Origin of the sequence: Shewanella atlantica (genome assembly GCF_003966265.1) — a bacterium.
GTDB lineage: Bacteria > Pseudomonadota > Gammaproteobacteria > Enterobacterales > Shewanellaceae > Shewanella > Shewanella atlantica.
In genome coordinates this window covers 403,699-519,041 of the sequence record NZ_RXNV01000003.1, presented here as the reverse complement: position 1 = coordinate 519,041, position 115,343 = coordinate 403,699, and the positions used below count along the sequence as shown (strand labels likewise).

The window sequence follows — 115,343 nt, the reverse complement described above, 5'->3', positions numbered from 1 at the left end:
CGACAACCAGACAATTGATGAGTACAAAAACATAACGCCTGCTACCAAAAGCCCTTCATTATGCCTAGGGTTGTTGGTGTCAAATGAACCATAAATACCCATAACGGAATAGAAGCACGGTATTAAAATCAACGCACTTAAAATGGTTAACCATATTTTGTGACTTAATACAGAATCTGAATCATCCATATGCAACTTCATAGCGTATTGGCGTGAATTCCGATAAACACCCCGCGGATTGTTATTCAATCGCAAGAGTGAAACTTATTCATAATTATTTTAGTAATTTATCAGTAGTACTTCTGTGTGGCAATGGCCATTTTGTCTGGAGAAACCGAGAGTTTATATAATCGAAGAGATAAATTACTAGGTGTAAGTGAGATCGAGGACTTCGATTTCAGGGCGAGGTATTACTAAGTGACACTTTCCGAGCGAGAGGTAGGGATATCGAAATGGCATTTAAACATGGACGTTGTTTGAAATCGCAGAGCGCCCAAGGATGACTCTTTTGAAATCAAGAGTCATCGTACCGAGAGATTGCTTACACGTAAGCTCACCGCAGGTGATAAATAGCCATGAAGGTTAAACCTTCAACCATCCACCCAATCTCAAAGAAACAGACTTAAATGTAAAACCACCTTCATTCGAAGGTGGCGGATGTTGATTGGTTAGTCTTTTCTATCGTGCACATCGATGAAGTGTTCCAGCTCCCTGTTAAGTAGGGCCGAGTCCCCCAGGTTCAGTTCCAGCATCCGGCGTAGATGGCTGATGCTGTCGACGTCGATATGGATGCAGCTTAATCCCAGTTGTCCCTTTTCCTTATAAGCGAGTTCGGCTTCCATGGTTAACTCGATATCTGAGTCGGGCAGGGAGAAGCTGAGGAACAGGGCTCCATTACCGATAGCGAAATCGGCGGGCTCTTCGACTAAGGCACCGTTCAGGCTTAAGTCATGAATTTTCGTGGTCCATATATTGATGCCCTGTGTAAGGCTGGCTTTAGTATCAAATAATATACGGGAAAACTGACGTCTCTCATCCATACGCTATCCTTAATCTGGTTGTCAGAAAAGATCTTGAAAAAATTTATACGCTTAGGCATAAGCATAAGCCAGTTTATAGTCAGAGTAAAAAATCTACGACTATAAATCTGCTTTCATTGATCTCAGCGCTAAAAATTGAACAATAAATGCCATTAAGCGGGAATATTTTACGCATTGCTTATATGCAAATATGAGAAAATGTGAATAATGTAGGGAGTGTTCAGAGGTGGGGTTAGTTACCGTGGCGTATAACGTACTGGTTGTTGATGATGAAGCTGTCATTCGCGCAAGATTGAAAGGTTATTTTGAGAAAGAGGGCTATCGGGTTCATGAGGCTCAAGATGGCGAACAGATGTGGAATGAGTTCAATCGTCAGCACATCGATCTGGTTATGTTAGATATCAATCTTCCCGGCGTCGACGGCTTGAGTCTGGCCAGAGAGTTACGCAGCCGCTCCGATGTCGGCATCATCCTGGTGACCGGGCGTGATGAAGCTATCGATAAGATCATTGGTCTCGAGATGGGTGCCGATGATTATGTGACTAAGCCCTTCGAACTGCGAGAGCTGCTCGTCAGGGTTAAGAATCTGCTTTGGCGGATGTCGTTAGTAAAGAAAGCGGAGAAAGCCGTGGTCGAGCAACTCGACCAGAAAGATGATGAGATTGCCTTCGATAATTATGTGCTCGAGCTTAACAGTCGTAAATTGCGCTATGGCGATGAATTGATAAAGCTGACTAAGGCCGAGTTTGAGTTGTTAGCGGCATTTGCCCTTCATCCACAGCAAGTGTTGTCTCGGGAGCGTTTAATGCAGCAGACGAGTCATCGCAATCAGGATGTGAATGACAGAACCATAGATGTGATCATCAGACGACTGAGAAACAAGCTCGATGCGGAGCTGTTTGTCACCGTACACGGCGAAGGGTACCTGTTCTCAGCCTCGGTGGATGGTTAAGCGTCAGCCATAAGTTGTAAGTTTTATGCTGTAAGTCGACTGCTTTTACTTACCACTTAAAACTTACGACTTATAACTTATGATTTTTTAGTTAACTCTGCCTTTAGTTAACTCTGCCTTTAGTTAACTCTGTAAATGGGATAAAACTCGGCGGGAGCCAGGCTGTCGCTTAAAATGTTATCGTTTAGCACATCTTTTTGTAGCATCTGAATGGCGGGGCCGATATCTCCAAACTCCCCAGCGCCTTCCAGTACCCTCACCATAATATCTATGGCCAGTTTTCCCTGCAGCACAACTAAATCATCGCTACTGAAGGCAACTTTATTTCTGAATAAACCACGCAGTACGGCGGGGGATAGATAGCTGCTGACCAGTTTTACCCGCTCCGCGACCTTTTTATGTTGTATTTCACCTATGGCGGCTTCGATAGCGACGGCGCTGCCTAAGATATAGTCTGGGGTTTGATCGTTAAGCAGGTGATGCAGTTGATCCCGGTAGAGATTACGGTTGTTATCCGCGTGGCGAATGGATGAAACTGTCACCAGACTATTCTCGAGGGCGGCCATGATCCCCTGTTCGACCCAATCACTGCCTCCCTGTTTTTCGGGACCGGTCAACAGGGCGAGGGTCGTTTTGGCTGGCTCCTCGCCATTACGCGTCTCAGAACGGGTATTTTCTACCTGATCTTTAATGAAGTGACCGGCATGCCAGCCCATCTGATACCAGCTGACGCCGACTCGGGTCTTAATTTTCGGGCTGTCGATTCGGTTAACCAGCGCGATGACAGGCTTAGTGATAGGGTCGTAGTAATAGGATAAAAGCTTAGGGTCGACACTGCCGAGTAAAATAGCGTCGTAGTCATGGCTCATGCAGTGAGATAGTTGGCTTAACTGCTTCTTTTTTCCATAATAACTCCCAGCCTCAAATAGCTCGAGTTTGATATTGAGCGCTTTAGCATGTTGAACTAAGCCGTAATCGATGCCAATCCAATAGGCATCTTTAAGATGAGGCACTAAGGCGCATATTTTCCATGGCTTTATGGTATTTTTAAGAGGATGATAATTCAGAGCTGAAGCGTGTTGAATTTTGGCATTATAGGGAGTGCGTTGCTCTAATGACCAGTTTAATGAGGACGGCGTGCTATGTACGTTCACCGTAAAAAAAAGCGGCAATAAACAGATTATAAATGAGTTTATTTTGCTCTGTAGGCACTGTTTCACAATCATGGACCTGCGTCATTTTGAGTTTTATATCTAAATAGCATTGTATCATTAAAACATTCAAGAAATATGAGTGAGTCATTTATCACCATCTGTATAAATTCGAGTTTGATATTTAAAGCATATTTGTATCATTAAAACATGGAAAAAATATGAGTGAGTCATTTATCACCATCTGTATTATTTCAAGTTTGATATTTAAAGCATATTTGTATCATTAAATCATAGAAGGAATATGAGTGAGTAATTTATCACTATCCAGAAAAAGTCTGGTCGGCCGCCTGATGTTGGCATTCTGCCTGCTGGGTTTCCTGTTATTGCTCTTAGTCTCTCTGGGCAGCCTGAGCCTCTACTGGGTTAAGTTAGCCGATAAATACCTCTATGATGAAGCGCTTCCGGCTTCTCAAGCCGCACGTTCACTGGTTCAATCTTCAAATGCATTGGCCGAAAATGCCACCGCTTTGGGTAGGGTAGAGGAAGAGCCACAGAGGCAGTTTATCGGGCGAACTCTGTCGATAAACAGTGCCAACATGCTGGGGGCGATAGCGAGTCTTAAGGTGCTTGAGGTGCAGAGTGCCCGTCGTTTAGAGTTATCTGCCGGCGAGATTATTCATGATATGTCCCAGTTAGGCCTGCAAGTGGGTAAACGCCTGGCCGTGGCCGGGCAGCTCTCCACCCAGGGGGAAGCATTGGCCAGGGCGGCAAGCCATAGTACGACATTACTGGAAGCCGAGTTGGCCGTGGTCGATTCTGCCATCCTGGCTAAATTGAGTCTGGCGTATCCCGAGGTTGCCGGGAATTCTAAGAGTGCTTATCTGCTCGATACCGTTATCGAACAAGACTTAGATATTCAAGAGCGACTCAATCGAGCCCTGAAACTGATCCATAATATTGCCTTGGTAGGCCAGCTACTTCAGTCTCCCGAGCAGGAGACCGGGCTGTTAAAAGTACTCAGCGGTATGTCGCAAATGCCGGCAATGAGCAGCTCATATCAGATCCAGCCTTTAGCTCCGTCATCGACTTCTCCAACGTCATCTCCAATGTTCAATATCGGTCCCAAAGTTGACTTGATGGCTCTGGAACTGCTCAAGGGCTTAATCAGGGACCCTGCCCGGGCACAGGAGCTCGATAAGGAGCTGGTTATATTGCGTCAGGTGTCTCAGGGACTGGCTGCACAAAAACAATACTCTCAGCTGCTAAAAGAGCAGGACAAACAACTACAGGCGCTGTCCGATAAATTGTATGGACTCAACGAGGCCGTCGACAATGCGATGGCTACACAGCAGCAACAAGCTGAACTTGCCCGAATCGATTATCTGCAGCAGCTGTCCTGGGCTAAGGCGGGTCTGTGGAGCACCGGAGTTCTTATGTTCCTGGTGATATTATTAGTCATCTACAAGGTGATATACAAAGGGATTGCACTGAGGTTAAACGAAGCCACCGAAGCCTTGTCCCGACTGAGTCTGGGGGATACCCAGGTGACGATTAATTCACATGGTGATGATGAGCTGACGGCGATGGCTAATGCGTTGAAGGCATTCAAACAGAAGACGGCCCATAACCAGAAGTTACAGGCTGAGTTGAGGGACAGTGCCGCCGAACTGACCGAACATAAGGCGGCGTTGGAAATCACCGTCGAGGCGCGAACTCAGGAGCTGGCGATAGCAAACAGACAGCTGGATGCCGAGGCCAAGGGTCATGCTCAGGCTCGAACGATGGCAGAGCAGGCCAACCAAGCCAAGTCGCTGTTTCTTGCCACCATGAGCCATGAAATTCGAACGCCGCTCAATGGATTATTGGGTACCCTGACCTTGCTCAGTCATTCAGACCTACCCATAGCTCAAAAGCAGATGTTAGCCCTGTCGCAATATAGCGGCACACTATTGCAAACGGTGTTAAACGATATCTTAGACTTCTCCCGCCTCGAACAAGGGAAGCTGACTAATGAATGCCGCCCGGTTGCCATTAACGATCTGCTCGATGAGGTCGTGGCGATCATGTTGGCCGGCGCCGGGTTAGCAGGGTTAAAGCTGATACTGGATAGCCCTCAACTGCCACAGTGTATCAGTATCGATGGCCCCAAGTTGAGGCAGGTTCTGTTTAACCTGCTGGGTAATGCCATCAAGTTTACCCCTGAGGGGGAGGTGCGTCTGAAAGTTTATATCGAGGGAGATCGGCTCTGTTTCGAGGTGATAGATACCGGGGTAGGGATCAGTCCTGATGCCAAAACCCAGCTGTTTAAGGCCTATAGTTCGCAACCTAATCTTGGGCGCTCAAGAGGAACCGGCTTAGGGCTGGCCATCAGTAAAGAGCTGGTGGAGTTGATGTGTCAGGCTGCTGAAGGGGATGCTGTAGTATCAGTACGTGAAGATGGTCACAGGTTTGATACGGGCGCTATGCTTTGGGTGGAAAGTGAAGTGGGTAAGGGCAGCTGCTTCGGCTTTAGCCTGCCTCTGCATGTATGCAAGCAAGCGGTCACTCCCTGCGATCAAGTATTGGACCAGGTGAGTAAGAAACAGGTTCTGGTCATCGAAGATAATAAAGTGAATGCCATGGTGGCGCAGGGGTTCCTGGCGCACTTAGGTCACGAGTCCACCCTTGCCAATAGCTGCGCTGAAGCGCGCGAGTTATACCGCGCGGATACGGCTAAAGGGTTTGATGCCATCATGCTGGATATTCAGTTGGGGGACGGATCCGGGGTAGAGCTGCTCGAAGAGTTGCAGCATATCAATAAACAGGCATCTCACCGGTTAGAGATTGCAGCATTTACGGCACAGATCCAGGCCGATGATATTGTCAGCTATCAGAGGGCCGGTTTCGATATCGTACTGGGTAAACCGCTGAATATGCAGTCGCTGGCCGCTTGGATAGGCGTCGCTAAAATCCAATCCTCTAAAGAGGCATCTTCACCTTCCCATGGCGGTACCGAGGGGGGAGGGCCTGATGTAAGCGCAAATGTCCACAAGAGTGCAAACATTCATAAGAGTGAGTCACTACTCGATCTGAGTCAGATACAGCAGGATATCGAATATCTCGGACTCGATGCGGTCACTGAGATGCTCGAGCTGTATAGAGAGTCCAGCCAGGTTCAAATACAGGCCTTAGGTGAGTATCCGACTCATACAGGAACGCTGCTACATGCGCTCAAGGGGAGCAGTGCGAGTATGGGCCTTACCGCCATGGCTGAGCTGTGCAAGGCGTTGGAGGGGGAGGTCTACGAGGTAAGTGAGCACCAACAAGTGTTGCAGTTGTATCGAGAGTCAATCGATGAGCTGGAGAAACAACTTACGCCATAACCTGATGAGGGGCTTGCCCCTCCTTTCACTTTTCAGTTAACGGCACGTAATATGAGATTCTCACCGATGAGGGAATTCTGTTAAACTGCCCGGCAATTATTTTGTCGTATTCCAGTGGTGTAGTGTCATGTCTTTTTCATCTATGGCTTTGAATCGAGAGCTTGTTACCCTCTTATCCGAGCTGGGCTATTCAGCGCCTACGCCGATACAGGCTCAAGCCATTCCGGTTATTTTAGCAGGACAAGACATTATGGCCGGCGCACAAACGGGAACCGGGAAAACCGCCGCATTTGCCTTGCCCATTTTGCAAAAGCTCAGTGACAGCCCCGTGGCCAGCGGCGGGACTGGTGAAACCGTGAATATGAAGCCTGTTCGGGCATTGGTGCTGACACCAACCAGAGAGCTCGCGCTGCAGGTCCATCAAAGTTTCACTAAGTACGGTAAAGGCGCAGGCTTAAATACCGCCATTGTCTACGGCGGTGTGAGTATCGATGCTCAAGCCGATGTCTTAAAAGCGGGTGTCGATATTCTGGTGGCGACGCCCGGCCGTCTCTTGGATCATCTCAGGCGCGGCTCGCTGACATTGAAACAGCTGGCATTTTTGGTATTCGATGAAGCCGATCGCATGTTGGATATGGGCTTTAAGGATGAAATTGATGCCATTTTAAAACAGGTACCCTCTAAAAGGCAGACCCTGCTGTTTTCCGCCACATTTGATCCAAGTGTATTTGCCCTGAGTAAACGTCTGCAGCAAGACCCTAAGCTGATTGAGGTGGATAAACGTAATACGCTAGCCGCTAAAGTGGAGCAGGTCGTTTATGCCGTCGATGCCGACAGGAAGAGTGAGCTTATCTGTCACCTGGTCAAGTCAAAGCAGTGGCAGCAAGTGTTGATATTCAGCCGCAAAAAGCAGGGCGCCGATAATATCGCCGCGAAGATGGTTAAGGGCGGCATTAAGGCGCAGGCGTTTCATGGGGACCTGTCGCAGGCGGCAAGAGAAAAAGTATTGCAGCAGTTTAAGCAAGAAGACATTCAGGTATTGGTCGCAACCGACGTTGCGGCGCGGGGACTCGATGTCGATGATCTGAAGGTGGTGGTGAATTATGAGCTGCCCTTTATCGCCGAAGACTATATTCACCGAATTGGCCGCACCGGTCGTGCGGGTAATTCAGGCCTTGCCGTCACCTTGTACAGTGAAGACGATGCATTGCTGCTCGAGGAAATTGAAGCACTGCTGGACTCAAGATTGCCCCAGCAATGGTTGCCGGGGTTTGAGCCCGATTTGACCAAAGCCGAGCCCGTTACCCGAAAGAACAGTAAAGCGGCGCAGAAACAGAGAGCCAAGCGAAGAGCGTCCGGTGGCAAGAAGCCAGGTTCGAGGCGTTAAATGGAACAGGTTTTGTGTGGGTTTATACAGGTTGCTAATAGCACATTCGATAATCTGTGAGGGGTAAAAAATCCCCCTGCGAAGCAAGAGGATTTTAATTTTATTCAGGCATTTTATCTGTCTACACTGGGCAGATGTTATACCTGTCCTATTACACAGATAATACCCTTTATGTTTTTACTTCAGTATGACTAATACTTAATCGATTACTAATCGACGGGAGTATCGGCCCAGACGCCACCACGCTGTCTGGTTAAGTTCTCCATCGAGCCCGCATCAAATAGTGGTGGCGGTGTCGGATCATTCGCTAGCACGTTATGACAATCGCTACATGCGGCGCCGGCCACAACGCTTCCTGCTCCACCATGAACCTGATCGACAGGGCTTCCCGTGACCGGATCGGTATAGATTAGACCTGCAGTAGCATTTGCACCATTTAAGAACTCTATACTATTGATTCCTGGTTGGAACAACCAGATACGTGTCGCTGGTATCGCACTCCAGTTTGGCAATGTATCCCGACCGGTACCCGCAAGAGATTGAGCAACGATTGCACCTGGAACGCCAAGGTCACCTAAGGTGATCTTCTGAGGGAAAGATACATAGTGATCCCGGGTGGTGTATTCCCAGAGGTGTACTTCGAAACCTGCATCGTAAGTGCCACCTGCTACCATGGCTATATCATCGGTAGCACTACCGGTATCAAGCGCTCGCTGCATCTGAACGTTCCATACTCCTAAATTGCCATCACCCGATTCAGGGGTGTAGCTTGTTCCGTATGCGGTGATATCCGCTCGGCTACCCGCACCGGCCCTTAGAATCCGTCTAGGTACAGTATCACCATCTACAGGAACGAAATCGCCGGAAACATCGGCATAAGGAACGGCAAGTGGATTAGGTGTAGTGTGTCCCAGCTGCGCAGCATCAGGCATGCTCATGTAATAGAAGGGCGTGGTCCAGAAATCGCTCCAGGCGAAAGTACGCTCTCCGAATGTGGTCGTAGGATCCAGCAGGTATTGTGGGTTGCCATCGACATCGAGGCCCTGGTTGAAGAATACACTTTGACCTCCGTCGCCTTTACGTCCACCGTTATCTGAACCATCGCCAGGAGCATTACCGCCACCGCCGCCGGGGAAGTCAGTGGTCTTGATCCACTGGTCGTCGGCCATGGCAATAGGGTTACTTCTGGCGCCACGCCAATGCCATAGATCGGCGGCTATATCACCTTCGGCGCCTGCATCGTCTGGTAAAATATACTTACCGTCGTGGCCGTTCGCCGATGTCCACTGAGGCATATGACGGCTGTCGTCATGACAGGTGAGGAAACAACCCTGTTCACCAAAGGCTCCCGCAGATTCCGCACGAGCTGGATCGCTAAGCATGATAGAGGTGCGTTGCTCATAGATGGTAGATAGCAGCCCCATGTCGCCCTGATCAACATCACCGTCTATCGTCGCCTGAGCATCACGCCTGTCACCACCCTCCTTCTGCCAGGCGGTGCCGTCATAGCGTAAATATTGATGGCGTTTACCTTCATTGCCTCGATAAGATAAGCGCCAGAAGAAGGTGTCACCGTTATAGGCCGCTTGTACGTCATATGCCATGATGGTGCCATGATCGCCATTATGTCCCTCTAAAGTTGGTAGAGGCAGAGTACTTCCGCCTACACCATCGGCTCCGTCGGCGCCATCCGTTCCATCGACGCCATCTGTTCCGGCGGGCCCGGCTGGACCCGCTGCTCCATCGGCACCGTCATCTCCACTACAACCGGCAAATAGAAATAACGAAGCGAATAGCCCGGAAATTAGAAACTTTTTGTTCATTTTGTCTCTCCTTAACAATCTGTTTTAATACGATTTATTTGCAATCGCGAAAGGTTTAGTTCTTGTTTATATTTTCTCCGGTTGGTTAACGTGTGAAATTAACAATGCTGTAACAGTAGACTATGGATTAGCAGTTAGTGTTATAAGGTGCATTCTACTTGTCCCTTCCTTGATAAAGATCAATTTATCTACTACTAAGGTGAGTGGTGGGGAGGGGAGTAGGTTTCTGGACCCATTTCAATTAACTTTTAATAAAGTGAATCACGTGTTGGATCTGTAAGAGATAAAGCGCTTTGTGCTTGTCTTATTACTGAGTATCATTGACCTGATTTGATAAATAGTTTGTTGATCAGTTTGATAAATAGTTTGATAAAGAATGAGGTTGAGATGGGGTGTCGTTTTTGCAACACATCTGTGTTTAAAGAGAAGATAGGTCGTTGTAAAACATGCATGTGGCAGCTCACCATACTCTCTTTGATAAGCTGGCCGCTATGGTTCTGCTTCTATTATGAGCAGCCCTTAGTCGTCGAGTCCATCGCCTTGCTGTTTTTCTGTGTGAGCTTCTCAGGCTTGCTGCTGTTGCACCTGCTGGTGTGGGGATATCGACATTTCATTTTGGGAGAGCGGGAGCTTAAATAACCCGGCACTCATTATCTAAGACTTGTTAACATCAGTTCAGGTTAAATAAAAAAAGCGCCGGGAGACCCAGGCGCTTTCTATATTCTCTTCCTACAACTAGCAACTAGCAACAGCTTTACTGCTCTGCCCGCAGACCTGTCACTTCGGCCTGTATCCAGCTCTGTGTTAAGCGGGTGAGCGCACTGTAAAACTGGCCGCTATCACATTGAGTCACCTTAGCGGCGAAGTTTCCGACCCAGTTATTGAGGTACGACTCGATAAATTCGAGTTGTGCAGCCTCATCAGCGGTATTACAAAGGTGCGCGGCATAAGCCAGGATCACGGCCAGATGATCGGCCGGTTCCGGAAAGCTGCTCTGCACCTGAAGCTGACTCTGTTTCAAGAACTGCAGCATCAGTTGATGCTGCTCTCCAAACAGGGTTGGCTCATCAGTGCTACCTCCCTCTGCGTCCTCCAGATAGAGGCTCGCGTAGGGAGAGGCGCTGTGCTTGGTACCGACCAGAAACAGACCACAGTAATCGGCGGCAAGTTCCAGCAGGGCTTTATCCGACTTCAGCTCACTGAGTACCGATACAAGAGTATCTACATCGGCCTTAAACGCCGACTCGCTGGCGAGTTGTGCCCAGAAGCCTTGAGCCTGTTCACTGGTGAGCTCATGCAGAAGTTGATGATCGACCTCTTTAGCAAACAGGGAAGATAGCAGTTGATAGACCATCCCCCTTGCCTGATTGATAGCACTGTCTGTTACCGGCTCTCTATTCATATCTGTGTCTCAACAGGTCCATTGAAAGAACTTACTTCGGGTACTTTACCCTGATATTTCTCAAATTCAACCAGACAAGTATAGGCAGAGCAGGCCTGAGCAAGTTTTGAGGTACCGATATCCTGTGTCAGGGTATTCGGATCGCCGTAGCTACAAAGGGCACCAATTTCTGCGCCGCCCTCTTTGCTGCCATCTTCGCCGACGGGGCCATACCAGGCACCCTCATGGATACGTATGACACCCTGTGGGAAGCTGTCGCTGACAACTGCGCCAGCGAGTAGCTGACCACGTTCGTTAAATACACGCACGATATCGCCATCTTTGATGCCACGTTTTTTCGCATCGACAGGACTTAAGTACACCGGCTCACGGCCCTGTACTGTATAGGTTTCACGATACTCTTTAGATTCACACATCTGAGAGTGTAACCGCTTGTCGGGATGGCAAGACTGCATCCAGACGGGGAACTTTTCAGATCCGGGTCCGCCGTGGCTACGCTCTAGCTTTTCCATCCATGTCGGGTGACCTGGGCAGTCATCGTAACCAAATTGAGCGATCTTACGGCTGAATATCTCAATCAGACCCGAAGGGGTACCGAGAGGATTGATCTCAGGATCGTCCCTGAATGCTGCATGACGTGTCCATGGCTTACCCTCACCGAAGTGAACATAACCCTCTTTCCAGAAGGACTCGAAGTCCGGCATATCAAACTTACCGGCATTGGCTGCCTTACAATCATCGTATAGCTTAATGAGCCAATCTTTCTCTGTCATGCCACGGGTGTACTCTTTCTCTTTGCCCATGACGGCGGCGAAACGGGTAAATATTTCAAAGTCGGAGAGACTCTCAAACAGTGGCTCAACCATCTTCTGCATGGCGAGAATACCGCGATTCGCGTAACTGCCATAGACATCGATATCGTTACGCTCGAACGTCGTACAGGCCGGCAGTACAATATCGGAGAAACGACAGGTAGCAGTCCAGTTCATGTCTATGGTGACTACACATTCAAGCTTCTGGAAAGCTTGTTTCATCTTGTTTCTGTCTTGATGATGGTTCCATGGGTTGTTGCCCGAGAACACCATCATCTTGATGTCGGGGTAGGTGACTTTCGAGCCATTGGCATCGATAGTCTTTCCCGGTTCCATGATGGCGTCGATCCAGCGGGCAACAGGAATCGTACTGCTTGCGCCTTTAAAGTCATTGCTATCGAACAGTGGCTTTTGGTCTTCGTCTAAATTACGCGGGAAGGCACCCGGCGCCGCGGCACCTGAAGAGGGTACACCGATGCTTGAGTAGTGGTGGCCATAACTGATGCCGCCGCCAGGCAGACCAATCTGGCCTATCATGGTAGCCAGCACCGCCGCCATCCAATAGGGCTGCTCGCCATGTTGCTGGCGCTGGATACACCAGCCCATCATCATCTGAGTGCGGCCTTTGGTCATCACCTTAGCTAAATCACGGATGATCTCTGGCGACACGCCGGTGATCTCGCTTGCCCACTCAGGTGTCTTAGCTACGCCGTCACTCTCACCCATGAGGTAAGGAAGGAATCTGTCGAAGCCCAGGCTATAGCCTTCGATGAACTTCTCATCGTGCAGCTTCTTGGTCACCATCTCATGGGCAATGCCCAGCATTAAGGCAACGTCGGTTTGTGGGTTAACGTAAAGCTGTTCACAGCCCAGGTACTTCTGTGTCTTGGTGACGACGGGATCGATGCTGATGACGCGGATCTTGCCCTGCTTAACTTTCTCTTTCAGCTGAGCAAGGTAGGCAAATGACTCGTGAGTCTCTGCGTTCCAACCTACCTGAAGGTTCTTGTAAGGATCGTTTGACCATAAAATAATGGTGTTCGATTCTTCGAGGATCAGTGGCCAGGATGTCCCCTGTGCATAGACCTCGGTGGAACCTAAGATGTAAGGCAGAATGGTTTGCCCAGCACCCGTTGAGTAGTCGCCCACTTTTTTCACAAAGTTGCCGTGCATGCCTATGGCGCGTTGCATATGGCTGGTGCTCGAATGCAGCTGCCCCGTGGCGCGCCAGCCGGTTTGGCCTGCATGCAGCCCCGATGGTCCATACTTGCTCTGCACTTCATCGAGTGAGTCTTTAAGTAGGTGAAGGGCCTTGTCCCATGTTACACGTACGAAGCGAAAATCACCGCGCTGTGTGGTGTCGCTCTTGTGTCCCTTAAGCAGGAAATCCAGGCGTACCATAGGGTAGCGAACGCGAGATGGGTTATAAACCAGACCTTTAATACCATTGATCATATCCGTTGGATATTTATCAAGGTCGAAGGGTTTTACCTGGTCAATCACGCCATTTTTACGCTTCATCTTGAACGCACCGAAGTGCGAACCTGTCGTTAACCAGCCATCTTTTGACTTGGCGCCAGACGCGGCTAAGGCATTGAGTGGAGCGAGTACTGAGGCTCCGCTGAGCACAACATAAGATGTTGATACTAAGCCTTTTAGAAAGTCTCTTCTGTTCATTATTCGTGTCCTTAACTTATTAGTGCGCTGACTTGTCAAACGTCGATGAATGCTCTTGCAGGTATTTCTGTACCAGCGCCTGGGTATCCTGATCCATATTGACGAACGCTATCATGCCCTGGAACATTCCCGGCCAGGTGTTGGCATCGAAATGTGCTTCATCGGGCTGCGTGTGACATACACTACAGCTGGTGGTGTAAGTATCACGGGCATAGTCCCAAAGTGGCTGAAGGTCTGTTACAAGATAGTCTTTGTCTGTCCAGATCTGTGCCTCAACACGTTGCCACTTAAGACCTGTCATCGGGTCTTCCTTCTCTTCGAAGGTCTCGATGACACCCTCTTCCAGCGCCGCATCTTTGGTTAGTTGTGCTGAGAGAATATTAAGTCCGAAGTCATAGTAGATCACACGACCCGCGCCAATCTTCTTACGCCAGCCATCGATGCCTATTTTTACTCGATTACCCTTGCTCTCTAATACTTTGACCTTAGTTGCTATGTTCAGGGTGCCGGCTTCTACATCGGTCTTGTCGTTGTAGAAAAGTGGCTTAGTCAGCGCGGTAAAGTAAGTTTGCTCAGCCTGTGGTGCGCTTTCGCCTGAACCTACCTGGGCGATCAGTTCTGGTGCACGGGATGTGCCCATGTCCGGAAGTTTATGGGCGATACCCTTATGACAATCGATACAGCTCTGATCCAGCTCTGCCGCTCGTTTCATCTGCTTCTGAGCCAGCTTGGACATGCTGTCCCACTTCATCGAGTCGTAGTTGTGACAGTTTTTACACGCAAGCGAGTTATCACGGTCGAAACGCTTCCATTCGCGGCTTGCCATCTCTAAGCGTTTAGCTTCGAACTTTTCACTGGTGTTGACCGTTTGCAGTAACCAGCCCCACATGTCGTGAGATGCTTCGATCTTACGGCCTATCTTGCGACTCCAGTTATGTGGTACGTGACAATCCGGGCACGTTGCGCGAACGCCGGAATGATTTGACCAGTGAACGGTTTCCTGTAGCTCTTGGTATGGCTTGCTTTCCATACTGTGACAGCTAATACAAAACTCTTCGGTATTGGTCATCTCTAGTGCGGTATTGAAACCACCCCAAAAAATGATGCCCATCAGGAAGGCAGATAAACTGACCGTACCTAAGGTTAGGAATTTGGCTGGCTTGTTGAGTGTGCGCCAAATATTGATAAACCACTTCATAACAGCATCCTTTATAAATCTTAAATTTGTTTTTGACTGAACGTGTCAGGGAAAGTTAATGGGCGACGACGCCACCAAATGCCTGGATCATCCAGATAATAAATCCGTAGGCACTAATACCTGTGATGGTAAGGATTGGGAAAAGCAGGAATATGATGAAACTAAGGGCCTTAAGCTCTTTCGATTTCACTTGTTTTGCTGATTCTGAGGCTTCTTGTTGTGCCATAACGGACTCTCTTTGATGATCTTATCTCTGATATATCTAATATAGAGTATGATTGTGAATAGCTGTAATGCCTGCAATGAATGGTTTTAGTTAAATTGTGAAAAAATATGAATAAGACGAAAGGGGGGAGGAGTTTGTTGCGGATTCTATGATAGCTGTATGGGCAGTGAGCCGAAGAGGTTATCTTTTATATTCCTGTTTAAATCGGTTTTTTGGGACATTTATGAAAGGTTTTTCTACCATCTGGCTTACCTTATTGCTCTCTCTCTCTTTATCAATACGGCTTGTAGCATTCACAAAGGAGGGGAGGACACGCAAAATCATTCTCAGACAGAGGAGGCTCAGCTAGCCTTCTACCTGGTAACAGACAAAAAAGACGAACGTGTGTTAAACACGGTGAGCTACATGGGTCAATCCCTGCAGTTACTGCGACCGGCAATTATTAGCAACGAAGATATCGCTTCTGTTGAGCCCCATAGCCCGACTAGTCTGCATCTGCAATTAACGCCTGCTGGTGGCGAGAAGCTCTTTGCGGCCACCAGCCATCATATTGGTCAACGTATGCTTATCATGCTTGATGAGAAAGTGATTAACCATTCAGATGGGCTTAGGGGCAAACATGGTGATCACTGGTCTTAACGAGCAACAGATATCAAAACTATTGAGTTCATTTACCGATTAAAAAATTCACCGCAAATTAATTGTTTAAATCACAGTTTGTTCTCAATCCTCTTTGTGCTATCTCACTATTGCTGTAGAATCCGCCGCCAACAAAGGCTGTGTTGTCAGTGGATAATCTGTTCTTGATGGAAGGAAATATCAATCCTGATGGAATGAAACTATTGGCATCGTTTCATACCGTTAGCACTCTAGGTTTCAAACCAGGAGTGTTAAGGCGATCGTTGCAAAACGATTGTGTATATACTATTTGAGTTAAATCGACTCGTGTTTAAAAATAGTGTTAAAACTTGCAGGTCACTATAAATACAGAAAAGTATTAGTGGATCTCTCACCCGCTTTTTGCGGGGCTCTCACCTGCCATAGCCTTCCAAAATTTAAGAGATCAATAAGGTATAATATTATGCAGTCTGAACAGACAAGCCCTACCCCAGTACTATCTACAGCCCAAGAATCTACAGCTCAAGAATCTACAGTTCAAGAATCAACAGCTCAACCCTCTACTGCTCAATCAGTTGCCGGCTCGGCGCCGACTTCAGTGTTAGACCGATATTTCAAAGTCTCACAGCGTGGCAGCACCATAAAGTGTGAAGTGATAGCCGGTTTAACTACGTTCCTCGCTATGGTCTATTCGGTCATAGTGGTACCTAATATGTTGGGTGCCGCAGGTTTCGACCCCGGGGCCGTGTTTATTGCGACCTGTTTAATCGCCTCTTTCGGCTCTCTGTTAATGGGCTTGTGGGCTAATTTACCTATGGCCATTGGTTGTGCCATTTCACTCACGGCATTTACCGCATTCAGTATGGTATTGGGGCAGGGGATCTCCATTCCTGTCACCCTTGGTGCCATCTTCCTGATGGGAATTGTATTCACCTTAGTCAGTGTTACCGGCATTCGTCAGTGGGTACTGACAAACTTGCCTAAGGGTATCGCTCACGGTACGGGCATAGGTATAGGCTTGTTTTTATTGTTGATTGCCACTAATAGTGTGCAGTTGATTGTGGCCAACGATGCGGGATTACCGGTAAAGCTGGGTGATATTCATAGTCTTCCTGTTATCGCGACGATTGTCGGCTTAGCTGCGACTATCGGCCTGGAGCGCCGCGGTGTTCCCGGTGGCATTTTACTGGTTATCATAGCCCTGTCTGTGTTTGGTTTGATATTTGATCCTTCGGTTCAATATCAAGGTCTTTTTGCCTGGCCAAATCTAATGTCTGAGCAATCACTTATCGGTCAGTTGGATATTATGGGGGCGTTGAACCCTGTCGTTCTCCCGATAGTGCTTGCACTCGTGATGACCGCGATATTCGATGCCACCGGCACGATTCGCGCGGTCGCCGGACAAGCTGAACTATTGGACGAGAAAGATAATATTGTTGGTGGAGGTAAAGCACTGACCTCTGACTCTGTCAGTAGTATCGTTGCCGGTGCCGTCGGTGGTGCTCCTGCCGCCGTATATATAGAATCTGCTGCGGGTACTGCGGCCGGTGGTAAAACGGGCCTGACAGCGACAATCGTTGGCATCCTGTTTCTGCTGATGATGTTTTTGGCACCTTTAAGTTATTTAGTGCCGGCCTATGCCACTGCGCCAGCCTTGATGTATGTCGGATTATTGATGCTCAGCAATGTGACCAAGCTGGACTTTGATGACAAAATTGATGCTATGGCTGGACTTACCTGTGCGGTCTTTATCATCTTAAGCTGTAATATTGTCACCGGTATTATGCTGGGCTTCGTGACGTTAGTCATCGGGCGTCTCGCCAGTGGTGAATGGCGAGCATTAAAGCCGGGTGTGGTAGCGATAACCTTAGGGCTTGTCGTCTTCTATATGGGTGGTTGGGCTATCTAACGGAAGCTGAGGGCCTTGACACATGCTTAATGTGAATAGGCCCTTAATAGATCCTTCCAGGTGATGATCCCCACTATCTCTCCTCGTTTCAAGACGGGGAGAGAGCCTATATCGTGCTCAAGCATCAGTCGACTGGCCTCTTTCAGTGTTTTATGTGGCGCAATCGTGACAGGGTTTCTCGACATCACTTGATGGGCCCTTCTCTGCAGAGTCTCACTATCTCGCTCCGTTTCATTGATATTGCCAATGTTGGGACTCAAGGCTCGTAAATAGTCACGTTCGGACAGGACGCCTTGCAGTTCATCGTCTTCGATAACGAGTAGATGGTGAAAGGGGGCATTTTCAAATATCTCTTTAGCAACAGATAGTCTGTCATCCATCTCTATGGTGACGACTCGGGTGCTCATTATTTCCGATATTTTTCTCTTCATACCAGGCTCCTTCCTTTCATAAACGTTTCATAAACGGTTCATAGCAAAAGAATAATAATCCGTATTGTACATATTTATACCAGTAATCAAGAGTGGTTGAAAAGAGAATTATTTTGAATTAACTAAAATGCTTTTAGGAAGGGAGATAGTGAATTGACATCCTTTATCCTTTTCTGAGTGTAAGGTTATTTCACCTCCTAACATCTGCGTCACTAAGTTATAGACTATGTTCATGCCTAAGCCACTGCCTCCTTTACCCCGCTTAGTGGTAAAGAAGGGGTCAAATATTTTGTCTTGAACCTGTGTGGGTATTCCACAACCGTCATCCCGATAGGTCAAGTCGACACCATGATCTGTCTTGATTATGTGTAGGGATAAGTGGCCCGAGTGTCCATCGTGGAATGCGTGAATGACGGAGTTATTGAATAGATTACTGACTATTTGATAGAAGGCCCCCGGATTACTCTTGATGAAAAGGTCATCCGGACAGGTGTATTCATACTCATGCACGGTACGGGAAAGCATAGGGTTGAGGGAGAGAAATATCTCATCTAAATAGGTCTTGAGGTTAAACTCCCGGATCTCTTCATGGGATTGGTCGACCGATACCTGCTTGAAGCTCTTAATCAGTTTGGATGCACGCTCCAGGTTGGTGAGTATTAACTTTGAGCAATCATGAACCTCAGTTTGATACTCTTCAAAATCTTCATGGGACACCTCGCCATCGGCGTAATGTTTATTAAAAAGCTGCACACTTGTCTGAAGGTGTGAAGCAGCGGTGACACTGATACCGATAGGAGTGTTGACTTCATGTGTGATGCTGGCGACCAGTCCACCGAGTGTGGCCATCTTCTCTTTATCGAGCAGTTCACTTTGCGTCTGCTTTAGCTCTTCGAGTGTCTCTTTCAGTTCATCGTTTTTATGTTGAAGCTCACTCGTTCTTCCTTGCACTCTGGCCTCTAAGTCAAGATTTAGCGCTGTTAAACTAGCTTCATTATCTTTTTGAGCCTGAATGTTTTTAATCGTACCGGCAATTCGTGTGGGTTGACCTAGCTGATCTCTGGTGATCACCTGGCCTCTGTTCAGCACCCATAACCAGGTTCCGTCCCCCAGTATCGACCGGTACATCAACTTAAATTTATCTTGGCCTCGATTCATGCAGTGGTCAATTTCTGCTGCAATTTCATCGTAATCGTCAGGATGAATACATTGCTTCATAGTGTCATCCAGATGAGTCTCAGTATCGGGATACTTCAGAAAGGTATTACTACGTATCACCTCCCGGTTATCGATATCCCAGTCCCAAAATTCATCACCGCTTCCCCATAAAGCCAGCTGAAGCCTCTGCTCACTCTTCTCTATTTCTGTAAGTAACCGACTCTGTTGAAGGTATTTTTTCGACTTAGAGTAGAGTAACAAAAACAATAAGGATATGACTCCCGTGATGTATAGGCAGTAAGCCCACCAGGAAAGCCAGGGCGTGGGAAGTATTTGAATATCCAGCTGTCTGACCGGGCTGTATTGCCCGTTAATATCTTTGGCTCTTAAGAGAAAAGTGTAGTTTCCCGATGCTATCCCCGTGAAGCGGGCGACTTGATCCGGATGGCCAGATATCCATTTATCATGCAAACCTATCATTTTGTATTCATAGGTTAATCGATTGGCTCTATGTAGCTCAGGACTAAGATAATAGAGAGAGAAAATATCATCGTGATGGGATAATGAAAGTTGGCTCTCTTCAGGTATTGACCTGTCTATATGCCGCATTTCACTAGATTGGTCTTTATTCAGAATCGATATGGTATCAATTCTTGGCTCTCTGGGAGGGTGCAGTGTGGGAAGTTGGTTTGGCCTGAATTGGTTAAAACCATTAATTCCACCGAGGTAGATGCGGTTATCGTCATCGATAAAACCTGCTCCAAAATTAAATTCATTATCCTGAAGTCCATCGATGTTCGTGTAGTTTTTAACACTAAAATCATGGGTGTTAAACATACTAAGGCCCGATGCCGTACCTACCCAGAGGTTTTGTTTGTTATCCATCAGAGTCAGATAAGCGAGATTTCCGATGAGCCCCTTGTCTGTATTAAAGAGTTGGGTGTCATGGGTGCGGGAATTGAATGAGAAGATGCCATTACTTGAACCTAACCATAAGGTGTCATTTTTTCCCACGAAGACAGACATCAGCTGATCATCGGGAAAGCCTGTCAGGGTGTCTGTGTTGAAGCGGGTAAAGGTCCCATCGACGGATAATCGGGTTAGCCCTGCGTTGTAGGAGGTGAACCAATAGTTTCCTTCCTTGTCTTGAATTAAGTTAGTTATTTCGTTGCTTGCTAATGAGTCAGCATTGTTTTTGTCATGTCGAAAATGAGAGAACCCTCTGGCTTCGCTGATATATTTTGCGACGCCGGCATCCATAGTCGTTATCCAGGCACTGTTGTCGCGGTCGAAGTAGAGGCTAAATAGAAGATCACTGGGTAAGCCATTGCTGTTGGCTGGGTTGTGTTTATAGTGAATGTAACTCTGTTTATCCGCAGTGAAGATAAACAAGCCTTCCCCTCGTGTGCCTACCCAAAACTGATTTTGTTTGTCCTCCCTCATGAAGCTGATAAAGCTCTGAGATAGTCTGGAACCCGGTACCATGAAAGGTTTAAAGCCGATAATCTGATTATTTTTATTCTCCAGCGCCCGATATATCCCCTTGGCCGTGCCTACCCAAAGCTGCTGTCGATGATCCCTGAATATGCTTCTGACATTGCCGTTCTTAAGGTGGTTATCGGCAAAACTCTGTGGGTGCATATGACCAAAAGTTTCGGCATCCAGAAAGGTTTTATTGAGCCCGCCCCCCTTAGTGCCAATCCACAGTTGATGATCGCTGTCTATGGTCATAGAGGTGACCAGAGAGCTGTTGAGTTGTTGGCGGTTTTTAGCCGCACCGGAGAAAAACTCGATAGTCTTATGTTGGGGAGAGTATCTTGCTAGCCCCTTTTTCTCTAATCCTATCCAGAGCTTACCAAGTCTGTCTTTTTTTAAACTGGTTATTCGGTTGCCTTCGAGTCCAATTGCAGTGTCGATGCGCTTGAAACTACTAGTGTGGATATCTAATAAAAATAACCCCTTACTCTTGGTCCCGATCCAGAGGGTGTTACTCTGTCCGCTTTCAACGCTGGTGATCTCCTCCTTGATTAAGGTGTTGTCGTGAGGAAAGTGAGTGAGGGTTAATTCTGAGGTCATCAATGAGAGACCTCTGTCCGATATTATCCATAGGCGCTCGAATTTATCGGTAAAAAGCCGGGTGATCCCATTACTGATAAGCTTGTTTGTTTGGCTCTTTTCTTGAACGTTTTCTTGAGAGTTATCGGTAAACCGATTAATAATTTTATTATCTGTTGGTGAGTAATGAATAAGGCCATCGGCTTTTGTTGCCAGCCATATATTGCCATCGCTGTCTTGGCTGAGATCGGTAAACTCTGTGTCGGGTAGCGGGCTGTTTAAATGATTGTAGGCGCTAAAGGTATCGTGAGCTGGATGATATTGGTTTATTCCATCATTTTTTGTCAGCAACCAAAGTTGCTTTTTTCGTCCATAAAACAGCCGGGTGATGTGTTTTCCACTTGGTCCATATTGGTTATTGCTGACGTTATAAACTTTGAATTTTTTACCGTCGAAACGATTGAGGCCAGCCTGAGTCGCGGCCCAGAGAAATCCATCATTATCGGTTACTATGTCGTTGACAGTATTCATAGACAGGCCATCTTCGGCTTCATAGAAGTCGAAGTTCGGCTGTTTGGCCATAGTGAGAGGCAAACACCCTAATAGCCATATCAAAATGAAGATGTGGATTCTCATTTGGCTGAGTTTTCTTTAATTATTTGTGTCTGTTAAGTCTTTAAGTTTAGAAGTAAATCGTAAAAGTGCGAGGCGAAGTGATTGGATAAAAAAAAGAGTGGCAAAGCCACTCTTTTATTCGGAACTTTCTATCTAGAAAATGAGATGAGCAACACCGGCAATGATAGGTAAAGTGACCAGAGTTCGTAAAATAAACACGACGAATAACTCGAGAATATTGACCGGTATTTTACTGCCAAGAAGCAGGGCACCCACTTCACTCATGTAGATAAGTTGAGTGACTGACATCGCCGCAATGACAAAACGAGTCATATCTGACTCAATTGAACTCGCCAGAATCGAAGGAATAAACATATCAGCAAAACCAACCACTATGGTTTTTGATGCCTCTGCCGCCTCAGGAACTTGCAATAGCTCGAGTAGTGGGATGAAAGGCATACCCAGGTAATCAAATATCGGCGTATATTCGGCGATGATCAAGGCAACTGTACCTATGGCCATGACAACTGGGATGACACCAAATACCATATCGATGACATTTTTAAGGCCATCTGTTAGCGTATGTTTGATCCCGCCTGCTTTCGATGCCTTGTTGAGCGCCTGATCGAGTCCCCATGAGAAAACACCGTGTCCGGCAGGGATCACTTCGTCATCGGGATGTCTTGGTGTGTTGTCTATATAATTGTCTTTCTTCCAACACAAGGGGGGCAGTTTAGGAACGATAATGGCGGCAAGAATACCAGCCAGGCAAACCGTCAAGTAGAAGGGGACGAACATGTGTTCTAACTTGACCTGCGAGATAACCACTAAAGAGAAGGTAATAGACACAGCCGAGAAGGTAGTACCGATAACCGCAGCTTCTCTTTGAGTATAGAAACGAGATTCGTACTGCTTACTCGTCATTAAGATCCCTACACTACCATCACCAAGCCATGATGCCATACAGTCGATGGCACTGCGTCCCGGCAGATTGAATACGGGCCTCATTATTTTGGTTAGCATGGTGCCGAACAGCTCCAACAAACCAAAATTAAGCAGTAGTGGCAGTAACATTCCAGCGAAAATAAACACACAAAACAGCACGGGAAGTAGATCGTTCAAGACCAGTGCGCCGGTATCTCCGGAGCGAATCGCTTCCGGACCAACACCTGAAAATGTCAGTAAGATAAACACAGCACCTAAAATTCTGGTGAACAGCCACATAGGTGAAATGTTGAGCAGAGCGTTTAAAAAGGCATTGTTAATGATAGGTGCAGGTTTCAATAATTTGGTTATAACAGATGCCAGGGCCGTGAAAACAACCACGCCAGTCACTATGGCTGTTATTGCATCACCAAGGAAAGCCTGCAGGCCTTTTGAAACGATAGCGATAGGAATGGTAATCGCGTCCTGATAGCTGATAGGTGTCATAAATAGTAATAGCCCTATTAATGACGGAATAATAAATGTCAGTATCGTTTTTATGTTATGGGTTTGTTTTTCAGCCACTTTTTTCACTCTAAATTGTCGGTTTAGCACAATTGCAATAAGTTTTCATTTCATCCAATTTGAAATTTGCTGTGAATATCCATTCAAATTAAGGCTGGCAAGGTTACCTCCTTAATTACAGTATGTAAATCGTTTCTCCAGCGGTATTAAATTAACCACGAAAAGAGAATAGTTATTACATCTTTTTGAGTATTTATATTGTAACTCACTGACAGGATAATGCACTATGTACTTTTCGGTAAATAGTTTGTTAAAACATATGGATAAACTTGTTTCTTTATCTTGTGGGGGTAAAGCTGTGTTGCAGGAGGAGGCTAGGAAGCGGCATGATGAACTTTAATGCCGCAGTTATTATCAGCCGAAAGTGTCTTGTTTTTTATTACAATATTAGAGTAGGTTAGTTTATTAGCGTTCTTGAAAGGGAATTGTAAAAAATCTGAGCTAGACCTCGTTAATAGAACATGATTCCATATATGTTATTCGGCTAGTGTATTGGTGAACTAAGGAAATATGATAGAGAAGAGTGTAAAGCTATCCAGTCTTGCGTTTAAGTTCGGGACGCTGGGAATTGTCGGGCTTTTGATGGGCGTAATTCTATCCGCCTTAGGCTTTCAAGACTTTGAAGGCCATAACTTCAACTTCTTTAATCATACTCTCAGTGAGCTTGGTCACTATGGGCATTCAACCTTTGCCGTGGTGATTAATGGGGGGCTCTTCTTTGGCAGCTTGAGTTTAATTTTATTTTGCCTTTTCTCTATTCAGCTGATCGACAGCAAACTGCTTTATTCATTATTTCTCTCCTTGGTACTAACGTTTATGTCACTTGCGGCAGCCGGATTATTTCCTGTCAACGTATACCATCTGCATACCATGGCGATTAAGTATTTTTTCTATTTCGGTAGTTTTAGCTCTTTTCTTTATCTCGTATACCTATCGATGAAGGGGAGGCTGTTTTACTCGAGCTGGAATGCCGTTACCGGCATATTAACCTTTATCAGCTTCTTATGTTTCCTCGTGCTTTCCCATATAGACTTAGGGTTGATAGCGGGAGACAAGCAGTTTTACCAAGAGATGGTGATGGAGTTACCCAGACCCGATATCTGGTGGCCGGCAACCCTTGAGTGGTTAAGTCTGACTCTGTTTATGCTTTGGGGAATGGGCATGGTACAAAGCCTGAGAAATCAAGCACAAATCAAGCAGGTTGAAGAAGGTGAGAAGAGCAAGGCCATAAGGAGTTAATCCCTACAGCCTTGTTTGACGTTGCACTTAACTCAGATTATTAAAGCCAGCCTCTTGATACCAGTAGCCGTTACAGCGATCTTCTGTATTCGCTACACGCCCCGAAACATCGGCTTCAAAAAGCTGCTCCGCAAGCGAAATACACGGCATGCCGGAAGGCGACACCCTGAAGTAATCCACTCCCATTTTTGCCATCTCACCAATTTCAGGTGAAAGATCGATACACCCGGCAGATTGTGTCTGTATACCGTTCAATCTCAGTAGCGGTTGAGACTCCTGAGTCTGGGCCAACAGCCCCTTTGGATTTGAGAGACAGATGGTTTGACATTTATCCTTTGCCAGCCCTTGATGCCGGGCTGTAAAACAACGTGCAGAGAGTGCTAAAGGCAGATACCCATGTCCGAATACTTCAACCTCGAATTGAGGCTTCTCAACCGAGAGTACCGTATTTAACCAGTTTTTTGATAACTCAACAGGCATTACGAATCGCTGCATGCCCCAAGAGTGAAGTTTTTTTAAGCTGGCCAGATTATAGTTATTTACCGTTGGTCCGCAAATAAAGGGCAAGCCTTTTTCCTTGGCAGCCTGAACGGCCCCCATATCATTGGCTTCGATGATAAACTCACCATTATCGACCTGTTTCTTCAGTTCGCTATATTCAGAGGGGGCCTCGAGTAGGGCCAATGTCGAGATGACGACCTCTTTACCCGACTCTCTCAACATATTAGCTATTTCCATATAGTCAGAAAATTTGAGTTCTCGTCGTCGACTACATATGGTTTCGCCCAAATATACTAATGGGATCGAACTATCGGCAACGGATTTGTAAAACTCCATTACCTTCTCTTTTGGCCAGCAGTAAAGCAGAGGGCCGAGTGATGCTTTCATTTTTTCTTCCTGTGTTCGAGCACAAATATTATCACTGCCAGGTACGCTCATAGGCACCCAATGTTGTGGTCTGCCCTTCAGATACTTTGGAGAGGGCTCTGTTCCACTCGGCTTGCGTTTGATAATTTTGTGGGTCCCTGAGATAGGTATCAATGGCGTTGCGCCATACTTTTGTGACCTGCTCGACATAGGCAGGGCTACGTTGTCTGCCTTCGATTTTTAACGACACGACATTTGCCTTGGCCAATTCTGGCAGCAGACTCAGGGTATTAAGGCTGGTTGGCGACTCAAGCAGGTGTGATGGGGCACTGTCACCTTCTGTGATGTAACGACCCTTACAGACGACGGGATAACCCATCTGTTCATCTATGCCTGACTTATCGATTAATACCTCGTTAAGACGAGTTAATCTATCGGCTCCCTCCTCCTGCCAACGTACATGTTTTGCCGGGGAGCAAGACCCGCCGGTATTCGGGGACTGACCCGTTACGTAAGATGAAAGGTGACAGCGCCCTTCGGCCATAATACACAGGCTACCAAAGGCGAACACCTCAAGATCAACCGGCGTGACTTTAGCAAGATCTCTCACCTGTTTCATCGATAACACCCGTGGTAAAACGGCGCGCTCGATATTGAACTCCTCTTTATAGAGTTGCAATGCGCCTAGGTTAGTGGCACTGGCCTGGACCGATAGGTGAAGGGGCAGATGTGGATAGCGGCTATGAGCGTAATCGAGAAGTGACAAGTCTGCCACAATCAAGGCATCAATCCCTGTATTGGCTGCAATATCTACCGCCTCATACCACCGTTTCTCCTCGCCTGGCTTTGGAAATGTGTTGATGGTGAGGAAGATCTTTTTTCCCTGTTTCTTGGTAAAATGTGCCGCTTCCTGTAGCTTCTTCGGGGTAAAATTCAGTCCCGCGAATGATCTGGCGTTGGTATCATCCTTCAAGCCCAAGTAGACGGCATCGGCACCGGCATTTAATGCCGTTTTCAGTGATGCCAAGTTACCTGCTGGACACAGCAGTTCCATATTCGTGCTCCGAAATACTCCCAAAATAAGAAAATGGATTTTAAAAGGGAATGGATATCGAATACTTGATATAAAACATGTTTGCGATCATAAAATTTGGGTAAAATTATTTTCTTTTTTACTCTCCTGTTGTAGGTAGAGCGATGACTTCCTATATTGAGGAGCGAGATTGATATGCAAAAACCACTTCTGGGTAATGTAGCCAATCAGCTGTTAGAGCTGGGTCCCAAGCTAGTTCGCAGACCATTGGCCTTAGTGCCTTTTAGAGTAAAGGCGGATCTGCTGGAACGTTTACTCGGCTTATTACTTGCACAGCAAGCAGAAGATGAAGAACTTGATTTTCTTCAGGGTAATTGGGTTGCCATACAGGTTGAAGATATGGGGCTCGAGTTTGAAGTCAGCTTCGATGGCCGTTGGCAGGTTCGTCAACCAACCAAAGCCGAAGTGACATTTACCGGTCAATCTAAAGAGTTGCTATTGATCGCTGCGGGCAAAGAAGATCCCGATACCCTGTTTTTCCAGCGTAAGCTATCTATCGAAGGTGACACCGAGCTGGGGCTTGAGATCAAAAACCTGCTGCTCAGTATCGAATTCGATACCATGCCGTCTCCGATAAGGCACAGCATCGAGAAGCTGGCGCAGCTTATTCAGCAGTTACAGCTCAAGGCCAACCCTGAAGCGGCTTAAGGCTTGTCAGCAAAAACAACGGAACCCTAGGGTTCCGTTTTTATTATCTCAAATTCTAGCGGCTCTTAGCGCCGACATCGATTTCATCCCGACATTTCATTCTGGAGTGAGGCTTTGTACCTCTGCTACTGAATCATTTTATCTTCTTTGATTATTTTCATTCTCAAAGTTGGGAATGAAATCGATTGGTTTAAATAGGAAACTTTATGCGTGTCTTGTTATTGGTAACGGCATTTAATGGATTAACACAACGTGTATTTGAGCAGCTCAGGCTGCAGAGTCATGACGTGAGAGTGATATTTGCCGGTTGCGATGACGAAGTTCGTGACACTGTTAGCGAATTTTGTCCGGATATCATTCTCTGCCCGTTTCTGAAGCAGCGGATCGCAGACGATATCTGGAATAAGCATCTTTGTATCATCATTCATCCGGGGATCACGGGCGATCGTGGTCCCTCATCGCTTGATTGGGCTATTTTAAATCGTGAAAGTGAGTGGGGGGTGACCGCATTACAAGCCGATAGCGAAATGGACGCCGGAGATATCTGGTCGACGGGGAATTTCCCGATGCGCGCAGCTTCCAAAGCGAGCCTCTATCGTCAGGAAGTGACTAAGATGGCTGCTCATTTAGTTGATGAGATAATCGACCTTTTTAAACTGCGAACGGATGCTCTCCAGGTAAACCCGCTAAGTATGAGGTTTAAGCCACAAGCTTTAGATTATTCTCGAGCCGATGTAAAAGGGAAGCTTCGACCACTGCTCAAACAATCCGGACGGGCGGTCGACTGGGCCGAAGACTGCACTCAAACCGTTCTGGATAAAATTCGCGCCGCAGATAGTTTTCCTGGCGTGTTGGATGAGTTTTGTGGCCTGCCGGTTTATCTTTACGGTGCTCATAGTGAAGGAGTGCTGAAAGGGGATAAACCTAAACAGATCTTAGCTCGACGTGATGGTGCTATCTGCGTTGCAACAATCGACGGGGCTGTGTGGATCAGCCACTTGAAACGACAAAAGAGCGAGGCTCAATCATTTATTAAATTACCCGCGACTTGGGTGCTGGGTAAGGCTATCGAAGCTACCCCAGAGTTAAGCCTGAAGGTTTTACCCGTTCATAAGACAGATACCTTCTCAGAGATAACTTATAGTGAGTCGGAAAGCGTCGGCTATCTGTATTTCAATTTTCACAATGGGGCTATGGGAACCGAGCAATGTTATCGCCTACTCAAGGCCTATAAAGCGGCACTGGCAAGGGATACCCAGGTCTTAGTGCTGATGGGAGGGGATGACTTCTTTTCGAATGGTATTCACCTCAACCATATTGAGGCGTCAGAAGATCAAGCCGAGTCATCCTGGCTTAATATCAATGCCATAGATGATCTCATTAAAGCCATATTGGAAACACGTAACAAGATCACCGTCGCAGCGGTTCGAAATAATGCCGGTGCCGGTGGCGCTATGATGGCCTTAGCCTGCGATTATATTTATGCCCGCGACGGCGTGGTGCTTAATCCACATTACAAAGGGATGGGGTTATATGGCTCCGAATATTGGACCTACACACTTCCCAGCAGAGTCGGTGTGGAGAAGGCGGCAGAGTTAACTGAATCCTGTTTACCTTTGGGGGCTCAGGCCGCCGCGAATATCGGTTTTATCGATGCTATTTTTCCAGAAGATTTAACTGCCTACCAGTTTGAACTCAACAAGCATGTCACCGATATTGCTGCCGACTATCAATTTGAGCAACTGCTGACAAATAAGTGCCAAAGGCGTGACAGGGACGAAGCAGAGAAGTCGCTGGCATCGTACCGCCAAGAGGAGTTGCAACAGATGGAGTTATGTTTTTGGGGAGAAGGCTCACAATACCACACCAAGCGCTATAATTTTGTCTATAAAATCAGCTGTGGAAGGACGCCCGCTCACCTTAAATATGACTGTGGCAAGCGGGAAATAAAGGCAAGCTTGGTATCAGTTTAATACCGATAGGATCAAGGGGCGGTTCCTATTCGCTGCTGTGGTTAGCTTAAAATGGGTTTAAGACAATATGCCTCACAGTTCCGGGCTATCTTCCTTGGCCGAAAGAGGCTAGGTGGTACGATGTGTTGTTAAGGCCATGTTGGGTTGTTGTTTCTGTTGTTGCACTTTCGGGGGCGATGATTAACCCCACAGCTCCACTTTCTGGAGAACACTATCCTGTGGTCATTGGTGACATGAGTGATTTCTGTCAAGGGTTATCAAACAGATAAAAACAACTGAGAGCACGTTATATGAAACAGGCTGAACCGATTAATAACAGTCAGGCCAGTAAGGCAGAATCAAACTCCTCTTCCACACCTCCGGTTCCTGTTTTTAACGGCAATGGGGATAGACGAACCGTTATCCTGAATCCAAAGCTTGAAAGTTATGATCACCTCGATGCTCGTTCAAAAGCCTTGATTAAAAAGACAATTGCGTTTTTTGAGAATAGGGGGAAGGCTAAACTCAAGGCCGATGATCATGAGCGAACTTGGTATGCCGACTTTCTCGAGTTCGAGAAGAAAGAGCAGCTGTTTGCCACATTTCTGACCCCAGAAGCCTACGGAGTCGAAGGGGACCGTTGGGACACCTTTCGTAACTGTGCGCTCAACGAAGTATTAGGCTTTTATGGCTTGGCTCATTGGTACACCTGGCAGGTTTCAATACTCGGTTTAGGGCCTATCTGGATCAGTAATAATGAAGCGGTAAAGCAGCATGCGGCGCAATTGTTAAAAGAGGGGGGGATCTTCGCGTTTGGCCTGTCTGAAAAAGAACACGGCGCCGATATTTACTCCACAGACATGTGTCTTACCCGACAAGATGACGGCTCCTACCTGGCCAGCGGCAGTAAATATTATATCGGTAACGGCAATAAAGCGGCATTGGTGTCAACCTTTGGCAAGCTCACTGATACCGATGAGTACGTTTTCTTCGTCGCCGACTCTCAGCATCCAAATTACGAGTTAGTGCAAAATGTCGTTAACTCGCAAAACTATGTCGCCGAATATCGTCTCAATAATTATCCGGTCGCTAAAGCTGATATCTTAGCTACGGGTCGTGACGCATGGGATATGGCGCTAAATACCGTCAATGTGGGCAAGTTCAATCTGGGCTGGGCTTCAATCGGTATCTGTTCACATGCTTATTTCGAAGCGATAAATCACGCATCTCACAGACGACTGTTCGATCATTATGTTACCGATTTTGTCCATATTAAGCAGTTGTTTATCGACTCCTACGCCCGTTTGAGTGCCATGAAACTGTTTGCTCAGCGGGGTGTTGATTACATGCGATGCGCAGATCAAGATGACCGCCGTTATCTGTTATTCACCCCTATGGTTAAGATGAAAGTAACCACGCAAGGGGAGGAGGTGATAAACGAGCTTTGGGATGTCATGGCCGCCAAAGGGTTTGAGAAGAACATGTACTTCGAGATGGCGGTGAGAGATATCCGGGCATTGCCAAAGCTTGAGGGGACGGTTCACGTCAATATGGCACTCATCTTGAAATTTATGGCAAATTATTTCTTTAAGCCCGCCGCATACCCTGAGACTCCGACGATGGATGAGCCGGTCAATGATGCATTTTTGTTTAATCAGGGAGCGACTAAGGGGCTGGGTAAGACCCGGTTTCATGATTATCGTAAAGTCTATAATGGCGTCGACCTGCCTAACGTCAATATCTTTAAAAAGCAGATCCGCTTATTAAAAATACTGCTGATGGCAGCTAAACCGAGTAAAGAGCAGAGCAAAGATTTCGATTTTCTGCTGATCTTGGGCGAGCTCTTCACGCTTGTGGTTTATGGTCAACTTATTTTAGAGAATGCGAAGATAAAATGGATTGAGGATGATCTTATTGAGCAGATCTTCGATTTTATGGTGCGTGACTTTTCAAAGTTTGCGCTGCAACTGAGTCAAAAAGGCAGCGCTACTTGTGTTCAACAGATGATATGTAATCGAATGATTAAGCGTCCGACCGTCGATGAAGCACGTAATACCCGAGTCTGGGAGAATTACGTCTATACCATGAAAGATCAATATGAGATGAAACCGTAATAGCATCGTCAAAAAACAGGTTATATTTTTAAACTGGAAACCTATGTCGTTGTCGACATAGGTTTGATTTAGCTCTTATTCTACAGGTTTACCGGTAATGAGGTGATACTTCACTAAGAGTTCATCTTCAGACTCTTGATGAGCAGGGTCCGGATCGATGCAATCGATGGGACACACCGAGATACAGGTCGGTTTTTCGTAGTGGCCAACACATTCGGTGCAGAGCTCGGGATCAATTTCGTAGATCTCTTCACCCATAGTGATCGCCTGATTGGGACATTCAGGCTCACACATGTCGCAGTTGATGCAGCTATCGTCGATTATTAGTGCCATCTGATTTTTGCGCTCTGTTATGCTGGAGAGTGCGGGTTACGGGTATCTTGACCTTGCGGCAAGTTACGCAATAACACTGCTTTATCTAACTCTACGTTAGCCGGCACCGACAGGAACACAAAGTGCCCGGAACCTAACCCAGCTTCTACATTTTCACCCTTACGGTTAATGAGTGAGTCGATAGTGAGTGTCAGGTTACCCTGAGGGGTCATCACCTCGACGCTATCGCCAACGCTAAATTTATTCTTCACGTCGATTTCAGCCATGCCTACATCATTTCGCTTACCCGTGAACTCACCAACAAACTGTTGGGTATCGCTGATAGAGTAGCCATAATCGTAGTTTTGGTACTCATCATGAACATGACGACGCAGGAAGCCTTCGGTATAGCCACGATGTGCCAGTCCTTCCAGATTGTGCATCAATGTACGGTCGAAATCTCTGCCCGAAGCCGCATCTTCGATAGCCTGGCGATACAGTTGAGCGGTACGCGCGACATAGTAAAATGATTTAGTTCGACCTTCGATCTTTAATGAATCAATGCCCATCTTACTTAAACGTTCGACATGCTGAATGGCACGAAGATCTTTAGAGTTCATGATGTAAGTACCATGCTCATCTTCGAAGGCTGGCATATACTCGCCAGGACGTCCGGCCTCTTGCAGCAGGACGATCTCGTTACTTGGTTGGCCTTCGCCTAAGGTCGGAGTCTGGATCTGAACACCATTTTGATCCACAAGGCCTTGGGGATTTACAGCAACGATGTCGCCTTCCATGGTCTCTTTTGCTTCATGTGCATCATATTTCCAGCGGCATGCATTGGTGCATGTGCCTTGGTTTGGATCGCGCTTGTTGATATAGCCCGAAAGCAGGCAACGACCCGAGTAAGCCATACAAAGTGCGCCATGGACGAAGACTTCCAACTCGATATCGGGGCAACGCTGGCGGATCTCTTCAATCTCATCGAGTGAGAGCTCACGAGAGAGGATCACGCGCTTGATACCTTGTTGCTGCCAGAATTTCACCGATGCCCAGTTGATGGCATTGGCTTGTACAGAAAGGTGGACCACTTGATCGGGAAAGGCTTCTCTTACCATCATAATCAAGCCAGGATCTGACATGATGAGGGCGTCAGGGTTCATGGAAACGACAGGTTCCATATCCTTGATATAGGTCTTAAGCTTAGTATTATGAGGCGCAATGTTGCTGACCACGTAGAGCTTTTTACCTAAGCTATGGGCTTCCTGGATACCTGTTGCCAGATTTTCCATCTTAAAGTCATTATTTCGAACCCTAAGGCTGTATCTAGGCTGGCCCGCGTAGACAGCGTCAGCGCCATAGGCGAAAGCGTAACGCATATTTTTCAGTGTCCCAGCAGGAGACAATAGCTCAGGTTTAAACATAATTACTCTCAGTTGTTCAGTATTCGATATAACAAGCGGGCGGGCATTTTACTCAATGCCACGCCTGTTATCAAATTTAGAGCAAAAAACGTCAAATAGAGAAGTGGGTAAAATAATATTCGCTAAATGAGAGGGATGAAATTTTGATTTTTACTCCCTATTAATCTTAAAGTTAGCTAGAATCTAAACAAGATGTTAACTATCTGAATACTTTTTACACCTACACTTAACTCATCTGCTGATATACTCATCGAGCTCATTGAGTCGAATTATTTTTGAAAGAAAAAGAGAGTGGAGTCCAAATGTCTACTGAACATCAACTATTGGTCGGGCTTTTAAAGAAATTAAAGGCTGATTCCTTAGTGTTGCCTACGTTACCCGAGGTGGCGATGAGAGTTCAGGAGGTCGTTTCGAGACCCGATTCGAGCCCCAAACAAGTTGCTGAAATCATAGGTCAGGATGCCGCTATTTCGGCACGAATGATCAAGGTGGCCAATAGTGCCTTGTACAGCCGTGGTGTGAAAGCCGAAAACGTCAACAGTGCGGTCACCAGAATCGGATTAACTCAGATTAAAGCGATTGCGACCTCCGTGGCTATGGAGCAGCTGTTTATCTCTACCAATGAGATGGTTTGGGAGGTGATGGATGAAGTCTGGACCTGTTCTATCGAAGTGACTTCGGCGGCCTGCGCCATGTTACAGATCTATAATAAGGCCCATAAGGGCAGCGGACTTAATTTTGACACCCTTACATTAGCGGGCTTGGTTCATAATATTGGCGCCTTGCCTGTGCTTACCGAGGCTGAGTCTCAGCCTGAGTTGTTTACCAGTATCGTTCAACTTAGGGCATTGGTGCGCAAGATGCAGGGGCCGATAGGCCGCGCCGTCTTAAAAAGTTGGGATTTTGCCCCGGAAGTGATGGAGGTTGTCGAAAGATGGTCGGATCTTCATTATCTTCCCGATAATGTCGGCTATCTCGACTTTGTTCGCGCCGCCGCATTTTATACCGGTGAGCTAAGGTCTGGCGCAGAGCTCGAAGAGCGGTTGGATGTATTTGCAAAGCGCGGGCTGCCGGTTTCGGCCGAAGAGTTGGCCGGTGATGAGTTTCTTGATAAATACCACTCTATTAAATTGAGTTATGAGTAGGTGAACAGAGGACTTGCAAGTCTTCAAGTTTAAATCGATGAATAAACATGGGGTTGAAGGACTCGCGTGGAAAGCGATTGGTATATCTGGTTTTTCCTTATTCTGTGTGTCGCTGGTACTACCTATTGGTACCGGCATAAAAAAGATGACACCAAGTTTATTCATGATTTAATACAATATCTAAAAAAGCCTTACAGCTATCATCAGTTACATGTTTCTACAGTTCCCACAAAGTTCATTCAGCTTTATCAAGCATTACAATATTTTATTGCTACCCTTCCGATTCCGAATGATAAAGATAAGTTAACCGGTTTTTCTAACCGTTTAGGACTGAAATCAAAGTTTATGAGTCTGATGCCATTAACACAGGGAACCTTAGTGTTAATCGATATCTATCGCTTTCGATTCGTCAATGATCTGTTTGGCTTCTCAGTTGGCGATAAATTGCTCCTGTCACTGTCAAAGCGTCTCACCGCTCTCGATGAAGAGGTGACGTTTCTGGCTCGCATGAATGAAGATGAGTTTCTGCTTTATTTTGACAGTGACCGAACGGAAGAGACGCTGCTTGCTATTCGTAACCAGTTACAAGCCCCTTTTGAGATAGATGATACCCCGATAACGGTTCAAATTCAGATGGGATATCTTGATTTGAAACAACATCATACCGATGTGAGTCAGCTCTTGAGACGGCTGGATCTTGCCCTTATTAAAGCCAAACAAGATAAATATTTCTTCGCCGGCTATATGAAGGGTGACGATGTCAGTCAACATCGCCAACTCAGTATCATTAACCGACTTCCTAAGGCCTTAGCGTCGGGGGAGTTGTATATGGTTTACCAGCCCAAGCTAACTATATCTGATGGGCGATGTGTACAGGTAGAGGCGTTAATGCGCTGGGAACACCATCAATTCGGCGTGTTGTCGCCGGCTGAGTTTATTCCGCTTGTAGAGTGCGCCGGGATGATAAAGCTTGTGAGCCAGTGGGCGTTGGATCAGGTGATATCTCAACAGGCTAAATGGCGGCAGTCGGGCTTACATATGCAGGTTGCAGTTAACCTTTCAACTCAAGATCTTATCAGTGGCACACTATGTGATGATATTCAGGCTAAGTTACAGCGACACAGGGTCGATGCCAGTACGCTTTCCATTGAGATAACCGAGAGCACACTGATGGGCGACATGGATACTGCGATTCAAACGATTAGTAAATTGAAACAGGTGGGGGTTGACGTTGCTATCGATGACTTCGGTACGGGTCACTCCTCTCTGGCTTATTTGAAAAATTTTCCCGTGGATGAGGTGAAAATTGATAAGGCGTTTATCGATGACCTGTTAGTCGACTCTCGAGCATTACACATCATGAAGTGCAGCATTGAATTGGCAAAGGGGCTTGCCTTTAAGGTGACGGTTGAGGGGGTTGAAACCGAGGAGATATACCTGGCATTGATGAAGATGGGGGTCGATAAAATTCAAGGGGATCTCTTCGCAAAGCCGATGAGTGCCAAGGTGCTAGAAGGCTGTTGGGGCCAGCTTCAGCAGAGCAGGCTGCCACGAATTGGAGGCGATGGGGATAGAGGCAATTGAAGCGGATAAACAATAAGTTTGCTTTGTTTATCCGTTGCTCTTAAATATTAATCGCTTACATATTAATCTATGACAGGGCCGGTGAGCTGAAAGACTGACTGAGTCGCTCAATCAAATCCGCCGACATGGGGGCAAGCTGACGGGCTTTATTCATACAGACCATCTCGATTTGAGCGGTAACCGCAGGTTTCTTTGCATTGGGACGCCAAATTTCCTGTTTCCAGACCGTTCTGTATTTGCTTTCGAAGTAGAAGCTGGTTCGAACATCGATAATATCGGCAAATTCGACACCGTCATGGCACAACATATCGCTTCGATATACCGCAAAGCCCAGTCCATCCTCTTGCCATAAGGCTGATAGAATCTCGGCTCCAATGACATGCTCTCTTGCCCGTTCAAAATACTTCAGAAAATTTGGGTGGTAAACCACACCGGAAAAATCTGTGTCTTCGTAATAGATCTGTACCGGGAAGTGAAATGTTGAGCTGTAATTCATCTCTTTAGAGTTTTGCATGTATGAGGACAGTGTTGGAAAATTAGCGCTAGTCTAGCACAGCGACAAGTCCAAGAGGTGCTACCTCTATCTTTGATACCGTAAAGCTGTCTCAATTTGTATGCTCTCAGAGGGCAGAGACGAGAAGATCTCTGCTAAGGCTTTAACTTGTCACTAAAATGATGAGCGGTTTCGATGGTCGAAGTCATAATTTGCTGATAACTGCCGTCATTTTTCAGGGCTGATAACCCTGTGTCCAACATCTCGGCCAAGTGTTCAGCCTCTGGGTTTTTCTTGGAGAAAGCGAGATAAACCTGGCCGGTATGGTTAACGAATGTCGGGCCGATTTCTGATGAAACCCGCATCTGTTCTATATACTGCTCGGCAACCAGATCATACATGATGGCAGTATCTATTCTATTTAATAGCAGCAAGTTAATCAGTTGGTTGTGATTTGATAATTTTATCACTTGTATGTTTGGCAACTCTGATAATTCATCTCCGTACTCGTAGCCGTCTATGATGCCGACTTTGGTATTTTGCGGAAGTTGCCATTTGCTTTCCACGTTAAGAGGAGACTGCTTGTTTTGATAAAATGAAGCGGTGGCTGAAAAAAGAGCTTGTTTGCCGAAGATAAATTGATCTTGAGTGCTTTTCTCTTTTACTAAGTTAAAAACGCCGTCGACTATCCCCTTTTTGGCCATAACAACGGCGCGAGCATAGGGAACAACAATGCTGTCGACTTCTATACCAACACGAGAGAATGCGGAATTGATTAGCGAGTGTGAGAGCCCGATCCCGGAAGATTCGGCATAGGGAGCCCAATTGTCTTCGGCAGCTAACTTGATGGTATTAGGCGTGTCATCGGCGGCAAGGCCGTAACTGATGAGACACAATAGCAGTGAACATGCTCGCGGGAGTAGATTGAAGTTTGGCATAAAATCCTTTAAACCATGAGTATCCGTATGACTCTTAAAAACAATGATAATCCAACTTTCCAAAGACATGACAGTTATTTATCCGATTTATTCATTTTTTTGTGAGCTGGATGTAAATATCTCTTGGCTGTCGCCCTTAATTTCGTTTAGACAGAGCAAGCTATTCCAATAGAACCTAATGTTTATCGTTTATTTCAGATAGATCGAAATTCAGATTTTCAGTTGTGCTAATAGTTACCTGTCTCATTTTTGTAACGATTCTGCTACAATCAAAGTTCGTAACTCCCTATTTATTGAAGAGATTCGTTCCGTCCTATGGATTCAGATGTCATTTTTTCTTTAGTGCAGAATGCGGCGCTGCTTCTGGCTATGGTATTCGTGTACGATGCCGTCCCCAGAAAGCAGAGGCATGAGTACTTTTTTCTTTGGCGGATCTCCGTCGGAACCGTCATAGGTGGGATCACTGTGACGACCATGATGACTCACTGGGAGTACCTGCCTGGGGTCTTTTTCGATGCGCGCTCCATTATTTTGGGGGTTTCCGGACTCTTCTTCGGTGGATTGCCCACCTTTGTCGCCATGGTTATTGCATGCGTTTATCGGTACTTAGAGGGAGGTAGTGGCTGGTGGGCCGGAATAGGCATCATAATTTCCTCCGGCCTCCTGGGGAGTTATTGGCGATACTATCGAAAGAGTTTCATTGCGGATCTATCCTTTAAAGAACTCTATATTTTTGGTTTTATCCTGCAAGTCATTAGCCTTCTATGGATGTTTGTACTGCCATTCGATATGGCAATAAATATCCTGTCCCGGATTAGTTTTCCAGCGTTAATCGTATATCCCATCGCATTCGTCTTGCTTGGCTTGTTGCTCTCCCGGCGCCTGGAGATTGAGCTAGACGCCAAGATCCAGCTTCAAGATGACTTCATTTTCCGCTCCCAATTCAATGTCGGCAATATTGGTATTGCAATCTCTTCGGTGGATCAGCACTGGATAAAGGTGAATCCCCGTATGTGTCAGATGTTGCAATATACCGAGGAGGAGTTGCTGTTAAAAACCTGGGCCGAAATGACCTATTATGATGATCTGCAAACAGATCTTAACCTGTTTAACCGCATGTTAGATGGTGAGTTTGATGAGTATGAGATGGATAAACGTTATGTGGCTAAAGATGGTTCGATCGTCTATACCCACTTAACAGTTGCTTGCCAGAGAGTGAATAATCAAGTTCAGTTGGTGATAGCGGGTCTGTTAGATATTACCTCTCAGAAACAAGCTGAGTCGGCTATGTCTAAAAGTCAGGAGCAGTTAGCACTGGTGTTAGACAGTAGTGAACTTGGACTTTGGGATTGGGATATTAAATCGGATATCGTCGAGCGCAATGACTATTGCGCCAAGCTTTTAGGCTGTAGTGTCGAAGAACTTAATGATGATGCACGGTTATGGATTAATGCCATTCATCCCGAGGACAGGCTCGAGGTGTTACATGCGATGGATAAACACCTTAAGGGAGATAACCCTCAATACATTATCGAATATAGGTTAAATACATTCAGCGGTGAAACGTGTTGGATACTCGATCGTGGCAAGGTGGCGAGTAAAGACTCAAATGGTGTCCCCCTTCGTGTGTGTGGCACGAATACGGATATCACCGACAGGAAACGGGTAGAGGAATCATTACAACTCGCAGCATCTGTGTATAACAACTCGAGTGAGGCGATGAGTGTTCAGGACAGCTTGGGCAATATCATCACCATCAACTCTGCCTTTAGCGATATAACCGGCTATCAGGAGGATGAGGTCCTCAGTAAACATATTCGAATTCTGCAGTGTGATAGAACCAGTAAAAATCAATATGATCAGATGAATATGCAGATAACCGAAACCGGCCGCTGGCAGGGGGAAGTCTGGTTGAAACACAAGGGTGGAACCGAATTTATTGTCTGGTTGACCATCAATACCATTTTAGATAACAAGGGAGAGGTCTATCGCCGAGTCGCACTGTTTTCCGATATTTCCGAGAAGAAACAGGCCGAGCATATTATCTGGAAGCAGGCGAACTATGATCCTCTAACCGGTTTGCCCAACCGGAGAATGCTGTTGGAGTATCTGGGCACAGAACTACTCAAGTCAGATCGGAATAAAAAACATTTCGCACTGATGTTTCTCGATTTGGATTTTTTCAAAGAGGTCAATGATAGCTTAGGTCATGATATTGGCGATCAGCTTCTTGTGGAAACGGCTAAGCGCCTTAAGGGCTGTATTCGTGAATCAGATGTGGTGGCAAGGTTAGGCGGTGATGAGTTTACCGTCGTACTTTCGGCGATAAAGGATCACAAAGGGGTTGAAAGAGTTGCCGAAAATATTCTTTCCAGGCTGGCAGAGCCTTTTAATTTAGATAATGAAAGTGCTTATATTAGTGCGAGTATCGGGATCACCCTCTATCCTGACGATTCCTCAACCATCGATGGTCTGCTAAAGCATGCGGATCAAGCCATGTACGCCGCAAAAGAGCAGGGAAGAAATCGATACCATTATTTTACACCTTCCATGCAGGAGTATGCCAAATATCGGATGCTACTTATCCGGGACCTGCGAAAAGCTATAGTGCGCAAAGAGTTTGAAATTTATTACCAACCGATCATTGAGTTAAACGACTCCAAAGTATTTAAGGCCGAAGCGTTGATCCGATGGCACCACCCCGTCAGAGGAGTGGTATCACCCGGTGAGTTTATTCCCGTAGCAGAAGAGACGGGTTTAATCATCGAAATCGGCAACTGGGTGTTTGAACAGGCTGCGAAACAGAGTGCTATGTGGCGTGAACGTTTTGGCGTCGCGATACAGATAAGTATTAATAAATCGCCGATTCAATTCAGGGATGAGGGAGAGAGCTTCGTCGATTGGATCGAGCAGTTAAAAAAGCTCAACCTCGAGAGCAACGGGATCTGCGTGGAGATAACCGAAGGCCTGTTGCTGGATGCGAGTATGGGGGTCTCAGAAAAACTATTGGCTTACCGGGATGCGGGAGTTCAGGTTTCTCTCGATGATTTTGGTACGGGGTACTCGTCACTGGCTTATCTCAAAAAGTTCGATATCGATTATCTTAAAATTGATCAATCCTTCACTCGTAACTTAGAGTCCGACTCTAATGACGTTACCCTCTGCGAAGCGATTATCGTGATGGCCCACAAGCTTGGAATGAAAGTTATCGCCGAAGGCGTTGAAACCGAGTACCAGAAAAAGATTTTGCTCGAAGCGGGTTGTGACTATGGTCAAGGTTACCTTTTTTCAAAACCTGTTCCGGTTGTAGAGTTTGAAGCGAAATATCTTATCGGTTTAACAGAGTCCTCCAATGAAAAGGGTTCACCATAGCCAGTGATGCCTGATTTTGGTAGACTCCGCGCTCATTTATTATCCCCTGTGAGTTTTTCATGAAATTTGACGCACTCGATTTGAACCCCTCAATTCTTGAAGCCATCGATGTATGTGGTTATCAACAACTGACTCAGGTGCAATCTGAGGTTATTCCTGTTGCATTAACGGGCGTGGATCTCATGGCTTGTGCCGAAACTGGCACAGGTAAAACAGCGGCGTTTGCACTGCCTCTATTACAGAGGCTACTCTTCGATGAGATGAACTTAGGTTCCCTAAGAGGCCTGATATTGACACCGACTCGGGAGCTGGCAATACAGGTGGCAGAGAATATTTCTCGCTACTGTCAGTTTACTGCGCTGAAAACCTTGGCGGTTTATGGCGGTGCCAACATGAATCCACAACGAAAAGCACTCAATGCCGGGGTTGATATTTTAGTCGCCACACCAGGTCGGTTATTCGACTTTATCGGCCAGCATGGATTAGACCTATCGGGTGTGAAGACGTTGGTGATCGATGAAGCCGATAGGATGCTGGACATGGGGTTTGTCCGTGATATCGAGCGAGTTAAAGCGCTTGTCGCAGCTGAGCACATTACACACTTCTTTTCTGCTACATATAGCGATGATGTAAAGACTCTGGCTCAGAAAATGCTGCACTCTCCTCAGTGGATAAATGTCGCTCAGAGTCGCTCTGCATCAAGTGTTGAGCAGGAGGTTTATCTTGTCGATAAGCGCCGTAAGGCTGAGTTGTTATCTGAGTTAGTCGGCCGTAATAATTGGCAACAAGTGCTGGTGTTTGCCAGCTCTAAAGAGAGCGCAGAGCACCTGCAGAAAGAGTTAAAGCTCGATGGGGTTAAGAGTGCGGTTTTTCATGGTGACAAAACCCAGGGCGCTCGAAATCGTGCCCTCGATGATTTTAAAAATGGTGCGTTAAGAGTGCTGGTGGCTACCGACGTCGCCGCAAGGGGGCTGGATATTCAGGCTCTGCCTCTGGTTATCAATCTCGAGCTTCCCTTCGATGCCGAAGACTATGTTCATCGTATCGGACGCACGGGCAGAGCGGGTCTTGAGGGGCGTGCCATCTCGTTTGTATGTCCATCCGATGAGAAGATGCTCGAAGAGATTGAAACCTTAATTGAACTGAAGTTACCTCGCACTGTACTTCCCGGCTATGAACTCGGGACACCACTGCCTGCTCGCTATAGAGAAACTCAAGAGCCGAGTCAAAAGCGTGTAGAGAGACGTAAGGGTAAGCCTAAGCATGGGAGCAGAGGAGGCAGCGGTAATAATCGCGGCGGCAATTCTGCAGATAAAGGTAAGTCGAGTTACGCAAGCCGAAGAGCCGATAAGAAGCGTTAATCAGATTGATTTATAAAGATAAAAAAACCGCCTACGAATTTATATTATAAATCAGGGCGGTTTTTTGTTATTTATTAACTGCTTATCTATTGAGTAAGATTAAAGCTCTGCTTCAATCCAAACTAAGCGGTGGTCGGAAGAGATATCTTTACCGTTACCCCATTTGCCTACTCGCTCATCGTTCATCAATAAACGACCTTCTTCGAAGGTCGCTGGCCAGAATACACCTGAGTCGACGATGTTTAGATCATTTGATGGGATAGCGTGATCGACACGTAGTCCAAAGGTACTGGTGATGCGATCCGGGTAGATGCTATCACCACAATCACCAAGTGCAACACACTCAGTAGAGCCCAGGCTGTTTGGCGCGTAAACACCATCTGTAGCAAGCACGTTTACACGCTCATGATTCATTAGGTCTTGAATTGACTCCAGGAAGCCATCACCATTTTCAGGATCGGCGTTAAGATCGCCCATAACCACGAAAGATGCATCCAAACCTAAACCACCCTTAACACCGGCATCATCGTAGATGTAGTCGGCATTTGATACATAGTCGCTCCAGAACTTGATCTCAGCACTGTTTAACAATTTGTTGTTTTCAGTGATGTAATCGAATACTGGTGGTGTCGGGTGAGATAGTAGTAGGTGAACAACTTTCTCACCATTGGCAGTTGGAATAAGAATTGGTGCATCGACATGGTTTTTAGAAGAAAGTGGCTTCTGTGCCCATGCTTCAGCCGTATACCACTCATCGCCACACGCTAATCCATCAGGAATTGGCTTGTCTGGATTATCACAAACAGTGATCACTGGGTTAGTTTCACCCGGCATATCTTTCCACTTAAAGTCTTGGAAAGTACGGATGTTATCTGTATCGATAGGGTACTGTGATAGCAGGCCGAAAGCATACTGTCCGTGGTAGTTACCATATCCCCAAGCATCGCCAGGAAGGGCGACTGTACCATTACGGTCTAGATCAAATTCACTTAACAGGCCTGTATTTGTTGAGAAGTTCTCAGTATAAGCAAACTGAATTGGCTCTAACATCTTCTTCTCATCAGAGGTTGTGCCTAGCCCATTTTGTGGCACAGCAAGATAGTTTAAACGGAAGCCATTAATTGCATCCTGGTTTTCGCCCAGACCATCATTGTTAAACTCACCCATCATCAATACCGCTGGACGCTCAGTTTGAATTACGGCTGCAACGTTACGGATCTGGATGATTTTTTCGACAACCTTTAATTCATCTTCAGTTAGATCATCTTCAAACCATTTGGTCATCAAGACTTCTTGCTCTGGTGCAGAGTACTGCATTTCAGTGACCAGGTCTTCAAAGGTATAACGGTCGAAAGAGAGGTTGTATGTCGCGAATCGAACGTTCGTTGGTTCAGTTGGCTCTGGCGGATAGATGTTGTTAGTTTCGTCATTACATCCAGCTAATAACGCCATCGAGATTGCAGCCGCAGCCGCAGTTTTTAGTAGTTTCATATTGTGACCCATCATTATTAATTGTTATCTTTAGCTCATTTAGTTGAGCTTTCGATAGCATCATATACAGGTGTACATTAACTGACTATGAAATCGCTCGGTTTCCCCGTTTTTTTGCAGCTATTTCACGCATAATTTACTTTGTTTAACGGTGTGTTGTGGCTATGTTGTACTTTCGTGCATGTTTTGTTGGGTTGTTTCTGTATTCTTACAGGAACATATTGTTTGGCGTTTGGTTTTGCTGCTAACTTGTTATTGAGACTCTTATGATTAATGCCTACACTGTGCAGCTTTCTTTGTGCTATTGAGATCTATTTATGATAATCAAACCTATCGCTACCAATGTGATCACAGGCTTTTTGGGTGTAGGAAAGACCAGCTTTATTAAGCAGCTTTTTCTGAGTAAACCAGCCGATGAAAAGTGGGCCGTATTGATCAACGAATTTGGTGAGGTAGGCATAGATGCGGCGTTGCTTGGGGGGGGCGAGAAGGCTATCGAGATCCGGGAAGTTGCCGGCGGATGTATGTGCTGCGCGGCCGGTATTCCTATGCAGGTGGCGATAAATCAGTTGATAGCTAAGGCTAAACCCGACCGATTATTGATTGAACCTACGGGGCTTGGGCACCCAAAAGAGGTGCTTAAGGTACTCAGTGAGCCTCATTACCACAATGTTATCGATCTAAGGTCGACGGTGTGTCTGGTCGATGCCAGAAAAATTGAGGATGCCCGATATAGGGAGCATGAGATCTTTAATCAGCAACTGGAAGTTGCAGATATTGTGCTGGCGGCTAAATCAGATCTCTATTCAGGGCAAAGCTTTAAAAATTTAGTCTCATTTCTTGAACTGAGCTCAGGAAACAATAAACCCGAGGCTGGCGTATTGTTGCAGCTGAGTATGGAACAAGCTGAATCGACGGGGCTGTCCGGTGAGTTACTGGAGTTGTTAGATAGGAAAGCTCAAGTTCCTGCGCCTGCATCCAGAAGTAAACAAAGCATGCTCAGGCCTCAAGCGAGTGATGTTTTTTCTCTGGAGCCATCGGTTATCGAGAGTGAGTTCAATGAATTTGGCTTGATAAAAAAGCTCAATAAGGGAGAGGGCTTTTATAGTTGTGGTTGGGTGTTCGATCTCAGTTATGAGTTTTTATTCGACGAGCTCATTAACTTAATTAAGTCATTAGATGTGATCCGGCTTAAGGCGGTATTGATCACCGATGAGGGAATAGCCGGGTTCAATTTAGTTGATGGTGAACTCAATGTCATCGAACTCGATGATGTGATGGACTCAAGAATAGAGATTATTACGTTAACTTCAGTAGATAGTGAGGCACTCGAGAATCGGCTTCTTGCTATATCTAAGCGGTTAACTTTTTGATATCTTGCTGTTCTATAAAATAAAATAATAATAAGTAAACGGTATATCTGAATGAGTGTAGACGCGTCATCTCAAGATCTGGCTCTGGTGAATGAGCCAATTCATAAGTTGTTTTGGCGATATACTATTCCCACTATTGCTTCGATGTTGGTGACGGGGATCTATGTCACTATCGACGGCATGTTCATTGGTCACTATCTGGGGGAAACTGGCCTGGCGGGGATGATACTGGCTTATCCCATCGCAGCTATCCTTTACTCGGTTGGTGCCTTGTTAGGCATGGGTGGTGCGGCGCTTGTTTCAATAAATTTAGGCCAGGGAGAAGTTGCAAAGGCTCGAAAAATACTCGGGAACACCTTCAGTTTATGCCTCATTTTCGGGGCTGGTTTTGCGCTATTTGGAGCCAGTTACTCTCGTGATATTTTACAGCTTCTGGGCGCCGAAGGTGAGGTATTAAACAGCGCCTATGATTACCTTTTTTGGTATTTTGCTCTCGGTTACTTTCCTATTATCTCAATGGCATTCACCGCTTTATTAAGAAATGATGGTAAGCCTGGCTTCGTCACTTACGTGCTCATTCTTGGCGGCTGTTTAAACGCGGTATTAGATTGGTTATTTATCGTCGTTTTTCCCTTTGGGTTAGTAGGAGCGGCCATTGCGACCATGATTTCACAAGCGGTCACCGGCTTACTCTGCTTACGGCATTTCTTTACCGCTAACACCCGCTTACGCATTAATTGGCAACAGATGTCACTTAAACTCGATCATTGCCTGAATATCTTGAGAGTCGGCCTGCCCAGTTTTCTGTTGAGCCTCTACCTGACTATAGTCTTAACCTTGCATAACATGGCCTTCTTGTGGGTCGGTGCACCTATCCATGTCGCAGCCTATGGTGTCGTGAGTTATACCGAAGCCTTTTTCTACCTGATTTTTGAGGGTATCGCCTTCGGTACGCAACCTATCTTTAGTTTTAATGCGGGAGCCGGGCGCTATGACAGGGTTTTTAAAACCTTGAAAATTGCATTTGGGATCGCCTTGGTAACGGCCGCTATCGGTTTATTGTTTATCTACATCAAGCCCCAATGGATGGTCTATATCTTTGCCGGTGATAACCCTCAATTAACCCCCTATGCCATTGAGGGGATGCGACTCTATTTTTGGGGCTTGCCGATGGAAGGCCTGTTATTGGTCGGGGCGAGCTTTTTTCAGGCGATAAACTGCTCGAAGGAGGCATCCATTTTGACCGGGATGAAGCTTCTTTTAATCGCCTTAGTTATCTGTCTGTTTGCTTGGGCATTCGGCGTTAAGGGAGTCTGGGTCTCTTTGGCGTGCTGCAGCACAATATTGGTGTGTTGGATGATGTTCGCCTTAAGGAGGGTATCGCTGCGACTCTGCTAATGTTTCCCATCGGTTTAGTTATACCTATTGGTATTAGTGTTTACTTAAGTTAATCAATCCGCTAGATTACTGAGGGAGAGATTGTGCGACTAACAGGGAAGGCATGATCTTACCTCAAGACTTTATCGTTATACTTTTTATCAATCAGTGTCATTGAAATCTGTACCAATAAATAAGCGCTAATAAATAAGGATGTTTATGAAGTCATCAGTTCGCTTTCGCCATGCTGTTACGGTCGTTACTCTAAGTTGTTTCAGTCTTAGCTTGAGTCTGGCTAGCCTCGGGGTGTCCGCCTCAGAATTTTCACAAAGCTACACCGCCTACAAACAAGCCGTAGCAGAGAAAAACAATGAACTGGTGCTCAAGTATGCCGGGCAGGCTTATGAGCTGGGCTCTGTGCAGTTTGGGCCAAAGAGCCTTGATACAGCAAATCTGGCGTTGAATTATGCGAGCGCTCTCGAAGCGCAAGATCAAAAAAAGCAGGCGAATTCACTCTATCTGTTAGCGCTTGCGAGTTATCAGACTGGCTACGGTGAAGATGCTCTTGAGGTGTTAGACCCTCTTATCGGCGCGGCGCAAACGAGTTCAGAACCTAAAGAGGCTAAGTCTCTGTTTGAAGACGCCATCGATATCTCCTCCGATGCAGAAAACCGGATATTACACGCCGACACCCTGAGCGCCGCATTCGCTACCCTTTCGAAGACCCGCCTCTATAACAGAAGAATTCGTAATTATGCGCTGGATGCCTACGAGATCTATAAAGAGGAGCTCCCTCAGGACTCGCTCACCAGGGTGAAAGCGGCATACATAGCCGGCTCGATCCACTTTGTCGAGAAGAAAAACAGCAGAGCGATCCCCTTACTCAATGAAGTCGTGCAACAATTTTCAGCGCTCAGTTATACCCACCCCTATGAACTGAAGGCACACGCGTTTCTGGTCGAGTTGTATGAGCGTGAAGGGGAGAGTGATAAGTCCACCGAGCACTGCATCGCTATCGGCAGTATGCGTCCCTGGCTCGATGCCCAAGAGCAGATGCCGCTGTATCGTAAAGCGCCTAAATATCCTCTCTCTTATGCTAAGCGAAGAAAAAGTGGCTGGGCCGAGGTGTCATTTACTGTCGATGAGTTCGGCTTTGTTAAGGAGCCTAAGTTACTCGATTCAAAAGGAGGCAGTAAATTTAGCGATGAATCGATCAAAGCCTTAAAACAGTGGCGATACGCGCCTAAGTTTGTCGATGGCTCACCGATTGCGGCTGAGTCCACTGTAAGAATCGACTTTACCATCGAGTGATAATAACAGCCTATACCCTATACCCACATAAAAAAGCCGCTAAGTTAGCGGCTTTTTTATGTGGAGGCGTTACGATATTAGATTAAAAAAGCTTACTTCCCCAGCCGAGCTTACTTCTTAATACATGGAAATAGTTATGTCCCTTAGGGTGAATAAGCCTGAGGCGCTCATGACTTCGTTTTATGATGATTTCATCTCCAGGAAGTACAGCTAAGGTGACATGACCATCACAACTCACCTCCAGGTTATCACCGTTATCGGGTGAGACCACCAGTTTTATGGTGCTACAGGCATCGACCACTATTGGGCGACAAGAGAGGGTGTGAGGAAACATAGGTACTAAAATGAGCGCTTCAAGGTTCGGGGTCAGAATCGCTCCGCCAGCAGAGAGTGAATAGGCGGTAGAACCTGTCGGTGTCGAAACAATCATGCCATCGGCGCGTTGGCTATACATGAAGTCGTTATCGATATAGACCTCAAATTCTATCATATGGGCCACTTTCCCCGGGTGAAGCACGGCTTCGTTCACGGCTGTGTTGCTCGATTTCATATGGCCATGGCGATGCACTTCTGCTTCGAGCAGGAATCGGTGTTCTGTTTCGAATTTTCCATCGAGCACTTCACCGAGTTCAGCTTCGAACGAATCGGGTGGCAGGTCTGTCAAAAAACCCAGGTTGCCACGGTTGACTCCTATGACACCGATATCAAATCTGGCTAACACTCGCGCAGCGCCCAGCATATTACCATCGCCGCCGACGACGATGGCGAGGTCACACTTATCACCGAGTTCGAGCAGATCGACAGATACAGCTTGAGGGCCGATATCGGCAGCGACTCTCTCCTCTACCAGGATGTCGAAGCCTTGCATCGTTAACCAGTGATGCAAACGTTTTAGGGTGAGGTTTGTGCCGTGATGATTAGGCTTACCAATCAGGCCAATAGATTGAAACGTTTTAGGCATATTTATCTTAGTGCTAGGGCTTGAAACCTTGAATGTGATCCCCATATTATCCTCAGAGCACGCAGAAACAAAGTATTTTTAGCTGGAGTTAGAATGAGCAACGATTCGAGTAAAGCGAAACAGAACCAAGTAGATGAAGCTGTTGAAGGTGAAATCATCACAGATAGTGAAAATGAAACTGGCAACGATGAAGCCAGTTTGATGGATGAACTTACTCAGGCAAACTTTCGCGTTGAAGAACTGGAGCAGGCATTAGCTGCCGCGACAGCCAAAGTTGATGAGCAAAAAGATTCTGTTATCAGAGCCGCTGCCGAAGTTGACAACATTCGTCGTCGTGCCGCTATCGATGTTGAGAAAGCCCGTAAATTTGCCCTTGAAAAGTTTGCTAACGAACTTCTGCCAGTGATCGATAACATGGAGCGCGCGCTCCAGGGTACCGATGCTGAAGCCGAGGCGACTAAAGCTGTCTACGAAGGTGTAGAGCTCACACTGAAAAGCTTTATCGGTACGGTTGAAAAGTTTGGATTGACAGTGGTCAACCCTCAAGGTGAAACCTTTAACCCTGAGCATCATCAGGCTATCGGTATGCAACCAAGCCCGGATTATCCTGCTAACACAGTCATGATGGTTATGCAGAAAGGCTATATCCTTAACGAGCGTCTGTTACGCCCGGCTATGGTTATGGTGTCGCAAGGCGGAGCTGGTGTAGATACACAGGCTTAAATTGATATCGACTCTTTTTCAGAGAGTCGGTTTCGATTGAAAATCAAAAGATTAAAAGTAAAAAGGACTGCGATGCAGTCCTTTTTTATTAAGCGTTATTTAAGAGAGCCTCAAAGATAAGCCTGAAGGCTACTTTAAGTATTCTTCAATCTGCTCCAGGATACCCGCAGCATCGAGTTTTAGCTCTGCAAGAATTTCACCCGACTCCCCATGCTTAATAAACTCATCGGGTAGACCGATTTGAAGTACCGGCATAGGCAGTTTAAGTTGCTGCAGAAGTTCCAGTACTCCTGAACCAGCACCGCCCATAATGGCATTCTCTTCGACGGTAACGAGTTCGTCATGAGAACCGGCAAGCTGTTTAACCAGCTCTATGTCGAGAGGTTTGACAAAGCGCATATCGGCAACGGTCGCATCGAGAGAATCGGCGGCAGTTAACACATTCGCAAGCAGGGTGCCGAAGTTAAGAATCGCAACTTTCTGTCCCTGACGCTTGATTAGACCTTTCCCTATAGATAACGCTTGCATCTCTTCGACCTGTGGCTCACCCGTCGCACAGCCTCTTGGGTAGCGAACTGCGGTGGGGCCATCTCTATAGCAATAACCGGTATAGAGCATCTGACGGCACTCATTTTCATCCGATGGTGCCATGATGACCATATTAGGCACGGTGCGCATAAAGCTAAGGTCGAAAGCGCCCTGGTGTGTGGGGCCGTCGGCACCGACAATACCGCCTCTGTCGATGGCGAATAATACGGGTAATTTCTGTAGCGCGACATCGTGAATAAGCTGATCATATCCACGTTGCAGGAAGGTCGAATAGATAGCCACTACGGGCTTTAACCCTTCACAGGCAAAACCAGCACCTAAGGTGACGGCGTGTTGCTCGGCAATGGCGGCATCGAAATATTGCTTAGGAAAACGTTGGGAGAACTCAACCATACCCGAGCCTTCACGCATGGCTGGCGTGATACCCAATACCTTGTCATCTTTCTCGGCGACATCGCACAACCACTTACCAAATACCTGTGAAAAGGTAGGGTTACTGGGTTTCGAAGCTGGCTTCTCAAAGGTTGAGGGATCAAATTTTGGTACGGCGTGCCAACCGATTGGATCTTTCTCTGCCGGCTCATATCCACGACCCTTCTTGGTCATGATATGTAAAATCTGCGGGCCGGAAAGATTACGCATATTGCGCATGGTTTCGACCAATGCATCGACATCATGGCCATCGATAGGGCCGATATAGTTAAAACCCAGCTCCTCGAACATAGTGCCGGGAACTACCATACCTTTAAGATGTTCTTCGGTACGTTTTGCCATCTCTTTGATGACAGGCATGCCTTCCAGTACCTTCTTGCTACTTTCACGGATCGTAGTATAGAAACGGCCTGACATCAGTTGAGCCAGATGATTGTTCAGTGCGCCGACATTTTCTGAGATAGACATCTCGTTATCGTTGAGTACGACTAACATATCATTGTGCAGATCGCCCGCGTGATTCATGGCTTCAAACACCATGCCACCTGTCATGGCGCCATCGCCAATCACAGAGACCACTTTGCGTCCGGCTTGCTCTTTCTCTGCTGCGACTGCCATTGCGAGCGCTGCGCTGATCGAGGTGCCTGAGTGTCCGACGCTGAAGGTGTCGTACTCACTCTCTTCACGCCAAGGGAAGGGATGCACCCCCCCTTTTTGGCGTATGGTATGCATTTTATCACGGCGACCGGTTAAGATTTTATGTGGGTAGGCCTGATGGCCAACATCCCAAATCAGACGATCGAAGGGGGTGTTATAAACATAGTGAAGCGCTACGGTGAGCTCAACAGTTCCAAGCCCTGAAGCGAAGTGACCACTAGATTTACCCACAGATTTCAAAAGGAAACCTCTAAGCTCGTCTGCCAATTGAGGCAATACTGCTTGAGGGAGCTGTCGTAGCTCATCAGGGGTATTAGCCTGTGCTAACACAGGGTAGTTAGATATATCCAAACTCATCGAGATAATTTGTCTCTTTATTATACTCTTCGCTCAATGATAAAACGGGCGAATTCGGCAATTAGCTGACTATTGTAAGGTAATTTGGTCAGCGCTGATAGGGCATCTTCAATCAAACCTTGGGCTGTGGCTTGTGCGCCTTCTAATCCCAATAGCTTGGGGTAGGTGCTCTTGTTGGAGTCACAATCGGAACCCTGAGGTTTCCCCAGCTCTTCGGTACTGGCGATGATATCGAGTACATCATCCTGTACTTGAAATGCCAGACCTATGGCGTCGGCAAAATCCATCAACAAATTTTGCTCTTCTATGCTGACAGCTGCTGCGATCATCGGCAGCTCAACGGCGCAACGGATCAGGGCGCCGGTTTTTAATCTATGCAGTTGGGTTAGTGTTGCTAAATCAATCTGCTTGTTGGTTGCATTGAGATCCATGGCTTGACCGCCACACATCCCGGAATATCCTGAGGCCTTAGCTAAGGCTCTAACCATGGCTAGATTTTGGCTAGGTGTAATTCCATCTATGGGCTCACAGATGCTTTCGAAGGCCAAGGCTTGCAGTGCATCACCCGCTAAGATAGCGGTGGCTTCGTCGTAGGCTATATGTACTGTGGGCTGGCCACGGCGCAGAGCGTCATCGTCCATAGCCGGAAGATCATCATGAATTAATGAATAAGCATGAACACATTCGATGGCGGCCGCGCAGGCGTCGAGTTTTTCAGGGGCAACATTTAACATATCGCCGATGGCATAGACCAAAAATGGTCTGATCCGCTTACCACCAATTAAAGCCCCATGCTTCATGGCCGATTGTAACTTCAGATCTGTGGTAGCTTGAGAGTCGATAATTGATTTGATCTGCTCATCGACACGTTGCTGATATTGGGAGATGGCTGTGGCTAACAATTATTCGCCCTCAGTTGCGTAGGTCGCTAATGAAGCATTTTCATCCTCTTGCAGAAGGATCGCGACCTTTTGTTGAGCCTGTTCTAGCTTACCTTGGCTATTGCGAACAAGTTTTATACCGCGTTCGAACTGTTTAAGTGCGTCATCGAGGGAAACGTCGCCTTGTTCAAGATCTGAAACAATACGTTCAAGTTCGCAAAGGGATTCTTCAAAAGTGAGGTTTTCAGGTTTTTTTGCCACGGTAACGTTTCCTAGAAAATTGCGTGTGACAAGGTATCTCAGGCAGCGACTAGGGTCAAATCGGGCTGCGGTATATTTGTGCAATAGCACGCTTTATCGAGGATTTTTTATAAAAAATTGAATTTGTAGCTAAACTTGCGGGTAAGCTGTCCGATAATTGAAAGTAGGACTTTTATTTTTTTAATAATTTTTGAATCGAAACTTTCGGTCTCGGTTCGGTCTCTTTACTCACTTGACCTAACGCAGTACAGCCATTAACACTCTTATTTTTATGATTATACAAAGGATAATTGATGAGATTGGTGCTAAAGCTGGGTATATTAACGTGTAAGAATACTTTGTGATATGGCACTTCTAAGCCGCATCAATAAAAACAACTTCATACTGATCGGATGGACTGCATCCGGAATCAGTTTCATTTAAGGAGCAGTTGTGGATTTAGCAACCCTGATAGGACTCATTGGCGCGTTTGGTTTTGTCATCATGGCGATGGTCAGCAGTGGTGGTATTGCCATTTTTATCGATGTTCCTTCGGTGCTAATTGTATTGTGTGGTTCTCTTTTTGTCGTGATGATGAAATTTAATCTTAAGCAGTTTCTTGGTTCAATAAAAATCGCCGCTAAAGCATTCATGTTCAAAATTGATAAGCCCGATGCCTTGATTGAGCAATCTATCACTATGGCCGATGCCGCCAGAAAGGGGGGCTTTTTAGCGTTAGAAGAGGCTGAGATCAACAATAGCTTTATGCAAAAAGCGGTCGACATGCTTGTCGATGGCCATGATGGCGATGTGGTACGCGACGCGCTCGAGAAAGATATCGCCCTCACCGAGGAGCGGCATAAAATGGGGGTCAGCATTTTCCAGGCCTTGGGAGATGTCGCGCCGGCGATGGGTATGATTGGTACCTTGATTGGTTTGGTGGCCATGCTGTCGAATATGGATGATCCTAAATCTATCGGGCCTGCTATGGCCGTAGCCCTGTTGACGACACTCTATGGTGCGGTTGTGGCAAATATGGTTGCAATTCCTATCGCCGGTAAGTTGGAACTACGGATGAAAGAGGAGATGCTGAACCGAAATCTCATCATGGATGCGGTGTTAGCGATTCAAGATGGTCAGAATCCAAGGGTCATCGAAGGTTTCTTGAAGAACTATATTTCAGAGAAGCAGCGAGAAATAGATACAACGGACGGGGAATAGCCCCATGGCAAAGAAGGAAAAGTGTGACTGTCCACCACCCGGAGCGCCGCTGTGGTTGGCGACCTTTGCCGATTTGATGTCACTCCTGATGTGCTTCTTCGTTCTGTTGCTGGCTTTCTCTGAAATGGACGTGATGAAGTTTAAGCAGATTGCCGGTTCGATGAAGTACGCATTTGGTGTGCAGAATAAAGTCGAGGTAAAAGATATTCCTAAGGGAACCTCAGTCATAGCACTCGAGTTCAGGCCCGGTCGCCCGGAGCCGACTCCCATCGAAATAATCAACCAACAAACCAACGAAATGACCGAGCCGGTACTCGAGTATCAGGCCGGAGACGATGATAGCTCTGGTGGTGTGCAGCAACAAAGAGGTGAGCAGCGCGGGGGAGAAGCTTCTGCTACTGCTCAGGAAGAGGCAGAGTCAAAAGCTGAGGCGAAATCTGAATCCGAGGCGAAAGCAAAAGCTGAAGATGAGTCAAAGGCTCAGGCGGCGGCACAAGATCAGATTAACGACGAAGTTAAGAAGATGGCTCAGGAACTCAATAAGGAGATTGTCGATGGTGCTATCGAAATTGAATCTCTGGGTCAGCAGATCATCATCAGGATCCGGGAGAAGGGGGCATTTTCATCGGGATCCGGTTTCCTTCAACCCAGATTTAAACCCGTTATCCGCCGTGTGGGTGAGTTGCTTAAAGATGTGCCGGGTATTGTCACCGTGTCGGGTCACACCGATGACATGCGGATCAGCAATGAGCTCTACAGTTCCAACTGGGATCTCTCCAGTAAGCGAGCCGTAGCCGTTGCCCATGAACTCATTCGTGTCAAAGGGTTCGATCAACGCAGAATGAAGGTGGTTGGCATGGCTAATTCAGATCCTTTGGTTGCCAATGATTCACCGGGCAACCGTGCACGTAATCGCCGGGTAGAAATTGCCATCGAACAGGGTAAGCCCAAAGAGTCTGATGAAATCTTGGTAGGTCAGTAGCCTAACCATTCAGCGACATTCTTAATCACTAAGCCACAAAACTAATAAGGCTGGGAAAGCGAAACTTTCCCAGCCTTATACCTACTCCAAAGCCTTATCTCCCCCCAATTGGAAGGGCTCATCGCTGTTTCTGCTATTTGCCGATAGTCAAACATTCAATGATCTTGGTATAATGTGCGCAATATTGTTTAAACCCCACCCCCGTTCGGAATACCCTGATGAAATTTATCGTAAAACTATTTCCTGAAATCATGATGAAGAGCAAGCCGGTAAGAATGCGTTTTACCAAAATGCTTGAAACCAATATCCGTAACGTGCTTAAAAAAGTGGATGAGTCTGCCAAGGTTAAGCGTGATTGGGATAAAATCATGGTGTTGGTTCCCAACGATAGGCCCGACTTGGTTGAGGCGTATGCGGAGCGATTATCTTGTATTCCGGGCATTGCACATGTACTTCAAGTCAACGAAAGTACCTTTGAATCTATTGATGATATCTATCAGCAAACCTTAGCTCTGTATAAAGAGCAACTGATTGGTAAGACGTTTTGCGTGCGTGTAAAGCGTGTGGGTAACCATGACTTTAAATCGATCGAAGTCGAGCGCTATGTCGGTGGCGGTTTAAATCAGTTTACTGAGGCTGCCGGCGTTAAGCTTAAAAATCCCGATATGACCATCAACTTAGAGATAGACAAAGAAAATCTGTATCTGGTTGTTAACCGTATTCAAGGTCTGGGCGGTTACCCTATGGCGACTCAGGAAGATGTACTGTCTCTTATCTCGGGCGGTTTTGACTCGGGTGTTTCTAGCTACCAGTTTATTAAACGTGGCTCCAGAACTCACTACTGTTTCTTTAACTTAGGCGGCGATCAACATGAGATCGGTGTTAAGCAGGTGGCCTATCATCTGTGGCAGAAATACGGTGAATCTCATAAGGTTAAGTTTATCTCTGTGCCCTTCGATCCGGTCGTTACCGAAATCTTAGAGAAAATTGATAATGGCCAGATGGGGGTTATCCTCAAGCGCATGATGATGCGTACGGCGGCAAGAGTGGCTGAGAAAATGGGGATCCAGGCACTGGTAACCGGTGAAGCCATGGGGCAAGTGTCGAGCCAAACATTAACTAATTTGAACGTTATAGACCGTTGTACTGAGCAGTTAATCTTACGTCCGCTGATCGCGATGGATAAGCAAGATATCATTAATCTGAGTCGTAAGATCGGAACCGAAGATTTTTCTAAATCGATTCCGGAGTATTGTGGGGTGATCTCGCAAAAGCCAACGGTTAAAGCGGTACTTTCAAAGATTGAAGCCGAAGAGCAAAAGTTTTCTGACGATCTTATTGAACGTGTTCTGGAAACTGCCGAAATCATCGATATCAGAGAGATAGCGACCAGTATGGATACCAAGATAACAGAAACTGAAACGGTTGGTGACGTCAACTCTAATGAAGTTATTATTGATGTCAGAGCACCGGAAGAGGAGGAGAAAGATCCTCTGAAGATTGAAGGCATTGAGATTAAAACGATTCCGTTTTTTAAACTTGGGACTCAATTTGCGGATCTGGATAAAGCTAAAACCTACCTGCTATATTGCGACCGCGGCGTGATGAGTAAATTGCAGGCTTTATATCTGCAAGAGCAAGGTTATGAGAACGTGAAGGTGTATCGTCCTTAAATCGCTCCTGAGGGGCTTATACCAATAGGTATAAGAGGTCCTATAGAGGACAAGGAGACCGTTCGATAATGGCCGCAACTATTTTAATAGTCGCGGCTTTTTTATTTCAGCAGTAACATTCGCGGCTAAAGCCGCTCCTACATAAAGAACATCCCAGCTCGTCCCCTTGTTTCGCATCTCTTAACTCGTAGCTCGCTCTGCTCTGTCATGAACTTAAAACTTACCCCTTCCCCTTTTATTACAGACACAAAAAAACCGCGATGCTAATATGGTTAGCGACGCGGTTTTTATAGTAGACAGAGCTGTAGAGAGTTTTTTACTCTGCGCGAGTAACTACTACTGTCGTTTCATCAGTAGTTTCTTCTGCGATTAGAATAGTATTCATATCTTCAGTCAGGTTGTTTTGCATCATCTCCATGCCTTCAGCCAGCTGAGCGCTAATCGTTGCGTGTAGGTCAGATGTGTCGATAACCACTTCATCGGCGCTAACGGTCGTCGCAGTAGAGAGAAGAGCGAGAACAAAAACAGTTTTAAGGTTTAGCATATGGGTCGCCTCCGGGCGGACATTTCGGGTTGTCAGACACTCCCCAATTTCGTCGTAGAGGCTGCCTAACTTTATTCGTTTCGTTGGCGCATAATTTAATCAAAATCACTTCCCTTAACAAACGATAAAATGTAACAATACGGATTAGAAAAACTAATCAAAAGATGGGATCGGGATCACTATGTCTAGACGTTTACCGCCATTAAATGCAGTGAAAGCATTCGAAGCTGCTGCGAGGCATCTGAGCTTTACCCGGGCAGCCGAAGAACTCTTCGTAACCCAGGCTGCAGTGAGTCATCAAATAAAGGCTTTAGAAGAATATTTAGGCCTGAAATTATTCCGTCGAAAGAACCGTTCTCTACTATTAACTGAAGAGGGACAAGGTTACTTTTTGGATATAAAAGATATCTTTGTTCAGTTGGCTGATGCAACGGACCGGCTGCTTGCAAGAAGTGCCATAGGTTCACTGACAGTAAGCACTTCACCGAGTTTTGCTATTCAATGGTTAGTGCCTCGTTTAGCTAAATTTAGTGAGAATAACCCCGATATCGATGTACGAATAAAGGCCGTCGATAATGAAGATAGTTCTTTGACCGATGATGTTGATGTTGCCATCTATTACGGACAGGGGAGTTGGGCTGGATTAAGAGCCGACAAGTTAAAAAATGAGGTGTTGATACCCGTCTGTTCACCCATGTTACTCAATGGTCCTAAACCACTTGAGAAACCCAGTGACCTTAAAAATCATACGCTTTTACACGATATGAGTCGCCATGATTGGCAAGCGTGGTTTAGGCAATGTGGGATTAATGATATTAATGTGAATCAAGGTCCCATATTTAGTCATTCTTCATTAGTTTTACAGGCGGCGGCTCATGGACAAGGTGTTGCGCTGGGTTATAGCGTTCTTGCCCAACCCGATATTAAAGCGGGAAGACTGGTTTGCCCCTTTCAAGAGGTGTTGGTGAGCAAGAATGCATACTACTTGGTTTGTCAGCAAAATCATGCGGATATAGGTAAGGTTGCGGCCTTCAGAGAGTGGATGTTAGACATGTTTGAAGAGGAGTCTCGCAGTGAGCTACTTCCTGGTTAAAGAGTCTCTGGAAGCACAGGAATTGCTTCAGAGTGAGTGTGTAACCGAGGGCGACTTGAGTGGAACCATCGTCATATTTACTCACGGAGCCGGGGCAAATATGCAATCTGAATTTATGGTTGAGATGGCAAAGGGGTTGTCCGATGCTGGTTTTGGGGTGATACGTTTTAATTTTCCCTATATGCGTGCCAATGCCATTGATGGTAAGCGTCGACCACCCGACCGAGCACCTAAATTGATTAAAGACTTCAACCTGCATATCGAGGCGATTAAGGCTGAGTACTCCCCCAAACGAATAATTCTAATGGGCAAATCCATGGGCGGACGCATGGGAGCCATTGTGGCCGGGGACACCATTGTCGATGGTGTGGTCTGTCTCGGTTACCCTTTTATTCCACTGAAGGGAGGGGAGCCAAGGCTGGAGCCCATCGAGAACTGCAAGGCACCTATCTGCGTGATTCAAGGTGAGAGAGATAAGTTCGGCGGCAAAGGATTAGTCGATACCTGGCCAGTGATGAGCAGGGTGAGCTTGCATTGGTTAGCGGATGGCGATCATAGTTTTGCACCAAGGAAGTCGTCAGGTACGACGCAAGAAGCTAACCTAGCCACTGCGATCACACATTGTACTGATTTTATTCGGGGGTTAGATGCGTAAAGGGTTTCTATTGCTAGCGGCGCTGAGTGGTTTTATGGCGGTTGCTTTAGGTGCATTTGGTGCACATGGGTTAAAAAACGTCACGACCCCGGAGATGGTTGGCATCTTTAACTTAGGTGTCGAGTATCAGTTTTATCATACGTTTGCGCTGATAGTCGTGGCCTTCTCCGGTCATTGGTTAAGATCCAGGTTGATCGATTGGGCCGGTTACCTGTTTATTGCGGGTATAGGGCTATTTTCGGGATCCCTTTATCTCTACGCCCTGTTAGGAAGCAAATGGACCGGCCCTATCACACCTTTAGGAGGCGGCTGTTTCCTACTAGGCTGGTTATTTATAGCCTTGGCCGTGTGGCGAAACCGGGTGGTAGAGTTAAACGATTAAGCCTAAATGATTTGTAAACTCAGCTGATTTTTAAACTTAGCTGCTTTTAATTATAGCTACGGCAATGGCCGTATGAACGTTAGCCGGGTGGTATAACTAAACGATTGAGCAAGCCCGTGGTTTAAACCATAGAAGCAGGCTTGTTTAGAAATCGTAATAACAGCACATACAGTGTAGAATGGCGGCCATTATATAGATTGTCGCCATTTTTTATTGGCTGGTTCCAGGAATTCCAATGATTAACCTATTTTTGTTTTGCCGTGCAGGCTATGAGAAAGAGTGTGCCGCTGAGATACAGCATCGCGCGGCTGAACTTGATATCGGTGGTTTTGTTAAAACCAATAAAAACGATGCTTATGTGATTTTTCAATGCTTTCAAGCCGGTGATGCTGCGGTCTTGGCCCAAAAAATCAAGTTGGATTCACTGATCTTCGCCAGACAGATGTTTGCGGCCAAAGCGCTGCTGAAAAATCTGCCGGAAGATGATCGGGTCACGCCAATTGTCGAAGCCTTAGCCGAAGTCAATAAGGCGGGTGAGCTAAGGGTAGAGACGCCGGATACCAATGAAGCTAAAGAACTGTCGAATTTCTGCCGTAAGTTTACGGTTCCCCTAAGACAGAAGCTAAAAAAGGCTGGGTGTCTGCTCGAGAAGGAGAACCCTAAGCGTCCTATTATCCATGTCTGTTTCGTGGCATCAGGAACGGCTTATGTTGGCTACTCTCTGAGCAACAATAGTTCACCTAACTTCATGGGGATCCCAAGGTTGAAAATGGCCGCGGATGCGCCGAGTCGTTCGACCCTGAAGTTAGATGAGGCCTTTATACACTTTATTCCGAAAGAGGCTCAGGAAGAGAGGTTGAGAAGCGGCATGAATGCCGTCGATCTTGGTGCCTGTCCCGGTGGTTGGACATATCAGTTAGTTCGTCGTGGCATGTTTGTCGCGTCTGTGGATAACGGCCCGATGGCTGAATCTTTGATGGAAACCGGCCAGGTTAAGCACTATCAAGCCGATGGTTTCCGTTTTGAGCCACCACGCAAGAATATCTATTGGCTGGTGTGTGACATGATCGAGAAGCCCTCGCGCGTGGCTGAGCTGATTGAGGCCTGGGCAATCAATGGTTGGTTTAAAGAGGCGATATTCAACCTTAAATTGCCAATGAAGAGCCGTTACCTTGAGGTTTCACAAATCTTAGAGACGATGGCGGAGATTTTAAGAGAGAATGACATAAAGGATTTCGAGATCCAGTGTAAACACCTTTATCACGACCGGGATGAAGTGACTGTACACCTGTGGCTTAATCCCACCCAACCTTGGTAAGCTGAGTTACCATAGAACCGTATCTGATAAGTAAAGAAAAGGCCTCATGTGTAAACATGAGGCCTTTTTTGTATAGGCTGTAAGGTTCTAGGTTCTAGAACCTAGGGGCAAATAACCTTTTCCTACAGACGCTCGATCACAGCTTGTGTGAAATCGGTCGTGCCATGGGTACCACCGAGGTCGCGTGTCGTACGGTCGCCTTCGGCAATCACGGCGGTAACGGCGTTGCGGATACTCTCTGCTTTATCAGCCATACCCAGATACTCAAGCATCTGGATCGAGGCCAGAATCACCGAGGTTGGGTTTGCCAGGTTTTTGCCGGCAATATCGGGCGCACTACCATGAACGGCTTCAAAAATTGCCGCATCTTTACCTATGTTGGCACCCGGAGCCATACCCAGGCCACCGACTAAACCAGCACAAAGATCAGAAAGGATGTCACCAAAAAGGTTTGTCGTTACCATAACGTCAAAGTTTTCAGGGTTCATAACCAGCTTCATACACGTCGCATCGACAATCATCTCTTCGGTGATGATATCCGGGTAACGTTGGCTGACTTCACGGGCGACTTTCAGGAACAGTCCTGACGTCGACTTCATGATGTTAGCCTTATGAACGATAGTCACCTTCTTACGGTTCTCTTTACGAGCAAGTTCATAAGCGAAAGTGGTGATCTGCTCAGCGCCTTGGCGAGTGATGATACTCGTCGCTTCTGCTGTTGCGCCATCTTCCGATAACGTCTGGCCCAGGCCCGAGTACATGCCTTCGGTGTTTTCACGAACGGTAATGATATCGATATTATCGTATCGTGCCTGAGTTCCCTTGAAAGAGAGAACCGGACGAACGTTCGCGTATAGGCTAAATTTCTTACGCAATGATACGTTGATAGAGGTAAAGCCCTCACCAACCGGCGTAGTCAACGGACCTTTTAAAGTGATACGGTTCTTCTCGATCATATCGAGGGTGCGCTGAGGTAAAAGCTCGCCTTGCTTTTCAAGCGCGGCTAAACCAGCGTCGGCAAATTCATATTCAAAATCGCAACCGGCTTTATCAAGAATTTTTATGGCTGCATCGATAATGCTTGGTCCAATCCCATCACCAGGGATCACGGTTATAGTTCTTTTTGACATGGAGAGTCCTTCCACGGTTTGTCGTTACTGCTATGTCTGGCCATGTCTAAAGACACGGTAGTATGACTTGGAATTCGTTTTTATTGTTCACCGCTTTATTTTAAACACTTTTAAACAATTTTCACAGAAAATAGTGAGCAATCTCACATTTTTTTTATATAGTGGAACTTGCAATAAACAAGGCTTATGACGATGATTGTTCGTTAAAGGTTAAAAAAGTCTACTTTAGTCTAATGAGACTTGGAAAGTTGACGTTAACAAAATAAGAAAAATGAGGAAGACCTTGAAGTCACTACCCATAGCATCTTTACTACTTGTATCGGCGAGCTTACTCACCGCTGGAGCCTATGCTTCAGCCCCCTCCAGCTCTCATTCAATCGTCCCTGATGACATAATGCATTTTGAATCATTGAAGAAGCCTGTGGTTTCTGATTCAGGCACTATGTTAGCCGTCGAGGTCGCGCCTGATCGGGGAGATAGTCACGGACTGGTTAAAAGTCTGACTTCATCAAAAAAGTTTATCGTCGATGGCGGTTCTAAGCCGAAAGTGAGCCAAGACGGCCGTTTTGTTGCTTTTGTTGTTAAAAGTTCGTTACTGGATTCTGAGACTGCATCAGCCAAAGAGAAGAAGAAACTCAAATCCGGCATGGTGTTACTCGACACAAAATCCGGAAAAGAAACACGTTTTGAAAGAGTTAAATCGTTTGAGTTTAATGAAACCGGAACACACTTAGCCGTTTGGTTTGAAGCTGAAGAGAAAGAGGGCGACAGTAAAGAAGCCAATAAAAACGCTGACAGCAAGAAAAAAGAGCAGAAAAGTAAGCAGGAAAAGGTTGATAAGTTCGATAAGGGAACCGAGTTCCAGCTTATTTCACTCAAGAATGGCTATAAGCAAAGCGTTAAAAATGTTACCCGCTTCTATTTTGATAAAGTCGGTAAGCATCTGGTGTTGGCAAGTAACGATGTGAAGGCCAAGAAGCATCAACTGGTATTAATTAAACTCAACAGCAACGAAAAAGATATTATACGCCAGTATAATGACCAACAGATTGGTGAGGTGTCACTCAGTGAAAGCGGCCAATATATCGCTTTTACCCATGGCGTCGCTGCAAGCGCACCCTATGGACGTGAATATAAGTTATCTCTGCTTGAGATCGCAACCGGAGACGTTAAGCCTGCGCCCGTTAATGATGAGTGGAAACTTAATCGTTATTCAACATTAAGGTTTTCACAAGACAGTAACCGACTCTTCTTTGGACGGGTTCCTCAGGTGAGCCAGCAGCTTGAAATCAAAAAGATTGAGAATCAAGCCGACCTCTTCAATGAAAAACTAGTCACAGGTCAACGCGAGCTGCGTATCTGGCACGGTGACGACGCACGTATAAAGCCCAACGAGGTTAAGCAGTACAAGAAGGAGCAGGAGCGGACCTATCTGGCCGTATTACATCTGAAGGGCAACAATCTTGTGCAGTTAGCCGATGAAGCGGTTCCGGACATTGAGCTGCAGGAGCAGTCACGATTCGTTATCGCCAGCTCAGATATTCCCTATCGTAAGATGATCACCTGGGCCGGTTTTTATCGTGACTATTACTTAGTCGATCTCAATACGGGGCGTAAAATTCCATTTTTGACCCAGCAGCCTACAAATGAAGCGCCAAACCTCTCGCCTAAAGAGCGATTTGTCTCCTACTACCAACAAGGGCAGGTATATCTATATCAGATATCTCAAGATCGCAGACATAATCTAACCAAAGATTTGAAGGTCTCCTTTGCCGATGAAGATCATGATTATCCCTCTAATGCCCCGGGATATGGCTTCGGACCCTGGCTTGAAAATGATGCCGGTCTGTTGGTTTATGATAAATATGACATCTGGCAGGTGAATACCGAATCTCTGGAGGCGTTCAAGCTAACAGGGGGGAAAGGGCGTAAGCAGGGGATCCAATATCGGGTAACAGGATTAGTCGATGATGAAAATAACCCTGATGTGTTTGCTCTCGATCAGCAGGTGTTGCTGCATGGCTATAATGAGAAGACCAAAGGTGACGGTTATTATCAGGCAAAAATTGGCGTCTCTGGTGTGACGACTTTGATGGAGGGGGATTATAAGATTAAACCTCTCGCGCGCAGTAAAGCTTCCAATACCTTGGTGTTCTCAAAAGAGCGCTTCGATCTGTTTCCGGATCTCTATACCGCAGAGTACTCATCGCCACAGACTGCAACTCGTCAAACCGACCTAGATGCTCAGAAGCGTAAGTTTAACTGGAGCAAGTCCGAGCTGGTTCACTGGACCAATGGTGATGGCCAGCCGTTAGATGGTGTGTTGATTAAGCCGACAAACTATGAAGAGGGTAAGCGCTATCCGGTACTGGTCTACTTCTATCGCTTTATGAGTGACCGCCTGCATGCGTTTCCTCAGATGAAGCTCAACCATAGACCTAACTTTGCCTGGTACGCCGATAACGGTTACGCCATCTTCCTGCCGGATATTCGTTTTGAGGTGGGTTATCCCGGTGCAACCTCTGTTCAGGCATTGACTTCCGGTGTACAGAAGTTAATTGAAATGGGGATCGCCGATCCTGATGCTGTCGGGATCCAGGGACACTCCTGGGGCGGATATCAAACTGCCTTTGCCGTTACCCAGACTCATATCTTTAAGGCAGCGGTAACCGGGGCACCGGTCTCTAATATGACCAGTGCCTATAGCGGGATCCGCCACGGTAGCGGGTTAGCCCGTCAGTTTCAGTATGAAACCGGACAGAGCCGAATTGGTGAGAGCCTGTTCAGAGCCCCGCAGAAGTATATTGAGAATTCGCCAATCTTCTATGCCGAGCGTATCAAGACTCCTATGATGATCATGTTTGGCGATAAAGACGATGCGGTGCCGTGGGAGCAGGGAATTGAGCTTTACCTTGCCATGCGTCGTGCGGGTAAAGATGTGGTCTTCTTGCAGTATCAAGATGAACCACATCATTTGAAGAAATACCCGAATAAACTCGATTACAGCATCCGCATGATGCAGTATTTCGACCACTACCTGAAAGGTAAGCCTGCACCGGCCTGGTTAACTCAGGGCGAGGCGTATACTGAATATAAGAAGGCCGATTGATTCAGTTTAGGGTCATCGCCAAGTGAATTGAGAAAACCGAGTTTATTACTCGGTTTTTTTATGGACAGCGCCTGTGTTTATGGTAAGAATTGGGCATTAATGATTGAAGGAAGTACGAAACGATGGATGGACTCTGGCTACATTTAGGTACTGTTTTTATGGGGTTCTTTGCAATAATGAATCCCATTGCCAATGTACCGATATTTTTGGGATTAACCTCACAAGAGGACGAGCAGACGACGAAAGCGATCGCCTTCAGGGCACTCTTGTTGGCATTTATTATCATCACAGTCTTCGCTCTGATGGGCCAGTTTATCTTTACCCTGTTTGGTATATCCCTCTCTGCATTTCGTATCACTGGGGGATTTCTGGTATTTTTAATCGGCTTTCATATGCTGCAGGGCAATAATTCCAGTGTACATCACCCGGATAGTGCCCAGATTGAGGAGATCAAGGCTAAGAATAACGATACTCAGAGGGAAGCTGCACTGAGTATTGCGGTATCTCCACTGGCGCTGCCCATTCTTGCGGGTCCCGGCACCATAGCCACCGCGATGAGTTTCTCTGCCGCGGGGGGCATAGTCGAAATGCTGATCACCATAGGCACCTTCGGCGCCTATGCTGATCACCATAGGCACCTTCGGCGCCCTATGTATAGTGACCTACCTGTTTTTCATCTTTGGCGGTAAGCTTGTCAACTATTTAGGTAATGCGGCGCTGGGCGCCATTACCCGGATGATGGGCTTGATTTTGGCTGTCATAGGAACCCAGATGGCCATTGAAGGGATCAAAGGTGCGTTTGCTATCGGGTAGTATCAATGATGGGCTTATTTTAACCATCATCGGAACCCTGATGATAAAGAGCATCAAAGGTGCGTTTGCTATCGGGTAGTATCAATGATGGGGCTTATTTTAACCATCATCGGAACCCAGATGATGATAAAGGGCATCAAAGGTGCGTTTGCTATCGGATAACGTTCACACCAGCTCATCGCGAATCGACGGTAGATAAAAAGGAGCATGGAGAAGTATATGGAGAGGTTTATGGAGAAAGATCTAAAAGGTGCGGGAGTTAAAATTCCTCCGCCGGTTATTTTTATCTTGTTCATGTTATTGGCTCATGCCAATGAATTGTTATTTCCCATCGGGATAACCTTTGCGCCGGTGATAACCTATATCGGTCTGGGCTTGGTTATGGGCGGCCTTATTTTACTGTTCTCTTTGCTGCTACAGTTTAAACGTGTAAAGACCTCAATAGAGCCTTGGCAGCCGACTTCATCAATTATTAAGACCGGGCTTTATAAGTATTCAAGAAACCCCATCTATCTGGCTTTGTGTACCATCCCTATCGGTCTCGGCCTCTATTTTAGCCATGTTTGGCTAATCACCAGCGTGATCCCATCGTGTATCGGTGTCTATTATGTGGCCATCAGGCCTGAAGAGGCCTATTTAACCCGTAAATTCGGTGATGAGTATATTCGTTACCAGCAACAGGTTCGCAGGTGGTTTTAATCTATGTTTACGATTCCAAGAATTAAGACAAAGCGAACCATGCTGACTATTTTGCAGTATTATGAATATCAACTATTAATCGATTATTACCAGAAAAATAGCGCTCACTTAGCCCCTTGGGAACCACAAAGGGAGCCTGAATACTTCAATCCCACGCAGGTAAAGCGGAGGCTACTTGAGAGTAATGAGCTGTTTGCGGTGGGAGGTGCGGTGCACTTCGTTGCATTTGCATTAGATGAGCACGCCTGCTCAGGTAGCGACGAGAACCGCAGTGAGATTATTGCTGTCTGTAATTTTACCAATGTTATCAAAGGCTCATTTCAGGCCTGCAACTTAGGTTACTCCATTGCCGGGGAGCATCAAGGCAAAGGCTTAATGAAAGAGATATTAACGGCTGGGATAGGCTACATGTTTACCGAGCTTAACCTGCATCGCATTATGGCTAACTATATTCCAACCAATACACGCAGCGGTCAGTTACTCTCATCACTGGGGTTTGAAGAGGAGGGGCTGGCAAAATCCTATCTGAAGATAGCCGGACAGTGGCGGGACCACTGCCTGACATCGAAAATCAATCATGAGTACTCTGACTCAGGTGGCTGATTAGGTTGACCTCCCTACTGCTGGCAGTAGGGTTTTGTATTAGAAAGTGGTGACTTGTCGGATAACAAGTTTTAAGTATCTTATATTGTTGCTTTGGGCTGATTGGGGGCTTGGTTTGTTTGCTAGGTACCGTAGCACCATTGTTACCTAACGCCTTCCCGGCGAGGAATGTGCAAACACGTCTGTGACACCGCGCGAGTATATCCCTATAGCTTCGGCCGTGACATCCCTGTCACGGACGGTCACAGCCGCGTTTACACCAGAATTATTTGTCTCTTCGATTTAAAGCCTTCTGTTGTAACTCATTTTTGGACAAAAGTGAGCTAGAGATTTACCTCTAGCTCATTATGTTTTGATTAGGAAAAGTAACTTTAATTATTCGAAGGGATTATTTAGCTACAAACAATTTATCCTTTCCTGTTAAATTTTACTCTGGCCGAATTATTCTATCCCTTTGCTAATAGATGTTATAACAACCTCTCCACTAGCTTTTACACTGTGCGGTTTACTGCGTTTATACTCAGAGTAAATACAGCTGACTCCTTGAAAGCTTAACCCTGCAATTATTGAAGCTAGTAAATGTGGCTTTGGACCAAACTGTACTATAGATACATTATATTTATCTACTAGTGGTCGTATAAGTTGACACAAGTTCTCAAAGGTCTGAGCTACACTGAAAATTGGTGAACCTACTAAGCTTTCCCCATTTTTTAATTGATGCTGTATAAATTGTGCATTTATACTTTTTGCTTTGTCTTCATAATCAGGTAGAGAACCCGGAGAAGAAATCATACCGTAAGCGACATCTGGTTCTAATAGGTTATAGAAACTTAAAGGCCCTATCCGATCGAAGCCTAACATAAATATTCCAGCTTTCTTTCTTTTAGTTATTGACGAACCTTGGCAACCGGGTAAAACTTTAACGTCTCCCAGCTCAAAGTCTAAAAAACCACTGCTTAGTGGGTACTCAGCACAAGAGTAAACCATTGTGATTTCTATTGGTTTATCGAAGTAATTGAGAAAGTAATTGAGAATGGCAGCATACCAGTTTCTAGACATTGAAGAGTAATCAATCAAAACTCTATATACATCATCTTTGCTGACAAGCCCCTCCATAATATGTATAACACTGCTGTAAGCTAATTTTATCTCGCAATGTTTTAATGATACGAGACTATTATAACCCGCAGTTCTGAACAAGGCTTCATTAGCTTTATGAACACTATTTTGAGCACTTTCTTGGTATGATAGAACTAACGATTTATTGATGTTTCTACTATCTAGCAGGTTTACTAAATGAGTACATCGTGGCTCATATCCTGTACAAAATATTCCCAAATCAAAATGTGATTGCATGACTTCGTAACGGGATAAATCTTTGATTCGGACACTATTCATTTTCAAATAACTCCATCTGCTCTATCACTTTTGTGCTATTCATAACAGTTGAAATACTAACGGCCCGCCCGACTCGAGGGAACAGATTAAAATGAGGAGCCAAACAGTTAGCTAGGCAGAACACACCTTCCATTTCAGGAAATAAGCTGCGCTCGTTACTGTCTTTTTTTACCACTGGGTATAAGAGCCCTAAATCTACAGCAGATTTGATAGCCGCCCATACACGTTCATCTACAGAGTGTTGGATCTGAATAGCTTGAGGCAGGTCTGAACCAAGTTTTTCTTCTAACGTTTTAGCTTTAAAGAATGACCCGATCGCCTTAATTAATTCATATGATCTTTTACCACTTTTCTCAAACTTAATTACTTCCAATTCACTGTGTGAAAAACTCTTTATCCTTTTACTCTGTACTGAGGGAAGAATGCTATTTAGCTCCTCAACAGAGCCATTTAGTAAATGGTTGAATAGACGAAATAAGCGACGTGGGTTACCGTCAGAACAACGAGAGATAATTGCTACACCACTGTATAACGATGTATTGGTACTACCAATGCGATTATGGTATTCATCTCGAAGAAGTAAGATCCCTCTAATTTTTCTGGCTAGCTCATCATCAAATTTCTTTATGTTTTCCTTATACAGCTTCTTAGCTCTCGTGTACGTAACCTCGTTACAGTGATTTTCTATCATCACTAAGAGAGCTTCGTCTGTTACTAGTTCATTTGTATCCTGTGCCAGCTTAGAATGCCCAACCAAAGTTTCTAGCGTTTTGGTACTGTCGCTATCAAATTGACGTAACCTATTCACAAACAACTTAGTTGCAAATTCTTGTATTATTTTGTCAGAAGATTTCTGGTTCTTATTGATAGTTCCAAGTTTATCAATGTATATATACTCTAAATCATGACCAACATTGACATTAGCGTTTACAGTAGTGGACAAAGTGTGGTGCCTATAAGGCATTGTAGTTATCTTAAAGAATATGTCATTCGCAGATCTCATGTGAGTGTTGAGAATTTGATGGTGCTCTTTAGATAAAAACTCAGCTTCATCGAGACAAAGTACCCACTTACTGTTATCTGGAATGTTTAAGGCACTAGAAATTTGTTTGGTGGCTATTGTAAATGGAGAGAAAAGGTTGCCATGAAAGGCCATACCCAATACTTTCTCTTCATTTGTTAATGTCAGTCCCATAGACTCTTTGTTAAACATTAGATTCTTCTCGTACTCTAATATTTCGAGCTCTCTTCTTAGTTCTTGGAAGTTATTTATTAGACGAGGTAAAGTCCACAACCTTGAAAGGTTTTTACATACATTTCGCTGTACTAGAACAGCATCAACCTCATCTTCTACGTAGGCATCAATACAGCTTTTTGCCGTGTCGATTAGCCTTGCACACGTAGCGAGGTTTAAACTCCAAATAAAGTATTTATCTTTAGAGTTCTCGTAGTTCTCTAGTGAGTTAACCCACTCTACCTTTAAAGGAACATATGTTGCGACTAGGCTTCTTTGTTCAATGATCGTTTTAGCTTCAGAAATGTTGTTCCTTTCTTGCTTATCACTAGATGAAAGATGTTTATTTGCAAGCTTACGTAAATTTTGGTGAGACAGCATTTTTACTAAAGCAGTTTTGCCAGAACCTCTAGACCCTAGAACAACTTGGTTTTTGGTAGAATATAAGAGTTCGGAGAAGGATTCAGTCCAAATAAACTCATTCACCAGTTGATTGGAGGTAAAGTCTCGAGCGTTAGAAGCTTCAAACACGTTCTTTAAATTAGTACTCATTGTGGAGAATCCTCTAAAACAACTAAGAAGTCATTATTCTTCATTGGTAAATACTCCCACCCTTCTTCTTTGCACAATTCGGTAACAACAATTTCTCGTAAACCAAGGTTACAGTACTTAAGCTCAGGCTTACGACCTAGAAGGATTTGCCATCTAAACCGACCATGAGATGCAATTCGGCTTCCTATATCTGTCTTTAGTTCTTTCTTAAGAACTTTTCTGTTGCGGATGTCACCAAAGAATTCCTCGTGGCTAATGAAATCCCTATCTTTACTTGCAGATATCCATTTATTGTTATCAAAGTAAGCCCATGTGGTAACTTTTCCTAGGATATTGTCATTTGTTACACATTTACCTTCAACTTCAATGATGTGAAAAAAATTCGCGACGCCGTTATGATAGTCTTTCAAAGATGCACTAAAACTTCCAGCAGATAAGGCTACTATAGGGTAATTCAGGGAATCAGAGTGAATATCAAATCTTGGAATATGTTTATGACCATGGACAATTACATCAAATTCAGATGAAGTAGCGAACCGTAAAAATGCATCGGCATTTTGCATAATACTGAAGTCGTTATCTTGGAAAGTTCGATCGGTATAATTTTTAGGGTGGTGGTGGGTAAGTAGTACTTTGACCTTGTCTTTTGTATCGAGCTTACCGACTTCTTCTTTTATTATGTTTAAGTCTTGTAAAGCTATTGAACCATGGTGAACATTAGTTTCAATACTATCCCTTGCTGATGAATTGATTCCAACAACAGTTATCTCTTCACTGTCCCAAATGGAGCCATAAGGTGAACTATACATGTCGCGAAATGCGGCGTTGTTTAATAGGCTACTAAAAAAAGGGTGCTGTTCTAAATTAATATATTTTTTCTTGATTGTTAGCTCTAAAGGTTCATTACTTTTTATGGATGATTCTTCATCTTTCCAGCTACTATCATGGTTGCCAGGGATAAAATAAATACATTTCAGGCATACATTAAGCAGTTCAGCAATGGCTTTGATTTTTTAGATGCCAAATCAAATTCATCATATGCTGCTGTTTGAGTGATATCTCCAGCGATTAATATGTGTGTAACGTTTATCTTTTGACTTTCAACTAAGTCTGAAAAATCCTGGAAAAAGTTAGGTGTATTTCGGCAAGCCATATCATCTGGCGAAGTTGAGAAATCTTGCGCTCGAGCTTTTGAACCTACATGTAAATCACTGAGAACTAGGAGTTTCATAAGTATTTGAGCTATCTAAATTAATTGAATTATTAGCCATTGAAATTATCATAATCAATTCTCAGAGTACAGGGACAGGACATGCTTTTAGCTACACATTACCTTTTGTATATCAAAACTAGCTAAAAATCTGGAAACGCATTTCTTAGGCATAACACACTTTGGGGCAGAAATGTGTTACGAAGTCCAGCAATAAAGCTTAATCGAAGAGAGAGAATATTCAGGTGTGGATGCGGCAGCGGACGTTGATGGCATGGCGAGGTATCACTAAGTGATACTCTCCGAGCGAGAGATAGGGATATCGAACTGGCATTTAAACATGGAGGTTGTTTGCCATCGTCGAGCCTCCACGGATGGATTCACGGCGTTTCGCTGAAGTATCTGCACATTCCCTCGCCGGCGGCGATAAATAACAATGAAGGTAAACCTTCAAACAGATATCAAATACCAACTCAGCCGGAAGCTAAATCAGAAAATGTAACCAGCCTTCATTCGAAGGCTATCAGATATCGGTATTGCTGCTATCACTACCACTGGTGTCAGTGCTATTGCGGCTCAGATATACCTGGTAGGAAGCCTCTCCCCATGCGATCAGCTTCTGATCTCTGAACAGTAGCGGCGTGCACTCATCTCTGGTGGTTTCGCCGTCAGATTTCTTATGGTGAGTACGATAGAAAAGTACCTGTAGTGTCGATTCGTTAACCATCTTTGCTTCTGAGAAGTCTGCCTTTCCCATCATCGATTTTATTTGAGTGATCGACTGACCTATTGATATCTCAGTGAGCTTGCCATTGATATAAGCCTGTCTGTCTTCCCAGTCCATCTCATCCACGGTGGGCTCGTAGACGAGTACAACTACTGCAACAAAGGCGAGGTAAGCCGCAAAAATAGAACCGATTATAACGGGGAGTTTAGATTTCATTGGTACGTCAGGTCCTTGGTATTAACGTAAAGCAAGTTCGATTTGAGACTCACACTACTAACGCTTACAAGCACTAGCATATTACTAATATAAATCATGATAAATCATAATTCAGTCAGATGTAATAAGATACCCTCTCGGTTGTGGTTAGTGAACCACAAATAAGTAACTTTATGTTTACATTTGCCTGGGTGAGGGCTTTGCATCAGGAGTCGGCAGCCTGAATTGGCTCAGGTTTACATTCAGCGGTATATCGGTCTGCAGTTGAACTAGTTTATAACTCAACCTTGCCATCTGTTTACCCGCCTCGAGTTTTTTAGCCTGTTTAGCGCCGACTTTATCGAGAGAGGCATAGATATTGGCCAGAGAGCGGAAGGTTCTTAACAGTTCGATGGCTGATTTCGGACCTATACCAGGCACTCCGGGGATCTTATTTCCGCTATCACCCGCTAAGGCCAGATAGTCGATAAACTGCGAATGCTCTACACCTAACTTCTTCTCTCGCTCCTCAATGGTCATGTAATCCTGATTGAAATGATCCCATCGTTGAATATTGGGATCGCTGAGTTGAGTAAATCCCTTATCGGTGGATACTATGATGGCCTTTCCACCATTGCTGACGAGTTTACTCGCTAAGGTGGCGATAACATCATCGGCCTCAGACGCCGCATCGATTGAGTTAAAACCTTGTGCTGCAAGGTATGACTTAAGGGCTGGCAGGGTGTTTGACAAGGCTTGTGGCATGGGCTTACGGCCTTTTTTATAGTCCTCAAAGAGGTGTTTTCGCCATGAAATATCATCGCCATCCCATACGACTGCAACGTGAGTTGGCTGGTGGTATTTTACCAGCTTCTTGCAAGCCGAGCCTACGCGAGCATCGAGCCCATTTACATCGTTTTCATTGGGTTGTGCTGCATGCATCCGGCGAACCAGATTCATGCCATCAATTATTAAAAATGTGTTCATCGTGCCTTTTTTTCATGTGATTTAAATCAGACGCAGTGGCTGTTGAGCTAGCTTGTCATTAATATGACTAAATCATGACTATGGCTATCAGCCTGCTCACTGCCGATAGCCTACATCTGCTAAGTATTGATCTTGTAACAGGGGACGTATTCGGTTCCCGGTAATTTCATTCTTTGCTGTTTAACGAAAGCACTCAATAGCTTATCCAATAATGCCATTAGATCGGGATCGCCTTTTATTTCAAATGGCCCCTCTTTCACCACACTACTGATGGTTTCCATTTTAACATTACCGGCGACGATACCGGAAAAGGCCCTGCGGAGATTAGCCGCCAGTTCAGCCTTATTGGGTTGATAGTGTAAGTTCAGGTTACCCATCATCTCATGGGTCGGAATAAAGGGGAGTTGAAATTCCGGCTCAATCTTGAGTGACCAATTGTATTGATAGGAGTCACCGGAAGTTTTACGGTGATCTTTTATCACATCCATGCCATGGCTCATGATTCTTGCTACCCGAACAGGATCATCGATGACAATCTCATATTTGCTTTGGGCCTCATCACCTAATGTTGCGGCAATAAACTCATCGATTCTCATGAAGTATTCGGCACTCTCTTTAGGGCCGGTTAATACTAACGGGAAAGGCATCTCTTCATTTTCTTTGTTAAGCAGTATGCCTAACAGGTACAACAGCTCTTCGGCCGTGCCCGCTCCACCGGGAAAGATCACTATGCCATGTCCGAGTCTGACGAAGGCTTCCAGACGTTTCTCAATATCGGGTAATATAACGAGCTCATTGACTATCTGATTTGGCGGCTCCGCCGCAATAATGCTTGGCTCCGTGAGCCCTATATAGCGTGCCTGGCCGATGCGTTGCTTAGCATGTCCTATGGTCGCGCCTTTCATCGGCCCTTCCATGGCTCCGGGCCCGCAGCCCGTACAGATATTCATCTCTCTCAGACCAAGCTCATATCCCACCTCGCGGGTGTATTGATATTCGTCTGCATTGATGCTGTGTCCACCCCAACAGACCACCACATTTGGATCTTCGAAAGGAATAACCTGCCCATTGCGTAATATGTCAAAAACTACGTTAGTGACGTGGCTGGAGTTAGTTAGGTTGATATGCCTGAGGTTTTCATACTTATCACTGAGGTAGACTATGTCTCTCAGTACGGCAAAAAGGTGTTCCTGAATGCCTGCGATGATCTTGCCATCGACGAAGGCTTCTTCCGGTGGGTTGACCAGCTCGATTTTAATGCCGCGCTCACGGCGCAATACATTAATATTAAAATTACTGAATTGTTTGAAGAGGCCTTCGGCATTATCGCCCTGGAGACCTGAGGCGAGTACTGCAAGGGAGCAGTTGCGAAAAAGTTGGTAGAGCTCGCTTTTGGCACTTTGTTTGACACGATCGACTTCGAGTTGAGAAAGTTGATCCATGCTTCCTCTTGGGCTTACTTTTACTATCATAGCAACTCCTTGGCAGTGACTGGAGTTCAAGAATGTGCTGTAAGGGCACCTTTAACGAGAGGTGACAAGCCTGATTTTCTATGTAGAAAGCGCGCTGAATAAAATTGGCTTACACGTCGATGATAACTCTGTCTCTGCTTTCATGTTTAGCTCGGTAGAGTGCTGCATCGGCTCTTTCAAACGTTTCATTGATAAGCTCATTTTCTAAAATTTGTGCAGCACCTATAGATACTGTAACTGTAATTCTCTGATTTTTAAACTTAAAGGGAATACTTTTTACTTTTTCCCTTACTCGGTTTAAAAGATGATCAATATCTTCGGCATTGACATCCGGGATGATAAGCACGAACTCTTCACCACCGTAACGTGCAACAAACTCGGTATCTCTGAGCGAGTTTTTTAGTGCCATAGCAATGACTTGCAAGGTTTTGTCACCGGTACTGTGACCAAAGCTGTCATTGATGGTTTTGAAGTGGTCTATGTCGGCAACAGCAACCCATAGGGGGAGTTTTTGGCGCTGAAAATTACGAAACTCTTGATCCATTCTCTCTTCGAGTGCCGCGCGGTTCGGTAGCTGAGTTAATGAATCGAGCAGGTTGAGCTTCTGTTGTTCGAACAAACGTTCCTTGTAGGTATTCGCTTCTTTACTGAGGTCATTAAGCTCTTTACGCATTGTCTCCATCGACTTTCGAAGCAATGTCTGTTCGCGCTCTTCCAATGCTTCCTTGCGCCCCAAAGCGGTACGAATAGAGGCTAGCTGCTCCGTGACCTGAGATTTAAGGCTATGAATGTCGTCGATATCAATAATGGCTTCACCGACATCATCGACTCTCGAGTTTATCTCTCGGTTTAGCTGTTTCTTTAACTGAAAACTGCGTTGGGTATTGTTGTATGAGTCGGTGACGACTTCCCTGACCGCAGACAATGCATCATTTAGGGCGAATAAAAACTCTTGAGAAGCAGATTTTTCACGAGCAATATTATCAAGGAGTAGAGTGAGAATGACTTGATAAGAGTCGATTAAACTATCGACTTCGATGTCATTAGAGAGAGTTTCCTTGATAACGAGTACTTGATCTCGCTGATCTTTTCTAAATTCTACCTCGGAGATCATATGTGCCAGCTCATGAGCCAGCTGTCTATGCTTAGGTAAAACGATGAGCTTCTCACCTTGAGCTAGTTGCTCTTGTAAGATGCTTTCATAAAAGCCGACCAGTTGCTCGACTTTGGGGATATAGTCCCAAAATGTATGAAAAGGTTTGGCGAGATCTTTCTTATAGTAGTTGATCTCTTTCTTAACTTTAGCCGGTATCGACTCAACCCTTTGGATCTGTCTGATGACGCGAGAGAGGCTTGCACGGCTATCTTCGAGTTGTACCATGACATGGTTGTATTGATGTTTAAGCAGTTGCTCTACTTCAACAAGCTCCGGGAGGGATTCTTCGACATTGTCTGAATCGCTGAGCTGGTGCCTCAATTTGGCCAGTTTATTATCTAACTCAAGGTTTTGTCCTTTGCAGGCAAGGCTCAAGTGACCGATGAATTGCAGGAGAGTGTGCAATTTTTCATTGTTCTCTTCTGTCACCTCATCGAGAGCAACCTTTGCAGAGTGGAGCTTTTGCTTTAATAAGCTGAGTTGAGATATGCTCGCCATCGAATCCTTCATTGATAATCACGTCCTACTTGGTCCAGACAAAAGTGAGCGATACTTAGATTTTAACTCATTTAAGTAACATTAATGGTATAGCAATCCCTTTGGAGTGCAAATTTGATTTGCGATACCGAGACCCATATATCCAAGTCACTTAGTAATACGAGTTACAGTGCTCCCCTATGGCAAGGCGACAAGCAATGTCTACATTATGAAATAGTAAACCAGAATAACGACTCCTGCTATTTCATACCTTGAACCTTGTCACTTCTTGAGTCGCTCAGTCCAGCACCTTGAAGTGATTTTGGGACTTTAACCATTTTAATTAATTTATTTCTGAATGTTGAAACTGCTGATCACTTTCCCATTTTGGCCACAAGATCTGCTTTTTATCGCCATTGGTCTCGACCTTGAGTAGTCCTCTAACAATGCCTTTTTCCAGGTGCAGGTATAGAGGGGTAGAGAAGATGGCCGATGGGGCAAAATTAAGGGCCTTTAGTGTAACAAAATAATCTTTATCTGTCCCTAAACTGAGAGCGGCTGCTAACGTCATCTGTGCGGCGCCAAAGTGGGTTTGGGGAGTGAGCTTTATTTGAGGGTCGGTCAACAAAGGCATCGGAAGATAACCCATATGAATGCTGGTGCCTCCATTAACCTTATCGATTGCCTTACTGCACTTTTCCAGTAATAGTCCCGCTTGAATAGGCTCTTTTACCGATATTGCAAATAACCCGGGTCTTACCAGAAAAGCCTTACCTGAAAAACAGCCTGATATGGTGTCCATTTGTATCTTACTTACTCTTGAATTTTCTTCAAGACCTTGATAGATATCGTTATTCATGTGGCTTGTCAAAGATATCAATGCGATGGCTGTCGGTTTATCTGTTTGATGAGTATTAAGCTCCTCGATAAAGCCTCTGTAACCAGGGAGTGAACTGATAGGCTCCAGGTTATTGGTTTCATTGGCATGGGCTAGCTCGGTAGATAATATCTCTCGCATCCGCCATTGATTAAAAGAGAACAGGGAGATAAATATCGCCGCAATCATTACTGTGATAAGGATGATCCGAGAGCGTTCCAACTGTTCGTTGAGCTGACCTTGTTCTGTCTTTATTTGGTTTAACTTAAGCTTTAATTTCTGTTCGGCAAGAATCGAAGGGGTATAACTGGGCTTGGTTGCCACCTTTTCCTGTTCCATTTGACTCAGGGCTATCAGTTTATCTGTCAGATCAAATGCCTTGTCATATACCTTTAACTCTCTTAAGGCCATCACCGAATATTTGAGCGCTTCAATCTGCTCTTGTCTGAGCGAGAGGGCTTCGGCTATTGAGAGTGCTGATGTTGCGTGCTTATTTGCCAGCTCCCATTTTTTATCTGCCACAGTAACTTGAGCGATTAACAGATCACTATAGACTTGATAATGTTTACTCTTTCTTTCCACGAAAAGCGCGTTAGATTTAAGTAAGAAATCCAATGCTGTGACGCTATTACCACTGTTAAAGTAGGCTTCACCCAGATTATGAAAGTTTAACGCTTGAGCCGTAACATTTTGGTTTTTCAAGTCGAGTTGTTGAGCATTCAGGTAATAGTCAATGGCTTGATTCCATTGCCCCTGATTCGCATGTATCATGGCGATAACCGTCATACAATTAGAGCGGTAGCCATTTTTTTCGAGCTTCTCGAAAGCCTGAGCCGCTTCATGAGCATATTGAAGGGCATCATCCCAAAATTCCAATTCACGATAAACCCGGGCGAGTTGAAGTTGAAGATCGGCTTTTAAAAAAGGTCGGTCTTGCCTGTTCGAGAGTCTCAACGCCTCGCTGTAATGCTGTACAGCTTCGGTAAGCTGGTTAAGTTTGTTGTAATAGTTTCCCAGAGATGATTCGGCTTGGGCAATAAAATAATCGTCCCTGAGTTGATAGGCCATCTCCCGGTATTTAGTCAGATAAACCAGTGCAGGTTTATCCTGTCGTATGATTCTGTGTATATTCCCCAAATTGTCATAATTGAGTAGTTTCAGCAGCTGAGATTCGGTGTCTTGTTCGGGTAATATGGTGTTAATTGATTGTTCGTAATAGGGTATTGCCTTCTTGTAATCGCGAGTACTTCTGGCTATGTAGCGCCCCGTTAACATCTGAAGGTAAGCTTGGTCATAGGTTGTCGTGCCTATGACTTCCAGTAGTTTGAGCAGAGATTCCGCTTTTGTGTATTTACTCTTTTCCTTGATGCTGGTGTCCAGATACAGGCGCGCCAGTAGCTGCATCTTCTGTTTTAACTCTTCAACGGTATAGCCTTGCTCATTCGAAATTTTGCTAAATTCGGAAGTGCTCTTGGCTTCGATAGGTAAGGATACCGATGCGATAACCTCTTCAAAGAGTTGGATCGGTGCCTCTCTGAACTTTATCTCAATGGCTTTATGTTCTTGAGCGTAGGCTAAAGTACTGAATAAAAAGAGAGTGATTGTAATAAGAATGGTGCGCATAGAATATCGATACCTCGCCCTCTTATAGGGACTTGGGGTGTATGCCTACTGCAGTCTATTCACTGTGAACTTTACTGAACAGGAGGACCGATGACAGCATTATCATAATAAAAAACAGCTAATCTCCTCCCTTGAACCTCTGTGCAAATGGGAAAACCAGACTCGTCAATTAATACGATGAATAATAGTGTTTATGTTGCAACTTGTTTCGAACTGCCCGGTAACGGAAGTGCGAGTGTTATACTCTTCGTCCGAACATCTTAAAAAATAAAAACAATATATAACAGAAGGAAGCAAGAGTGAAACCTGTTGTCCCATTGATGTTAACTTTTAGCGGACTATTTTCAGCTGCCATTCAAGCCGAAGTGAGTTACCTAATCGACCTGACTCAACCATTGCACCACAGTGCAAGCGTGGAGGTCCATTTCCCCAAAACGAGTTCGAGCCATTTTACTGTTAATTTACCGGTCTGGCGTACAGGCAAGTATCAGGTATTGCCTCTGGCAGATAGCATCAGATCTTTTTCCGCCCAGGATGAAGCGGGTGAGCCATTACCGGTTGTTCGCGTGGCGAGTGGAGAGTGGCAAGTCGAGTTAGCTAAGCCAACAGCGGTTTCATTGACGTATCGGCTACATGCCAATCAGCTGGGGGAAAGAGTTGCTCATATCGACGAAACGCATGCTTTTTTGGATGCCAGTGGGGTGTTTGTATACAGCCCGGAGTTTAGAGACGAAGCGGTAACTGTGTCGATGAAGGTGCCGGACAGTTGGCAAAGTTATTCGGGGATGGAAAAAGGTGAGCGAGCACATTCATTTGTTGGTAGCAGTTATGATGTACTAGTCGACTCACCAATAGAGACCGGGATAAACGAATATAGGCAGTTTAGTGCCGATGGGCGTGATTACGAAATCGTTGTCTGGGGAGAGGGGAACTACGACCTTGATAAGATGGTGGCTGATCTGACCAAGCTTAGTGGTCAAGCTAGAGCCATTTGGGAGGGCTACCCCTTCGAACGCTATGTCTATATGGTTCATGCGACAAGTGGGGCCAGCGGGGCTACGGAACATCTGAACTCGACGATCATTCAGCGTCCCCGATTCAGTTTCCGTGAACGAAAAGATTATTTAGGCTTTATCAAGACTGCTTCCCATGAGTTTGTTCATACCTGGAACGTAAAGGCATACCGTCCTCAGGGATTGGTGCCTTATGATTACCAAAACGAAAATATGTCTGAGCTCCTATGGCTATCGGAAGGCTCTACCAGCTACTTTCAGAGCCAGTTACTCCTTCGCGCCGAAGTGATCTCGGTGAAGGAGTTTTTTGAAGACCTGGCCAAGCGTATCGCCAGAAATGAGTTAACGCCGGGCCGGGAATTCCAGTCTGTTGCCGAGGCGAGCGTCAACCAGTGGGCCAGTGGCGATGGGGATTATGCCACTAATCACAGTGCGAATATCTACTCCGAAGGGTTTCTGACCTCACTGGCGCTCGATTTCTCTCTCTTGGATGAGACAAATTTGAAGCACTCATACCGAGATGTTCACAAAGCACTTTATCGTGACCACAGGGTGCCGGCAGGCTTCGATGTATCAGATGTGAAGCAGATACTAAGGAATTTGAGCGGCGAAGATTATAACGCCTGGTGGCAGGCACATATCAACTCGCCACTGAGTCTGGACTTTTCAGCCTTGCTGAAAAAAGCCGGGTTAAAGTTGGAACACTCGAAAGACTCGAAAAGCGTCCCATATACAGGAATGAAGCCTGATTCCTCGCTAATTTTGACCCAAGTGTTGAGGGATAGCCCCGCATGGAATGCCGGGATTGTTACAGGCGATGAGGTTGTTGCGGTTAATGGTCTTAAGGTCACGGCAAAAGGTTTCGGTGCGCGTATTAAAGACTTTAAAGTCGGCGGCCAGATAGAGATCACCCTATTTAGTGATGACAGGCTTAAATCCGTGCTATTAACCTTAGGCGAGCAGCACAGTGGACCGTTAATGCTTAAGAGTGTGAAGAAGCCAAGCCGTAGCCAGAAGGCCTTCTTTGAGGCTTGGTTAGGCATAGATTGGCCTTTCGATAGAAAAGGGTTGCTAAAATCTTGAGTTAGTTGAGTTAGTTGAGTTAGTTGAGTTAGTAAAAAGGCGCCCGGGGCGCCTTTTTTATGATAGCAGGAAAACCGTTAAATACTGTCTTCTACACCACCGAGAACTTCGACTAATGAGTTCATCAGGGCGATAAGCTCACTGCCCATTAAGGCAAAGTCAGCATCTAATCGAGCCATAGGATCTTCGGTGCCTACCTCATCGTTACCCGCTCTGAATTCTTCAGAGAACTTCAAACGTTTAATACCAGCATCAGACTGCAGCAGGAAGGCGATAGACTGACCGAAGTACAGGGCCAGTTTGTGAACCTGCTTACCCACTTCAATGTGAGCCAGCACTTCATCTTCGGTAAGATCTTGTTGCTTAAAGCGAACGATGCCGCCTTCGTCAGAGTCAGTTTTTAGTTCGGCTTCATCCTGCATGATAAATGGAGCAGGTGTCGAGTTTCCTTTTAACCATTCGGTTAACTGAGTCTCGATTGGGGTCTTAAAACTCAATGGGATGATAGGAAGAGAGCCCAAAGCCTTACGCAACAGAGCCAGTAACTCTTCAGATTTAGCGGCGCTTGAGCTGTCAACGAGAATCATCTCAATTTCCGGAATGATCAGTGCACGGATCTGGCTGCGTCGAGTGAATGCACGAGGGAGGAGAGTCATGACGATCTCCTCCTTCATTGTATCTTTCTCTTTCTTAGCCAGTTTGCGATCTTCTTCAGCCTCAATTTGAGAGACTTTCTCTTCGAGTGCTTCTTTTATCACTTGTGAAGGAAGGATCTTCTCTTCCTTGGTCGCACAAATCAGGTGTCTTTCACTGGCACTGTGTACCAGTGTTTGGCCTTGTTTTCCAAGAGCATTGGAAAAACCGAACTTGCTGATGTCTTGGCTTGAGCATGGAGAGAATGTGAAGTCTTCCAATGACTTTTCAAGAGCTTCTGTATCAACAGAGAAAGGTTTATTAAAACGGTAAACAGTCAGATTTTTAAACCACATAATAAGCGCTCAATCAAAAATAAAGGCGCAGTGTAAGCCATTGTCCAGCTCGGGTAAACCGCAAAAAAATTATCGATAACCCTATGCTGAACATAATTCATGAAACTGTCATATACGAAATACTTCTTCTGTATCCCTTAGCAGGTAAGGCTTTTAAAGGAGTTACAACTCGAAACTTGATGTTTACTAACAAAGTTGAGTGGGGTTGAAATAAAACTGAAACAGAAACGCTGCAAACTCTCGGCCGTCCAAACCAATAACCAAGACGAACTGATACGTCGAAAGGATTTAATGATGAACGTTTTCTGTAAAACTTTACTGGCATCTGCTCTTGCTTCTGCAACTCTGGCTTCTGCACATGCTGCAGAACCGCTCACTGTTTACGGTAAGTTGAACGTAACGGCTCAGTCTAATGATGTCGATGGTGATGCCACTACAACGATTCAAAGTAATGCTTCTCGCTTCGGCGCTAAAGGGACATTTGAACTCAGTAACTCTTTGGAAGCTTTCTACACTATCGAGTATGAAGTCGATACCGGTGATGATACCAAAGAGAACTTCAAGGCACGTAATCAATTCGTAGGTCTTAAAGGTAGCTTCGGTGCCGTATCTGTGGGTCGTAACGACACTATGTTGAAGCAATCACAGGGAAAGATAGATCAATTCAACGACCTTTCCGGTGATTTGAAAAACCTTTTTAAGGGTGAGAACCGTCTGGCTCAGACTGCTACCTATATCACACCTTCAATGAGTGGTTTTAAGCTGGGTGTCACTTATGCGGCCGAAGGCGATAGCGACCAACAAGGTCAGGATGGCTTCAGTGTCGCGGCCATGTATGGTGATGCAAAACTAAAGAAATCACCCGTCTACGCATCGATTGCCTATGACTCAGATGTCAAAGGCTACGAAATTGTTCGTGCAAGTGTACAGGGCAAGATTGCGGGTCTGAAAATTGGTGGTATGTACCAGCAGCAGGAGAAGACCTTCGATGGTGGTCAATCGGTATCGAACGACAGTGATACAGGTTACCTATTGAGTGCGGCCTATAAAATTGAATCCGTAGTCTTGAAGGCACAATATCAGGATATGGAAAACAAAGGTGATTCCTGGTCTGTTGGCGGAGATTACAAGTTAGGCAAGCCTACTAAGCTGTTTGCCTTTTACTCGAATCGTGCGTACGAAGGCGATGAGAATGATGATAAATTCTTCGGTCTGGGTCTGGAACACAAGTTCTAATTTCAAATCTAACCGATAAGAACTAAGGAGGCTTCGGCCTCCTTTTTGCGTCTTTGTCTGCGTCCCGTCCAGAGATAAGTTGACGCGATTGCCGGCACTGTTTTGCTGCGAAAACTGAAGTTTTTCTTGTGCGACAATGTGAGGGTTTTATGACAAGGTGTACCGCTTTATGACAATATACAGTGTGTTGACCATAATTCTGTAATATTACAGACCAATAATAGACCCGTGAACATTCATTGGATAGAAGATCGCATATGACCGCTAGGATATTAATTGTTGAAGATGAGTTAGCTATCAGAGAGATGCTAACCTTTGTATTGGAACAGCATGGTTTTACGACGACTGCTGCGGAAGATTTTGATTCTGCACTGGATATGCTGTCAGAGCCTTATCCCGATCTGATTCTATTAGATTGGATGTTCCCCGGGGGAAGTGGCATTGGGCTGGCAAAGCGCCTGCGTCAGGATGAGTTTACCCGTCAGATCCCAATAATAATGTTAACAGCAAGGGGCGAGGAGGAAGACAAGGTCAGGGGGCTCGAAGTGGGCGCCGACGATTATATGACCAAACCTTTCTCTCCCAAAGAGCTGGTGGCCAGAATAAAAGCTGTGATGCGTCGCAGCTCGCCAACAAGCTTAGAGGAGCCAATCGATGTTCAGGGACTCATGTTGGATCCCACCAGTCACCGGGTGATGGTCAACGAGCAGGTACTGGATATGGGGCCGACCGAGTTTAGGCTGCTGCATTTCTTTATGACCCATCCTGAACGTGTCTATAGCCGAGAGCAGTTACTCGACAATGTCTGGGGAACTAACGTCTATGTTGAGGACAGAACGGTCGATGTGCATATCAGGCGGCTCAGAAAGGCCGTTGAACCTTCGGGACATGACCGATTGATCCAGACTGTTCGTGGTGCGGGATATCGCTTCTCTACGCGTCTATAGCTTTATACCGATTGGTATCATACCAATCGGTATTAGGTTAAATTAAGTTAAGTTGGGCTCGCAGGATGATTTAAGTTATCTTGTGCCCAGCTTCTATTTATGGCCATGCAATATATGTTTGATTCATATTCAGGTTACCGACTGCTTTCCCGGTTAATAACCTATCTGTTGTTATGTTTTATTCTGGGTCTAATTGTCGGGCAGGTTGTTTGGGTTCTCCTCATCGGCGCCGTTGCGCTCCTATTTTGGCATTATCGCCAACTATCCAGACTTAATTTTTGGCTATGGCGTGACAGGCGTTTAACTCCGCCCAATGGCAGTGGCAGCTGGGAGGGCGTATTCAATGGTATCTATCGTCTTCAGGGTAAGAACAGGAAAAGAGTTTCTCAGTTAGCCTTTCTGCTCGGTCGATTCAGACAGGGGGCGGAGGCACTGCCCGATGCTGCTGTGGTACTGGACTCTGAGCACAATATTATTTGGTGTAATAAACTCGCTCAGCTCCTGCTGGGGTTTGTCTGGCCGTTAGACAGTGGCCAACGCATCGATAACCTGTTGCGTCACCCCGACTTTGCTAACTACCTGAAGAAAGCTGAATATCAAGACCCACTGGAACTGGCATCTCCCCATGCCGAAGGCCGGGTCCTCGAGATTAGGGTGATGGGGTATGGTTCGGGGCAGTTTTTGTTGATAGCCAGAGATATCACCAGGGTCAGACAGCTCGAGGGGATGCGTAAGGACTTTGTTGCCAATGTTTCCCATGAGCTCAAGACTCCGCTCACTGTGTTGCAAGGTTATCTTGAGATGATGCAGTCAATGGCTGAACCTGGCTCTCCTAATGTTAAAGCCATGGAGCAGATGCAGCAGCAGACGAATAGAATGCGCTCTATGGTAGAGCAGTTACTGGTTCTATCCAGAATCGAAGATTCGGCGGAGATAAACCTCGAAGTCACAGTGAACATGTCCCATATGATGGAGATTTTAAAGGAGGAAGCCAATGCTCTGTCCCACGGAGAATATGAGTTGAGTTTCTATAGCGAACCCAATCTGCATCTCTATGGTAATGAACTTGAGTTACGTAGTGCCTGCTCTAACCTGATCTCTAATGCGATTCGTTACACTGAACCCGGCGGTAAAGTCGATATCAGCTGGCGAAAGGTGGCAACAGGAGGGATCTTCAGTGTGACTGATAGCGGCGACGGCATTGCGCCACAGCATATTGGTCGTCTGACTGAGCGTTTTTACCGAGTCGACAATGCGCGCACGAGGCAACGTGGTGGGACAGGGTTGGGCCTTGCGATCACTAAGCATGCTCTCAGTCACCACCAGAGTGAGCTTATGATAACGAGTGAGCTGGGCAAAGGAAGTACATTCAGTTTCCTGATCCCCATTAATCTTATCGAGAGCGATATCAATACCGATAAGGTAGAGCGGCTATTGTGAACTGAGTAAGTTAACTGAGTATGTGACTCGAGTTAGTTGATTTAGAAATGAAGCAGGCCAATTGGCCTGCTTTTTCATTGTAATACACTTGATGTTGGCCTTAATAGGTAAAATATTCTCATAAAACGCTCCTTGTCATCTAAGTGTCATATCAAGGTAATAGACTTGTCATCATTGGAACTGATACTGGCTGCAACTTAACTCGCTAGTCAACATCTAGCAAGTCGACACTTAGTAAGTCAACATCTAGCAAGTTCGCTTAATACTGGAGCAAAGAATGAAACTGAAACAGCTTGTCAGCGCGGTTAGTTTTACAGCCGCTAGTGTATTTTCTGCAGCATCTATGGCTGCGATCGATCAGTCGCTACCTGTTTATGAAAAGTCGAGTGGCGTATCGGGTAACCTTTCATCGGTCGGTTCAGATACTCTGGCAAACATGATGACACTTTGGGCTGAAGAGTTTAAAGAGATGTACCCTAACGTGAACATTCAAATTCAAGCGGCAGGTTCCTCTACAGCGCCACCGGCATTGACAGAAGGAACATCTCAATTCGGCCCTATGAGTCGTAAGATGAAGCCAAATGAAATTGAATCGTTCGAGAAGCATTACGGCTATCAGCCAACGGCTATTCGTGTGGCTATCGATGCCCTTGCCGTATTTGTTCATAAAGACAACCCTATCAAAGGGTTAAGCATTGAGCAGATAGATGGTATCTTCTCTGCGACTCATAAGTGTGGCGGCAACGACGTTAAGCGTTGGGGGGACCTTGGGTTAGAGGGGGGCTGGTCTGCCAGAGATGTGCAGCTTTATGGTCGTAACTCAGTGTCTGGTACCTATGGTTACTTTAAGAAGAAAGCACTCTGTAAAGGTGACTTCAAGGCCAATGTGAATGAGCAGCCAGGTTCCGCATCTGTTGTTCAGTCGGTCTCGCAATCGCTAAACGCTATCGGTTACTCAGGCATAGGTTATAAGACGGCTGGCGTTAAAGCGGTAGCTATCTCTAAGAAAGGCACTAAGTTCATAGAGGCAACGGCTGCGAATGCTGCAAGCGGCACTTATCCGCTGTCACGTTACCTCTATGTTTATGTAAATAAGCATCCAAACAAAGATTTAGCGCCGATGGATCGTGAGTTCCTCAAGTTTGCTCTGTCAAAGCAGGGTCAGCAGATTGTTGAGAAAGATGGCTATGTTCCACTGCCTCGCAGTGTAACGGCTAAAGATTTAGAGAAAGCGGGTATCCGTCTTTAAAAGCTCTAAGTCATCGCTCTATACTTACGCACCCATTTGATTTAACACAGTGCGAATGAAAGGCCTCAGTAGAGGCCTTTTTTGTTTAAAAACCACTATGTTTTCGTCATTCAGCATCCTTGTAGGAGTGGCTTTAGCCGCGAATACTTTTCTCAACTCTCAACTCTCAACTCTCAACTCGTTATTTTTCTTCGATTTCAAATTTCAGGCAAAAAAAAACGACCAGGTTAAGGTCGTTATAAGTTCCAATATTTGGAATAAGGTGGGCAGTTGCGCTAGAAACTACCAAAAAGTGGAGATGATGATGAACAGTGAAAAAGCGACAGTCGGTAACTTAAGAGTGATAACAACAGAAGCCATAAATTCGGTTCATATACTCAGAGTGCGTCAACCCTAAAAAGTTCATTTGCTGATTCAAAATAATTAAAATATTTAAAAACTCACGTTTTTCTACCTCTTGGTGGTTCTGATCTCCCGAAAAGGCGGTATGTGAGAGGGAGGAGGCCGTTAGTGAGAGTTGAGGCGGTGAATCAGTGATGCATCATTAATCGAGTAGGGCCGGAGATAAAAAGCAGGCAAAAAAAATGGCAACCCTTATCGGGTTGCCATAAAAAGTTCGATAACTTAAAAAGAGGAGTCTGACTGAGCGCTAGCAATGTCTGAGTCTTCTTTAGATAACCCAAACAGGTTACCAAGGGAGATGATGATGATGAACAGTGAAAAGCGACAGTCGGTAACTTAAGAGTGATAACAACAGAAGCCATAAATTCGGTTCATATACTCAGAGTGCGTCAATCCTAAAAAGTTCATTTGCTGATTCAAAATAATTAAAATATTTAAAAACTCACGTTTTTCTACCTCTTGGTGGTTCTGATCTCCCGAAAAGGCGGTATGTGAGAGGGAGGAGGCCGTTAGTGAGAGTTGAGGCGGTGAATCAGTGATGCATCATTAATCGAGTAGGGCCGGAGATAAAAAGCAGGCAAAAAAAATGGCAACCCTTATCGGGTTGCCATAAAAAGTTCGATAACTTAAAAAGAGGAGTCTGACTGAGCGCTAGCAATGTCTGAGTCTTCTTTAGATAACCCAAACAGGTTACCAAGGGAGATGATGATGAACAGTGAAAAAGCGACAGTCGATAATTAGATAATTTAGTAGAGCTAACCATCGAAGCCATAAATTCGGTTCATATAGTCAGAGTGCTGCGATCTTAAAAAGTTCATTCGAATAGTAAAAAATAGTTAAAAATAACTAAAAAAGTTCAAAATTGTTTATATACCGGGCTTACTCTCTTTGAAAGGCGTTTATACCGATTGGTATTAGTGCTGCACTATTCATTAGAAGAGGGGACGAGAAACGGGTAACGAGAAGAGCGTAATGAGAGTCGCGGGAAAAAAAAATGGCAACCCTTATCGGGTTGCCATAAAAAGTTCGATAAACTTAAAAAGAAGAGTCTGACTAAGCGCTAGCAATGCCTGAGTCTTCTTTAGATAACCCAATCGGGTTACCAAGGGAGATGATGATGAAAAGTAACAAAACAAAAAATGATGCAATGTAACGGATTCATAAAATAAGACAGACCACTTTCTGATTGGTTCAATCTTTTATCTCTTTTTTGTATTTTTTCCTTATCTTTATTAAAACTCTTGAAATATTGCGCTTAACTTAATGTCTTTAACCAGCGCCGGAACTCATCATCCATGCTGGTTCCCCACTCGTTGACCAGTGCCTGATATCTTGGATAGTCGCCGCTACGGGTAAAAGAAAGCATGGTATCGATCTTATCTTTATGTTGCTCCATCATAAAGCGTACTGCGAGATAGCCCCATCGATAGACACGCTCACCGCCACCATTTTTTTCATAGCTGGTATTAAACAGCTCACTCAGCTGATAAGTTTTTCCTTCGTTGGAGGGGCGTTTAGCTATGGCGATGGCCGGTGCATTATCATCTCCATGAGAGATGTATTCGCCTAACCCTTCACTCCACCAGACTAAATGAGGAAGTAGAGGCGCAGGCTTAGGGCAGTATTCGGGGGCGCTATGGGAGTCATGCAGTGACGCACAAAAATCACCATATAAGTTAAAGTGACCATCTAAATAGTGCACATATTCATGGGCCAGGTTCCAGATCTGTCCCTTTTTTTCATAGGCAACAAATTCAGCCTGATTGTCTGCCTTGTGCGGTAACCCCTCCAGGAACATGCCGCCATTGTCACTTGGCACATCGAAGTGGGCCGTAACATAGCGTTTGTAGTCGTCACTGGAGTGGTAGACATTCGCTCGCATGCTCACATTGTTATCATGATTGACCGGCTTTCCTTGCGTGCCAAACAGTTGATGAAACTTAACCTCCTGCTTACTCATTAATTCACAGGCTTGCTCTATCTGAGTTTTAGTCAGTGCTTGCGAGCGGATCACTATGGTGTCGCTACATGCATGGTTCTGTGTAAGCACATCAGGTAATGGGGTTACTTCCTGACTCTGGACCATAGATGAGCACAAACATAATATGCCGGTGATGGGGAGTAAATGAGATCTATTCACTAAATATTTCCTTAAAAAACGCATTGCATACAATATCCATCAAGTGTTTCATCTTAGTCTATTTATGTCAATTACCATGACAAGCAAGTATGTGATGGTTACTATACTTAAGCCTCTTCTCGACATGCTGAATTCTGAATGTCGAGATCATTTGGGGATATCTTCAGAACTCAAATAACTCTTACTTACAGATTTTAAAAGGAAAACCTGTGTCAAATCGATGGGATAACAATCATGACTATCATTCATTCGCCAACGTAGATGAAGTCAGAGTTCGCCACCTTGCACTCACACTCGATGTCGATTTTCACTCTAAGCAGTTATCGGGGGTTGCCGAACTCGACCTGGAATATGTCGATAGTTCTTGTCGTGAACTTTGGTTGGATCTGCGCGAGCTATCGATTATCAAGGTTGTGGATGATAATGAAGAGCTGTTAGCCTTTAACATAGATAGAGAGGACTCAGTCTTAGGACAAAGACTTAATATTTCATTAAAGTCGGCGACCGACAGAGTTAAAGTTCACTACGTGACTTCCCCCGATGCACAGGGTTTACAATGGCTGACGCCGGAGCAAACCAGCGGCAAGAAACTCCCTTTTTTGTTTAGCCAGTCTCAGCCGGTGAATGCAAGAAGTTGGATCCCACTGCAAGATACCCCTAAGGCCCGAATAACTTTCGAGGCCAGTGTCACAGTACCGGTTGGTATGCGCGCTGTTATGAGTGCGATGAATGATGCCGATGCGGGTTTAAATGGACTGTTTAGCTTCTCTATGGAGAAAGCGATGCCGACTCACCTGTTAGCTATAGCAGTGGGGGAACTTGCCTTTGGACAAATAGGCGAGAGAACCGGTGTTTATGCCGAACCGGAAGTGCTGGCCGCGGCAGTAAAAGAGTTTGAAGACACCGAGCAGATGGTTGAAATTGCCGAATCCTTGCTCGGCCCATATCCCTGGGGCCGGTATGACATGATAGTCCTTCCTCCCAGCTTCCCCTTTGGCGGCATGGAGAACCCACGCCTGGCGTTCATTACCCCGACCTTAATTGCGGGCGATAAGAGTTTAGTTTCCACCGTTGCCCATGAATTAGCTCACTCGTGGACGGGAAATTTAGTCAGCAACGCCACCTGGCGAGATCTCTGGCTGAATGAAGGTTTTACAACTTACTTCACAAACCGGATAGTCGAGGCGGTGTTTGGTAAAGAGCAGGCGGAGCTTGAAGTTGTCATAGAATATGGCCGTTTAAAAGAGGAGTTGGCGACAGCAGAATTTGACGCGCAAAACCTCCCCGCGAATGTGCAGACTCAAGATCCTAATGATGCCTTTAATCGTTTTACCTATGATAAAGCTTCCATGTTTGTTCACGATCTCGAGAAACGGCTAGGTAGAGAAGCATTCGACAAGTTTCTCTATCGCTATGTTCAACATTTTGCATTTCAGGCGATAACGACCGAAGTGTTTGTTGAATACGCCAAAGAGACATTATTGATCCAACATGCCGATAAAATCACAGAGACTGAATTGTTGGAGTGGATCTATGGCTGTGGCATGCCTTCGTGGTTTTCACCGCCGGAATCGGACAGCCTTGATAAGGTCGATGCTGCACTTTCAATGTGGCTGAAAGGGGCTAGGGCCGAATCATTAGAGACCCGGAGTTGGCGAGTACATCATTGGCAATATTTCCTGAATAACTTGCCGGAAGTGTTACAGCAGGCCCAGTTGATGGAGCTGGATGACTGCTTCAAGTTAACTGCATCGACTAATGCTGAAATAGCCTGTGATTGGTTCCGGGTGGCGATTCGAAACCATTATGATCCTGTCCTCCCAGCGTTGACCCAATACTTAATTCGTATCGGGCGGGGTAAGTTTGTCAGACCCTTGTTTTCCGAACTTCAGGTGGCGGGTTACGATACAGAGATTAAAGAGATTTATGCGAAGGCCAGAAAGGGTTATCACCCATCTATCGTGGTTCAGCTGGATAAAAGTTTAAAGTTTACTTCATCATGAGAAAAAGGTCGTCATAACCAGGCTCAGTTAAATGAGCCGCAGTGACGGCCATCTGTGAGAGCTATCCGGTTCTTACGTCGAACTCCTTGACCTGTACCTGTGCTAACCACGGTTTCAAACAGGCAAAAAAAATGGCATCTATTTTCTCTATCGAGGTGGGATGCCATAACATTCTTAATAAGAATCAGTATCTGGAAACGATAAGCAATTAGCGCTAGCAGTCTGCTTAACTCTTCCTGCGGGCACTCAGTTGAGGCCCTAATGGGAGGTGATGAACCATGATGAAAACATAAACACGTAACACTAAACTCGCTACATATATTCAGAGTGTCACTATGGGGAAAAGTTCAAATCAGGTAAGAAATAGTTAAAAAATTTTTTTAATCGATCAATATTCTTCGGCGTGCTCTTGTTGCAGACAAATGTTGCAGGCAAAAAAAGGGCAACCATCTGGCTGCCTGATGATCTCGAAAGATCAAGGGGACCGCGCTAGAAGTCCCGGGAGAATGATGAACAAGAAAAAGCATTTCGCTGTTCATATAATTTGATGCTCCGGGGACGTAAAAGTTCAAAAAGTAATCATGTTTTTTTTTGCTTTATTGCATGATTTTATTTATCTCATTGTTTAATTTAATAAACTAATTATTCTTTTTTCTATCGAATCGGGTTTAGTCGTCGAGGCGTATCGTTCGAGAACCTTTCCATCTGCATCGACTAAGAATTTAGTAAAATTCCATTTTATCCCTTCACTGCCTAATACACCTTTAGCCGTTGATTTTAGATACTGATAAAGTGGGTGCGCCTCTTCACCATTGACCTCGATTTTTTCAAATAAGGGGAAACTGACCCCGAAGTTAAGTTCACAAAAAGATTGAATTTGATCTTCACTACCGCTTTCCTGTGCACCGAATTGATTGCAGGGAAAACCCAGTACGACAAAATTCTCAGGCCCATACTTTTCGTAGAGCGCCTGCAGGCCTTTGTACTGAGGAGTGAAACCACAAGCGCTGGCGGTATTAACGATGAGCAATACCTTACCTTTGAATTGAGAAAGCGAGACAGCTTCTCCCTGAATATCCTTGACCGAAAAATCATAAATAGATGTCGTCATTTGTTTTTCCCTACCTGTTATTCCTCATCTGTTTTATTGAATATAACAGTATAATTAATTTTGCGCAACTTAGTTGTGTGCAATTTAATGTGCCAATTTGCATAGTAGATTGCCAGGATACAGCTTGTTACATGATGTCTGGCTATTGATTGAATGTTGCCACCTTAATCCAGATGTGACGATTTATTTGTTTTTTTGTTTGCATTTGACTTTATTTATCTTTTTAAAACAAAGGGATATTCTTTGGTTGGGACGTTTTTGATATTATTGTGAAAACGAAAAAATGAGATTTATATGAAACTTAAAATGTGGGGTTGCGCGCTCCTTCTATCCAGTGTTGCCATTACCGCCCATGCCAGTGATTTAAGTGTTGGCCTGAATGATAATGTGATCTCCACCGATCTTATCTTCGATCTTAATAAGCACTCTAATGCCTCTGTGGGTTATATCTACTCTAATGATGGCGGCCACCTTGCATCCACTGCCATGCACATAGAGCACGATGCAGGCATACATCATTTTGAAATAGGAGCTAAGTATTCCTATGTCTGGGCAAAACACAGTGCAAATGGCAGTGTCGTGGGAATTGGTGGTCGTTATGCAATGGACTTAGGCTCTAATGTATCATTTCATGCTTCAGGTTATTACGCGCCGACGGTACTCTCATTTGGTAGTGTCGATGGACAGTACGAATTAGACAGTAAGGTTCAGTTCAAACTCAATCCGAACCTGGCATTATTTGCAGGCTATAGAAATATTCGTTTTCAGTATGACAATGCCTCTAATTCAACATTTGATAGTGGCTTCTATATAGGTGGACAGGCGAGCTTCTAAGCTTACTGCCGGGTAAGATTATCTATAAGAACGCTCGGTTTTTTACTGTGTTATCGCGTCAATAAAGGGGCGATAACACCTCTATCCTTCCTGCCCTTCGGCTGTTTCGGCATCTCTATTTCCTCACTCATATTTGAAACTCAGTAAATCTTCCTGATTAAGTTGCAAACCCTTACTCGTGTTAATAGAATTGATCGATCTTGTTGTTGCTATATGTTTTATAATCTTTGGTGATCCGGAAAAGCAACGACTATTTGGCAAAAAATATGGAGGCTAATCGCAAATGTTCCATAGAGCATGCGCTTCATTATTTCTGTGCTTGAGCCTTATAGGGTTCAGCTTCGCCTCCTTTGCGGCTCCCCCTCTGGATCAATCGTTTCTGTTTCGCGCCTCTGTCCATGAAAAAGCTCCCTCTGAGCACAGCGATGTGGTGGGCTGGATGTCATCACTCGAAAAAGCTGACAAGATCAGTCTAACGGGTGGAAGCTATTGGTTAGCCATGCCTGTTTTGATGTATGAAACCGAGCCTGAGTGGGTGGTCAATGTTAGAAATTCAATTGTGGAATCACTGGATTACTACGTTATCGGAGATGATGATAGTTACCAAAAGGCACGCACTGGCTACGATGCACCCTATGAATTCCTGTTCGATTATGGTCGCAAAGTTGAATTGAATTATGGTGTTGAGTACTGGTTAATTGTTCGAATGGAGAGTCGCTACTTCTCTTCGATTCCTAAGGTGGAGTTAAAAGCATACGGTGAACATAGGAGGAATTCAGATCTGGAGGCGATGGCGGTGATCTTGTGCCTCGGCGGCCTCTTGTTTATTGCTCTATATAACTTATTAATTTACACCTCGATTTTAGACCGGGCCTTTCTCTATTATGGCTTATATGTATTGACCTACTTTGTCGCTTGGGGCTTAACTTTTCATATACCGGCTCACTTGGTGAGCTTTCATAACTTAGAGCTTCACCATCTGTTTTTTATCGGATTGCCGATTTTTAATATCCTATTTTATAAGCACTTTCTTCAGCTACCTGAATATTCACCTAAGCTATGGTATTTAAGTAAAGTGTTGCTTTGGACCTGTGTGATAGCCTTGCCTACCAGTATATTTCTGGTCTCTCACACGGCGCTCATCGCCTCAGTACTAATCATGCTCTGGATAGCGCTTGCCATTACCTGTGGTAATGTTTGTCTGCTCAAAGGTTTTTCCCCTGCCCGTTATTTTATTTTTGCCTTTACCTGCTTGCTGCTCCCGGCGGTGATTATTTTGCCCGGTAATCTGGGGCTAACTCCGGATTTTTTTGAATACGCCGAGTTGGCTACCTTAGTGGGCGGCACTGTCGATGCCCTGCTTTTGTCATTGGCGCTGGCAAGTAAGATAAAGTTACTCTCCGAAGAGCGTCAAACTTACATAGAAACATTAGGAGAAGCCTGGGAACAAGTGCGTCAGGACCAGCTGACCCGGTTACCGAATCGTCATGCGTTCGATGAGTTTATGCAGTCTGAGACCTTACTTGGCAAAGATGCGAAACAAACTCAACATCTGTTTTTATTAGACCTCGATGGCCTCAAGCAGGTCAATCACCAGCTTGGACATCAAGAGGGGGATTGTTTATTGCTGTATGCGGCTGAACAGTTGAAAGCGATCTGTGATGGGTTTGAAAGCACTAGCTTGTTTCGTATAGGAGGGGATAACTTTGTTATTCTGATATCGGTCGAGCAGACTCCCGCCATTGAAGCCCGGTTAGATGAACTCTCAATCACTATCGAAAAAGAGGGGGGCAAAGATACCGGGCTCAGCTATGGTTATGCCTTAAATCAGGATGCGAAAGATGCCAGTGAGTGGTTGAGAACCGCAGATATGAATATGTACATTCGTAAGACGGAGAAACGTCGACTCAAGCATAGTCAAAGCAGAACGGTGGCAATGGACTCTGTGGTGTAGCATCAATGAACTGTGGGTTCAGTAGCAAGTTCAGCTTCAATTTTAATGGCAGTACTTGGGCATTAGCCGCGAACTTTCCTTGCTTAACTAAGGTTATTGCCACTTCAGCTCTTGATGTTCGCCTTCGAGCCCTTCGAAGTACAGGCGCTTCTGAACTGACTCTTGCCTGCGTCTGTGCTTATTTCTTTGTTTACCCTGGCTCGTTTCATCTTCACTTTCCCAGTGCGATTCACCATTTTCATAGAAGTTTGTCATATTACTCTCCAATTAAAGCTGCGGCTAATCTCATGTCCCACTCTCTTTTTCGCGTGCTGTAAACTTGATATACCGTATCTGTAGAGGTGAGTATAAAAACAACATATGACAAGTCGATGGCAAAACAATGGCAAACAGATGACAAGATAGTACAAGAAAGATGGCAGGAGACGTAGCTGAGGAGTGAGTGCATCAGGTCTTAGAGTGGGAAAGAGCGGGAGAGGCAAGGGCGCCAGCCCCTAAAGAAAAGGCGACCCTAGGCCGCCTTTTCTATTTTCACCTGTTGCTTTAGCAAAGGGCGTTTAGTTTCGTCTCATTCGCGCCACAAACATCCCATCGGTATCGGCTTCGAAGGGAAATACGGTTAGCATCTCTGTCTTTTTACCGGTGAAGGGGTGAGTGTTCGACTCTAAGGTGAAATCATTCTGCTCGGCCAGAAAGGCATTAACCACCTCTTCATTCTCGAGAGGGGAGAGTGAGCAGGTGGCATAGACTAACGTGCCGCCACTTTTAACGGCCTGACTGCTTCTTCGCAGAATATCGAGTTGTAGCCCCGGCTTATCCTGAACCGCTTCCACACCATCTATCCAGCGCATATCCGGGTTTCGACGCCAGGTGCCGGTGCAGCTACAGGGCGCATCGACCAGCACACCATCGAAATGGGCATGGGGTACAGGTAGCTCATCGGATTTCCAGGGCGAAACAGATATCCCCTTAAAGCCGGCGCGCTTAGCTCGCTTGGCTAACTCCTCCAATGGCTTTCGGCGAATATCGGAAGCTATGATACTGCCACCGGAGTGAGAGCTCTGCTTAAGCATAAGAGATCTGAGTTGTAAGCTTTTGCCTCCGGCGCCACTGCAGGTGTCCCACCACAAGTCACTCTCTTTGGGGGCACAGATATGACCAATCACCTGAGAGCCAAGATCCTGGATCTCCAGCTTGCCTTCTTTATACAAAGATAAACCATTAAGATTGATACTCTTATGGCCTAAGTTGATGGTGTCACTGAAATAGTCACAGCCTGTCGCCGGAACATCAACCCTATTCAGCTGTTCAATAGCGGTGTCGGTATCGATATTCTGGGCGCGGCTCCAGATAGGCGGACGCGATGACAGGGATTCGACCATGGCCAATCGCTGCGCTGCATCCTCGATAGGGCAAACCTGCCAGAACCACCCTGGCACCAGTTCATCGGTATCGAATTTAAGTGGAGCAAATTGCGTATTCATCCATTCGCACTTGCTACTCACGCAAGGGGATGCAGTCGACGGAGCATCCTGGTTATAGTTAGAGCCAGAAAAGTCGTTACCGGAAAACTCGCCCCAGGCTTGAATGATGTCATGCCAGGCGTGTGACTCTATGGTTGCTGTTGCGGTGAGCATAGAGAACCAGGCTTGACTCGACTGAGCGTCGCTCAACTTGTTTAACCAGCCCCACCAACGGAACAGGGCAAACAGACTCTCACGGATCACGCGCCTGTCTTTAGAGCCATGCTTCTTATTGACCCTGAAATACTCACTTACAATACGATCGGCAGGTTGCTGCTTATCCATAACCTGATGAAACAGCACGTATATGGTATTGGCGTAGCTTAGTGCCCGCTTTTGAGGCGTGGTTTCGGCTTTTACGTCTGTTATTGAGAGTAAGTCTTTTGGGGTTGAATCAGTTTGGCTCGAGTTCAAGGAGTCGCCCATGGGTAGTTGCCTAGCGCTGGTATTTATCTGGGCGCAAGTGTAACAGAAGTTGGCCAGCCTTAGAATGAAGGCTGGTGGCATTTTTATTTGGCTTTTGAGTGTTAGACAGTATGTTTGAAGACCGTACCTTCATTGTTATCTATCGCCTCCAGCGAGATTCTGTATAGGGATATACAAATGTCGTGATCACATGGATGTGAATGAACGACGTATGTGTAGATACTTCTGTGACGCGCTGCGGGGACTTCCTTGTAAGCTCGATGGAAGCATCTACATCATTATCGTTGTGGGATATGAAGCTATGAATGGTTATCGCTGGATAGATCAGTGAATATTGCCAACAAACTAGTTCGTATAGATTGTTGGCATTGTTATTGTCTACACCTGTCTCTCACAGATATGGCGTTTTCGATATTTAAATGTCACTACATATGTCTGTCTTAGGATAATTTTGTCTTTTTACATCAGTTCCTGGATTCATGGCTTTAATCTCTACCCCATGTAATGTTGCAGTGATATTTCTTCCAAAAGCAACAGGATCTACTTGCAAGTATTCCGCAGCAGAACTAATAATAGCAGGGCGTAGGCCAAGTACTGCACCGTTACAAGTTCCTGACTCCTCTGTTTGCGCGGTTGAACATCTGTATACAAATTGGCCAGAATAGTCTTCAGCCAGTGTATCAGGTTCATACTTTACAACTTCAAATTCAACTTCAAAATCGAACCAATTCTCTCCATCAGTAGAAGCACTTACCATGTAGACAGCGTCGCCCCCAAATTGGGTTTGAGCTGTTCCATTTTCCCAACCCCAACGACCAAGTAGGCTGGTTCCAAATGGAGAAATTTGAACCGTTGAACATCCTGTTGGAATAATATCGGCTAATGGGGTCAGCGATGATGGTTTAGCTATCGAAGACGAAGTAGCGAATAAGCTTGCTGCTATTAAGAGTGTTATATATGACTTTTTCATTACTATATCCCTTTCATAGGTTTATTAAGTCACTCGTCATCCAGTACAGCAGTTAATATCTAACAGGAATTGTCTGGTGAGTAAGCTAAGTATTTATCAGTGTAGAAAATAACTGAGTGAATGACACTGGGATAATATATTGTTTTGTTATAAATAATAAAACCAATGGGTTCCTATAATACCTTAAAATATAAAATGTTTTGTTGTCATATAGTGCTTAGGTTTTTAAGATTAATATGTTTTGTTAACGGTTTGATGTTATATGTAGTTGATGATTATATTAATAACGAATGAAGGTATAAAGAAATTGATGGAGATCAATGATTGTACGGATAAGAAAATATGCTACTCATAAGCTATGTATTTTAGTCCACTAAATACTGCTTTTAGATCTTCAATGGACACATTAAACAAAGGCTTTCCACTACATCTTGCATCCGATGGTATTCGAGTTAATTGTGTCCTTCCTGCTTTTATCCATACAGGAATTCACGCAGATGGTGGCACAAATTTAGTGTGCCACTACATTGAAAGAGAAAACAGGTACTCAAAAATTCAGTTTGGCCAAACAGGAGAGTCACTGGGAAACCACTTTCTCAAGTAAGGCGGATATGTTTGGTGAACAGCAGAGCGCTTGCGCTTCAATAGCGGCCGATCCGTTTAAGAAAGAGAGAGTGGGCACTATTTTGGAGCTTGGTGGTGGCCAAGGGCGCGATACTATGTTCTTTGCCAAAAGTGGCTTTCAGGTTCAAGTGATAGATTATTCACCGTCAGGAGTTGTAGAGATAAAAGAAAAAGCAGAATCACGAGGGCTTTCTCATCTCATAACTGCCAAATGTCACGATATCCGAAACCCATTACCTTACGAAAGTGGCTCATTCGATGCCTGTTATTCTCATATGCTTTATTGTATGGCGCTCACTACCAGTGAGCTTGAGTTTCTCTCTAAGGAGATAAGAAGAGTACTGAAGCCGGGCGGTTTGAATATCTATACTGTCAGACACACAGGGGATGCAGATTTTGCTGTCGGTACCCATCATGGAGAGGATATGTATCAAGCCGGAGGTTTTATCGTGCACTTTTTCTCAGAAGATAAGGTGAGGCATTTAGCTGAGGGGTTTAAAATAGTTGAAATAGTTGAAATAGATGAGTTTGAGGAGGGGGCGCTTCCTCGAAAGCTATTCCGGGTAACCTTAAGAAAAGAGTGAAAATAGCGGCTTACAAGCTTGATTTGATCTTTGCCTTGCTAAACAGGGCTTAATGGTCATACTGCCTCGCACCTCGCACCTCGCACCTCGCACCTCGCACCTCGCACCTCGCACCTCGCACCTCGTGTCTAAAGTCTACTCCGTCACCATCTTACGGATCTCTTTGGCGAGCTCCTCATCGCTAAGATCCGATGAGGGTGGGGTGATGATGCCCTTCTGGCATGGGGGCCTTAGTGCTAATTCCTCAATCCAGCGCTGCAGGTGAGTCAGCCCTGTGATATCGACGCCACTCCAGTCATAGGTTCTCACCCAAGGCCAGGTAGCCATGTCGGCGATAGTGTAATCATCGCCCGCTAGATAGCGGTTGTCGGCGAGTTGGTTATTCATCACCTCGAACAGGCGACGGCTTTCATGTTGGTAGCGCTCGATGGCTGCAGGAATTTTTTCCGGAAAGTAGCGATAAAAGACATTGGCCTGTCCCATCATGGGGCCGACGCCCCCCATCTGGAACATCAGCCATTGCATTACTTGAGAGCGTTTCTTTGGGTTAGCTGGTAAAAATTTGCCCGTTTTCTCGGCGAGATAAAGCAAGATGGCACCGGATTCGAAGACGGCAAAATCATCCTTGTCCCTGTCTATGATGGCAGGAATACGGCCATTAGGGTTGATGGCCAGAAATTCAGGCTCTTTCTGCTCGCCAGCCATCAGATCGATATGGATAACCTGATAATCCAGCCCCATCTCCTCCAAGGCGATAGAGATCTTATGTCCGTTGGGCGTTGCCGCAGTGTAGAGGTCTATCATAGTTATTCCTTAGACTGCTCACAAACTTGACCTGTTCACAAGCTTAGCGAGTACGTATCAGTAATCCAGATCCAACGCGAAGCACAAATAACCCATCAGCTTCTGAGTCTGCTTGAATTCATTGGCACACCAATTCACAAAATCTTTGTCGTAAACCTGTTCGCTGTCTATGTTCTTGGTGAGTAAATATGAAATCATTTGACTACTATAGGGTTATACTGAAGAAGCTAAGCTTAGCGAGTACGTATCAGTAATCCAAATCCAACGCGAAGCACAAATAACCCATCAGCTTCTGAGTCTGCTTGAATTCATTGGCGCACCAATTCACAAAGTCTTTGTCGTAAACCTGTTTGGCGTCGATGTTTTTGATAGCGATGAAGTCTTTTCGTTTAAGCTCATCCAGCATGGGGTGGTCTTTATCATAGCCTCTTGGCGGGCGCACTAAGCTATCTCCTTCCATCTCAAATCCTGCGGCTCTCAATTGAGCCAGCGCTTTTTTATAGGCATTAGGATTTTCATCGAGACAGGTGCGGATCCGATTCAGCGCCTTCGAATCAGGGTGCCAAATTCCGGCACCGAGAAAGCAGCCTTCGTTCGCTATATGCAGGTATAGCCCCGGAGCGTGAACATCTTTGCCCTGAAAATGCCTGAACTGAATACCCACATTGGTTTTATAAGGGGTCTTATCTTTACTGAATCTGGCATCACGCTGTGGCCGCATTAAACTGCCACCCACTTTTTTCGGTACGGCGGTCAGTCTGGGAGAGAGAGACAGAATATGCGGCTGCATGGCTTCGATGAATTTCAGCGCCGGTGTGCGCACCTCATCTTCATATTGCGCCTGATGGGACTTGAACCATTCGCGCTGATTATTACTGGCGAGCAGAGATAAAAACGAAAAACTTTTCTGACTAAACATAGGGAAGCGCTACCCGATTACTGGCTGGAATTGATAAAGATAAAAAATAACATAGGAAGCCTGTTATTGGGAAAATATCAGTGTTTGCAATTGGCTGGCTCTAAATGTGACACAAAACATTAGATTATACTTACATTTGTTAATTTTTTGTTGTTCTGTTGTTATGTTTTGTGATGTCTGTTAGGTTCTAAATCGTAAAGCCAACGATAATGTCGAAAAAGGCACGTTCAACAGTGAAAAGTGTTGCGGCATTATCAAGTGGCCATAGTAACTCTATACTAAAAAATAAATCGGAGAGACTTTATGAAATTATCTAAAATTGCGGGTGCGATCATTGCCCTGACAGTGAGCGTATCGACTACCGCAAAAGCAGATGACGATCGTTATATTATTCAAGTGGACAATAACAATAAAGGCATCGTTAAGGCGCTAGCTAACAAGCTTGGTGCTCAAATACATGTAGATGGCAATGGCTTTATTTCGGCTACTTTTGCCGGAAAAGATCTTTCACAGGTTAAAGGTTTACTGAATAACCCACACATTAAACTGGTCGAAGCCGATCAACGTCGTCATCTGATGTCTGCCTTCAGTGATGATGCGGGTAACCCTATGACTGAGCAGGTAACCCCCTATGCGGTATATCAGTCTCAGGCCGATCAGCTTACCTTCAACGCCAGTGCCGGCATGAAGGTATGTATTATCGACTCGGGTCTAGATAGCAGTAATGGTGATTTCGAGTGGAACAATATTTCTGGTGACAATGACTCGGGTACGGGCAACTGGAATGATCATGGCGGACCACACGGTACACACGTTGCGGGTACAGTAGCCGCGGCCGATAATGGTTTCGGTGTTGTAGGTATGGCGCCGGGCGCCGATCTGCATATCATCAAAGTATTTAATGAAGATGGCTGGGGTTACTCATCAGATCTGGCTAAAGCGGCCGATCTATGTAGTGCAGCAGGCGCTAACATCATCAGCATGAGTCTTGGTGGTGGTGGTTCAAACTCTACCGAATCCAATGCCTTTCAGGCATTTACCGATGCGGGTGGCTTAGTCGTAGCCGCTGCCGGTAACGATGGTAACAACGTACGCTCATATCCTGCGGGTTACCCCTCAGTGATGATGATTGGCGCGAACGATGCCAATAACAATATCGCCGATTTCTCTCAGTTCCCAAGCTGCCTGTCTGGTCGTGGCAAGCGTGCGCAAGAGGATGAAACTATCTGTGTTGAGGTGACGGCTGCTGGTGTCGACACCCTATCGACGTATCCTGCAGATATGGCAACTTCGGCAAACATGAGCGCCGACGGTGTCGCTTATGCCAGCTCAGCGATGGAAAACTCTGGCGCTGCCAGCGGTGGCACTTACTACATGGGTACAGCCGAGGCGACCGACAGTGGTGCTAACGGTAATATCTGTGTGATCGACCGCGGCACTATCTCTTTCCACGATAAAGTGGCAAATTGTGAAGGTTCCGGCGGCGTTGGTGCGATCATCATTAACAATGAAGCGGGTATGCTCTATGCCACTTTAGGTGATACCAATACGACGACTATCCCTGCTGTTGGCGCTGCCTTCGAAGACCGAACTGCACTGTTAGCTGCCGGCAGTGCGGATATCAATATCGGTACCTCAGACTTTGGTTTCATGAGCGGAACCTCTATGGCTACACCTGCGGTTTCTGGTATTGCGGCGCTGGTTTGGTCAAACCACAACCAGTGTACAGGTACAGAAATTCGTGAGGCCCTGAAAGCGACGGCCATGGATAGCGGCGCTGCGGGTAACGATGTTTACTTCGGTTACGGTATCGTCAAGGCAGCTGCGGCCGATGCTTACCTGACGGCTAACGGTTGTGCCGGTAACGGCGGTGGAACAGAGCCTGGTGGTGACTTCACTCTTTCTGCGAGCGGCTATAAGAGCAAAGGCGTGAAGAAAGTCGACTTGAGCTTTAGCGGTGCGGCGGGCAGCAATGTCGACTTGTATCGTAACGGCAGCATGATTGCTACTACTTCTGCAAGTTCGACTTATACTGACTCAATCACATCTAAGGGCGGCGGTTCATACACCTATAAAGCCTGTGATGAAGGTACATCGACCTGTACTGCTGAGCAGACCGTTAACTTTTAATTAATTAGTCGCCTCGATACTGTATTGAACCGTACTCGAAGCTACTGAACTTAATTAAAGCAAAATAAAACCGCAGCTTTCGCTGCGGTTTTTTATTATGACAAGAGTGCGTGGTGTAACCATCTGTTGCAGGTTCCAAGAGAACCGTGATTTTAAAAGATCACAGTCACCACCTCCGAGCAGTCTCCGCCGCCGGCGTTACACACCTGAATCGTATGAGTGGCACCGCCTTTTAGTCCGGTATCAAAATCGTAACTATAGGGTTCACCACTTCCTCCGCTGGCAAAGATAGCATCATCGTTATCGAAGTAGATATCGACATCTGGGTATTGATACCACTGCAGGTCGATATGTTTAATTCCCTTAACCTTCCTGCCAGTGGCGGTGAGGTTAATGGGGCTTGCAGCTTCGGTTGTGGCCGAAATGGCATTAGACTCAAGCGAACTGCCATAACCGTTAAATGCAGTGACGCGGTAGTTATAGGTGGTATCAGCCGATAATCCGCTATCGCTGAATTGGGTGACATTGGCTCCTACCGATCCAATTGAACTCCAGTTGATTTCATCGTCAGAGCGCTCGACATTAAAGCCAGACTCATCGTCTGAGGCATCACTCCAGCCTATATCTATCTGACTCGATGATATCGGTATCGCACTCTGCAGGGTTGGCGATTCAGGTACATCACCGCCGAGCAGAGTTTCACTACTGACATAGAGCTGCCGGATATAGACGGTATCTAAACCTCGGCGTCCCGGGGTGTGGTCTGTGTCTTCGACGCGAATACGTACATCGCCACCGGTCGTCTGAGGCATCAAGAAAGATGCGAGTCCCATATCGACACTATTCTGAATCGATGTAAATTCGGTATAGGCTCCGCCATTTACTGAGTAGGAGAAGCGCATCTCATCGCTGTCTGAAGAGTTTGTCATCCAGGCATTGAGATGCAGTGTTACTGTGTTACCCGGTGTGACATTGAATAACCAGGTATGTTGAAGATAGCTATAACGGCTGCTTTTTCTGCCGCCGGACTCCCGCTCCCTAATTGTCTGAGCCGAGCTGTTATCGAAGGTATCTGTATAATTTCCCCCGACCGAACCCGCACCGAATATTTCGCCTTGTGCATATTGGTCCAGATAAGCCGGTGGCGAGATACTGATATCCGACAGTGTGACGCTATCCTCGGCGCCTAAGTTATCGGTGACGGTCAGACTTGGAGAATATGTACCTTGAGCCGCATAGAGATGACTCGGATTGGCGGAAGTTGAGCCGTTGCCGTCGCCGAATAGCCAGGCATAGGTAATGGTGCCCAAATCATCCTGATCTTTTGAGCCCGTACTATCAAATTGAACGCTATGGGGGGCGGTGCCTGAGTAGCTGTCGGCGTTGGCGAGTGCAATCGGCGAGCGGTTAACCACAGAGATGGCCAGCGTGTCTGAGTCCGTGAGGTTGTCGGTATCGGTAACGGTCAGAGTGACATTATATACGCCCGGAGCCTGATACTCATGAGACGGACTGACTCCACTACCCACTCCCCCGTCGCCGAAATTCCAGCTATAGTCGGTGATCCCGATATCATCGGTGGAGGCTGAACCATTGAAGAACGCGGTGATTGGTGCATATCCCGGAACATAACCAACTGAGACGGCGACGGCGGTCGGGGATTCTAAATTGCCGTCATTTTGCACGCTACCATTGATGGCATACCAGCCTATGCTGCCGTAATCACTGTAACCGGTAGAGAGATCGCCTTTACCTGTGCCATCCACCTTCAGGTAATATTCACCGCCATTGGCGAAACTGCCGCTGATCGCCGCGGGCAGTGAAGAGCTGGGGTTATTGCTGGCTATCAGAGTGCCTGAACTGTTATAGAGCTGAGCCAGAATATCCAGGTTCGGGCTTACAGCGGATGGCGAGATATTCAGAGTGAAACTTCCCGCGCCGGCAGTGAAGCTGAACATGTCCATATCATCCCGGCGGCGTATCAGACCACTGCCTTCGAGTATGGTCGTGTCGCCATTGGGAGATTCAATTAACTCAGATGCATTAGCGATACTATCGCCATGGTCATCTAGCATCAAAGGTGCGCCATAATTCTGAATGACTTGAATATCATCTTGTTGCTGGTTCGCCTGAGGGTATTCCCCCTTACTCCATTGCACCAAAGAGCGGTAGTAGCCCACTCCCATTATGGGGGCCCAGCCAGTGGCACCGGATCCATGTCCCTGGTAGTAGTTGGTGCCACCACTCTGTCCGTCGTGGCTAAGCCCAAGGTTATGGCCGGACTCATGGGTGATCGCTTCCCCTGCGCCCACAACGCTAGAGTTAAATACGAAGGCGGGTTTGTAATAATCGCCATTACTGCCGTAATCGTCGAATATCCTTAAATAGGCGAAACCGCCGCAGCCGCAATTGGCGAAGTTATCTTGCGTGATAATAACCCGAGTTCCGAATGTCTGATCGGAAGAGGTGGTTCTCGTTATCTTGTCTGGTGAGGGTTCCTGAGTCGTCACATTAACATTAAAGGGGGCAAAGTCTTCGGCTACCTGTTGCCACATCAGATAAATTCTATCGAGTTCGAGTTGAGTGAAAGAGGCCGAAGTACCATCTGTGTTATAGGCAGGAGAGTAAATATTGCTGACATTATAGGAGTTATTCCAGGCGGTACCTGTGGTTGTGTGACCGTCGAAATCGAGAAATATGGTTCGCGGTGCACCAGGGCGGCTATTGAGACTAAAGGTCTCGGCTTCATTGAGTGCAGTTTGGATTTCGCCACCAGGATCGGATTCGGCGAGCTCTGTTGGTGCTTCAACTTCTACGTAGAAGATATGAGCTCTGCGATCTAACCATACCGTCTTATCGGTTCTGATCAGTTTGGCAAACTCTGAAGTTGTCATTTCATATGCCGCCGCGACATCCGGCAGCTTATCGCCTAAAAGCCCGATGGCGTGTTCGCCATTGGCGGGTTCGGGGAGGTTGACGTCAGGGAAGGCTCGGTGCTGAGCGCCGGGATTAGAAGTAGCATCAGAAATGGTATTGGTGTTCGTCGTTGGGTTAGCAGCAGTGGCATCTGATCCTGATAAACCTGCTGCAGATAAGGATAGGCTTAGTAGCGCGACCCTTATGATGTTAGCTCTGTAATCCATTACCGTTCCCCTTATTTAAGCGGCCGATAGTTACCTTAAGTCTAGCAGAGGCGCAGGTTTGAAGCGTTTTGTTACATTGTTTTCAATTCAAGTCGCGAATATCTTTAAGAATATTTTTTAGGAGAAAGGGGCTTTTTACCGAAAATAAGCGGTGAAATGATTAGGTGCCATGAGTCTTGGAAGAGGCAAAAACAGGCCGTAATAGGTTACGGCCTGTATGATCGATTAACTATTATTGATTAACTACTCAGCTATGCATTTCGATAGCGGTAAGGGACGATTTTGGTCACTATCTTCGTGATAGACAAAGCACTGCTTGCCCTGAATTAAAAGCTGAACCATATCGGGCATCTCAAAGTTTCGTCCCATGATCAGCTGACCATTGGGATCGGTATGAGGGGCACGACTGAGCGATAAGCGGCTGCTTTGCGTAAATGCGTCATCTGCAATCAGTACCTCTTCAACCTTCAATAGGCTGGCTATCGCTTCCTGGAGTTCCGCGATACTCTCGGTCGAACTATTGCTCAGCAGCGCAGGGCTAGCCTCACTAACCCGCAGGTCCTGAGCTTGTAGCGAGCAGCCGGCGAGCAAGAGTAGCAATCCTGGTAAGTGGTGAATTTTCATCTCAACCTCTACTATTGGCTCGGTTACTGCGAGCTTTGAGTTAAAATACGGTTATTCAGCAGCACATTCTGGCTTCGGGTATCTTCCAAAATGAAACCGGTATCGATGAACTGAGTTCTTGGTTTTGCTTTAGCCGCCTTGCTCAGAAGCGTTGGACATCGGTCGTTAGCGCGATAGTAAAGAGCGGCATTAAGCAATCGCTCATCGGTATCGCCTAAGGCATGGTTGAAGTCATCGCTCAGGCTACATCCGGGGATTTCACTTTCCAGAGTCGGATTGACGCTTGGGACGAAACCATCGGAATAGTCGCCGAAGCCTTTATCGTTCTCGCCTTTAAACTGTACGGTAAAGAATGTGGTGCCACAGTTCGGTGTCGGGTAGAAGCCATAAGGCTTGCCGCAAGTGGTATCCCCTATCTGGATAACTTCAATATCGATGCCACGCAAGCCGTTCATCAGCGCTTCGCTGGCTGAGCAGGTATTGGCTGTCGTGAGAACAAACAGACGAGACAGATTCAGGCTTGGCAGGGACTTACCGGCTCCGAGTAAGGAGGCATTAAAGCCAAGGCTCTCACTAAAGAAGGGCATAGGTGTTAAAGCCTGGCCCGTGACGGGATCGGTATTGGGGTGTTTGTCATTGAAGGTGCTGCGTTCAAATATTTTACCTTGGGTTGCCTGATTGCCGGCGATCATATAACCCAGTTGACCAGCCATGGCTAACAGGCCGCCGCCGTTATATCTGAGGTCGAGCACCAGATCATTAACACCCGCGTCGCTAAGGGTATTGATTGCATCGAAAAGGCCGCGCTCCGCGGTGGCGATATGTGAGTTAAATTGCAGGTAACCCACTCTTCCCGTGGTCGTTACTATTGTTGTAGTGTTCTGAACCGGGGTAGAGACAATAGTCTGCGCCGTTAAGGTGATATCCCGACTTGTTGCTGAATCTAAGTCTTGCACCGTGAATCGCGTTTGTTGACCTGCACTACTGGGAAATAGGCCATTGTTGAGAGTATCTATGCTGGTGCTATCGGCCGCATCTTTAACATTCACGCCATCTACTTCGAGGATCACCGCGCCACGGGTCAGATTTGCCGTCGTTGCCGGAGAGTTTGGCTCGGTATAACTCACCGTTATCTTTCTGTCCTGAGTTCCGTCGGCTTGTTGCAAATAAAAATGAGCCCCATAGCCTACTGAAGCGCCGGACTGGTTTAGCTGATCCCATTCGCTTGTAGACATAGAGAAGTGGAACTTATCCTTGGTATTACCGCTAGCCGACAGCTCCTGGGTTTTTAACTGTTCGAAATAGGAGAGCACTGAGAAAGGAGCCGGGTCGACATCGGTAATTTCGTTATACCAGAGGTAGGTGTCGTTGCTCCATGATCTTAACCAGAGTTTTTCAGTTAGATCAGAGTCACTGGTGCATTGTCCGGCAAGTTCACTATCGGGGGCAAATACCCCCGACACCCACTGTGGTGTCCCTGAGTTTCCGCCACCCGATGTGCCTGAATCACCGCCCGAATCAGAGCTACTGCCACCACAACCCGTTAAGGAGAAAAGGGTTGTGGTGAGGAGTAATGTCAGTGTTTTTCCAGAGAGTAACGTCATAAATATTCCCTTATTAAACTCATGCCTTACATGGATACAAAATGATAATCATGTTGGCTGTTTGTTGGTGGTATTTATATTTTATACCACAACTTATACCTATTGGTATTTATCATCACGCATGTCGCTTAATTCTTTTTGTTCTTCCTGTTGTTAAGTCGAATTAAATTATCTGACATGTATGATTCGAATATGAATGTTCGGGCATGTAAATGGTGATTATTAGTCAGCTAGCATTAAAGCTGCTTTAATAGTGATTGGTATCGAATTTTTCTGGATTGTTATGGCTTTTACTGTGTTGGATATTATCTCATTTGTCTGTTTTATCTGTTGTTGGGTCGGCTACACCTCCTTTGCACGTCGTAAAGCCAAGACGACCAACTGTATCGCGCGTTGTTTACATCAACATCGAATTCATTGGATGAACGAGTTGATGACCCGAGAGGTGAGGGTGGGTGAGGCGGCACTTCTGGCCAATCTTGAACGCAATATTACTTTCTTTGCCTCGACGACCATGTTGGTCCTTGCCGGTGTGCTAACGCTTTTTGCCCAGGTTGAACGCTTGGAGGCTGTTATCGCTTCAATCCCCTATACGGCAGCCCCTAATGATGCCCTGATCCAGCTGAAATTAAGTTTGTTGACCTTTATCTTCGTGATGGCCTTTTTCCAGTTTACCTGGTCGATGCGTCAATATGGTTTTCTCAATGTGATGGTCGGAGCTGCACCCATAGACCCAACGGGCGGCGGGGATGAGAGGCTTAGCTGTTATGCAAAACAGATGGCGGTAGTGCAAGATCAAGCGGCCCATTCATATAACTATGGTCTGAGGGCCTACTATTTTTCAATGGCGGTCTTGAGTTGGTTTTTTCATCCGGCTCTGTTTATCGTGACCAGTCTGTTTGTTGTCTATACCTTGTATGCGCGGGAGTTTAACTCTAAGGCTGTGGTGGCAATCACATCAGGCATGCAGGTGTTGGATGAGCAGGCACAGAAGAAAAAAGCCTCTCGGGTCAAATGAATTGCGGTTAAGGCTCACAGGCTTGGTATCTTGCATGACGTGTTACCTAAATATGGTATTTGCGCAGCCTGATCCTGACAGGCTGATATGGCATGATTCGTCTCTCGGATAAGGCTCTGCAGCATGGCTACCCGGCTTATCCGTAATCGATTATTGGAATGAATATAAGTCCGTCAGATAGTTGGTTTCAAACTCTTCGGCACTGGTCGGTTTGCCGTAGAGATAGCCTTGACCATAATCACAGTCTTCACTGCGGATAAAACTATCTTGCTCTTGTGTCTCAACCCCTTCGGCGATCACATGCAGATTAAGCTTCTTACCCATGGCGATAATGGCGCGGGTGAGCTCTCTGTCCTGCTCATTCTTCTCCAGATTGGTAATGAAGCAGCGGTCAATCTTCAGGGTATTAAATGAGTATTTCTGCAGATAGCTTAGTGAGGAGTACCCGGTACCGAAATCATCGAGGGAAATACGTATTCCCTGTGCTTGTAACTTTTTTATCGAGTCATGAGCTAAGTGTTCATCCTGTAACAAGATACCCTCGGTGATCTCGAGTTCTAATGAGGTGGTGGGTAATTGGTACAGAGTGAGCAGATCGGCAATATGTTCGGCAAAGTTGGGCGTCCTGAATTGCAGTGGTGATATGTTGATGGCTATTCTAAACTCGCTTTGCTGTAAGGCTTGCCACTGAGCAGCCTGCGCAAGTGCACTATGGAGTACGAAGTTACCTATCTCGATGATCTGACCATTATGTTCGGCTAGGTTAATAAATTTGTCCGGTGGTACCTGCCCCAAGACCGGATTATGCCATCTCAGCAGAGCCTCTGCGCCGAGGATTTTATGTGTTTTTAAGCAGACTAAAGGTTGATAGTTCAGGTATAGCTCTCGATTATTGAGCGCATCGACCAGGTGACTCTCCAGTTGATAGCGCTGTTCAATGCAGGACTGAGTATCTTGATTGAAAAAGCTATAACTGGCTCCCTCGTTTTTACTTATGCTCATCGCCGCGCTGGATTTTTGTAGCAACTCCTCTGCCGTTCTGGCATCGGTCGGAAACTGAGCAACCCCCATACAGGAGGGAATCGTAATGGTGAACCCTGCAAGAGAGAAAGGGGCGTTACAGCAGTCTAATATTTTTGTTATCAGCTCCAGATCGTTGCTCGCGGTTTCTTTATGGGAGCGGGCGATGACAAATTCAGAGCCGGCAATGCGGGCGATTAAGGTATTTTTATCTAAGTACTGTTTTAATCTTTGACTAAATTGAGAAAGAACCTGATCGCCGATGAGGTAACCATAACTGTCGTTAATCGATTTGAATTTACGCAGACCGAAATAGAGTACTGTGACAGTTTCAGTCGCTTTGCTCTGTTTAAGCATCTGAGTAAGCGAGTCGATCAAGCCGGAACGCATAGGGAGTCCCGTGAGTTCATCATAGGTTTTTGAGTATTCTAGGCTAAATTCTGCCGAGGTTCTGCTCTCAATCTCCTTGATAAGCTTTGTGCTGAGGTCTGCCAGTTCATGGGTTCTGAGTTGCACTCGCGTTTCCAGAGTTTGATTCAGATGCCGCAGCTTTTCCTGCTGGTATAAGGTGGCAAGGTTGGTGACAACCGCTTCTTGAAATCGGGCTAACAGGTGCCTGAATTTTTGGCTGTAGTTGTGCTCCTTATTGTCGAGCATGCATATGGTGCCGAAGGGGGTGTTATCGGGCCAGAGTAGAGGCAAGCCACAGTAGGCTATCATGCCGAGTTTCAGGTCCGGATTATGATCCCAGTCGCTGTCTTTCAGTGCATTGGGAATATGCAGCTCAGCGTTCTGTGCGATGACCGTTTCGCAGTAGAGGCCGTTGCCTAAATTATCGTTGTCGTAGCGATGATAGGGGTTTCCGGTACTCTTGCTGCTGGCAAATACCTCCATCTTATTGTCATTCTTATGTATTCGCATTATGAGCACGGCTGGGGTATCTACAATCTCAGAGATCAGATCCAGTGTCTGTTGCCAGCTATTAAATATATTATCTGGCACGCATATCTCGGCGGTAGCGACCGGTATGTCACTCAGCAGGTATTCGTCTTGTAAATGCCGCTCCGCAGCCTTATTTATCATCTTGCAACTGTCCTTTGAGATCGACCCCCATTAATAAACTATAGCTGTTTTATTGGAGGCTGCTAAGGGCTTAGCTTCTGCTTTAAAAGGCTATTTTTGACTATTTACCCTGTAGGTTATGCGTTATTCATCTATATCTGAGAAGAGGGAGGGTTATACAACAAGCAGCGCTGGCTGCTGGCCAAGTGCTAAAGGCGATAAATGCCGGAATCAAAGAGCGGCATAGAAACCTCAGTTTCTATGCCGATAGCTTAAGTTAAAAGCTTGAGTTAAAAGCCTGAGCTACCCTGCATGTTCAAGCGCCTGCGAGACATCGGCGATGATGTCATCGATATGTTCGATACCGACTGAGATACGTATCAAATCTTCACTGACACCAGCTTTAGCAAGCTCAGTTGCATCTAACTGTCTGTGGGTAGTCGAAGCCGGATGGCAGGCGAGAGACTTGGCATCACCGATATTGACCAGACGCAGTACCATCTTCAGGGCATCAATAAAGCGACCTCCCGCCTCTTTACCGCCGCCGGCCTGGCTCGATTTTATGCCGAAACTGATGATCCCTGAGGCCTTGCCGTCAGTGATCTTGTGGCAGTTATCCTGAAAGGGGCTGTTGGGTAGCGCCGCATAATTGACCCAGCCCACCTTAGGATGTTGCTCGAGATATTGGGCTAAGGCCAGCGCATTACTGCAGTGGCGCTCCATTCTCAGTGACAGGGTTTCCAGTCCCTGCAGTAGAAGGAAGGCACTCTGGGGGGCGAGTGCGGCACCGGTATTACGCAGTGGTACGACGCGGCAGCGACCAATAAAGGCGGCAGGCCCGAAGGCTTGGGTATAGACAACACCGTGATAGGAGGGATCTGGCTCGTTCAGTAGTGCGAAACGCTGGGGATGCGCGGCCCAGTCAAACTTGCCTGAATCGATGATCACACCGCCTATGGTTGTACCATGGCCGCCGATATATTTGGTCAGGGAGTGGATCACTATGTCGGCACCAAATTCAAATGGCTTACACAGTACCGGCGTCGCCACGGTATTATCGACAATCAGAGGAACACCATGCTTATGGGCGATGTCGGCCAGACGTTCCAGATCGACAATATTACCCGCCGGGTTACCGATAGACTCACAAAACAGCGCCTTGGTATTGTCATCGATCAAGGCATCAAGGCCGTCGAAGTCATCGAAGCCGGCCATGCGTACTTCCACTCCCTGGCGCGGCAGAGTGTGGGCAAATAGGTTGTAGGTGCCCCCGTAGAGTTGACTGGTGCTGACGATGTTATCACCTACCTGAGTCAAGGCCTGAATGGCATAGGTAATTGCAGCCATGCCCGATGCCAGTGCTAATGCGCCTATCCCGCCTTCGATGGCAGCCAGTCGCTGCTCTAAAACATCTGTGGTTGGGTTCATGATGCGGGTATAGATATTTCCCGGCACTTTGAGATCGAATAGATCGGCACCATGTTGGGTATCATCGAAGGTATAGGAGGTGGTTTGATAGATGGGCACGGCCGCCGCTTTCGTCGTCGCTTCAGATTCATATCCGTGGTGAAGTGCCAATGACTCGAGTTTCATATTGTCTCTGCCTATTCCTTTGAGTGAAACTTGAACATAACAAATGGACGTCTGGAAGTCTAAATATTTATTTTTTAACTCAATAAAACAGTATAAGTCATGAAAAAATGGGCAATTTCACAATTATTTACCTTGTTTACATAAGCTTACTTACCAAGCGGCCGATAATAATGATACAAATACGCATCTTGTGTTGCAGTCATTGAGGGAGCTTTATGAACGTATCAGGAATGAATCTGAATAATACACCGGCAAGCCCCGGGATCAGTCAGGCTAAGGTCGGCTCTTCGACAAAAACGCAGGCCGAAGCGGAAGCCGATCTCACTAAAGGAGTGGTTTCAGCACAAGGTGATGCCCGTGTCTCAATCTCTAAAGAGGGCAGAGATGCACTGGCATCAGACTCGGGCGGAAAGCTACATGCCCAAGCTTCTCAGGCACAGGCTCAATCGGCGGAGGCTTCAGAGAAGCCTAAGAAAAAGATTGATGAGTTAATCGAGGCGCTCAAGGAAAAAGTTGAGAAGCTTAAACAGGAGCTTAAAGAGCTGAAGGGGGATAAAACTGAGGCTGGCGAAAAGAAACGTCAGGCATTGCAATCAGAAATTGCCGTTCTCTCGGCCCAGATTGCCGATCTGACTAATCAGAAGCTGGAGCAGGAGAAGAAAGAGCAGGCGGGAGCCGCTTAACCCGTACTGGAATAGTTCTTCATAGCGAGCTGAACTGGGTTTAACCGACAACTGAATCTGGCCCCGCCCAACTCGCTGCGACTCACCTCTAAGTGGCCATGCATTCGCCTGGTTACCTATAGATAAGGAAGATTTTTATCTTAGCCGTTTTCAGAGCGGCTTTTCTTGTTTGGTCCATCGAAGAGCTCTTATTTCAATTTTCCTATTTTGTTCGTGCATTTAGGAGTACATTTGACGGAATTATCTGTCAGTTTGTGTACGAGAAATAAGAATAAAATGCATAACCGAATTGTAAAAGGCACGCTTGTTCGTTGGAAAGATGATAAAGGCTTCGGTTTTATAGAGCCTGAAACAGCTTCAGGTACTGACAGTCATACCGATGTCTTTATTCATGTATCCCAGCTTAGGCATATGAGCCGTCGGCCGCAGGAGGGGGATACCATCTTCTTTCAAATTGAGCACAAACCCGGCGGCAAACTTAATGCTGTTGAGGCGCGCATCGAAGGGGTCGAAGCCAAAGCCGATGCGAATGTTGAAGGTCAAATAAGGAGCAAAGCTAAGTCGAGGTCTAAATCTAACTCTAAACTTAAGCCTAAACATGGCACGCCAATAGGCCCTATTCTCTACCGCATAGGGATAATGATGGTCGTGCTGGCCATCGCCAGCTTTGCTTACAATCGTGTCATCGCCCCATTCCTTGCCAGTTCTTCAACAGTGGGTATTGAGTCCAAGGTAGCCGTTGCACCCGATGACTCGTCGCAACAGCCCCCAAGCTCGGTACAAAATAGCTCTATACAAAATGGCTCTGTGCAGAAAGGGGCTATTGCGAAAGGAGCGACGCAGAAAGGTACTTCACAGTTAGGTACTTCACAGATAGCTGAGGCATTTAAAAATCGGCAAAGTGGCCTGCAGGTTAACAGCAGCGGGACGGTCAGTAAGATATTGAGCGATGACAATGAGGGCAGCCGTCATCAGCGCTTTATTTTACGTTTGTCCAACGGACAAACCCTATTGATCGCCCACAATATCGACTTGGCACCGCGGATATCAGGCATCGCTGTCGGTGATAATGTGGCGTTTTATGGTCAGTATGAGTTCAATAACAAGGGGGGCGTTGTGCATTGGACTCATCATGACCCTCAAGGCAGACACCCCGATGGCTGGTTAAAATACAAGGGGAAAACCTACCAGTAACAGCGCTCTGTTTATCTGGTCAGCTTTAATTTAGCCGCTTATATTATCAGCTCTGCTTACCCTTTGTGAGGTAAAAACACCAATGATGATCAGTGCGACACCTAGCAGTTGTGCCAGTGATGCTGTCACTGACTGATCACATATATCGAATATTACCCCGGATATTTTTATGTTATTTCCTTATCAAGACTATTTACGCTCCCCTCGTCGATAGAGCCGGAGTTTCGCTCCTGATATTGAGCAGGCAAAGCACACCACTCAGCCCCGCCGCGAGCAGCAACACCTGCCCCAGGTTATGCAACAGCCCCGCCAGAGCCAGTCCCGCGCCCAACATCAGGTAATAGGCCAGACCGAACAGGGCGCCGGCGCTGCCTGCAACTTGCTTATAATCGACCAGCGCCTGACTCAGGATATTAGGGATGGCGATACCGAACGCCATCACCACACACACCATGGGCAGCAGGAAAGCCAGGCTCGACTGCAGTAACCAGACACCAACACCGCCAAAGAGCGCCATAGCGGATGCCAGATTTATCAAAGTCATGGCTTGCCAGCCTCTGGACAGCAACTGCTTGTTGAGCAGGCTCCCCATCAAGGAGCCTAACGCCAGAACCACACCACTATAGCCAAACTCTATCGAGCTTAGGTTTAAGCCTGCGAAGATAAAGG

90 protein-coding genes (1 of these 90 running past the window's edge) are annotated in these 115,343 nt (G+C 45.9%); 43 read left to right on the top strand and 47 right to left on the bottom strand.

Features of this window, described 5'->3' with window-relative positions; translation table 11 throughout:
* Positions 1-668 precede the first annotated feature (668 nt).
* Entirely contained in the window at positions 669-1,040 is a 372-nt protein-coding gene (locus EKG39_RS10785) for a PilZ domain-containing protein (RefSeq protein ID WP_126505742.1), read from the bottom strand.
* 241 nt (positions 1,041-1,281) lie between these two features.
* Between EKG39_RS10785 and torR the strand changes: the two genes are divergently transcribed.
* Positions 1,282-1,992: a two-component system response regulator TorR gene (torR, locus tag EKG39_RS10780; protein ID WP_126505839.1), complete on the top strand. Its 711-nt coding sequence runs from the start codon at positions 1,282-1,284 to the stop codon at positions 1,990-1,992.
* A 119-nt stretch (positions 1,993-2,111) separates the two neighbouring features.
* Here torR and torT read toward each other — a convergent pair whose 3' ends face one another.
* Positions 2,112-3,218: a TMAO reductase system periplasmic protein TorT gene (gene torT / locus EKG39_RS10775; RefSeq protein WP_185817570.1), complete on the bottom strand. Its 1,107-nt coding sequence runs from the start codon at positions 3,216-3,218 to the stop codon at positions 2,112-2,114.
* 233 nt (positions 3,219-3,451) lie between these two features.
* Here torT and torS point away from each other — a divergent pair, with 233 nt between their 5' ends.
* Both torS and EKG39_RS10765 read left to right on the top strand, forming a co-directional pair.
* Positions 3,452-6,508 (top strand): TMAO reductase system sensor histidine kinase/response regulator TorS, encoded by a 3,057-nt coding sequence (gene torS, locus EKG39_RS10770; protein ID WP_126505741.1) that lies wholly within the window; start codon positions 3,452-3,454, stop codon positions 6,506-6,508.
* A gap of 127 nt (positions 6,509-6,635) precedes the next feature.
* Positions 6,636-7,895, top strand: coding sequence for a DEAD/DEAH box helicase (locus EKG39_RS10765; RefSeq protein ID WP_126505740.1), 1,260 nt, complete (start codon positions 6,636-6,638; stop codon positions 7,893-7,895).
* 209 nt (positions 7,896-8,104) lie between these two features.
* Here EKG39_RS10765 and EKG39_RS10760 read toward each other — a convergent pair whose 3' ends face one another.
* Entirely contained in the window at positions 8,105-9,718 is a 1,614-nt protein-coding gene (locus EKG39_RS10760; protein WP_126505739.1) for an ethylbenzene dehydrogenase-related protein, read from the bottom strand.
* A gap of 387 nt (positions 9,719-10,105) precedes the next feature.
* Between EKG39_RS10760 and EKG39_RS10755 the strand changes: the two genes are divergently transcribed.
* On the top strand, positions 10,106-10,357 hold the full coding sequence (locus EKG39_RS10755; RefSeq protein WP_126505738.1) for a DUF3624 domain-containing protein: 252 nt from the start codon (positions 10,106-10,108) through the stop codon (positions 10,355-10,357).
* Positions 10,358-10,472: 115 nt separating this feature from the next.
* Here EKG39_RS10755 and torD read toward each other — a convergent pair whose 3' ends face one another.
* Genes torD through torE form a run of 4 tightly spaced genes read right to left on the bottom strand, consistent with a single transcriptional unit; the run spans position 10,473 to position 15,033 of the window.
* Entirely contained in the window at positions 10,473-11,120 is a 648-nt protein-coding gene (gene torD / locus EKG39_RS10750) for a molecular chaperone TorD (RefSeq protein WP_126505737.1), read from the bottom strand.
* Positions 11,117-13,609 carry a trimethylamine-N-oxide reductase TorA gene (torA, locus tag EKG39_RS10745; protein ID WP_126505736.1) on the bottom strand — a complete coding sequence of 831 codons (2,493 nt, stop codon included), beginning with the start codon at positions 13,607-13,609 and terminating at the stop codon, positions 11,117-11,119. Before torA ends, torD begins: the two co-directional genes overlap by 4 nt.
* 19 nt (positions 13,610-13,628) lie before the next feature.
* Entirely contained in the window at positions 13,629-14,807 is a 1,179-nt protein-coding gene (gene torC / locus EKG39_RS10740) for a pentaheme c-type cytochrome TorC (RefSeq protein ID WP_126505735.1), read from the bottom strand.
* A gap of 55 nt (positions 14,808-14,862) precedes the next feature.
* Positions 14,863-15,033 (bottom strand): trimethylamine N-oxide reductase system protein TorE, encoded by a 171-nt coding sequence (torE, locus tag EKG39_RS10735; RefSeq protein WP_126505734.1) that lies wholly within the window; start codon positions 15,031-15,033, stop codon positions 14,863-14,865.
* A 159-nt stretch (positions 15,034-15,192) separates the two neighbouring features.
* On the opposite strand from torE, the gene EKG39_RS10730 reads away from it, so the two are divergent.
* Both EKG39_RS10730 and EKG39_RS10725 read left to right on the top strand, forming a co-directional pair.
* Complete coding sequence (locus EKG39_RS10730) at positions 15,193-15,672, top strand: hypothetical protein (protein ID WP_126505733.1); 480 nt, start codon at positions 15,193-15,195, stop codon at positions 15,670-15,672.
* A gap of 442 nt (positions 15,673-16,114) precedes the next feature.
* The gene (locus EKG39_RS10725) at positions 16,115-17,560 is read left to right on the top strand and encodes an NCS2 family permease (protein ID WP_246028474.1); all 1,446 of its coding nucleotides are present in this window, start codon (positions 16,115-16,117) and stop codon (positions 17,558-17,560) included.
* 26 nt (positions 17,561-17,586) lie between these two features.
* On the opposite strand, the gene EKG39_RS10720 is transcribed toward EKG39_RS10725, so the two are convergent.
* The 3 genes from EKG39_RS10720 to EKG39_RS10710 all read right to left on the bottom strand — a co-directional run bounded on the left by EKG39_RS10720 (position 17,587) and on the right by EKG39_RS10710 (position 23,328).
* Positions 17,587-17,991, bottom strand: coding sequence for a CBS domain-containing protein (locus EKG39_RS10720; protein ID WP_126505732.1), 405 nt, complete (start codon positions 17,989-17,991; stop codon positions 17,587-17,589).
* A gap of 108 nt (positions 17,992-18,099) precedes the next feature.
* Entirely contained in the window at positions 18,100-21,786 is a 3,687-nt protein-coding gene (locus EKG39_RS10715; RefSeq protein ID WP_246028473.1) for a two-component regulator propeller domain-containing protein, read from the bottom strand.
* A 186-nt stretch (positions 21,787-21,972) separates the two neighbouring features.
* On the bottom strand, positions 21,973-23,328 hold the full coding sequence (locus tag EKG39_RS10710) for a YjiH family protein (protein WP_126505730.1): 1,356 nt from the start codon (positions 23,326-23,328) through the stop codon (positions 21,973-21,975).
* 510 nt (positions 23,329-23,838) lie between these two features.
* Between EKG39_RS10710 and EKG39_RS10705 the strand changes: the two genes are divergently transcribed.
* Positions 23,839-24,567: a hypothetical protein gene (locus EKG39_RS10705; RefSeq protein WP_126505729.1), complete on the top strand. Its 729-nt coding sequence runs from the start codon at positions 23,839-23,841 to the stop codon at positions 24,565-24,567.
* A 27-nt stretch (positions 24,568-24,594) separates the two neighbouring features.
* On the opposite strand, the gene EKG39_RS10700 is transcribed toward EKG39_RS10705, so the two are convergent.
* Positions 24,595-25,455, bottom strand: a complete 861-nt coding sequence (locus EKG39_RS10700; protein ID WP_126505728.1) for a U32 family peptidase — start codon at positions 25,453-25,455, stop codon at positions 24,595-24,597.
* Positions 25,456-25,486: 31 nt separating this feature from the next.
* Positions 25,487-26,488 carry a ubiquinone anaerobic biosynthesis protein UbiU gene (gene ubiU, locus EKG39_RS10695; protein ID WP_126505727.1) on the bottom strand — a complete coding sequence of 334 codons (1,002 nt, stop codon included), beginning with the start codon at positions 26,486-26,488 and terminating at the stop codon, positions 25,487-25,489.
* Between the two features lie 174 nt (positions 26,489-26,662).
* Here ubiU and ubiT point away from each other — a divergent pair, with 174 nt between their 5' ends.
* The 3 genes from ubiT to EKG39_RS10680 all read left to right on the top strand — a co-directional run bounded on the left by ubiT (position 26,663) and on the right by EKG39_RS10680 (position 31,241).
* Positions 26,663-27,175 carry a ubiquinone anaerobic biosynthesis accessory factor UbiT gene (gene ubiT, locus EKG39_RS10690; protein WP_126505726.1) on the top strand — a complete coding sequence of 171 codons (513 nt, stop codon included), beginning with the start codon at positions 26,663-26,665 and terminating at the stop codon, positions 27,173-27,175.
* A 206-nt stretch (positions 27,176-27,381) separates the two neighbouring features.
* Positions 27,382-29,148, top strand: a complete 1,767-nt coding sequence (locus EKG39_RS10685; protein WP_126505725.1) for a hydrogenase maturation protein — start codon at positions 27,382-27,384, stop codon at positions 29,146-29,148.
* Between the two features lie 290 nt (positions 29,149-29,438).
* Positions 29,439-31,241 carry an acyl-CoA dehydrogenase family protein gene (locus EKG39_RS10680; RefSeq protein ID WP_246028472.1) on the top strand — a complete coding sequence of 601 codons (1,803 nt, stop codon included), beginning with the start codon at positions 29,439-29,441 and terminating at the stop codon, positions 31,239-31,241.
* A gap of 75 nt (positions 31,242-31,316) precedes the next feature.
* On the opposite strand, the gene EKG39_RS10675 is transcribed toward EKG39_RS10680, so the two are convergent.
* Together EKG39_RS10675 and trhP are read right to left on the bottom strand one after the other, a co-directional pair.
* Positions 31,317-31,574 (bottom strand): YfhL family 4Fe-4S dicluster ferredoxin, encoded by a 258-nt coding sequence (locus EKG39_RS10675; protein WP_126505724.1) that lies wholly within the window; start codon positions 31,572-31,574, stop codon positions 31,317-31,319.
* Positions 31,575-31,591: 17 nt separating this feature from the next.
* A complete protein-coding gene (gene trhP / locus EKG39_RS10670; protein WP_126505723.1) occupies positions 31,592-32,977 on the bottom strand; it encodes a prephenate-dependent tRNA uridine(34) hydroxylase TrhP in 1,386 nt (461 codons plus the stop codon).
* A gap of 302 nt (positions 32,978-33,279) precedes the next feature.
* On the opposite strand from trhP, the gene EKG39_RS10665 reads away from it, so the two are divergent.
* Both EKG39_RS10665 and EKG39_RS10660 read left to right on the top strand, forming a co-directional pair.
* Positions 33,280-34,122 carry an HDOD domain-containing protein gene (locus EKG39_RS10665; RefSeq protein WP_126505722.1) on the top strand — a complete coding sequence of 281 codons (843 nt, stop codon included), beginning with the start codon at positions 33,280-33,282 and terminating at the stop codon, positions 34,120-34,122.
* Between the two features lie 66 nt (positions 34,123-34,188).
* Positions 34,189-35,706, top strand: coding sequence for a putative bifunctional diguanylate cyclase/phosphodiesterase (locus tag EKG39_RS10660; RefSeq protein ID WP_126505721.1), 1,518 nt, complete (start codon positions 34,189-34,191; stop codon positions 35,704-35,706).
* A 67-nt stretch (positions 35,707-35,773) separates the two neighbouring features.
* Here the strand turns inward: EKG39_RS10660 and EKG39_RS10655 are convergent, their stop codons facing one another.
* Together EKG39_RS10655 and EKG39_RS10650 are read right to left on the bottom strand one after the other, a co-directional pair.
* On the bottom strand, positions 35,774-36,220 hold the full coding sequence (locus tag EKG39_RS10655) for a thioesterase family protein (RefSeq protein WP_185817569.1): 447 nt from the start codon (positions 36,218-36,220) through the stop codon (positions 35,774-35,776).
* Positions 36,221-36,354: 134 nt separating this feature from the next.
* Positions 36,355-37,137: a substrate-binding periplasmic protein gene (locus EKG39_RS10650; RefSeq protein WP_126505720.1), complete on the bottom strand. Its 783-nt coding sequence runs from the start codon at positions 37,135-37,137 to the stop codon at positions 36,355-36,357.
* 315 nt (positions 37,138-37,452) lie between these two features.
* Between EKG39_RS10650 and EKG39_RS10645 the strand changes: the two genes are divergently transcribed.
* The gene (locus EKG39_RS10645) at positions 37,453-40,509 is read left to right on the top strand and encodes an EAL domain-containing protein (RefSeq protein WP_126505719.1); all 3,057 of its coding nucleotides are present in this window, start codon (positions 37,453-37,455) and stop codon (positions 40,507-40,509) included.
* Between the two features lie 59 nt (positions 40,510-40,568).
* Positions 40,569-41,870 (top strand): DEAD/DEAH box helicase, encoded by a 1,302-nt coding sequence (locus tag EKG39_RS10640; protein WP_126505718.1) that lies wholly within the window; start codon positions 40,569-40,571, stop codon positions 41,868-41,870.
* Positions 41,871-41,969: 99 nt separating this feature from the next.
* Here EKG39_RS10640 and EKG39_RS10635 read toward each other — a convergent pair whose 3' ends face one another.
* Positions 41,970-43,361: an endonuclease/exonuclease/phosphatase family protein gene (locus tag EKG39_RS10635; RefSeq protein ID WP_126505717.1), complete on the bottom strand. Its 1,392-nt coding sequence runs from the start codon at positions 43,359-43,361 to the stop codon at positions 41,970-41,972.
* Between the two features lie 317 nt (positions 43,362-43,678).
* On the opposite strand from EKG39_RS10635, the gene EKG39_RS10630 reads away from it, so the two are divergent.
* The 3 genes from EKG39_RS10630 to EKG39_RS10620 all read left to right on the top strand — a co-directional run bounded on the left by EKG39_RS10630 (position 43,679) and on the right by EKG39_RS10620 (position 47,422).
* Positions 43,679-44,734: a CobW family GTP-binding protein gene (locus tag EKG39_RS10630; RefSeq protein WP_126505716.1), complete on the top strand. Its 1,056-nt coding sequence runs from the start codon at positions 43,679-43,681 to the stop codon at positions 44,732-44,734.
* 51 nt (positions 44,735-44,785) lie between these two features.
* Positions 44,786-46,132, top strand: a complete 1,347-nt coding sequence (locus tag EKG39_RS10625) for an MATE family efflux transporter (protein WP_126505715.1) — start codon at positions 44,786-44,788, stop codon at positions 46,130-46,132.
* Positions 46,133-46,330: 198 nt separating this feature from the next.
* Positions 46,331-47,422, top strand: coding sequence for a TonB family protein (locus tag EKG39_RS10620; protein WP_126505714.1), 1,092 nt, complete (start codon positions 46,331-46,333; stop codon positions 47,420-47,422).
* A gap of 82 nt (positions 47,423-47,504) precedes the next feature.
* On the opposite strand, the gene nadK is transcribed toward EKG39_RS10620, so the two are convergent.
* The gene (nadK, locus tag EKG39_RS10615) at positions 47,505-48,383 is read right to left on the bottom strand and encodes an NAD(+) kinase (RefSeq protein ID WP_126505713.1); all 879 of its coding nucleotides are present in this window, start codon (positions 48,381-48,383) and stop codon (positions 47,505-47,507) included.
* 93 nt (positions 48,384-48,476) lie between these two features.
* Between nadK and grpE the strand changes: the two genes are divergently transcribed.
* Positions 48,477-49,106, top strand: coding sequence for a nucleotide exchange factor GrpE (gene grpE, locus EKG39_RS10610; RefSeq protein ID WP_126505712.1), 630 nt, complete (start codon positions 48,477-48,479; stop codon positions 49,104-49,106).
* 129 nt (positions 49,107-49,235) lie between these two features.
* On the opposite strand, the gene dxs is transcribed toward grpE, so the two are convergent.
* From dxs to xseB, 3 genes are read right to left on the bottom strand one after another with little or no spacing between them, the layout of a single operon-like run.
* The gene (gene dxs / locus EKG39_RS10605; RefSeq protein ID WP_126505711.1) at positions 49,236-51,101 is read right to left on the bottom strand and encodes a 1-deoxy-D-xylulose-5-phosphate synthase; all 1,866 of its coding nucleotides are present in this window, start codon (positions 51,099-51,101) and stop codon (positions 49,236-49,238) included.
* A gap of 20 nt (positions 51,102-51,121) precedes the next feature.
* A complete protein-coding gene (gene ispA / locus EKG39_RS10600) occupies positions 51,122-52,003 on the bottom strand; it encodes a (2E,6E)-farnesyl diphosphate synthase (RefSeq protein ID WP_126505710.1) in 882 nt (293 codons plus the stop codon).
* Positions 52,004-52,243: an exodeoxyribonuclease VII small subunit gene (gene xseB, locus EKG39_RS10595; protein WP_126505709.1), complete on the bottom strand. Its 240-nt coding sequence runs from the start codon at positions 52,241-52,243 to the stop codon at positions 52,004-52,006.
* Between the two features lie 432 nt (positions 52,244-52,675).
* On the opposite strand from xseB, the gene pomA reads away from it, so the two are divergent.
* From pomA to thiI, 3 genes are all read left to right on the top strand, one after another.
* Positions 52,676-53,443 carry a flagellar motor protein PomA gene (pomA, locus tag EKG39_RS10590; RefSeq protein WP_126505708.1) on the top strand — a complete coding sequence of 256 codons (768 nt, stop codon included), beginning with the start codon at positions 52,676-52,678 and terminating at the stop codon, positions 53,441-53,443.
* Positions 53,444-53,447: 4 nt separating this feature from the next.
* On the top strand, positions 53,448-54,425 hold the full coding sequence (locus tag EKG39_RS10585; protein ID WP_126505707.1) for a flagellar motor protein MotB: 978 nt from the start codon (positions 53,448-53,450) through the stop codon (positions 54,423-54,425).
* Between the two features lie 218 nt (positions 54,426-54,643).
* Positions 54,644-56,098: a tRNA uracil 4-sulfurtransferase ThiI gene (gene thiI / locus EKG39_RS10580; RefSeq protein WP_126505706.1), complete on the top strand. Its 1,455-nt coding sequence runs from the start codon at positions 54,644-54,646 to the stop codon at positions 56,096-56,098.
* Between the two features lie 316 nt (positions 56,099-56,414).
* Here the strand turns inward: thiI and EKG39_RS10575 are convergent, their stop codons facing one another.
* Positions 56,415-56,642: a hypothetical protein gene (locus EKG39_RS10575; RefSeq protein WP_126505705.1), complete on the bottom strand. Its 228-nt coding sequence runs from the start codon at positions 56,640-56,642 to the stop codon at positions 56,415-56,417.
* Positions 56,643-56,823: 181 nt separating this feature from the next.
* Between EKG39_RS10575 and EKG39_RS10570 the strand changes: the two genes are divergently transcribed.
* The 4 genes from EKG39_RS10570 to rlmM all read left to right on the top strand — a co-directional run bounded on the left by EKG39_RS10570 (position 56,824) and on the right by rlmM (position 60,090).
* Entirely contained in the window at positions 56,824-57,735 is a 912-nt protein-coding gene (locus EKG39_RS10570) for a transcriptional regulator GcvA (protein WP_126505704.1), read from the top strand.
* A complete protein-coding gene (locus EKG39_RS10565) occupies positions 57,716-58,390 on the top strand; it encodes an alpha/beta fold hydrolase (RefSeq protein WP_126505703.1) in 675 nt (224 codons plus the stop codon). The genes EKG39_RS10570 and EKG39_RS10565 overlap by 20 nt, the downstream gene beginning before the upstream one ends.
* Positions 58,383-58,772, top strand: a complete 390-nt coding sequence (locus EKG39_RS10560) for a DUF423 domain-containing protein (RefSeq protein ID WP_126505702.1) — start codon at positions 58,383-58,385, stop codon at positions 58,770-58,772. The genes EKG39_RS10565 and EKG39_RS10560 overlap by 8 nt, the downstream gene beginning before the upstream one ends.
* A gap of 235 nt (positions 58,773-59,007) precedes the next feature.
* Positions 59,008-60,090, top strand: a complete 1,083-nt coding sequence (rlmM, locus tag EKG39_RS10555; protein WP_126505701.1) for a 23S rRNA (cytidine(2498)-2'-O)-methyltransferase RlmM — start codon at positions 59,008-59,010, stop codon at positions 60,088-60,090.
* Between the two features lie 122 nt (positions 60,091-60,212).
* Here rlmM and EKG39_RS10550 read toward each other — a convergent pair whose 3' ends face one another.
* Positions 60,213-61,220, bottom strand: coding sequence for an isocitrate dehydrogenase (locus EKG39_RS10550; RefSeq protein WP_126505700.1), 1,008 nt, complete (start codon positions 61,218-61,220; stop codon positions 60,213-60,215).
* 283 nt (positions 61,221-61,503) lie between these two features.
* Here EKG39_RS10550 and EKG39_RS10545 point away from each other — a divergent pair, with 283 nt between their 5' ends.
* The 5 genes from EKG39_RS10545 (at position 61,504) to EKG39_RS10525 (ending at position 66,444) form a co-directional block, all read left to right on the top strand.
* Positions 61,504-64,329: an alpha/beta hydrolase family protein gene (locus EKG39_RS10545; protein ID WP_185817568.1), complete on the top strand. Its 2,826-nt coding sequence runs from the start codon at positions 61,504-61,506 to the stop codon at positions 64,327-64,329.
* A 122-nt stretch (positions 64,330-64,451) separates the two neighbouring features.
* Positions 64,452-65,018 carry a MarC family protein gene (locus EKG39_RS10540; protein ID WP_342775522.1) on the top strand — a complete coding sequence of 189 codons (567 nt, stop codon included), beginning with the start codon at positions 64,452-64,454 and terminating at the stop codon, positions 65,016-65,018.
* Positions 64,987-65,142 carry a MarC family protein gene (locus tag EKG39_RS23820; RefSeq protein WP_342775521.1) on the top strand — a complete coding sequence of 52 codons (156 nt, stop codon included), beginning with the start codon at positions 64,987-64,989 and terminating at the stop codon, positions 65,140-65,142. Before EKG39_RS10540 ends, EKG39_RS23820 begins: the two co-directional genes overlap by 32 nt.
* 231 nt (positions 65,143-65,373) lie before the next feature.
* Complete coding sequence (locus tag EKG39_RS10530; protein ID WP_246028471.1) at positions 65,374-65,841, top strand: methyltransferase family protein; 468 nt, start codon at positions 65,374-65,376, stop codon at positions 65,839-65,841.
* 3 nt (positions 65,842-65,844) lie between these two features.
* Entirely contained in the window at positions 65,845-66,444 is a 600-nt protein-coding gene (locus EKG39_RS10525; protein WP_126505697.1) for a GNAT family N-acetyltransferase, read from the top strand.
* 441 nt (positions 66,445-66,885) lie between these two features.
* On the opposite strand, the gene EKG39_RS10520 is transcribed toward EKG39_RS10525, so the two are convergent.
* The 9 genes from EKG39_RS10520 to EKG39_RS10480 all read right to left on the bottom strand — a co-directional run bounded on the left by EKG39_RS10520 (position 66,886) and on the right by EKG39_RS10480 (position 78,352).
* Positions 66,886-67,842, bottom strand: a complete 957-nt coding sequence (locus tag EKG39_RS10520) for a hypothetical protein (RefSeq protein WP_126505696.1) — start codon at positions 67,840-67,842, stop codon at positions 66,886-66,888.
* Positions 67,835-69,628, bottom strand: coding sequence for an ORC-CDC6 family AAA ATPase (locus tag EKG39_RS10515; protein ID WP_126505695.1), 1,794 nt, complete (start codon positions 69,626-69,628; stop codon positions 67,835-67,837). The genes EKG39_RS10520 and EKG39_RS10515 overlap by 8 nt, the downstream gene beginning before the upstream one ends.
* Positions 69,625-70,587, bottom strand: coding sequence for a metallophosphoesterase family protein (locus tag EKG39_RS10510; RefSeq protein ID WP_281276241.1), 963 nt, complete (start codon positions 70,585-70,587; stop codon positions 69,625-69,627). The genes EKG39_RS10515 and EKG39_RS10510 overlap by 4 nt, the downstream gene beginning before the upstream one ends.
* A 14-nt stretch (positions 70,588-70,601) precedes the next feature.
* Positions 70,602-70,859, bottom strand: a complete 258-nt coding sequence (locus EKG39_RS10505) for a metallophosphoesterase family protein (RefSeq protein ID WP_126505693.1) — start codon at positions 70,857-70,859, stop codon at positions 70,602-70,604.
* A 502-nt stretch (positions 70,860-71,361) separates the two neighbouring features.
* Entirely contained in the window at positions 71,362-71,781 is a 420-nt protein-coding gene (locus EKG39_RS10500) for a DUF3192 domain-containing protein (protein WP_126505692.1), read from the bottom strand.
* Between the two features lie 177 nt (positions 71,782-71,958).
* Positions 71,959-72,747 carry a flap endonuclease Xni gene (gene xni / locus EKG39_RS10495; protein WP_126505691.1) on the bottom strand — a complete coding sequence of 263 codons (789 nt, stop codon included), beginning with the start codon at positions 72,745-72,747 and terminating at the stop codon, positions 71,959-71,961.
* A 119-nt stretch (positions 72,748-72,866) separates the two neighbouring features.
* Positions 72,867-74,219, bottom strand: coding sequence for a nucleotide 5'-monophosphate nucleosidase PpnN (gene ppnN, locus EKG39_RS10490; RefSeq protein ID WP_126505690.1), 1,353 nt, complete (start codon positions 74,217-74,219; stop codon positions 72,867-72,869).
* Positions 74,220-74,328: 109 nt separating this feature from the next.
* The gene (locus tag EKG39_RS10485) at positions 74,329-75,885 is read right to left on the bottom strand and encodes a GGDEF domain-containing protein (RefSeq protein ID WP_126505689.1); all 1,557 of its coding nucleotides are present in this window, start codon (positions 75,883-75,885) and stop codon (positions 74,329-74,331) included.
* A 310-nt stretch (positions 75,886-76,195) separates the two neighbouring features.
* Complete coding sequence (locus tag EKG39_RS10480; protein WP_126505688.1) at positions 76,196-78,352, bottom strand: tetratricopeptide repeat protein; 2,157 nt, start codon at positions 78,350-78,352, stop codon at positions 76,196-76,198.
* Between the two features lie 299 nt (positions 78,353-78,651).
* On the opposite strand from EKG39_RS10480, the gene EKG39_RS10475 reads away from it, so the two are divergent.
* Complete coding sequence (locus EKG39_RS10475) at positions 78,652-80,448, top strand: M61 family metallopeptidase (RefSeq protein WP_425470161.1); 1,797 nt, start codon at positions 78,652-78,654, stop codon at positions 80,446-80,448.
* A 77-nt stretch (positions 80,449-80,525) separates the two neighbouring features.
* Here the strand turns inward: EKG39_RS10475 and rdgC are convergent, their stop codons facing one another.
* Positions 80,526-81,437 (bottom strand): recombination-associated protein RdgC, encoded by a 912-nt coding sequence (gene rdgC / locus EKG39_RS10470; RefSeq protein WP_126505687.1) that lies wholly within the window; start codon positions 81,435-81,437, stop codon positions 80,526-80,528.
* A gap of 291 nt (positions 81,438-81,728) precedes the next feature.
* Here rdgC and EKG39_RS10465 point away from each other — a divergent pair, with 291 nt between their 5' ends.
* The 4 genes from EKG39_RS10465 to EKG39_RS10450 all read left to right on the top strand — a co-directional run bounded on the left by EKG39_RS10465 (position 81,729) and on the right by EKG39_RS10450 (position 86,309).
* Positions 81,729-82,673 carry a porin gene (locus EKG39_RS10465; RefSeq protein WP_126505686.1) on the top strand — a complete coding sequence of 315 codons (945 nt, stop codon included), beginning with the start codon at positions 81,729-81,731 and terminating at the stop codon, positions 82,671-82,673.
* Between the two features lie 257 nt (positions 82,674-82,930).
* Positions 82,931-83,620: a phosphate regulon transcriptional regulator PhoB gene (phoB, locus tag EKG39_RS10460; RefSeq protein ID WP_126505685.1), complete on the top strand. Its 690-nt coding sequence runs from the start codon at positions 82,931-82,933 to the stop codon at positions 83,618-83,620.
* 114 nt (positions 83,621-83,734) lie between these two features.
* On the top strand, positions 83,735-85,060 hold the full coding sequence (phoR, locus tag EKG39_RS10455) for a phosphate regulon sensor histidine kinase PhoR (protein ID WP_126505684.1): 1,326 nt from the start codon (positions 83,735-83,737) through the stop codon (positions 85,058-85,060).
* Positions 85,061-85,337: 277 nt separating this feature from the next.
* Positions 85,338-86,309, top strand: a complete 972-nt coding sequence (locus EKG39_RS10450; RefSeq protein ID WP_126505683.1) for a PstS family phosphate ABC transporter substrate-binding protein — start codon at positions 85,338-85,340, stop codon at positions 86,307-86,309.
* Positions 86,310-87,966: 1,657 nt separating this feature from the next.
* Here EKG39_RS10450 and EKG39_RS10445 read toward each other — a convergent pair.
* A complete protein-coding gene (locus EKG39_RS10445; RefSeq protein WP_126505682.1) occupies positions 87,967-88,851 on the bottom strand; it encodes a collagenase in 885 nt (294 codons plus the stop codon).
* A 209-nt stretch (positions 88,852-89,060) separates the two neighbouring features.
* Between EKG39_RS10445 and EKG39_RS10440 the strand changes: the two genes are divergently transcribed.
* Positions 89,061-90,854, top strand: a complete 1,794-nt coding sequence (locus EKG39_RS10440; RefSeq protein ID WP_126505681.1) for a M1 family metallopeptidase — start codon at positions 89,061-89,063, stop codon at positions 90,852-90,854.
* A gap of 625 nt (positions 90,855-91,479) precedes the next feature.
* Here EKG39_RS10440 and EKG39_RS10435 read toward each other — a convergent pair.
* On the bottom strand, positions 91,480-91,965 hold the full coding sequence (locus EKG39_RS10435; RefSeq protein ID WP_126505680.1) for a glutathione peroxidase: 486 nt from the start codon (positions 91,963-91,965) through the stop codon (positions 91,480-91,482).
* A 294-nt stretch (positions 91,966-92,259) separates the two neighbouring features.
* On the opposite strand from EKG39_RS10435, the gene EKG39_RS10430 reads away from it, so the two are divergent.
* Together EKG39_RS10430 and EKG39_RS10425 are read left to right on the top strand one after the other, a co-directional pair.
* Positions 92,260-92,799 (top strand): YfaZ family outer membrane protein, encoded by a 540-nt coding sequence (locus EKG39_RS10430; protein ID WP_126505679.1) that lies wholly within the window; start codon positions 92,260-92,262, stop codon positions 92,797-92,799.
* 283 nt (positions 92,800-93,082) lie between these two features.
* On the top strand, positions 93,083-94,753 hold the full coding sequence (locus EKG39_RS10425) for a GGDEF domain-containing protein (RefSeq protein ID WP_246028470.1): 1,671 nt from the start codon (positions 93,083-93,085) through the stop codon (positions 94,751-94,753).
* Positions 94,754-94,846: 93 nt separating this feature from the next.
* Here the strand turns inward: EKG39_RS10425 and EKG39_RS23385 are convergent, their stop codons facing one another.
* From EKG39_RS23385 to EKG39_RS10415, 3 genes are all read right to left on the bottom strand, one after another.
* Complete coding sequence (locus tag EKG39_RS23385) at positions 94,847-95,008, bottom strand: hypothetical protein (RefSeq protein ID WP_185817567.1); 162 nt, start codon at positions 95,006-95,008, stop codon at positions 94,847-94,849.
* Between the two features lie 302 nt (positions 95,009-95,310).
* Positions 95,311-96,702, bottom strand: a complete 1,392-nt coding sequence (locus EKG39_RS10420) for an RsmB/NOP family class I SAM-dependent RNA methyltransferase (RefSeq protein WP_126505678.1) — start codon at positions 96,700-96,702, stop codon at positions 95,311-95,313.
* A gap of 415 nt (positions 96,703-97,117) precedes the next feature.
* Complete coding sequence (locus EKG39_RS10415; RefSeq protein WP_126505677.1) at positions 97,118-97,672, bottom strand: hypothetical protein; 555 nt, start codon at positions 97,670-97,672, stop codon at positions 97,118-97,120.
* A 527-nt stretch (positions 97,673-98,199) separates the two neighbouring features.
* On the opposite strand from EKG39_RS10415, the gene EKG39_RS10410 reads away from it, so the two are divergent.
* The gene (locus EKG39_RS10410) at positions 98,200-98,880 is read left to right on the top strand and encodes a class I SAM-dependent methyltransferase (protein ID WP_126505676.1); all 681 of its coding nucleotides are present in this window, start codon (positions 98,200-98,202) and stop codon (positions 98,878-98,880) included.
* A 135-nt stretch (positions 98,881-99,015) separates the two neighbouring features.
* Here EKG39_RS10410 and EKG39_RS10405 read toward each other — a convergent pair whose 3' ends face one another.
* The 3 genes from EKG39_RS10405 to EKG39_RS10395 are packed head-to-tail and all read right to left on the bottom strand — an operon-like array spanning position 99,016 to position 100,603.
* Positions 99,016-99,684, bottom strand: coding sequence for a glutathione S-transferase family protein (locus EKG39_RS10405; protein ID WP_126505675.1), 669 nt, complete (start codon positions 99,682-99,684; stop codon positions 99,016-99,018).
* 57 nt (positions 99,685-99,741) lie between these two features.
* Entirely contained in the window at positions 99,742-99,882 is a 141-nt protein-coding gene (locus EKG39_RS10400) for a hypothetical protein (protein ID WP_246028469.1), read from the bottom strand.
* Positions 99,883-99,931: 49 nt separating this feature from the next.
* Positions 99,932-100,603 carry a DUF2461 domain-containing protein gene (locus EKG39_RS10395; RefSeq protein WP_126505674.1) on the bottom strand — a complete coding sequence of 224 codons (672 nt, stop codon included), beginning with the start codon at positions 100,601-100,603 and terminating at the stop codon, positions 99,932-99,934.
* A gap of 303 nt (positions 100,604-100,906) precedes the next feature.
* Here EKG39_RS10395 and EKG39_RS10390 point away from each other — a divergent pair, with 303 nt between their 5' ends.
* The gene (locus EKG39_RS10390; protein ID WP_126505673.1) at positions 100,907-102,733 is read left to right on the top strand and encodes a S8 family serine peptidase; all 1,827 of its coding nucleotides are present in this window, start codon (positions 100,907-100,909) and stop codon (positions 102,731-102,733) included.
* A gap of 152 nt (positions 102,734-102,885) precedes the next feature.
* On the opposite strand, the gene EKG39_RS10385 is transcribed toward EKG39_RS10390, so the two are convergent.
* The 3 genes from EKG39_RS10385 to EKG39_RS10375 form a co-directional block, all read right to left on the bottom strand.
* Complete coding sequence (locus tag EKG39_RS10385; RefSeq protein ID WP_126505672.1) at positions 102,886-105,876, bottom strand: PKD domain-containing protein; 2,991 nt, start codon at positions 105,874-105,876, stop codon at positions 102,886-102,888.
* Between the two features lie 243 nt (positions 105,877-106,119).
* Complete coding sequence (locus EKG39_RS10380) at positions 106,120-106,500, bottom strand: hypothetical protein (protein ID WP_126505671.1); 381 nt, start codon at positions 106,498-106,500, stop codon at positions 106,120-106,122.
* A 23-nt stretch (positions 106,501-106,523) separates the two neighbouring features.
* Positions 106,524-108,104, bottom strand: coding sequence for a S41 family peptidase (locus tag EKG39_RS10375; protein WP_126505670.1), 1,581 nt, complete (start codon positions 108,102-108,104; stop codon positions 106,524-106,526).
* 283 nt (positions 108,105-108,387) lie between these two features.
* Between EKG39_RS10375 and EKG39_RS10370 the strand changes: the two genes are divergently transcribed.
* Positions 108,388-109,122 (top strand): DUF599 domain-containing protein, encoded by a 735-nt coding sequence (locus tag EKG39_RS10370; RefSeq protein ID WP_126505669.1) that lies wholly within the window; start codon positions 108,388-108,390, stop codon positions 109,120-109,122.
* 150 nt (positions 109,123-109,272) lie between these two features.
* On the opposite strand, the gene EKG39_RS10365 is transcribed toward EKG39_RS10370, so the two are convergent.
* Positions 109,273-111,225, bottom strand: a complete 1,953-nt coding sequence (locus EKG39_RS10365; protein WP_126505668.1) for a sensor domain-containing phosphodiesterase — start codon at positions 111,223-111,225, stop codon at positions 109,273-109,275.
* A 282-nt stretch (positions 111,226-111,507) separates the two neighbouring features.
* On the bottom strand, positions 111,508-112,797 hold the full coding sequence (locus EKG39_RS10360) for an O-acetylhomoserine aminocarboxypropyltransferase/cysteine synthase family protein (RefSeq protein ID WP_126505667.1): 1,290 nt from the start codon (positions 112,795-112,797) through the stop codon (positions 111,508-111,510).
* A 215-nt stretch (positions 112,798-113,012) separates the two neighbouring features.
* On the opposite strand from EKG39_RS10360, the gene EKG39_RS10355 reads away from it, so the two are divergent.
* Together EKG39_RS10355 and EKG39_RS10350 are read left to right on the top strand one after the other, a co-directional pair.
* Positions 113,013-113,480, top strand: coding sequence for a FlxA-like family protein (locus EKG39_RS10355; RefSeq protein ID WP_126505666.1), 468 nt, complete (start codon positions 113,013-113,015; stop codon positions 113,478-113,480).
* A 276-nt stretch (positions 113,481-113,756) separates the two neighbouring features.
* Entirely contained in the window at positions 113,757-114,674 is a 918-nt protein-coding gene (locus EKG39_RS10350) for a DUF3465 domain-containing protein (protein ID WP_126505665.1), read from the top strand.
* 193 nt (positions 114,675-114,867) lie between these two features.
* On the opposite strand, the gene EKG39_RS10345 is transcribed toward EKG39_RS10350, so the two are convergent.
* A protein-coding gene (locus tag EKG39_RS10345) for a multidrug effflux MFS transporter (protein ID WP_126505664.1) crosses the window boundary here: on the bottom strand, positions 114,868-115,343 show its final stretch. It continues 682 nt past the right edge of the window; only the last 476 of its 1,158 coding nucleotides appear in the window; its start codon lies off the right edge, out of view; the stop codon is at positions 114,868-114,870.

Coding starts and splice junctions, on each gene's coding strand:
- EKG39_RS10785 (WP_126505742.1), bottom strand. CDS start 1,040: ATGGATGAGAGACGTCAGTTTTCCCGTATATTATTTGATACTAAAGCC.
- torT (WP_185817570.1), bottom strand. CDS start 3,218: ATGATTGTGAAACAGTGCCTACAGAGCAAAATAAACTCATTTATAATC.
- EKG39_RS10765 (WP_126505740.1), top strand. CDS start 6,636: ATGTCTTTTTCATCTATGGCTTTGAATCGAGAGCTTGTTACCCTCTTA.
- EKG39_RS10760 (WP_126505739.1), bottom strand. CDS start 9,718: ATGAACAAAAAGTTTCTAATTTCCGGGCTATTCGCTTCGTTATTTCTA.
- EKG39_RS10755 (WP_126505738.1), top strand. CDS start 10,106: ATGGGGTGTCGTTTTTGCAACACATCTGTGTTTAAAGAGAAGATAGGT.
- torD (WP_126505737.1), bottom strand. CDS start 11,120: ATGAATAGAGAGCCGGTAACAGACAGTGCTATCAATCAGGCAAGGGGG.
- torA (WP_126505736.1), bottom strand. CDS start 13,609: ATGAACAGAAGAGACTTTCTAAAAGGCTTAGTATCAACATCTTATGTT.
- torC (WP_126505735.1), bottom strand. CDS start 14,807: ATGAAGTGGTTTATCAATATTTGGCGCACACTCAACAAGCCAGCCAAA.
- torE (WP_126505734.1), bottom strand. CDS start 15,033: ATGGCACAACAAGAAGCCTCAGAATCAGCAAAACAAGTGAAATCGAAA.
- EKG39_RS10730 (WP_126505733.1), top strand. CDS start 15,193: ATGGGCAGTGAGCCGAAGAGGTTATCTTTTATATTCCTGTTTAAATCG.
- EKG39_RS10725 (WP_246028474.1), top strand. CDS start 16,115: ATGCAGTCTGAACAGACAAGCCCTACCCCAGTACTATCTACAGCCCAA.
- EKG39_RS10720 (WP_126505732.1), bottom strand. CDS start 17,991: ATGAAGAGAAAAATATCGGAAATAATGAGCACCCGAGTCGTCACCATA.
- EKG39_RS10715 (WP_246028473.1), bottom strand. CDS start 21,786: ATGGCCAAACAGCCGAACTTCGACTTCTATGAAGCCGAAGATGGCCTG.
- EKG39_RS10705 (WP_126505729.1), top strand. CDS start 23,839: ATGATAGAGAAGAGTGTAAAGCTATCCAGTCTTGCGTTTAAGTTCGGG.
- EKG39_RS10700 (WP_126505728.1), bottom strand. CDS start 25,455: ATGAAAGCATCACTCGGCCCTCTGCTTTACTGCTGGCCAAAAGAGAAG.
- ubiU (WP_126505727.1), bottom strand. CDS start 26,488: ATGGAACTGCTGTGTCCAGCAGGTAACTTGGCATCACTGAAAACGGCA.
- ubiT (WP_126505726.1), top strand. CDS start 26,663: ATGCAAAAACCACTTCTGGGTAATGTAGCCAATCAGCTGTTAGAGCTG.
- EKG39_RS10685 (WP_126505725.1), top strand. CDS start 27,382: ATGCGTGTCTTGTTATTGGTAACGGCATTTAATGGATTAACACAACGT.
- EKG39_RS10680 (WP_246028472.1), top strand. CDS start 29,439: ATGAAACAGGCTGAACCGATTAATAACAGTCAGGCCAGTAAGGCAGAA.
- EKG39_RS10675 (WP_126505724.1), bottom strand. CDS start 31,574: ATGGCACTAATAATCGACGATAGCTGCATCAACTGCGACATGTGTGAG.
- trhP (WP_126505723.1), bottom strand. CDS start 32,977: ATGTTTAAACCTGAGCTATTGTCTCCTGCTGGGACACTGAAAAATATG.
- EKG39_RS10665 (WP_126505722.1), top strand. CDS start 33,280: ATGTCTACTGAACATCAACTATTGGTCGGGCTTTTAAAGAAATTAAAG.
- EKG39_RS10655 (WP_185817569.1), bottom strand. CDS start 36,220: ATGCAAAACTCTAAAGAGATGAATTACAGCTCAACATTTCACTTCCCG.
- EKG39_RS10650 (WP_126505720.1), bottom strand. CDS start 37,137: ATGCCAAACTTCAATCTACTCCCGCGAGCATGTTCACTGCTATTGTGT.
- EKG39_RS10645 (WP_126505719.1), top strand. CDS start 37,453: ATGGATTCAGATGTCATTTTTTCTTTAGTGCAGAATGCGGCGCTGCTT.
- EKG39_RS10640 (WP_126505718.1), top strand. CDS start 40,569: ATGAAATTTGACGCACTCGATTTGAACCCCTCAATTCTTGAAGCCATC.
- EKG39_RS10635 (WP_126505717.1), bottom strand. CDS start 43,361: ATGAAACTACTAAAAACTGCGGCTGCGGCTGCAATCTCGATGGCGTTA.
- EKG39_RS10630 (WP_126505716.1), top strand. CDS start 43,679: ATGATAATCAAACCTATCGCTACCAATGTGATCACAGGCTTTTTGGGT.
- EKG39_RS10625 (WP_126505715.1), top strand. CDS start 44,786: ATGAGTGTAGACGCGTCATCTCAAGATCTGGCTCTGGTGAATGAGCCA.
- EKG39_RS10620 (WP_126505714.1), top strand. CDS start 46,331: ATGAAGTCATCAGTTCGCTTTCGCCATGCTGTTACGGTCGTTACTCTA.
- nadK (WP_126505713.1), bottom strand. CDS start 48,383: ATGCCTAAAACGTTTCAATCTATTGGCCTGATTGGTAAGCCTAATCAT.
- grpE (WP_126505712.1), top strand. CDS start 48,477: ATGAGCAACGATTCGAGTAAAGCGAAACAGAACCAAGTAGATGAAGCT.
- dxs (WP_126505711.1), bottom strand. CDS start 51,101: ATGAGTTTGGATATATCTAACTACCCTGTGTTAGCACAGGCTAATACC.
- EKG39_RS10585 (WP_126505707.1), top strand. CDS start 53,448: ATGGCAAAGAAGGAAAAGTGTGACTGTCCACCACCCGGAGCGCCGCTG.
- thiI (WP_126505706.1), top strand. CDS start 54,644: ATGAAATTTATCGTAAAACTATTTCCTGAAATCATGATGAAGAGCAAG.
- EKG39_RS10575 (WP_126505705.1), bottom strand. CDS start 56,642: ATGCTAAACCTTAAAACTGTTTTTGTTCTCGCTCTTCTCTCTACTGCG.
- EKG39_RS10570 (WP_126505704.1), top strand. CDS start 56,824: ATGTCTAGACGTTTACCGCCATTAAATGCAGTGAAAGCATTCGAAGCT.
- EKG39_RS10560 (WP_126505702.1), top strand. CDS start 58,383: ATGCGTAAAGGGTTTCTATTGCTAGCGGCGCTGAGTGGTTTTATGGCG.
- rlmM (WP_126505701.1), top strand. CDS start 59,008: ATGATTAACCTATTTTTGTTTTGCCGTGCAGGCTATGAGAAAGAGTGT.
- EKG39_RS10550 (WP_126505700.1), bottom strand. CDS start 61,220: ATGTCAAAAAGAACTATAACCGTGATCCCTGGTGATGGGATTGGACCA.
- EKG39_RS10540 (WP_342775522.1), top strand. CDS start 64,452: ATGGATGGACTCTGGCTACATTTAGGTACTGTTTTTATGGGGTTCTTT.
- EKG39_RS10530 (WP_246028471.1), top strand. CDS start 65,374: ATGGAGAAAGATCTAAAAGGTGCGGGAGTTAAAATTCCTCCGCCGGTT.
- EKG39_RS10525 (WP_126505697.1), top strand. CDS start 65,845: ATGTTTACGATTCCAAGAATTAAGACAAAGCGAACCATGCTGACTATT.
- EKG39_RS10520 (WP_126505696.1), bottom strand. CDS start 67,842: ATGAATAGTGTCCGAATCAAAGATTTATCCCGTTACGAAGTCATGCAA.
- EKG39_RS10515 (WP_126505695.1), bottom strand. CDS start 69,628: ATGAGTACTAATTTAAAGAACGTGTTTGAAGCTTCTAACGCTCGAGAC.
- EKG39_RS10505 (WP_126505693.1), bottom strand. CDS start 70,859: ATGAAACTCCTAGTTCTCAGTGATTTACATGTAGGTTCAAAAGCTCGA.
- EKG39_RS10500 (WP_126505692.1), bottom strand. CDS start 71,781: ATGAAATCTAAACTCCCCGTTATAATCGGTTCTATTTTTGCGGCTTAC.
- xni (WP_126505691.1), bottom strand. CDS start 72,747: ATGAACACATTTTTAATAATTGATGGCATGAATCTGGTTCGCCGGATG.
- ppnN (WP_126505690.1), bottom strand. CDS start 74,219: ATGATAGTAAAAGTAAGCCCAAGAGGAAGCATGGATCAACTTTCTCAA.
- EKG39_RS10485 (WP_126505689.1), bottom strand. CDS start 75,885: ATGAAGGATTCGATGGCGAGCATATCTCAACTCAGCTTATTAAAGCAA.
- EKG39_RS10480 (WP_126505688.1), bottom strand. CDS start 78,352: ATGCGCACCATTCTTATTACAATCACTCTCTTTTTATTCAGTACTTTA.
- rdgC (WP_126505687.1), bottom strand. CDS start 81,437: ATGTGGTTTAAAAATCTGACTGTTTACCGTTTTAATAAACCTTTCTCT.
- EKG39_RS10465 (WP_126505686.1), top strand. CDS start 81,729: ATGATGAACGTTTTCTGTAAAACTTTACTGGCATCTGCTCTTGCTTCT.
- phoB (WP_126505685.1), top strand. CDS start 82,931: ATGACCGCTAGGATATTAATTGTTGAAGATGAGTTAGCTATCAGAGAG.
- phoR (WP_126505684.1), top strand. CDS start 83,735: ATGTTTGATTCATATTCAGGTTACCGACTGCTTTCCCGGTTAATAACC.
- EKG39_RS10450 (WP_126505683.1), top strand. CDS start 85,338: ATGAAACTGAAACAGCTTGTCAGCGCGGTTAGTTTTACAGCCGCTAGT.
- EKG39_RS10435 (WP_126505680.1), bottom strand. CDS start 91,965: ATGACGACATCTATTTATGATTTTTCGGTCAAGGATATTCAGGGAGAA.
- EKG39_RS10430 (WP_126505679.1), top strand. CDS start 92,260: ATGAAACTTAAAATGTGGGGTTGCGCGCTCCTTCTATCCAGTGTTGCC.
- EKG39_RS10425 (WP_246028470.1), top strand. CDS start 93,083: ATGTTCCATAGAGCATGCGCTTCATTATTTCTGTGCTTGAGCCTTATA.
- EKG39_RS23385 (WP_185817567.1), bottom strand. CDS start 95,008: ATGACAAACTTCTATGAAAATGGTGAATCGCACTGGGAAAGTGAAGAT.
- EKG39_RS10420 (WP_126505678.1), bottom strand. CDS start 96,702: ATGGGCGACTCCTTGAACTCGAGCCAAACTGATTCAACCCCAAAAGAC.
- EKG39_RS10415 (WP_126505677.1), bottom strand. CDS start 97,672: ATGAAAAAGTCATATATAACACTCTTAATAGCAGCAAGCTTATTCGCT.
- EKG39_RS10405 (WP_126505675.1), bottom strand. CDS start 99,684: ATGATAGACCTCTACACTGCGGCAACGCCCAACGGACATAAGATCTCT.
- EKG39_RS10400 (WP_246028469.1), bottom strand. CDS start 99,882: ATGATTTCATATTTACTCACCAAGAACATAGACAGCGAACAGGTTTAC.
- EKG39_RS10395 (WP_126505674.1), bottom strand. CDS start 100,603: ATGTTTAGTCAGAAAAGTTTTTCGTTTTTATCTCTGCTCGCCAGTAAT.
- EKG39_RS10390 (WP_126505673.1), top strand. CDS start 100,907: ATGAAATTATCTAAAATTGCGGGTGCGATCATTGCCCTGACAGTGAGC.
- EKG39_RS10385 (WP_126505672.1), bottom strand. CDS start 105,876: ATGGATTACAGAGCTAACATCATAAGGGTCGCGCTACTAAGCCTATCC.
- EKG39_RS10380 (WP_126505671.1), bottom strand. CDS start 106,500: ATGAAAATTCACCACTTACCAGGATTGCTACTCTTGCTCGCCGGCTGC.
- EKG39_RS10375 (WP_126505670.1), bottom strand. CDS start 108,104: ATGACGTTACTCTCTGGAAAAACACTGACATTACTCCTCACCACAACC.
- EKG39_RS10370 (WP_126505669.1), top strand. CDS start 108,388: ATGGCTTTTACTGTGTTGGATATTATCTCATTTGTCTGTTTTATCTGT.
- EKG39_RS10365 (WP_126505668.1), bottom strand. CDS start 111,225: ATGATAAATAAGGCTGCGGAGCGGCATTTACAAGACGAATACCTGCTG.
- EKG39_RS10360 (WP_126505667.1), bottom strand. CDS start 112,797: ATGAAACTCGAGTCATTGGCACTTCACCACGGATATGAATCTGAAGCG.
- EKG39_RS10355 (WP_126505666.1), top strand. CDS start 113,013: ATGAACGTATCAGGAATGAATCTGAATAATACACCGGCAAGCCCCGGG.
- EKG39_RS10350 (WP_126505665.1), top strand. CDS start 113,757: ATGCATAACCGAATTGTAAAAGGCACGCTTGTTCGTTGGAAAGATGAT.